92 protein-coding genes, 1 pseudogene and 1 riboswitch (2 of these 94 only partly in view) are annotated in these 115,343 nt (G+C 57.0%); of the genes and pseudogenes, 46 read left to right on the top strand and 47 right to left on the bottom strand.

The features are described from left to right. The 3 genes from AR306_RS03130 to AR306_RS03120 form a co-directional block, all read left to right on the top strand. A protein-coding gene (locus AR306_RS03130; RefSeq protein ID WP_101496084.1) for an ATP-binding protein crosses the window boundary here: on the top strand, window positions 1-3,086 show its 3' portion. 307 nt of this gene lie to the left of the window's left edge; only the last 3,086 of its 3,393 coding nucleotides appear in the window; its start codon lies off the left edge, out of view; it ends in the stop codon at window positions 3,084-3,086. Beyond that, complete coding sequence (locus AR306_RS03125; protein ID WP_101496083.1) at window positions 3,073-4,278, top strand: DUF3322 domain-containing protein; 1,206 nt, start codon at window positions 3,073-3,075, stop codon at window positions 4,276-4,278. The genes AR306_RS03130 and AR306_RS03125 overlap by 14 nt, the downstream gene beginning before the upstream one ends. A 69-nt stretch (window positions 4,279-4,347) precedes the next feature. After that, a complete protein-coding gene (locus AR306_RS03120; protein ID WP_240622462.1) occupies window positions 4,348-5,712 on the top strand; it encodes an ATP-binding protein in 1,365 nt (454 codons plus the stop codon). A 31-nt stretch (window positions 5,713-5,743) separates the two neighbouring features. Here the strand turns inward: AR306_RS03120 and AR306_RS03115 are convergent, their stop codons facing one another. The 3 genes from AR306_RS03115 to tkt form a co-directional block, all read right to left on the bottom strand. Beyond that, window positions 5,744-6,016, bottom strand: coding sequence for a Txe/YoeB family addiction module toxin (locus AR306_RS03115; protein ID WP_101496081.1), 273 nt, complete (start codon window positions 6,014-6,016; stop codon window positions 5,744-5,746). Then, a complete protein-coding gene (locus AR306_RS03110; RefSeq protein WP_101496080.1) occupies window positions 5,997-6,269 on the bottom strand; it encodes a type II toxin-antitoxin system Phd/YefM family antitoxin in 273 nt (90 codons plus the stop codon). Before AR306_RS03110 ends, AR306_RS03115 begins: the two co-directional genes overlap by 20 nt. A 156-nt stretch (window positions 6,270-6,425) precedes the next feature. Continuing rightward, a complete protein-coding gene (gene tkt / locus AR306_RS03105) occupies window positions 6,426-8,423 on the bottom strand; it encodes a transketolase (RefSeq protein ID WP_101496115.1) in 1,998 nt (665 codons plus the stop codon). Window positions 8,424-8,637: 214 nt separating this feature from the next. Between tkt and AR306_RS03100 the strand changes: the two genes are divergently transcribed. The 3 genes from AR306_RS03100 (at window position 8,638) to metK (ending at window position 13,161) form a co-directional block, all read left to right on the top strand. Beyond that, window positions 8,638-10,827 carry a hypothetical protein gene (locus AR306_RS03100; protein ID WP_206167950.1) on the top strand — a complete coding sequence of 730 codons (2,190 nt, stop codon included), beginning with the start codon at window positions 8,638-8,640 and terminating at the stop codon, window positions 10,825-10,827. Between the two features lie 142 nt (window positions 10,828-10,969). Continuing rightward, window positions 10,970-11,974, top strand: a complete 1,005-nt coding sequence (locus tag AR306_RS03095; RefSeq protein ID WP_101496079.1) for an ArsR/SmtB family transcription factor — start codon at window positions 10,970-10,972, stop codon at window positions 11,972-11,974. Beyond that, on the top strand, window positions 11,971-13,161 hold the full coding sequence (gene metK, locus AR306_RS03090; protein ID WP_101496078.1) for a methionine adenosyltransferase: 1,191 nt from the start codon (window positions 11,971-11,973) through the stop codon (window positions 13,159-13,161). The genes AR306_RS03095 and metK overlap by 4 nt, the downstream gene beginning before the upstream one ends. Before the next feature lie 124 nt (window positions 13,162-13,285). On the opposite strand, the gene AR306_RS03085 is transcribed toward metK, so the two are convergent. Continuing rightward, the gene (locus AR306_RS03085; RefSeq protein WP_276307454.1) at window positions 13,286-14,317 is read right to left on the bottom strand and encodes a TonB-dependent receptor plug domain-containing protein; all 1,032 of its coding nucleotides are present in this window, start codon (window positions 14,315-14,317) and stop codon (window positions 13,286-13,288) included. A gap of 83 nt (window positions 14,318-14,400) precedes the next feature. On the opposite strand from AR306_RS03085, the gene AR306_RS03080 reads away from it, so the two are divergent. Further along, complete coding sequence (locus AR306_RS03080) at window positions 14,401-15,438, top strand: IS630 family transposase (RefSeq protein WP_101496076.1); 1,038 nt, start codon at window positions 14,401-14,403, stop codon at window positions 15,436-15,438. A gap of 10 nt (window positions 15,439-15,448) precedes the next feature. Here AR306_RS03080 and AR306_RS03075 read toward each other — a convergent pair whose 3' ends face one another. Next, window positions 15,449-16,657: a TonB-dependent receptor plug domain-containing protein gene (locus AR306_RS03075; RefSeq protein ID WP_101496075.1), complete on the bottom strand. Its 1,209-nt coding sequence runs from the start codon at window positions 16,655-16,657 to the stop codon at window positions 15,449-15,451. A 290-nt stretch (window positions 16,658-16,947) separates the two neighbouring features. Here AR306_RS03075 and AR306_RS03070 point away from each other — a divergent pair, with 290 nt between their 5' ends. The 3 genes from AR306_RS03070 to AR306_RS03060 all read left to right on the top strand — a co-directional run bounded on the left by AR306_RS03070 (window position 16,948) and on the right by AR306_RS03060 (window position 18,181). Next, a complete protein-coding gene (locus AR306_RS03070; protein ID WP_101496074.1) occupies window positions 16,948-17,223 on the top strand; it encodes a hypothetical protein in 276 nt (91 codons plus the stop codon). Between the two features lie 87 nt (window positions 17,224-17,310). After that, the gene (locus tag AR306_RS03065; RefSeq protein WP_166627891.1) at window positions 17,311-17,604 is read left to right on the top strand and encodes a DUF2218 domain-containing protein; all 294 of its coding nucleotides are present in this window, start codon (window positions 17,311-17,313) and stop codon (window positions 17,602-17,604) included. Continuing rightward, on the top strand, window positions 17,594-18,181 hold the full coding sequence (locus tag AR306_RS03060) for a class I SAM-dependent methyltransferase (protein WP_101496072.1): 588 nt from the start codon (window positions 17,594-17,596) through the stop codon (window positions 18,179-18,181). Before AR306_RS03065 ends, AR306_RS03060 begins: the two co-directional genes overlap by 11 nt. 7 nt (window positions 18,182-18,188) lie before the next feature. Here AR306_RS03060 and nadS read toward each other — a convergent pair whose 3' ends face one another. The 17 genes from nadS to AR306_RS02975 all read right to left on the bottom strand — a co-directional run bounded on the left by nadS (window position 18,189) and on the right by AR306_RS02975 (window position 36,242). After that, a complete protein-coding gene (gene nadS / locus AR306_RS03055; protein ID WP_101496071.1) occupies window positions 18,189-18,473 on the bottom strand; it encodes a NadS family protein in 285 nt (94 codons plus the stop codon). Beyond that, window positions 18,470-18,805, bottom strand: a complete 336-nt coding sequence (locus tag AR306_RS03050) for a type II toxin-antitoxin system RelE/ParE family toxin (RefSeq protein WP_101496070.1) — start codon at window positions 18,803-18,805, stop codon at window positions 18,470-18,472. The genes nadS and AR306_RS03050 overlap by 4 nt, the downstream gene beginning before the upstream one ends. A gap of 106 nt (window positions 18,806-18,911) precedes the next feature. Then, a complete protein-coding gene (locus AR306_RS03045; RefSeq protein ID WP_101496069.1) occupies window positions 18,912-19,676 on the bottom strand; it encodes an iron ABC transporter ATP-binding protein in 765 nt (254 codons plus the stop codon). Then, window positions 19,673-20,629: an iron chelate uptake ABC transporter family permease subunit gene (locus AR306_RS03040; RefSeq protein WP_101496068.1), complete on the bottom strand. Its 957-nt coding sequence runs from the start codon at window positions 20,627-20,629 to the stop codon at window positions 19,673-19,675. Before AR306_RS03040 ends, AR306_RS03045 begins: the two co-directional genes overlap by 4 nt. Continuing rightward, window positions 20,620-21,621 (bottom strand): ABC transporter permease, encoded by a 1,002-nt coding sequence (locus AR306_RS03035; RefSeq protein WP_101496067.1) that lies wholly within the window; start codon window positions 21,619-21,621, stop codon window positions 20,620-20,622. Before AR306_RS03035 ends, AR306_RS03040 begins: the two co-directional genes overlap by 10 nt. 265 nt (window positions 21,622-21,886) lie before the next feature. Continuing rightward, window positions 21,887-22,813, bottom strand: a complete 927-nt coding sequence (locus AR306_RS03030) for a siderophore ABC transporter substrate-binding protein (RefSeq protein WP_166627890.1) — start codon at window positions 22,811-22,813, stop codon at window positions 21,887-21,889. 111 nt (window positions 22,814-22,924) lie between these two features. Beyond that, a complete protein-coding gene (gene hemP / locus AR306_RS03025) occupies window positions 22,925-23,131 on the bottom strand; it encodes a hemin uptake protein HemP (RefSeq protein ID WP_101496065.1) in 207 nt (68 codons plus the stop codon). Then, window positions 23,118-23,423 (bottom strand): DUF2149 domain-containing protein, encoded by a 306-nt coding sequence (locus AR306_RS03020; RefSeq protein ID WP_206167954.1) that lies wholly within the window; start codon window positions 23,421-23,423, stop codon window positions 23,118-23,120. Before AR306_RS03020 ends, hemP begins: the two co-directional genes overlap by 14 nt. A gap of 2 nt (window positions 23,424-23,425) precedes the next feature. Further along, window positions 23,426-23,929: a MotA/TolQ/ExbB proton channel family protein gene (locus tag AR306_RS03015; protein WP_240622460.1), complete on the bottom strand. Its 504-nt coding sequence runs from the start codon at window positions 23,927-23,929 to the stop codon at window positions 23,426-23,428. Between the two features lie 64 nt (window positions 23,930-23,993). Beyond that, window positions 23,994-27,968, bottom strand: coding sequence for a cobaltochelatase subunit CobN (gene cobN, locus AR306_RS03010; protein ID WP_166627889.1), 3,975 nt, complete (start codon window positions 27,966-27,968; stop codon window positions 23,994-23,996). Continuing rightward, complete coding sequence (locus AR306_RS03005; RefSeq protein ID WP_101496063.1) at window positions 27,968-29,881, bottom strand: TonB-dependent receptor plug domain-containing protein; 1,914 nt, start codon at window positions 29,879-29,881, stop codon at window positions 27,968-27,970. Before AR306_RS03005 ends, cobN (AR306_RS03010) begins: the two co-directional genes overlap by 1 nt. A 367-nt stretch (window positions 29,882-30,248) precedes the next feature. After that, entirely contained in the window at window positions 30,249-31,445 is a 1,197-nt protein-coding gene (locus tag AR306_RS03000) for an MFS transporter (RefSeq protein ID WP_101496062.1), read from the bottom strand. A 123-nt stretch (window positions 31,446-31,568) separates the two neighbouring features. After that, entirely contained in the window at window positions 31,569-32,921 is a 1,353-nt protein-coding gene (locus tag AR306_RS02995; RefSeq protein WP_101496061.1) for an OprD family porin, read from the bottom strand. 59 nt (window positions 32,922-32,980) lie between these two features. Then, window positions 32,981-33,409 carry a pseudoazurin gene (locus AR306_RS02990; protein WP_101496060.1) on the bottom strand — a complete coding sequence of 143 codons (429 nt, stop codon included), beginning with the start codon at window positions 33,407-33,409 and terminating at the stop codon, window positions 32,981-32,983. A 19-nt stretch (window positions 33,410-33,428) separates the two neighbouring features. After that, the gene (locus AR306_RS02985) at window positions 33,429-34,184 is read right to left on the bottom strand and encodes an ABC transporter ATP-binding protein (RefSeq protein ID WP_101496059.1); all 756 of its coding nucleotides are present in this window, start codon (window positions 34,182-34,184) and stop codon (window positions 33,429-33,431) included. Then, on the bottom strand, window positions 34,181-35,182 hold the full coding sequence (locus AR306_RS02980) for a FecCD family ABC transporter permease (protein WP_206167953.1): 1,002 nt from the start codon (window positions 35,180-35,182) through the stop codon (window positions 34,181-34,183). Before AR306_RS02980 ends, AR306_RS02985 begins: the two co-directional genes overlap by 4 nt. Window positions 35,183-35,225: 43 nt before the next feature. Continuing rightward, window positions 35,226-36,242, bottom strand: coding sequence for an ABC transporter substrate-binding protein (locus tag AR306_RS02975; RefSeq protein ID WP_101496057.1), 1,017 nt, complete (start codon window positions 36,240-36,242; stop codon window positions 35,226-35,228). 163 nt (window positions 36,243-36,405) lie between these two features. On the opposite strand from AR306_RS02975, the gene AR306_RS02970 reads away from it, so the two are divergent. From AR306_RS02970 to AR306_RS13130, 8 genes are all read left to right on the top strand, one after another. Then, the gene (locus tag AR306_RS02970; protein ID WP_101496056.1) at window positions 36,406-37,335 is read left to right on the top strand and encodes a LysR family transcriptional regulator; all 930 of its coding nucleotides are present in this window, start codon (window positions 36,406-36,408) and stop codon (window positions 37,333-37,335) included. A gap of 392 nt (window positions 37,336-37,727) precedes the next feature. Then, window positions 37,728-39,020, top strand: coding sequence for an HlyD family secretion protein (locus AR306_RS02965; RefSeq protein WP_101496055.1), 1,293 nt, complete (start codon window positions 37,728-37,730; stop codon window positions 39,018-39,020). A 65-nt stretch (window positions 39,021-39,085) separates the two neighbouring features. Further along, window positions 39,086-39,343 (top strand): hypothetical protein, encoded by a 258-nt coding sequence (locus AR306_RS02960; protein WP_101496054.1) that lies wholly within the window; start codon window positions 39,086-39,088, stop codon window positions 39,341-39,343. A gap of 32 nt (window positions 39,344-39,375) precedes the next feature. Further along, window positions 39,376-39,714: a hypothetical protein gene (locus tag AR306_RS13135; RefSeq protein ID WP_133539737.1), complete on the top strand. Its 339-nt coding sequence runs from the start codon at window positions 39,376-39,378 to the stop codon at window positions 39,712-39,714. A 141-nt stretch (window positions 39,715-39,855) separates the two neighbouring features. After that, a complete protein-coding gene (locus AR306_RS02950; RefSeq protein WP_101496052.1) occupies window positions 39,856-41,010 on the top strand; it encodes a JmjC domain-containing protein in 1,155 nt (384 codons plus the stop codon). 36 nt (window positions 41,011-41,046) lie between these two features. Then, window positions 41,047-43,134 carry a peptidase domain-containing ABC transporter gene (locus AR306_RS02945; protein WP_101496051.1) on the top strand — a complete coding sequence of 696 codons (2,088 nt, stop codon included), beginning with the start codon at window positions 41,047-41,049 and terminating at the stop codon, window positions 43,132-43,134. Continuing rightward, window positions 43,131-44,447, top strand: coding sequence for a TolC family outer membrane protein (locus AR306_RS02940; RefSeq protein WP_101496050.1), 1,317 nt, complete (start codon window positions 43,131-43,133; stop codon window positions 44,445-44,447). The genes AR306_RS02945 and AR306_RS02940 overlap by 4 nt, the downstream gene beginning before the upstream one ends. Window positions 44,448-44,507: 60 nt before the next feature. Continuing rightward, window positions 44,508-44,723, top strand: coding sequence for a hypothetical protein (locus AR306_RS13130; RefSeq protein ID WP_133539735.1), 216 nt, complete (start codon window positions 44,508-44,510; stop codon window positions 44,721-44,723). Between the two features lie 244 nt (window positions 44,724-44,967). On the opposite strand, the gene AR306_RS02935 is transcribed toward AR306_RS13130, so the two are convergent. The 5 genes from AR306_RS02935 to AR306_RS02915 are packed head-to-tail and all read right to left on the bottom strand — an operon-like array spanning window position 44,968 to window position 52,929. After that, a complete protein-coding gene (locus AR306_RS02935) occupies window positions 44,968-47,238 on the bottom strand; it encodes a TonB-dependent siderophore receptor (RefSeq protein ID WP_101496049.1) in 2,271 nt (756 codons plus the stop codon). A 39-nt stretch (window positions 47,239-47,277) separates the two neighbouring features. Beyond that, window positions 47,278-48,165, bottom strand: a complete 888-nt coding sequence (locus tag AR306_RS02930) for an alpha/beta hydrolase (protein ID WP_101496048.1) — start codon at window positions 48,163-48,165, stop codon at window positions 47,278-47,280. After that, window positions 48,162-52,067, bottom strand: a complete 3,906-nt coding sequence (gene cobN / locus AR306_RS02925) for a cobaltochelatase subunit CobN (protein ID WP_101496047.1) — start codon at window positions 52,065-52,067, stop codon at window positions 48,162-48,164. Before cobN (AR306_RS02925) ends, AR306_RS02930 begins: the two co-directional genes overlap by 4 nt. Further along, a complete protein-coding gene (locus AR306_RS02920) occupies window positions 52,064-52,396 on the bottom strand; it encodes a DUF2149 domain-containing protein (RefSeq protein ID WP_101496046.1) in 333 nt (110 codons plus the stop codon). The genes cobN (AR306_RS02925) and AR306_RS02920 overlap by 4 nt, the downstream gene beginning before the upstream one ends. A 2-nt stretch (window positions 52,397-52,398) precedes the next feature. After that, the gene (locus AR306_RS02915; protein ID WP_101496045.1) at window positions 52,399-52,929 is read right to left on the bottom strand and encodes a MotA/TolQ/ExbB proton channel family protein; all 531 of its coding nucleotides are present in this window, start codon (window positions 52,927-52,929) and stop codon (window positions 52,399-52,401) included. Window positions 52,930-53,095: 166 nt separating this feature from the next. Here AR306_RS02915 and AR306_RS02910 point away from each other — a divergent pair, with 166 nt between their 5' ends. The 5 genes from AR306_RS02910 (at window position 53,096) to AR306_RS02890 (ending at window position 60,728) form a co-directional block, all read left to right on the top strand. Further along, window positions 53,096-55,267: a TonB-dependent hemoglobin/transferrin/lactoferrin family receptor gene (locus AR306_RS02910; RefSeq protein WP_101496044.1), complete on the top strand. Its 2,172-nt coding sequence runs from the start codon at window positions 53,096-53,098 to the stop codon at window positions 55,265-55,267. 124 nt (window positions 55,268-55,391) lie between these two features. Continuing rightward, window positions 55,392-55,907: a sigma-70 family RNA polymerase sigma factor gene (locus tag AR306_RS02905; protein ID WP_166627888.1), complete on the top strand. Its 516-nt coding sequence runs from the start codon at window positions 55,392-55,394 to the stop codon at window positions 55,905-55,907. Further along, window positions 55,897-56,832 (top strand): FecR family protein, encoded by a 936-nt coding sequence (locus tag AR306_RS02900; RefSeq protein WP_101496042.1) that lies wholly within the window; start codon window positions 55,897-55,899, stop codon window positions 56,830-56,832. Before AR306_RS02905 ends, AR306_RS02900 begins: the two co-directional genes overlap by 11 nt. A gap of 147 nt (window positions 56,833-56,979) precedes the next feature. Beyond that, entirely contained in the window at window positions 56,980-59,694 is a 2,715-nt protein-coding gene (locus tag AR306_RS02895; RefSeq protein WP_101496041.1) for a TonB-dependent receptor, read from the top strand. Window positions 59,695-59,744: 50 nt separating this feature from the next. Further along, window positions 59,745-60,728 carry a ChaN family lipoprotein gene (locus tag AR306_RS02890; RefSeq protein ID WP_101496040.1) on the top strand — a complete coding sequence of 328 codons (984 nt, stop codon included), beginning with the start codon at window positions 59,745-59,747 and terminating at the stop codon, window positions 60,726-60,728. A 130-nt stretch (window positions 60,729-60,858) separates the two neighbouring features. Here AR306_RS02890 and AR306_RS02885 read toward each other — a convergent pair whose 3' ends face one another. Continuing rightward, on the bottom strand, window positions 60,859-62,916 hold the full coding sequence (locus tag AR306_RS02885; RefSeq protein WP_101496039.1) for a TonB-dependent receptor: 2,058 nt from the start codon (window positions 62,914-62,916) through the stop codon (window positions 60,859-60,861). Between the two features lie 160 nt (window positions 62,917-63,076). Between AR306_RS02885 and AR306_RS02880 the strand changes: the two genes are divergently transcribed. The 9 genes from AR306_RS02880 to AR306_RS02840 all read left to right on the top strand — a co-directional run bounded on the left by AR306_RS02880 (window position 63,077) and on the right by AR306_RS02840 (window position 74,035). Continuing rightward, window positions 63,077-63,628 carry a ZrgA family zinc uptake protein gene (locus AR306_RS02880; protein WP_166627887.1) on the top strand — a complete coding sequence of 184 codons (552 nt, stop codon included), beginning with the start codon at window positions 63,077-63,079 and terminating at the stop codon, window positions 63,626-63,628. Then, window positions 63,625-64,308, top strand: a complete 684-nt coding sequence (locus tag AR306_RS02875; protein WP_101496037.1) for an ABC transporter ATP-binding protein — start codon at window positions 63,625-63,627, stop codon at window positions 64,306-64,308. Before AR306_RS02880 ends, AR306_RS02875 begins: the two co-directional genes overlap by 4 nt. Continuing rightward, window positions 64,305-65,564, top strand: coding sequence for an FtsX-like permease family protein (locus AR306_RS02870; protein ID WP_101496036.1), 1,260 nt, complete (start codon window positions 64,305-64,307; stop codon window positions 65,562-65,564). The genes AR306_RS02875 and AR306_RS02870 overlap by 4 nt, the downstream gene beginning before the upstream one ends. Before the next feature lie 11 nt (window positions 65,565-65,575). Further along, complete coding sequence (locus AR306_RS02865) at window positions 65,576-66,130, top strand: DUF3299 domain-containing protein (RefSeq protein WP_206167949.1); 555 nt, start codon at window positions 65,576-65,578, stop codon at window positions 66,128-66,130. Between the two features lie 243 nt (window positions 66,131-66,373). Then, complete coding sequence (locus AR306_RS02860; protein WP_101496034.1) at window positions 66,374-66,871, top strand: sigma-70 family RNA polymerase sigma factor; 498 nt, start codon at window positions 66,374-66,376, stop codon at window positions 66,869-66,871. After that, complete coding sequence (locus AR306_RS02855) at window positions 66,855-67,784, top strand: FecR domain-containing protein (protein ID WP_101496033.1); 930 nt, start codon at window positions 66,855-66,857, stop codon at window positions 67,782-67,784. Before AR306_RS02860 ends, AR306_RS02855 begins: the two co-directional genes overlap by 17 nt. A 118-nt stretch (window positions 67,785-67,902) precedes the next feature. After that, window positions 67,903-71,262: a TonB-dependent receptor gene (locus AR306_RS02850; protein ID WP_101496032.1), complete on the top strand. Its 3,360-nt coding sequence runs from the start codon at window positions 67,903-67,905 to the stop codon at window positions 71,260-71,262. An 81-nt stretch (window positions 71,263-71,343) separates the two neighbouring features. Continuing rightward, the gene (locus tag AR306_RS02845; protein ID WP_133539733.1) at window positions 71,344-72,360 is read left to right on the top strand and encodes a HupA family protein; all 1,017 of its coding nucleotides are present in this window, start codon (window positions 71,344-71,346) and stop codon (window positions 72,358-72,360) included. A gap of 151 nt (window positions 72,361-72,511) precedes the next feature. Continuing rightward, the gene (locus AR306_RS02840) at window positions 72,512-74,035 is read left to right on the top strand and encodes a surface lipoprotein assembly modifier (protein WP_101496030.1); all 1,524 of its coding nucleotides are present in this window, start codon (window positions 72,512-72,514) and stop codon (window positions 74,033-74,035) included. Window positions 74,036-74,164: 129 nt separating this feature from the next. Here the strand turns inward: AR306_RS02840 and AR306_RS02835 are convergent, their stop codons facing one another. The 7 genes from AR306_RS02835 to AR306_RS02805 all read right to left on the bottom strand — a co-directional run bounded on the left by AR306_RS02835 (window position 74,165) and on the right by AR306_RS02805 (window position 82,169). Then, window positions 74,165-75,241, bottom strand: coding sequence for a linear amide C-N hydrolase (locus AR306_RS02835; protein WP_166627893.1), 1,077 nt, complete (start codon window positions 75,239-75,241; stop codon window positions 74,165-74,167). 16 nt (window positions 75,242-75,257) lie between these two features. Further along, complete coding sequence (locus tag AR306_RS02830) at window positions 75,258-76,139, bottom strand: hypothetical protein (protein ID WP_101496029.1); 882 nt, start codon at window positions 76,137-76,139, stop codon at window positions 75,258-75,260. Window positions 76,140-76,389: 250 nt separating this feature from the next. After that, window positions 76,390-77,694: an NADPH cytochrome P450 oxidoreductase family protein gene (locus AR306_RS02825; RefSeq protein WP_101496028.1), complete on the bottom strand. Its 1,305-nt coding sequence runs from the start codon at window positions 77,692-77,694 to the stop codon at window positions 76,390-76,392. A 5-nt stretch (window positions 77,695-77,699) separates the two neighbouring features. Further along, window positions 77,700-78,605, bottom strand: coding sequence for a DUF4198 domain-containing protein (locus tag AR306_RS02820; protein WP_101496027.1), 906 nt, complete (start codon window positions 78,603-78,605; stop codon window positions 77,700-77,702). Between the two features lie 11 nt (window positions 78,606-78,616). Further along, the gene (locus AR306_RS02815; RefSeq protein WP_101496026.1) at window positions 78,617-79,126 is read right to left on the bottom strand and encodes a DUF2271 domain-containing protein; all 510 of its coding nucleotides are present in this window, start codon (window positions 79,124-79,126) and stop codon (window positions 78,617-78,619) included. A gap of 10 nt (window positions 79,127-79,136) precedes the next feature. After that, entirely contained in the window at window positions 79,137-79,733 is a 597-nt protein-coding gene (locus tag AR306_RS02810) for a PepSY-associated TM helix domain-containing protein (RefSeq protein WP_101496025.1), read from the bottom strand. Window positions 79,734-79,898: 165 nt separating this feature from the next. Next, entirely contained in the window at window positions 79,899-82,169 is a 2,271-nt protein-coding gene (locus AR306_RS02805; protein ID WP_101496024.1) for a TonB-dependent receptor domain-containing protein, read from the bottom strand. Window positions 82,170-82,417: 248 nt separating this feature from the next. Between AR306_RS02805 and AR306_RS02800 the strand changes: the two genes are divergently transcribed. Next, on the top strand, window positions 82,418-82,792 hold the full coding sequence (locus AR306_RS02800) for a DUF6746 family protein (RefSeq protein ID WP_101496023.1): 375 nt from the start codon (window positions 82,418-82,420) through the stop codon (window positions 82,790-82,792). 187 nt (window positions 82,793-82,979) lie between these two features. Here the strand turns inward: AR306_RS02800 and AR306_RS02795 are convergent, their stop codons facing one another. Further along, window positions 82,980-83,732, bottom strand: coding sequence for an SDR family NAD(P)-dependent oxidoreductase (locus tag AR306_RS02795; RefSeq protein WP_101496022.1), 753 nt, complete (start codon window positions 83,730-83,732; stop codon window positions 82,980-82,982). Window positions 83,733-84,037: 305 nt separating this feature from the next. Here AR306_RS02795 and AR306_RS02790 point away from each other — a divergent pair, with 305 nt between their 5' ends. Together AR306_RS02790 and AR306_RS02785 are read left to right on the top strand one after the other, a co-directional pair. Next, window positions 84,038-84,592, top strand: coding sequence for an iron transporter (locus tag AR306_RS02790; protein WP_101496021.1), 555 nt, complete (start codon window positions 84,038-84,040; stop codon window positions 84,590-84,592). Between the two features lie 157 nt (window positions 84,593-84,749). Next, the gene (locus AR306_RS02785) at window positions 84,750-86,138 is read left to right on the top strand and encodes a 4Fe-4S binding protein (protein ID WP_166627886.1); all 1,389 of its coding nucleotides are present in this window, start codon (window positions 84,750-84,752) and stop codon (window positions 86,136-86,138) included. A 6-nt stretch (window positions 86,139-86,144) separates the two neighbouring features. Here the strand turns inward: AR306_RS02785 and AR306_RS02780 are convergent, their stop codons facing one another. Continuing rightward, window positions 86,145-86,774, bottom strand: coding sequence for a LysE family translocator (locus AR306_RS02780; protein ID WP_101496020.1), 630 nt, complete (start codon window positions 86,772-86,774; stop codon window positions 86,145-86,147). A gap of 209 nt (window positions 86,775-86,983) precedes the next feature. On the opposite strand from AR306_RS02780, the gene AR306_RS02775 reads away from it, so the two are divergent. Both AR306_RS02775 and yccS read left to right on the top strand, forming a co-directional pair. Next, the gene (locus tag AR306_RS02775; protein ID WP_101496019.1) at window positions 86,984-88,582 is read left to right on the top strand and encodes an MFS transporter; all 1,599 of its coding nucleotides are present in this window, start codon (window positions 86,984-86,986) and stop codon (window positions 88,580-88,582) included. Between the two features lie 9 nt (window positions 88,583-88,591). Next, window positions 88,592-90,760 (top strand): YccS family putative transporter, encoded by a 2,169-nt coding sequence (gene yccS / locus AR306_RS02770; RefSeq protein ID WP_101496018.1) that lies wholly within the window; start codon window positions 88,592-88,594, stop codon window positions 90,758-90,760. A 70-nt stretch (window positions 90,761-90,830) separates the two neighbouring features. Here the strand turns inward: yccS and AR306_RS02765 are convergent, their stop codons facing one another. After that, on the bottom strand, window positions 90,831-91,985 hold the full coding sequence (locus tag AR306_RS02765; RefSeq protein WP_101496017.1) for a cytochrome P450: 1,155 nt from the start codon (window positions 91,983-91,985) through the stop codon (window positions 90,831-90,833). Window positions 91,986-92,204: 219 nt separating this feature from the next. Here AR306_RS02765 and ligB point away from each other — a divergent pair, with 219 nt between their 5' ends. After that, the gene (ligB, locus tag AR306_RS02760) at window positions 92,205-93,896 is read left to right on the top strand and encodes an NAD-dependent DNA ligase LigB (protein WP_101496016.1); all 1,692 of its coding nucleotides are present in this window, start codon (window positions 92,205-92,207) and stop codon (window positions 93,894-93,896) included. 15 nt (window positions 93,897-93,911) lie between these two features. On the opposite strand, the gene AR306_RS02755 is transcribed toward ligB, so the two are convergent. Further along, complete coding sequence (locus AR306_RS02755) at window positions 93,912-94,355, bottom strand: c-type cytochrome (protein WP_101496015.1); 444 nt, start codon at window positions 94,353-94,355, stop codon at window positions 93,912-93,914. 234 nt (window positions 94,356-94,589) lie between these two features. On the opposite strand from AR306_RS02755, the gene AR306_RS02750 reads away from it, so the two are divergent. Further along, window positions 94,590-95,021, top strand: a complete 432-nt coding sequence (locus AR306_RS02750) for an EamA family transporter (protein ID WP_101496014.1) — start codon at window positions 94,590-94,592, stop codon at window positions 95,019-95,021. A gap of 6 nt (window positions 95,022-95,027) precedes the next feature. Here AR306_RS02750 and AR306_RS02745 read toward each other — a convergent pair whose 3' ends face one another. Beyond that, the gene (locus AR306_RS02745; protein ID WP_101496013.1) at window positions 95,028-95,858 is read right to left on the bottom strand and encodes a 23S rRNA (adenine(2030)-N(6))-methyltransferase RlmJ; all 831 of its coding nucleotides are present in this window, start codon (window positions 95,856-95,858) and stop codon (window positions 95,028-95,030) included. 159 nt (window positions 95,859-96,017) lie between these two features. Continuing rightward, window positions 96,018-96,107: riboswitch (S-adenosyl-L-homocysteine riboswitch) on the top strand. A 29-nt stretch (window positions 96,108-96,136) separates the two neighbouring features. On the opposite strand from AR306_RS02745, the gene ahcY reads away from it, so the two are divergent. From ahcY to AR306_RS02710, 7 genes and pseudogenes are all read left to right on the top strand, one after another. After that, the gene (ahcY, locus tag AR306_RS02740) at window positions 96,137-97,522 is read left to right on the top strand and encodes an adenosylhomocysteinase (protein ID WP_101496012.1); all 1,386 of its coding nucleotides are present in this window, start codon (window positions 96,137-96,139) and stop codon (window positions 97,520-97,522) included. 468 nt (window positions 97,523-97,990) lie between these two features. Continuing rightward, complete coding sequence (gene metF, locus AR306_RS02735) at window positions 97,991-98,839, top strand: methylenetetrahydrofolate reductase [NAD(P)H] (protein ID WP_101496011.1); 849 nt, start codon at window positions 97,991-97,993, stop codon at window positions 98,837-98,839. A 281-nt stretch (window positions 98,840-99,120) separates the two neighbouring features. Next, window positions 99,121-101,022, top strand: coding sequence for a DEAD/DEAH box helicase (locus AR306_RS02730; protein ID WP_101496010.1), 1,902 nt, complete (start codon window positions 99,121-99,123; stop codon window positions 101,020-101,022). A 348-nt stretch (window positions 101,023-101,370) separates the two neighbouring features. Beyond that, window positions 101,371-103,337: pseudogene (locus AR306_RS02725) on the top strand (BCCT family transporter). A gap of 938 nt (window positions 103,338-104,275) precedes the next feature. Next, the gene (gene rep, locus AR306_RS02720; protein WP_101496009.1) at window positions 104,276-106,285 is read left to right on the top strand and encodes a DNA helicase Rep; all 2,010 of its coding nucleotides are present in this window, start codon (window positions 104,276-104,278) and stop codon (window positions 106,283-106,285) included. Between the two features lie 92 nt (window positions 106,286-106,377). After that, window positions 106,378-106,812, top strand: coding sequence for a nucleotidyltransferase substrate binding protein (locus AR306_RS02715; protein WP_101496008.1), 435 nt, complete (start codon window positions 106,378-106,380; stop codon window positions 106,810-106,812). After that, window positions 106,805-107,122 (top strand): nucleotidyltransferase family protein, encoded by a 318-nt coding sequence (locus tag AR306_RS02710; RefSeq protein WP_101496007.1) that lies wholly within the window; start codon window positions 106,805-106,807, stop codon window positions 107,120-107,122. Before AR306_RS02715 ends, AR306_RS02710 begins: the two co-directional genes overlap by 8 nt. Here the strand turns inward: AR306_RS02710 and AR306_RS02705 are convergent. From AR306_RS02705 to nosR, 7 genes are all read right to left on the bottom strand, one after another. Further along, window positions 107,106-108,131 carry a hypothetical protein gene (locus AR306_RS02705; RefSeq protein ID WP_101496006.1) on the bottom strand — a complete coding sequence of 342 codons (1,026 nt, stop codon included), beginning with the start codon at window positions 108,129-108,131 and terminating at the stop codon, window positions 107,106-107,108. The two genes, AR306_RS02710 and AR306_RS02705, sit on opposite strands and share 17 nt — an antisense overlap. Window positions 108,132-108,231: 100 nt before the next feature. Further along, window positions 108,232-108,825 (bottom strand): nitrous oxide reductase accessory protein NosL, encoded by a 594-nt coding sequence (locus AR306_RS02700; RefSeq protein ID WP_240622458.1) that lies wholly within the window; start codon window positions 108,823-108,825, stop codon window positions 108,232-108,234. A gap of 5 nt (window positions 108,826-108,830) precedes the next feature. Continuing rightward, a complete protein-coding gene (locus AR306_RS02695; RefSeq protein ID WP_101496004.1) occupies window positions 108,831-109,661 on the bottom strand; it encodes an ABC transporter permease in 831 nt (276 codons plus the stop codon). After that, the gene (locus AR306_RS02690) at window positions 109,661-110,572 is read right to left on the bottom strand and encodes an ABC transporter ATP-binding protein (RefSeq protein ID WP_101496003.1); all 912 of its coding nucleotides are present in this window, start codon (window positions 110,570-110,572) and stop codon (window positions 109,661-109,663) included. Before AR306_RS02690 ends, AR306_RS02695 begins: the two co-directional genes overlap by 1 nt. Further along, on the bottom strand, window positions 110,569-111,840 hold the full coding sequence (locus AR306_RS02685; RefSeq protein WP_101496110.1) for a nitrous oxide reductase family maturation protein NosD: 1,272 nt from the start codon (window positions 111,838-111,840) through the stop codon (window positions 110,569-110,571). The genes AR306_RS02690 and AR306_RS02685 overlap by 4 nt, the downstream gene beginning before the upstream one ends. Window positions 111,841-112,020: 180 nt before the next feature. Continuing rightward, window positions 112,021-113,940, bottom strand: a complete 1,920-nt coding sequence (nosZ, locus tag AR306_RS02680; protein WP_101496002.1) for a TAT-dependent nitrous-oxide reductase — start codon at window positions 113,938-113,940, stop codon at window positions 112,021-112,023. Window positions 113,941-113,977: 37 nt separating this feature from the next. Further along, window positions 113,978-115,343 carry the 3' portion of a transcriptional regulator NosR gene (gene nosR, locus AR306_RS02675; protein WP_101496001.1) on the bottom strand. 809 nt of this gene lie beyond the right edge of the window, so 1,366 of the gene's 2,175 nt are visible here — the last part of the coding sequence; its start codon lies beyond the right edge, outside the window; it ends in the stop codon at window positions 113,978-113,980.

Genomic DNA, 115,343 nt, shown 5'->3' with positions numbered 1-115,343 from the left:
GTGATACCGGTACCAGCGCCAAGCCTGTGCCTCTGCGCGATCACAACAACTATTCGGTGATTCTTGGTCACTTCTATAACGAGGGGTACGATCAGCATGTTACCCTGGCGCAGGTGTTCTATATCACGGAAAGCCGTGGCCAGCCGGAACGCTTTTATGTGGTTGCTGATCAGCAACTCAGCATTACCGAGCACTTTGCCAACTTTGGCAACGACCTCAACGCCTTGCGTAAGCGGCTGCGCGACATGCCGGGGCTGATACTGGAAACCAGCTTTACCGCCTACAGTGCCGCTTTCCGCCGCCGTTTTGGCATAGACAACGACCAGGCGCTGGAGCTGTTCAGCCAAACGGTTTCCATGAAGTCCGTGGGCAACCTGACCGACTTTGTGCGCGAGCACATGCTGGAGGAGTTTCCGGTGGATGAGCGCATTCAGGCGCTGATCCAGCATTTTGATGACCTTAACCGCGCCCACGAGGCTGTACTCAAGGCCAAGCAGCAAATTGCCCTGCTGCAACCTCTGGTGCAAGACTGTCAACGCCATGCACAAGCCACTACCGAGCGTGATACCCAGGTGGCCTGCCGCGAGGCGCTGGCGCCGTGGTTTGCCGGGCTCAAGGCGGATCTGCTGGACAAGCGTCTGGCCAATCTGGCACAAGAGCTGGCTCGCCTGCAAGAACAGCAGCGCAGCCTGCAAGACCAGCAACAGCAAGGCCAGTCCCGCCGCGACGAGCTAACCCGTGCCATCGCGCAAAACGGTGGTGACCGACTGGCAGCCATCAAGGAAGAAATAGAACGTCTGCAACGGGAACAAACCAGCCGACAGGATACCGCTAGCCAGTACGACAAGCTGGCACAGCAGCTGGGCTTGCCATTGGCGCTGAGTTCAGAGCCTTTTTTGGCCAACCGTCAGTCCCTGCCTGAGCTACAGGAAGACAGCAAAAACCAGCGTGATGCAACCCAGAACCAGCACACAGAAAATGTCGTCGAGCTTAGTGGCTTGCGCCAGCAGCATGAGCAACTGGATACGGAGCTAGCCTCCCTGCGCCAGCGCCGTTCCAACCTGCCGGCACGAATGCTGGAAATCCGTACCCGACTCTGTGCGGCACTGGAGCTGCAAGACAGCCAGCTGCCCTTTGTGGGCGAGCTGTTGCAGATCCGTGATGATGCGCGGGACTGGGAGGGCGTGGCTGAACGCTTGCTGCATAATTTTGGCCTGTCCCTGCTGGTACCGGACAACCTCTACGCCAGGGTGGCTGAATGGGTAGAACAAACCCATTTGGGCGGGCGGCTGGTGTATTTCAGGGTACGCGAACGGCATACGGTCGCAGACCTCGACACCCACCCGGATTCTCTGGTGCGTAAACTGCAAATCAAACCCGATACCCAGTTCTACGACTGGCTGGAGATCGAGCTTGCCCGCCGCTTTGACTACGCCTGCTGCAACTCGCTGGAACAGTTTCGCCGCGAAGAAAAAGCAGTTACCGCCAACGGGCAGATCAAGGCCGGCCATGATCGTCACGAAAAAGACGACCGCCACCGGCTTGATGACCGCACCCGTTACATTCTGGGCTGGAGCAACGAACAAAAAATCCGGGCACTGGAAAAGCAGGTGGGTGACTTACAACTGCGCATACAAAACCTTGGCGCACAGCTAGCCGAATTGCAGCAACGCCAGAGAGAACTGGAAAACCGGATTAGTTTACTGGACAAACTGTCAATGTTTGACAGCTTTCAAAAGCTTGACTGGAAACCCTTGCAGGTACAAATCCACAATTTGACAGAAGAGCGCCAGCAACTGGAAGCCGAGTCCGACACCCTGCGCACCCTGCAAGAGCAACTGCGCCTGCTTGAAGCCGAACTGCTAACCCTGCGTGATGCTCTGGATGAGAAAAACCGCGATCTGGCACGTTGCGAACAGAAGCAAGAAGACGCACAACAAGCCGCCGAGGCGGCCCGAACGCTCTATCAGTCTGCCACGCAGGAACAGCAAACATACTTTGTCGAGCTTCCTGCTTTACGTGAACAGGCACTAGGCGAGCATAGCCTTACGGTGGAGTCATGCAGCAACAGGGAGCAAGAACTGCGTGCCTGGCTGCAAAGCAAAATAGACAACAGCAGCAAGCGGCTGGAGCGGCTAAGCCAGTCCATTGTTCAGGCCATGAGTGACTACCGCAATACCTATCCTATGGACACTCAGGAAGTCGATGCCAGCGTGGCCGCCGCAGAAGATTACCGCGCCATGCTTGCCAGTCTGGAAGAAGACGGCCTGCCGCAGTTTGAGCAGCGTTTCAAATCCATGCTGAATGAAAACATCATCAATGAAATTGCTACCTTTCAAACCCATCTACGTCGTGAAGAACAGGATATTCGCAAGCGAATTGATGAAATCAACAATTCCCTGCAAGAAATCGACTACAACCCGGGGCGATTGATTCAACTGGAAGCACAGTCCAGCGGCGATGGTGAAATCGCCAGTTTCCGCAACGACCTCAAAGCCTGTACCGAAGGCAGTCTGTCCGGCAGTCAGGATGAACAATACGCGGAAAGCAAATTCTTGCAGGTGCGTCAAATTATTGAACGCTTCCGTGGCCGTGACGGCAGTTCCGAACTTGATCGCCGCTGGACGCGCAAGGTGTGCGATGTGCGTAACTGGTTTGTCTTTTCTGCCTCGGAGCGTTGGCGCGAGGACAACAGCGAATATGAGCACTACAGCGATTCCGGCGGCAAATCCGGCGGCCAGAAAGAAAAGCTGGCCTACACGGTACTGGCCGCCAGTCTGGCTTACCGCTTTGGCCTGGAATGGGGCGCTACCCGTTCCCGATCTTTCCGCTTTGTCGTGATTGATGAAGCCTTTGGCCGAGGTTCAGATGAATCGGCACGCTATGGTCTGGAACTGTTCCGCAAGCTGAATTTGCAATTACTGATAGTTACGCCTTTGCAAAAAATCCACATTATCGAGCCCTATGTGGCCAGTGTTGGTTTTGTACACAACGAACAGGGGCGCGAATCCATGCTGCGCTGCCTGAGCATAGAGGAATACCGGGCACAGAAAGCCGAACGAGCCGACAGCCATGAGCCAGCCTGACTGGACCAGCCCTGCCGATTTGCGTAGCCAGTTGCAAAAACTCTGGGACAGGGGCGAGCTGCTGCGCTCCCGTCTGCCGCAGGCAGAACCCATGTTTCCTCTGCAACTGCGCCTGAAAAAACCAAACTCGAATGACCTTGGCACCCAATTCGAACAGGTACGCCGCTGGATTGCCCAACTGCAACTGCTGGATTCGCGCTACCGGCTGGAATACCGGGAAATCAATCATCGGCAACTGGGGCGCAACCAGATCCCGGATAGCGTCTGGATCGATCAGCCCGAAGATGCACTGCAACTGCTGGGACAACAACGGGCGGCACGCCAGTTTGAACAATTGGTTAGCGCCAGCTTGGCTCTGTTCCCTGCTCTGCATTCATGGCTGCAAAAATATCCGTTGCGGGCGCTGGAGCAAGCAGCGCACTGGCAACAAATCCTGGCGGTTTTGCAGTGGTTTTGTGCCCATCCGCACAGCCAGCTTTACCTGCGCCAACTTGATATCCCCGGTGTGGATACCAAGTTTATTGAGCTGCGCCGTGGCCTGCTCAGCGAGCTGCTCGATTTGGTGCTGCCAGCCGCTCATATTGATGAGCAATGGCGCGGTGTCAAAGGTTTCTGTCGGCGCTATGGCCTGCTGGACAAGCCCCTGCGCATCCGCATGCGCATACTGGATAACCGCCTGGCCATAGCTGGCCTTACTGACCTGGAAGTTCCGGTAGAGCAACTGGCTGGTTTGCAGTTGCCGCTGGAGCGGGTGTTTGTCACCGAAAACGAAGTCAACGCCCTGGCATTTCCCGAGCTGCCCGACTCGGTGCTGCTGTTTGGTCAGGGCTATGCGCTGGACTTGTTGGGTCACATCCCTTGGCTACAAAAACAACCTCTATACTACTGGGGCGATATCGACACCCATGGTTTTGCCATCCTCAATCGCTTGCGTACCTATCTGCCCCACGCCAAATCCATGTTGATGGATCACAGCACCCTGCTGCACCATCAGACACTCTGGGGGCAGGAACCTGCTGACACTGCCTGTACCGGCGAGCTTCCCCTGCTAACCAGCACAGAACAAAGCCTTTATCAGGCACTGCGTGAAAACAGGCTATGCAACGCCGACGGCCAACCGGTTAAAAACCTGCGCTTTGAGCAGGAACTGGTTAGCTTCAACTGGCTACAACAGTACTTGCGCCAGTTGTAAAACAAACAGATAACAGTTAAAAGATACATATTGATCAATTGGACGGAGCATGACTAAGCAATTGGACGCTTGCCTATTGAGCAATTGGACGCTACATTACTAAGCAATTGGACGGCAGCAACAGGCCATTGCATGACATATCCATACCTACCCCGATTAATGCGCAGCAGGGTGCAAGAGGCGCTTGCTGATACACCAGTCGTTTGTTTGCTTGGCCCGCGCCAGGTGGGCAAGTCCACGCTGGCTCAACGCATTGACTCAGATCGCACCTACCTTAGCCTGGATGACTCAACCCTGTTGCAAGCTGCTCGCGAGGATGCAACCGGCTTTATCGAAAGTTTGCCCGAGCGGGTAATTCTGGATGAAGTGCAGCGAGCGCCGGAACTGTTGCTGGCAATCAAGTCGGTAATTGATCGCGACCGCAAACCAGGACGTTTTTTGCTTACCGGCTCTGCCAACTTGCTATTGCTGCCGCAAATTCAGGACTCACTGGCCGGACGTATGGAAGTTGTTTATCTGCATCCGCTAACCGAACAGGAAAAGCGCCTCAGCAACACAACTCTGCTCGAACAACTGCTAACCGGCAAGCTTGGGCCGCAGATGGTGCCTGATTCAGTGCCGCTGGCTCCTGTGGCCGAGGTGTTATGCCAGGGCGGCTATCCTGAACCCAATCAACGAGCGCCGCACCGGGCGCGGCAATGGTATCGCCAGTATCTGAACGCCATTGTGCAGCGGGACGTGCAGGATATTGCGGCAATCAATGATGAAAACGGCATGTTACGCCTGATCGAACTGCTGGCATGCAGAACAGCTTGCCTGCTTAACGTCAGCAGCTTGAGTAAAGAGTTGTCACTGGAGCGCGCTACTGTCAGCAGGTATCTCGGCATTCTGGAGCGTTTGTTTTTGGTGCACCAGCTACCGGCATGGCGGCGCAATCATGCTAAACGTCTGATTAAAAGTCCGAAGTTACATCTGGTTGATACCGGGCTGGCTGCTGCATTGGCGCACTTAACGCCTGAACAATGGTTAACCGATGCAGAGCGTTTTGGTGCGTTACTGGAAAGTCATGTGGTTGAACAACTTATCGCACAGGCTGGATGGCTGGATTCCGAGCTGAGTTTTTACCATTACCGCGACAAGGATCAAGTGGAAGTTGATCTGGTGATTGAGCGCGGTTCTGAAGTCTGGGGCGTTGAAGTCAAACGCTCCGCCAGCATCCAGCCCAAGGATGCCGCTGGGCTGAACAGGCTTGCCGAGCAGGCAGGTGCAGGTTTTCGTGGTGGCATGCTGATTTATACAGGCCGCCACTGCATCAAGCTGCAAGTGCCGGGTTGCTTTGCCGTGCCCGTTGGCATGCTGTGGGGCGAGCAACCGGGGCAGCCGATCTCCAGTGCGCAGGTTTGGCAATCGTTAATAGAGAACAAAACGCTCTAATAATTTTTCTGCGACTTCATCTTCGACCTGACTACTGCCCTTCGTAATGCCCGCCAATGGCAAAGATATAGATAGCGCTATCGTCAAAACGGTAAATCAGGCGATCCTTTTGCGAGATTCGTCTTGACCACAGGCCGGACAGATTATGTTTCAACGGTTCAGGCTTGCCGGTTCCGACTCCTGGATCATCCGCCCGCAGCATTTCCGTGAGCAGCTTGCGTAGAGATTTATGCAGCAGTTTGTCTTTTTCGCGCATGGCTTCGTAGGCTTCCCAGGTATTGCCCTCAAAGACCAGCGATCTCATCCATTTGCTCCTTTGTCGGACGATATCCCTGCCCCTTGGTATGGGTAGCCATTGAGTCAGCAATTTGCTGCATCAAGCCTTGGTTTTGCAGCACATACAGGGTTTCTTGTTCACGCTCCCAGTCTTCGGCACTCATGACCACAAACGCCTCCCCTGCCCGCCGCGTAACCTTTAGCGGCTCGTGCCTGCTAACCACTTGTTCAACAAGGCTTTTCAGGTTATCCCTGAATATGTTTACACTAACCGTATCCATAACAACCTCCATCACGTACGGAATTGCCGTACAACTATAGCTGGAAGCATATTTTGCAGCAACTGGCTGGTATTTTTTCACTGCCCATAAACACAAAAGGACGGGGGGAGGCCGTAGCAAAGCCTCACCCGTCCCTTGGCATGGAACCAGAAGAAATTAACCTTCCAACAACTCCCCAGCCAGCTCCAGCACCTTGTCGACGGTAAAGCCGAACATCTCGAACAGCTCGCCGGCAGGGGCGGACTCGCCATAGGTGGTCATGCCCAGCACACGGCCATCCAGACCCACATACTTGTACCAGTAGTCGGCGTGCGCCGCCTCGATGGCGATACGGTTGCTGACTTCCAGCGGCAGCACCTGCTGGCGATAGGCGGCATCCTGCGCATCAAAGATGCTGGTGCACGGAATGGACACCACGCGCACCTTGCGGCCTTGCGCTGTCAGTGTGTTGTAGGCATTGACCGCCAGGCCGACTTCGGAACCGGTAGCAATCAGGATCAGTTCGGGGGTACCTTCACAATCACGCAGGATATAGCCACCACGTTCTATATCAGCAATCTGCTGCTCGTCGCGGCTCTGGTGATCCAGATTCTGACGGCTGAAAATCAGCGCAGAAGGGCCGCCTTTGCGCTCAAGAGCATATTTCCAGGCCACAGCGGATTCCACGGCATCGCAAGGCCGCCAGGTATCCAAGTTCGGCGTGGTGCGCAGGTTGGTCAGCTGTTCAATCGGCTGGTGGGTCGGGCCGTCTTCGCCCAGACCGATGGAGTCGTGGGTAAACACATAGAGCACACGTTGCTTCATCAGGGCCGACATGCGCACGGCGTTGCGGGCGTACTCCATGAACATCAGGAAGGTCGCACCGTAAGGGATCAGACCGCCATGCAGGGCAATGCCGTTCATGATGGCGCTCATGCCGAATTCGCGCACGCCGTAATAGACGTAATTGCCACTGGCATCCGCAGCGGAAACACCCTTGCAGCCGCTCCACAGGGTCAGGTTGGAGCCGGCCAGGTCGGCGGAGCCGCCGAGCAGTTCGGGCAGCAGCGGGCCATAGGCATTCAGGCAGTTCTGGCTGGCCTTGCGGCTGGCGATGCTTTCGCCCTTGGCGGCCACATCGGCAATGTAGGCAGCGGCCTTTTCGGCAAAATCGGCAGGCAGTTCACCCTGCATGCGACGCTCGAACTCGGCGGCCAGCTCGGGAAACTCTGCGCGATAAGCTTCGAACTTCTCCTGCCAGCCGGCCTCTGCCTTGGCACCTTGCTCTTTGGCGTCCCACTCGGCATAGATTTCGGCAGGCACCTCGAATGGCGCATAGGGCCAGTTCAGCTCCTTGCGCACCACTTCGATCTCGTCGGCACCCAGCGGCGCACCGTGGCTGCTGGCCTTGCCGCCATGCTTGGGCGAACCGAAGCCGATGGTGGTTTTGCAGCAAATCAGGGTTGGTTTGTCGCTTTCCAGCGCAGCTTCCAGCGCCACTTCAATCTCGTCGGCATCATGGCCATTGACGTTGCGGATCACGTGCCAGCCATAGGCTTCAAAGCGGCGCGGGGTGTCATCGGTGAACCAGCCGTCAACCTCGCCATCAATGGAGATGTTGTTGTCGTCATAGAAGAAGGTCAGCTTATTCAGGCCCAAAGTACCGGCCAGTGAGCAGACCTCATGCGAAATGCCTTCCATCAGGCAGCCGTCGCCGAGGAAGGCGTAGGTCTGGTGGTCGACGATGTTGTGGCCGGGGCGGTTGAACTGCGCGGCGAGGATCTTCTCCGCGAGGGCAAAACCCACGGCATTGGCGATGCCCTGACCCAGCGGACCGGTGGTGGTTTCAACCCCTGCGGTATAGCCGTATTCCGGGTGGCCCGGTGTGCGGCTGTGCAGCTGGCGGAAGTTCTTCAGGTCTTCAATGCCCAGATCGTAGCCGGTCAGATGCAGCAGCGAATAGATCAGCATCGAGCCATGACCGTTGGACAGCACAAAGCGGTCACGGTTGGCCCAGTGCGGATTGGCCGGGTTGTGCTTGAGGTAACCACGCCACAGCACTTCGGCGATATCAGCCATCCCCATGGGCGCACCCGGGTGGCCACTGTTGGCTTTCTGTACGGCATCCATACTCAGGGCGCGAATGGCGTTGGCGCGATCACGACGGCTAGACATGAAAAACTCCTGCAAACTGAAAAGAATTCCGCGCATTTTCCCCTACCTGAGCCAATAGGGCAATGTAAGAGCCAACCTTTACCACCACAGATGAAACGCCGGTTATCTGACCCATGTCTCATTTACAGGGCCACCACGCCAATTTACTGGCCTGAGCCATCTGCTTTGGCCATAATTGCTTTTTTATCGCCTTCCACTTCATCAGGTTTTTGCCATGTCAGAACAACCCCATAAATGGCGCTTTTTCCGTGCCGGCGACTTTGAGCAGCCCCTCCTCAAAAACGCAGCCGATCTGGCCGCCCTGCGCCAGCTGGACCAGAAGCTCTGGGCCACCCTCGCCTGCCCGACCGACCGGCTCAACATCAGCCACAAGTTTCTACAGCTGATGGACGAAAACGGCGATGCCCGCATCCGCGCCCCCGAAGTGCTCAACGCCATCGACTGGACACTGGCCCGCCTGAACGACCCCGACTGCCTGTTCACCCAGCGTCCGCTGACTCTGGCCGACCTGAAAGACGGCGCAGACAGCCACAGCCTGATCCTCGCCGCCCGCCGCCTGCTAAGCCTGCTCGGGCGCAACGAGGAAGACAGCCTGACAGCCGACGACACTGCCGACCCCGCCGTGATTTTCCCGCCTGACGTTGCCAATGGCGACGGCCTAGTCCCCGCGCAGCTGACCGGCGACGAAAGCCTGCAAGCGCTGATCGGCCAGATCATTGAATGCTTGGGAGAGCAAACCGACCGCAGTGGCGAGCCGGGTGTCTCTGCTGAGCAGGTCACCGAGTTCTTTGCCCAGGTCAATACCGTCAGGGAGTGGCACCAGAGCGCCAGCGCGGAAGTCAGCGAGCCATTCGGCGATGCCACTGCCAACACCATCGAAGTGCTGGAGCGCGTCAAGGACAAGATCAATGACTACTTCACCCGGGTCGAGCTGGTCGCCTATGACGCCCGTTCCGCCACCATCATGGCCGCTGATGAAGACGAGCTGGCACGACTGGGCGCAGGCAGCCTGGCCAGGCTGGACTGTCTGAAAGACCTGCCACTGGCCAATCTGGAGCAAACCGGCGGCCTGCACTTCTGCCAGGGCATCAACCCGGCCTGGCAAGCCGACGTGCAGGCATTCCGCGCACAGGTAGTCGTCCCCCTGTATGGCGACATCCAGCTGCTGGAGCGTAGCCAGTGGCAAAGCATACTGGACAAGGCCGCAGCCTACTTCGCCTGGCAGGCCGACCGCCCGGCGGTTGCCCTGCTGGAGCAGCTGCCACTGGATACCGTGCTCGCCATCAACTGCCAGCAGGAAGAGGCCCTGACCGCCCTGATCGCCAGCGACCTGGAAGTCGAAGAAGCCGCCCAGGGCTGGGTGGATCTGGACAAACTGCTCAACATGCAGCAGTACCTGGTGCCCCTGCTGAAAAACTTCGTGTCTTTCGAAGACTTCTACGGCAACCGTGAAAAAGCCATTTTCCAGGCCGGACGCCTGTTCATCGACGGCAAAAGCTGCGACCTGGTGATTGACGTGGCCGATGTGGAAGCCCACAGCGCCGTGGCCACCCAAAGCAACAGCTTCCTGATCTACTGCCACTGCGTGCGTCGTGGCCAGCCGGTGGATGGCCGCGAAGAATGCAACATCGTCGCGCTGGTCAGTGCCGGCGTTGACCATGAGCTGATGCCCGGGCGCAACGGCCTGTTCTATGACCGTGACGGCAACGACTGGGATGCCACCGTGGTCAAGGTGATCGAGAACGCCATCAGCGTACGCGAGGCATTCTGGTCGCCCTATCGCCGTATCGCGACACTGATTTCCGACCAGATCCAGAAATTTGCCGCCGGCCAGGACGACAAGCTGATCGCCAGCGCGGCCGAGCGTGTCGAAAATGGCACGACCGCTGCCCCTTTTGACATCGCCAAGTTCGCCGGTATCTTCGCCGCCATCGGGCTGGCCGTCGGCGCATTGGGAACCGCACTGGCGGCGGCATTCTCCGGCTTGCTGGCCCTGCACTGGTGGCAGTGGCCGCTGGTCATCATCGGGCTGATCGTGGTCGTCTCAGGCCCGTCCATGCTGATGGCCTGGTTCAAGCTGCGCCGTCGCAGCCTTGGCCCGATACTGGATGCCAACGGCTGGGCGGTCAACGCACAGGCCCGCATCAGCATCAACTTCGGCACCCGCCTGACCCAGACCGCCAGCCTGCCCAAAGGCTCCGGCAGCCTGCGCGACCCTTACGCCCGCAAGAGCCCGCTGCGCTGGATTGTGCCGCTGATTGCTCTTGTACTGGCCGGCGCTGCCTGGTACTTCGTTGCCGGCCCGGGTACCACACTGCTAAAACCGGATGGGCCTGCTGTAACCGGACAGGTCGACAAACCGGCCACCCCGCCGGTGATAACAGAAGAGATTGCGGAAGAATAATGCACGCATGGCCTGGTTGCGACCTGTCGCAGCCAGGCCTTTCCAGCCAGCAACCCCGCCCTTCTCTCAAGCAAAACCAATCAATATCAATTTTTTTTGATACAGCATTGCAGCACATCATGGTTCGCTTTACACTGCGCCCATGACCAGCCCTGTTTCAGACGAAAATCACAGCATTGCCTCACTGGCCGCTTTCTGCAAAGCAGCCGGCGATCCCTTGCGCCTGAGCATTTTGCGTGTACTGAGCAAGAACTCCTTTGGCGTACTGGAGCTGGCACACATCTTTGACATGGGCCAGTCCGGCATCAGCCACCATCTGAAGGTATTGACCAAAGCAGGCTGGGTTGCCACTCGCCGTGAAGGCAACGCGATTTTCTACCGCCGCAACCTCGCTTCCAACTCCGGCTTGCAGCATACGCTCCTGACACAACTCGATACCCTGTTGCTGCCGCCTGACGTGCAAGCCCGCATCGCCGAAATCCACCATGAGCGGGCCAGCGCCAGCCAGGCTTTCTTCCAGCGCAGTGCGCAAAGCTTCAAGGAACAGCAAGAGCTGATTGCCAGCCTGCACCAGTACCAAGACAGCCTGGCCGGCCTGCTGGACAGCCAGAACTTTCCAGACACCGCGACAGCACTGGAAATCGGCCCCGGCAACGGCAACCTGCTGCCCGAGCTGGCCGGGCGTTTTGCCCGCGTAACGGCCATTGATAACAGCACTTCCATGCTTGAGCTGGCCCGGAAACACTGTGATGAGCAGAAACTGCAGAACATCGAGTTCCTGCTGGCCGATGCCCTGGCCATCGAGTTGCCACAAGCCGATTGCGTATTGTTGAACATGGTCCTGCACCATCTGCCAGCACCGGCCAGTGCCCTCGAACACATTACCCACGCCGTCAAGCCCGGCGGCAGCCTGATCCTCAGCGAGCTTTGCGCCCACGACCAGGCCTGGGCGCAACAGGCCTGCGGCGACCTCTGGCTGGGCTTCGAGCAAAACGAGCTGAGCCAGTGGGCCTGTCAGGCCGGGTTGGTGCCGGGCGACAGTATTTACCTTGGCCTGAAAAACGGCTTTCAAATCCAGCTGCGGCAATTCGCCAAGCCCGCAGACACTCAACACAACCTGAACAACAACGGAGACGCCAGTCAATGAGCGAATATTCCATCTTTACCTCCGAGTCGGTCTCCGAAGGCCATCCGGATAAAATTGCCGACCAGATTTCCGATGCGGTGCTGGATGCCATCATCAGTGAAGACAAGAACGCCCGCGTGGCCTGCGAGACTCTGGTCAAAACCGGCGTGGCGATCATTGCCGGCGAGATCAGCACCAGCGCCTGGATCGATCTGGAACAGCTGGTACGTGACGTGATTAGCGGTATCGGCTACAACAGCTCCGATGTCGGCTATGACGGCGCCACCTGCGGCATCGTCAACATCATCGGCAAGCAGTCGTCCGACATTGCCCAGGGCGTGGACCGCGCCAGTCTGGAAGACCAGGGTGCCGGCGACCAGGGCCTGATGTTCGGCTATGCCAGCAACGAGACCGATGTGCTGATGCCCGCCCCGATCACCTACGCCCACCGCCTGATGGAGCGCCAGGCCGAGGCCCGCAAGAACGGCCTGCTGCCATGGTTGCGCCCGGATGCCAAGAGCCAGGTTACCTGCCGCTACGAAAACGGCAAGGTGGTCGGCATTGATGCGGTTGTGCTATCCACCCAGCACAACCCCGACATCAGCCAGAAGGATCTGCAAGAAGCGGTGATGGAACTGATCGTCAAGCACACCCTGCCTGCCGAACTGCTGCACAAGGACACCCGGTTCCATATCAACCCGACCGGCAATTTCGTGATTGGCGGCCCGGTCGGTGACTGTGGCCTGACCGGCCGCAAGATCATCGTCGATACCTACGGCGGCATGGCACGCCATGGTGGCGGTGCATTCTCCGGCAAGGACCCGTCCAAGGTGGACCGCAGCGCCGCCTATGTCAGTCGCTATGTGGCGAAGAACATTGTTGCTGCCGGTCTGGCCGACAAGTGCGAAATCCAGGTGTCCTACGCCATCGGCGTGGCGCAGCCGACCTCGATCTCCCTCAATACCTTCGGCACCGGCAAGCTCGACGACGAGCGCATCGTGCAGCTGGTACGCGAAACCTTCGACCTGCGCCCCTACGCCATTACCCGCCTGCTGGACCTGCTGCACCCGATGTACCAGCCAACGGCAGCCTATGGCCACTTTGGCCGCAACCCCTATGAAATGACCTATGGTGACGATACCTTCACCGCCTTCACCTGGGAGAAAACCGACCGCGCCGAAGAGCTGCGCTCGCTCGCTGGACTATAACCTCACTGTAGGTGCGAATTTATTCGCACATCGGGTTTCGTGTATAGAAGTGTGCGAATAAATTCGCACCTACAAAAAAGCCCCGCTCTGGATTGCAGAGCGGGGCTTTTTGTTTCCAGCGTTATTACAGGCTGGTATTGAAGGTTACGACAAAATTGCGGCCGGTAGCGGGCATTTCATCCACCGACGCACGGTAATGGCGGTTGTTCAGGTTGTTCAGGTGCAGCGCCAGACGGTGTTGGCCTTCGTCGCCGAAATTGCCGCCAACGGCAAAGTTAAGCGTGCTCCAGCCGGACAAATGACGAGACACCTTGCCGGATTTTTCGATCTCGCGCTCCTTCTTGTCGGTCTTGCTGGCTGCCTGGACAAAACCGTCGGCCCACAAGTCGGTACCGGCGAAGCTGCGCTCGTAGCGCACACCGAGCTGGCCCGAAATAGCCGGCACATCAGTCTTGTAGGTGGAGAAATCATCCATGGTCACCTTGCGGCGCATTAGCGTAGTAGTCAGGTAAGGCGTGTACGGAGTGTCTTCAATCCAGTATTCGGCCAGCAGTTCCAGACCATAGCTTTTTGCCTTGTCGGCGTTGACGTAGATGTCACCGCCGGTACAGCTGTGGCCGTTGGCGCAGCTCTCGAAGGTGATATATTGCTTGGATTTGGTGTAGAACAGGGTACCGTCAAAGACCACGCCACGGTTCTGGTAACGCAGCCCCAGCTCGTAGTTCTGCGAGCGCTCCGGACTCAGGTCCGGGTTGCCATGCAGGGTGATGCCACGGCCGGCACGCGAATCGGTGAATTGTTCCAGCAGGGTAGGCATAACATAGCCTTCAGAATAACCGGCCCTGATGGTGGTGTGATCCAGCCCGGTCCAGGTCAGACCAAGGGATTTGACGAAACGGCTATGGGTGCTGTTTTCACCAGCTTTGTGCTTGCCACCGCTGGTTTTCTCAAGCTCAGAGTTGACATGATAATAACGCACGCCGGCTATGAGCTTGAAGTCATTGGGCAAGGTCCACTCATCCTGCATGAAGGCGGAGGCGGTTTGCATGGTGGCTTTGTCGAAGTTGACAGAATCACCCACTTTCAAAGGAAAACGATTTGCAGGCGGCAGAGCTCCGACATATGACGATGGTGGTACAACTTTTAACAGATGCACTTGGTTACTTTTATCGGTTTCCAGCTCATCTTTTAGATATTAATGCGGCAATCTAATAGAGCATAGTGTATAATCTCAACATTATGAAAATAGATGCCCGAAAACTGAGTCCTGAAGAGCAGCGTGAAAAGCGAACTATCGCTTTGCGCATGCGTGAACAGGGCTATACATTTAAAGCCACTGCTGAAGCAGTGGGTGTTCACATGCGCACTGTCGCTAAATGGACTGAAACAGCAGCACAAGAAGGTAAACAGGCGGCCATTAAAGGTGGTCAGCGTGGAGCCAAAGCCGGTGAGCGGCGCAGCTTGAGCAGTAGTCAGGAAGTTCTCATTCAGACGCTGATTACCGACAAAATGCCCGACCAGCTCAAGTTGGGTTTTGCTCTGTGGACACGCGATGCGGTGCGCGAGCTGATTCAGGAACGCTGCGACTTTCTGATGCCGGTACGTACTGTAGGCGAGTACCTCAAGCGCTGGGGTTACACTCCACAGCGTCCGCTAAAGCGGGCTTATCAGCAGAATCCAAAGGTGGTGCAGCGCTGGCTGGATGAGGAATATCCGCTGATTGCCCAGCGTGCAAAGGTCGAAAACGCCGAAATCCAGTGGGCTGACGAGACTGGAGTACGTAGCGACAGCCACGGTGGCCGCAGCTTTGCACCGGCAGGCAAGACACCAGTACGACTGGTTAGCGGTAGCCGGTTTGCAACCAATATGATTTCTAGTGTTACCAACCGAGGTAAATTGCGCTTCATGATGTACCGGGAAACGATGACATCCCAGGTGTTGATTCGCTTTCTGGATCGCCTTGTTCGCGGCTCGGAAGGCAGAAAAATATTTCTGATTCTCGATAACCTGCGAGTGCACCACAGCAAGAAAGTCGCAGCTTGGGTCGAGGCCAGAAAAGAGCAAATTGAGTTATTTTTTCTGCCCGCTTATGCGCCAGAGCTCAATCCAGACGAATACCTGAACGGCGACCTTAAACAACAGTTAAAAACTGGCAGGGCTGCGCGTACGCAGGCTGAACTTGAAGAGCGGGTTCGTTCAATACTAAGGCGTATCCAGCGGAGGCCGGGACGAGTTTCTTCTTACTTCCGACACCCCAAGATTGCTTATGCCGCCTGATATGGCCTATTTAATTGCCGAGGTAATATTGTAAACCAGCTACTGTGTAATGATCTTCGTGAAGGGCAAGATCAATCTGTGTGCTGCCACCAAAGGTTTTGGTTGTGTCTTTTGAGCTTGAAGCCATGCTTAAAGCAATCTGCGAAGGTGGGAGCGGGCTACCAAACAATTCATAGACCACATCATCCCCTTCCAGGCGGATGAAGTTGTCAAACTCGCGATCGACCTTCTGATAAAACACATCAGCACTAACCTTGCGCACAAGCGGGCTCAAATCAGTGCCCTCGTAGTACAAGCCGGCTTTTTTCAAATCACGCTTGGGCAGGTTGGCATTGAACTGGGTCACATCGATATGACCTGCCGAAACCGAGTTCACGATTCCCGCCGCTGGCAATCCCTTCACCAGCGAGAAGTTGTCTTCCCAGCCATCCGCTTTCAGCCGGTGCTCATTGGCCTTGAACGACAGGTAGTGGTTCTCGCGCTCACCCAGCTTCATGCCAAGGTGCAGACTGGCGTCCTTGTTTTCGGAGCCGGAGTTGGGCAGCTTGGTGCTGTCCGGGCTATGACGACCCTTGGCCACGCGGCGGTCCTTGTGGTCATCACCACTCACTGCCAAACGATAATCAAAACGGTCCAGCGTACCGGACACCGCCGCCGAAGCCTGCTTGCCCTTGCTGCCACTGAAGTAACCCGCACCCAGCTCGACCACTACCGGATCGGTTGCGCCTTTCTTGGTGATCACGTTGATCACGCCACCAATCGCCTTGGCACCGTGCATCACCGAGGCCGGGCCACGCACCACCTCGATACGCTCGATATTGGACGGATCAATCAGGAAAGGCGCACCAAAGGAGCTGTGGTCGGTCATCTCCTGGCCATCAACTAGAATCACCACACGGTTGGACTGCTCGCCACGGATGCGGATGCGCTTCATGCCGGCCACGGCGGTATCCACCACCGAAACACCGGGCACGTCACGCAGCAACTCGGCCACGCTGTCGGCACCGCGTTTCTCGATCTGCTCGCGCTCGACCACCGACACCGACGCCGGGTTGTCACGCACCGTGGTTTCGGTACGGGTACCCACTACAGTCATGGTATCCAGAAGAGTGGTTTTTTCCTGTGCGTGCGCAGCCATCAAGGGGGTAATCGCGGCGGCAATCACTACGGCAAGTCGGGTTCGGTTCATGGGTAAAAGCTCGTGAAAATTCAATGTCATGGTCAGAAATCCGGTGCATTCTAACAGCTACAGCACGCGGTTTCCTTGCTGCAGATCGGTCGACATGTCCCCGGACAAGAATGGTGATCTTTCGCAGCAAAGCGGGATGGCACACTAACATTGATGATAATCATTATCAATAATATCCGGTGGTTTTTATCGCTGCGCCACCCTGTTATGCGATCTCCAATATGTTCGCCAAAATCGGTTACGGCAATTGCAGAATCAGCTTGCAATTATAGATAATGAGAATTATTCTCGTTATGTTTTTTGACTGTTGGAGAATCCGCATGACCTACTTCATCAACGCTTGGCTGGAACGTCCCCAGCCTTATCTGCAAGTCATCCATCGCGACAGTGGCCGGGTTTGCGTGGACTTTCCCGCCCCGGTACTGGAGGAACTGTGCCGCAACGGCGACATCTGCCCCGGTGACCTGCGCACCAGCACCGCCTCGGCAACCAAGGAAGTCGTGCGCCATCTGTTCCACATGGCCACCCTCAATGGTTGCCGCGTTGCACGATTCAGCGCCGCGCACAAATACTCCGGCCAGTCAGCCGGTGCATGATATTGTGCACAACAGTGTTCCATTTTTACGGCTTGCATTATAAAAGATAATCATTAGCATTAATGCCAATATTTTATGGGAACCTACATGCTGACTACCTACGCCACCCTCGACACCAGCGAAGCCCATCGTCTCATCAAACGCCTGTGCGCCCACTGGTCGCACAAACTCACCGTGGAAGCGGAAGACGGTCTGGGCCGTATAGACTTTGGCGAAAGCCGCTGCCTGCTGACAGCCGATACCGAACGGCTGCACATCAAGCTTGACTGCCCTGACGAGGCAGCTTCCGGGCGCATGCAGCAGGTGGTATTTGATCACCTCAAACGCATGGCAAAAGCCGAGCTGGCCGAGCCGCTCTGGAGCAGCAGCAATGTGGAATGAGGTCTACAGTGGTGACGACTATTATTACGGCACCAGCCCCAACGACTTCCTGGCGGAACACATCGGCAAGCTGTCCGGGCGTATCTTGAGCCTGGCCGAAGGCGAAGGCCGCAATGCGGTATTCATGGCCGAACAGGGGCTGGATGTGTGGGCGGTAGACGGCTCGGAAACCGGTCTGGCAAAAGCCCGCACGCTGGCCGCCAGTCGCAATGTCAATTTTGATACCGAAGTGGCGGACCTGAACGACTTTGCACCGCCCGCCGGCAGCATTCAGGGTGCTGTTTCGATCTTTGCCCACTTGCCCGGAGCAGCCCGCCGCCAGCTGCATCAAAGGGTCGAGCAGGCACTGCAACCCGGCGGCATCTTTCTGCTGGAAGGCTACAGTCAGGCACAACTACCGCGCAGCACCGGCGGCCCGAAAAATCCCGACATGCTGTTCAGTCTGGATGAACTGCTGAAAGATTTTTCCAACTCGGACATGCTGCTCGGTCAGGAAATCGAGCGCGAAGTGCTGGAAGGTCGTGGCCACACCGGCGTGGCCAGTGTGGTGCAGTTGATCATGCGCAAGCGCGGCTGATGCCGGATCACTGCCGGGCGAGCTGGTAATACAGGTCGTGATCTTCCTGTATGGCAGCCAGCACCCTGGCCGCCAGCCCGGTTGGATTACGCCGCCGGGATTCCCAGCTTTTAATGGTATCCACACTGGTGCCCAGTGCTGCAGCGAAGTCGGCCTGGGAGACATCCAGCTGCTTGCGGATGGCTTTGACATCCGCCATGTCATAGCGTGTGCAGCGGCCCGCTTGCTGCGTGCCCTGCTCGATGGCGACTGCCTCTTTCAATGAGGCTTCAAGATCGGTAAAAAAAGTCATGGCTTTTCTCCTTTCAACTGACGGGCCAGCGCCTTTAAAACGTCCAGTTCACTGGCAGACAAGGTATCCCGCTGCGACTTGGGGTAGGCCAGCAACAAATAAATCCGTTGCGCATGCCGCCAGTAATAGATAACACGAATACTGCCGCTTTTACCCGCGTTTGCCGTGGCCATACGCACCTTGCGCAAACCGCCACTGCCCTTGATCAGACTCCCCTTGTCGGGTTGCCCAATCAGCTCGGCCTGCAACACCCGCAGCTCGTCATCGGTTGCCAGCTCATCTATCTGACGCGTAAACACGCTGGTTTCCACGAACTCCATAGCCTGATTCATGCTTCATCCCTGACAACAAAACGGGTACATAGTACACCCCCTCTACTTAAGCTGCAAACCATGCCGGAGCCAGGTTATTGTCGGGTCAAACCCGGCAATAACCTATTTACCCCATCCTGAAATACACACAAATACGCTGGCCATTCAGCTCGTGCACCTGCATGGGGATCTCGTACAGCTCGCTGAGGATCTCGTCGCGCATCACCTCGTCCGGCGTGCCCTGCCAGGCCAGCTTGCCGCCACGCATGGCGATGATGTGGTCGCTGTAGCAAGAGGCAAAATTGATGTCGTGCAGCACCACCACCACGGTCTTGCCCTTTTCGTCGGCGGCACGGCGCAGCAGCTGCATCATGTCCACCGCAAAGCGCATGTCAATATTGTTGAGTGGCTCATCGAGCAACACGTAGTCGGTGTCCTGGCACATCACCATAGCGACATAGGCACGCTGGCGCTGACCGCCGGACAATTCGTCCAGATGACGATCCTGAAACTCATTCAGGCTGAGGTAGTCCAGCGCCTCGTCGATGTGATGCTGGTCTTCTGCGGTCAGGCGTCCGCCGCTGTGCGGAAAACGGCCAAACGCCACCAGATCACGCACGCTCAGGCGCAGGCTGGTCTGGTTGTGCTGACGCAGGATCGACAGCCGTTTAGCCAGTTCCGGCCCGGGCGTGCGGGTGACATCCATGCCGTCAATTTCCACGCTGCCGGCGCTCATCGGCGTCAGCCGGCTGATCATCGACAGCAAGGTGGACTTGCCGGCACCATTGGGCCCAATGATCGCGGTGACGCCGCCGCGGGGAATCTGCAGACTGACATCCTGCACCACCAGGCGTTCGTTATACCGCTTGCTCAGGGTTTTGGCTTCGATCATTCCCGCACTCCACGCAACAACAACAGGATAAACAACACACCGCCGCACAGCTCCAGCAGCATGACAAAGGGCAGACGACTTTGCAGTATTTGCTCAACCAGCAACTGCCCGCCGACCAGACAAACCACCGCCACCAGCACGGTGGTCACCAAGGTCCAGCTGTGCTGGTGGGTGCCGCTGATCCAGTAAGCCAGGTTGGTGGCCAGCAGACCAAAAAACAGCATCGGCCCCACCAGCGCAGTACTCACCGACACCAGCACGCTGGCCACCACCAGCAACAGGGTCACGGTACGCCGGTACGACACGCCGAGATTGATGGCGACATCGCGGCCCAGGTTGAGCACATCCAGTCGCCGGCGCTGGGTAAACACTAGTGTCACACACCCCAGCGTCAGCACCAGTGCGACCCACAACAACGACAGGTTGATACGGCTGAAGCTGGCGATGCTGCGCCCGGACTGGATGGAAAACTCGGTTGGGTCCAGCACCCGCAGCGCCAATTCAGTCAACTCGCGAAACAGCAGGCCGCCCAGCATGCCAAGCAGGATCAGCAAATGTAGCCCACGCACCGAATCGCCAAACAGCAGGCGGAACAGCACCAGCGCAATGCCGGCCATCAGCAGCACATCCAGCACGAACACCACGGCCGGCATGCTGCCCAGCCCCAGTCGCGCCCAGAATGCCAGCCCCAGTGCATGCACCAGCACATAGAGCACATCAAAGCCCATCAACGACGGGGTGAGGATGCGACTGTGAGTCAGGGTCTGGAATACCAGTGTGGACACACCCATGGCCACTGCCACCAGCAACATGGCCAGCAGACGGCTGCCACGGTATTCAATAATGAAGGCCCAGTCGCTCTGCACATTCCAGGTCATGAAACCGACGATGCTTAAAACGGCCAGTACGGCGACGAGCAGCAAGCGCCAGCGGGCGGCAGTGGTCAGGCCCATTGTCTGCGCCCCCGTAGCAAAATCACGATGAACACCAGGCTGCCGACAATCGCCAGCAGATTGGCCGAGGGCACCTCATAAGGATGGATCAGCAGGCGGCCCAGCAAGTCGGCGACCAGCATCAGCGCCGCACCGCACAGCGCCACCAGCACAATGCCGCGGCGCATATTGTCGCCCACCAGCGCTCGCACCAGATTGGGTACCACCAGCCCAACAAAAGGCAGCGCACCGGCAGTGATCACCACGCTGGCACTGATCAGCGACACCATCAGCACGCCCAGCACCATCAGCGCCGCGTAATTGATGCCGACGTTGGTGGCAAAGTCCTTGCCCATGCCGATCACGGTGAAGCGGTCGGCCAACAGCATGGCCAATACGGTCATGCCGGCGGCAACCCACAACAGCTCGTAACGGCCGCGCAAAATGGCGGAAAAATCACCGCTGTTCCAGGCCCTTAATGCCTGGCCCAGCTCGAACAGGCTGGCCACCAGGCCGCTACCGCTGGCCAGCACCGCGCTGAGCACCAGCCCCACCAGCGGCACGATCAGCGCCGAACGCAGCGGAATGCGTTGCAAAATTGCCAGAAACAGCCAGCTGCCCAGTGCCGCACAGACACTGACCAGCACGAACTTGAGCCACAGCGCCATGCCTGGATTAATCAACGCCGCCAGCAGCATGCCGAAGCTGGCCGCGCTGAAAGTGCCGACCGTGCCCGGTTCGACCAGCCGGTTACGCGCCAGCATCTGCATCAGCAGACCGGCCACCGCCAGCCCGGCACCGGCCAGAGTCAGCGCGACGGTACGCGGCAAGCGGCTGGCAAACAGCACCCGCGTCACGCGGTCATCGGGCTGGGTCAGCAGGTGCAGCAGCTTCATCTGGCTGGCACCGGTATTCAGGCTGGCCAGCGCCAGCAGGATGACCAGCAACGCGGCACCGCAGGTGAGCAAAAGAGCACAGCGTCCCGTGGACGCCGTTGAGGATGAAGTGGTCATGGATTTGTCTTTATGCAGTTACCCTTCTTGCCGGGTTCTGTGTGCGAATGAATTCGCACCTACAAAAACTTAGTATGCGAATGGTTGTGCGCACCTACAAAACACTTGACGTGCGAATGGTTATGCGTAGGTTCGAATTCATTCGAACAACCCGGCAAAGCCGGGCTGTAGAAGCTAATGTGCGAACAAATATTTTGCGGCCACGCTAATGTGCGAATGAATTCGCACCTACAGATGCGAACAATCACAGATTCCGGGCATGAGTTTACTTGTCGCCAAACACGTCCAGCAGCTGATTGATGTTGCTTTGCAGCACGCGGGCACCGCTGCTGTCGAGCAGGTACCAGGCTTCCGGATCAAGGTAGATAATCTGCTGCTTGCTGCCGGCTGTGGTCACCGCCACCAGTTCGTTGTCCATCATCTGTTTGGCAGCCACGCCTTCACGGCCGATGGCAGCGTCACGGTCCATGACAAACAGCCAGTCCGGGTTGGCTTCCAGGATGAACTCGTAGGACACCGACTGGCCATGGCGGCCGACGGCTAAATCCTTGGCGGCCATGTCCATGCCGAACACGTCATGGATCAGACCGAAACGGGTGCCGATACCAAAGGCAGCCATCTTGCCGCCGGTGGTGAGCAGGGTCAGGCCGGTGCCCTGTTTGGCGGTCAGCTGTTGCAGTTTGGCGACTGACTCATTCAGCTCGGCAGCCACTTTGGCGGCTTCATCCTGACGCTCGAAGATCTCGCCCAGCAGCTCGGTGTGGCGTACCACACTGCCCAGCAGATCTTTAGGGTCCGGAGTCAGGTCCAGGGTCGGACCGTATTTGGACGCTTCCTCGAAGTGGCCTGCGGCACGGCGGCCGAGGATGATCAGATCGGGCTTGAGGTTCTTGATCGCTTCGAAATCCGGCTCAAACAATGTACCGATGCGGACAAATTTGGCATCCGCATACTGTGGCAGCACGCTGGGCAGGATGTTGCCACCGGGAATGCCTTGAGCCTCAACGCCCAACGCAGCCATGGTATCCAGCGTGGACCAGTCCAGCACAGCAACGGTTTTCGGGTTTTGCTCAACCTGCGTCTCGCCCTGGCTGTGCTTGATGGTCAGGGTGGCAGCAGCGGCCGGCAACTGCATGGCCAGCAGCAGGGCCGGTACGGAAAACAGCTTGAACAATGAAGACTTGATGCGCATGGATCTCTCCTGGATAAGAGTTGGCAGCCGCATGGGCCATAACGCTCGACATGGTATGCGAACCATTATCATTTGCAAGCTATTTACAGTTTATTTACTGCCAGCAGCCGCTTATTTGGTCAGTATCAGCTTGTTTTGTCGGGTCAGGCGCAGACTATAGCGGCAATCGTTGTGCACAATAATCAGCTCGCCCTCCTCTCCCAGCAACTCGTTACTGGTGAGCACACGCCGGCTCTGTAGGCCACTGCATGCACCGTGCTGGCTGTTGCCAGGCTGCGCAAGGGTACGTAACAACCCCCGTACATCATTCTGGCACATAGATCATGCTCCCATCTTTCATGCGATAGGTGATGCCAGCCTTGGCACCTTCCCCTTCGCCCATATCACCGCTGGATTTGTAGTGCTCCAGCACTTCGCCCTTTTTAATGACCACTTCCATGGTGTCTTCCCCCGGGTTCTTTACCAGGGTGAAGTTCTCCTGCATGAAGGGGTTGAGCGGATTACTGGCCACAGTCAGCAGCAGTGCGGCAATCACTACCAGAAACACATCTATCAGGTTGACCACCGACAGAATGGGGTCGTCGGCATCGGCATCCTCGATCAGGCGCAGACTCATGGTTGCAGCTCCTGCTTCTGACGCAACTGCTCGATCTCCACCATTTCTTCGGCGTACCAGCGGCGGCGCACGTTGACGACCCAGTAAGTCAATGACGCGGCGATCAGGGACAGGATGACAGCCGAAAACGCCACGGTCAGGTTGTCACTGGCCTGTGACAGATCACCGCCAGACAGGGACTTGAGAGCTGGCCCCATCGGAATCATGGTTGCCACCAGCCCCAGCATGGGCGTGACACGAGTAACGATACGCGGAGCTTCCAGCCGCTTGAAGGCCTGGGTTTCCAGCTCGGTATCCGTCATGGCCGGATTGTTCTGCCAACTGTAGAGCAAATCAAACGCGCCCCTCATACCTTGCTGACGCTGACGGCGCTGCCAGATAAATACACCAACGGCATAAAATGCATAGACAAACAGCACAATCACCGCCAACAAAATGGGCAACATGAACAACTGGCTGGCCTTGTACAGGGCCGTTTCAACAACTAACTGCAATGACATCAAGATTCTCCTGTATGACTAGGTAACCGGGCAACGAAGGAGCCGTCCGGCATACCGGGATTATTCAACGCAGCCGACGTGACTGGTGCCACATGCCGCCCGCCAGAGCGGCCAAGATGGCCAGAAAACCGAACAACGCCATAAAATCAAACGGCTGTGGCGGTGCATCAACAGTATCCTGTTGTTTTTCCAGTCGCTGGCCTTCCACTTGCTCCATCGTTTCAGCAGGCGTTTCCGCACTTTCGGGTTCGGTCGCCATGTCAGCATCCGGGGCACGTGCTCCCAGGCCGAAACCGGCAGCCGCTTCTGCTACATACTCGTTGAATTGACTATTGCTACTCTGTACATCGTAACGTTCGGCCAGCTCCTGCCAACGCTGCGCCAGCTGCTGAAGATTAACCGCATCAGTGCTCCAGTATTCCTTGCGGGCCGCCTCCAGCATGCGCTCGATCAACTGGGCCTGAGCATGCGGATGATGCTCCTCGAACCATTCGTTGATACCCAGTTCGTACTTGTCGTCCAGATAAACAGCCTTGTACTCATCCCATTGGTCATCACGCACGGTTTCCGGTGCTGTCACTTGCCAGCCCCAAAGATTGTTCGCACTGCCAAGCACTTCCAATGCACCGCTGTACCCTTCTTTTTGCACCTGCTCGATCCAGCCAGGGTGCAGATAGCGGGCACGCAAGTCACGGGCGAGGAAACCGGCCGCAGTCTCTACCCGCGGGTTATCGGCATCACGCAGATTGCTGATGTACAGCTGTGGCGATTTGCCATCCAGATAGCGCACCGCCAGTCCGATGCCGCCCAGATACTGGAAAGGATCATCAGTGGTCAGCATGCCGTACAGGTTGGAAGAACGTGACAGAACGGCACCCTGTACGCCACGCAGCTGTTCCGCATAAATGTTGGTGTCATTTTTCTCGCCCCAGCGTGTGCTGTCCGGTCCGTAGGCATACTGCATGCGGTCCAGATACATTTTTGCCAGTTTTTCTTCACCTGCCGCCCGGTCCTGCCCCTGGCCTTCGGTTTCGCCAAAGCTGTTACTGACCAGCGTTGCATCATCCAGCCCTGTACCGTAGGCACCGGATTCGGAAGAAAATATACGGGTACGCGCTGCCAGCCGTGCATCCTGCGCACTCATGCCGGCGGCAAGAAACTGCTGTTCCAGCCGTACACTATTGAGGGCAATCGGGTTATCCGGCTCATCCAGTTCGCTGGCCTGATCGGCAGCCTGTGCCATCCACTGCATGACATTGGGAAACTGGTCACGGTACAAACCAGTGGCTGAAATGATCACATCGACCCGGGGACGTTGCAGCTGTTCAGCAGGGATAACCTCAATCCCGGTCACCCGGCCACCCGCATCCCAGACCGGCTGGTAACCCATCAGGTACAAAGCCTGAGCTTCCAGCAAACCAAAGTGGCGCATGGTTTCAACCGACCACAAGCTAAATGCCAATTTTTCAGGATAGGCTCCCTGCTCTGCCTGATGTTGTTCCAATAGTCTTTGCGCGGCTTGCTGGCCTGCTTGCCAGGCCTCACGGGTAGGAATCCGTGAAGGATCAAAACCGTACAGATTGCGGCCAGTAGGCAGACTGTCCGGGTTTTTGATCGGATCACCGCCATAAGATGTTGGCTGATAGCGGCCCCCAAGAACCCGGAAATAGCCGTCCAGCTCTCCCTGGTTACCCAGCATCGTCCAGTAGTCGCGCCCTTTGGCCAGCAAGGCTTCCAAATTAGTATCGCCTTCATATTTCTTGCCGTAACGCACATGCTGGTCAAGCAGCTTCCAGGGCTCACTGTTGCCCAGCTCTTTATAGTCCACAACCAGCAGCTCTTCCGGGTCCTCCGGAAACAGTGCTTCCAGTAATGGCATGCCCAGCATCTGCTGCACGGTAAACAGGCGTAGATCTGTCTCTGCCGGCTGGCCAAAATGGGCCAGCCCGAGTGGTTGCTGCTGCAAGGCCAGGTCGTGCAAGTGCAGATGCAATGTGTCGGTCAGCTGCGCAAGATTGTTTTCGGCGGTTGTCAGATCAAGCGCCAGGTCCTTGTCGATGTTCAGCTCCGCTGTCAGATCAATAATCCGTGTCGCTGTTGCATTGCGGACCTCACCATCGGTCATTGACTGCCATTGGTGCAGCAACTCGTGCAGCTGGTTAAGCTCGCCATGCAAGCCTGCCGGGCCAAATGAAGGCGTGTGATGACTCACGGTCACAGCACGTCCGCGCCGCTTGGTTTGCAAAGCCTCACCAATGTTGTCAACGATATACGGATAGATCACCGGCAGGTCACCCAGCACCATCAACGGATAATCCTGCACATCCAGACCACGCTCCTTGCCGGGCTGCCATTCGTAAGTGCCGTGCGTACCAAAACTGATCAGTGCATCCACATTGGCCTGTTCACGCAGCCACAAGAAAGTGGCCAGATAGCTGTGTGAAGGGGCAGTTTTGGTATCGTGATAAAGGGCACGCTCGTTATCTTCTTCCCGCTCGCCCCGTGGCGGTTGCGGCATCAGAATTTGCTGCCCCAAAAGCAAACGCGGAATGGCAAAAAACTGCTGCTCATCTTGCTCAAGATACAGCCCGGCCTGTTGCGGCTGGCCCCAGCGCTCAACAATGGCGTCCTGCTTGTCTTGCGGCAGACTGGCGAACCAGCGCTGGTACGTTTCCAGCGGCAAACGGCCCGCGCGGTCGCTGGCCAGCAATTCACTCAACAGGGCCTGACGATAGAAAGGAGCGAGCAAAGCGGTCAGCTCATCAATCAGCTGTTGCTCGGTACGCAGTTCAACCTGATAGCCGCGTTTCGCATACTCTTTCAACAGGTGTTCCAGACTGCGTGGCACATTCATGAACGAGGCGCCCAGGTTTTTTTCGCCAGGCGGATAGTTATAGAACTGGATTGCCGTCTTGATCTCGGCAGCAGGCCGCTGTTGTAAATGGACCAAACGCATGGCCTTGTCCACGGCTGCCTGTAATTGCCGGTCAATCGGCACGATATCACCGTCACTTTGCTGTGTAGCCGCCGCAAACAACGGATCAATCAGGCCGGCAAATTCCGGTTGTGCAAGGTAAAAGGGAATATCTTGCGGAGCCAGGCCCTGCGGGTCTTTTTCCCAGTCAGCCTGGTCACCACTCCGGTACGGCATCGCTTGCAGCACAGGAATGCCCAGCTGTTCAAATTCAGCCTTGCGCCCCTGCGCATTGAGCATGATCTGCATGTTGATCAGCACATTGGCACGAGGCTGGTTGTTCATGCTGACCAAACGAGTGATCTCGTTGCTTTCCATTGCACTGGTAAACAATGGCAAAGCCAGCGCACCAGCTGCCTCGATCCGCTCAATGGTGGCATCAATAAAACCGGTCAGACCGGAATCCACATAGGCACGGTGAAACAACAATGCAATCACCGGCTGGTGTTGATCCAGCTCCATTTCACGCCATTGCAGATAAGCCGGCAGGTCAGCAAAAAACTGGCCATCCGCGTCAGGATGGTAAATTCCTGCCTGTGGTGCGATAATCGGCTCGGCACAGATATCCGCAGCATTTCTCAGCTGGTTACCCAGCTGGCAGAAAAATCCGGCAAAGTTCCGCTTGCCACCATTGCTGTAGTACACGCCCAACTGATCAATCAGCTCACTTGGCAAATGCTTGCCAATACTGCCTTCACGCCGCAGCCAGATCCAGGCTTCCTGATGCTGCTCCAGCAAAGGAGCCACTACCCTCTGTGCAGTCGCCTGCGATGCACCGTAGGGTGCATCCAGCATGAGCAGATCGTACCCCTGCAAATCGCTGTTGGTCAGGGGCTGCTCCAGACCTTCCAGCATGCGGTATTCAAGATTGAACCCGGCCTGGTTTGCCAGGGGTTTGAGACGCTCCAGCTTGCCGGATTGAACCGGCATTGCAGCCAACACCAGAATATTGGCCGAAGCCGCCTGTGCTACGTGCTGGCCAGCCAAAGGACCGGCCAGCACCAGCAATACCATGAGCAGCAAACGCTTCCACACCAGCTGCCGCAGGGTAGTCAACGCTTTCATCAGAAGTTCGCCTCCACACCAACCCACAGAGTACGTGGTTGCTCGACATAGCCATACAACTCGGAGCGATCTTCCAGACGCAGATTACGCAGGTTGTTGACACCGCTACGCAGTTTGAAATTGTCATTGACCTGATAGCCCGCGCTCAGATTGAACAGGCTGTAACCGCTGACACGTTCCAGCTGGCTGTCGCTGTTGGTCAGCCACTGACGCCCGGTGTATTGCCACTCCAGTTGCGCAGTTAGCGACTCGCCCTGCCAGTTCAACATGGGCGTGATCACCAGTTCGGGACGCCCGGTCAACCGGTCCCGGGTATCGCTGTCACGTGCATCCATCCATGTCAGGTTGTTGCTGATGCTGAACCCGGCACCCAAATCACGCACCATGGACAGCTCCAGTCCATGAATGCGAGCTCGCGAGATGTTGTCATACTGATAAAACCCACGCGGACCTATCTTGTTGATCAGTCGTGTATAAATCAGATCTTTGATTTCATTCCTGAAAACAGTGGCCGTATAAGCACTTTTATCATCACGCCAGTCGGCTCCCAACTCCCAGGAACGACTGGTTTCGGGCTTGATGTCGGCATTGCCATAAAACGTGTGCGGGCCTTCACCACCTTCATAAATGGGTGAAATCTGCTTCAGGGTCGGTGCACGGAATGCTTCACCATACCCGCCTTTAAGTGTCAGCTCTGGTGTCACGCTCCAGACCAGATAGGCTCGCGGGCTGGTTTCACTGCCAAAAATGCCGTGATGGTCCAGTCGCGCACCCAATGTCAGGCTCAAGCTGTCGTTGAGGCTGATTTCATCCTGCACATACAGTGCTTTGTGTGTTACGTCATCCGACCCGCCCAGCAAACCGGCATTTTCCAGGTACTCCTCGCGGTGCTCCGCGCCCAGTGTCAGGGCGTGGCGACTACCCAGTGCAAACGCAACGTTTCCGTCCCAGGTTTTATCTTCCAGTCGCTGATCACGTGTGGGGGCAACGCCATTATTACGCTTATTACTGACATCAAAAGTAGCTTTGCCATACCGCAGCTCGGTAGTGGCGTGCGTCCAGTCTGCCTGCCAACTCACTGATTGCTGACGGCGCTCCAGGGTGTAGGTGTCCAGGTAGAATGGTGCGGCACCCCGGGTATTCTGGTGACGATCCAGATCCTCATTGCTGTGCAGCAAATCCAGTTGAAAGCGTTGGCCTTCAACAGGAGTAAAGCCCAATTGCAGGCTGCCATTTTCACGATCATGGCCCTCCATGTCACTCAGGCGCCGGTCTTCCTTGCGCGGCGTGGGCGATCTGCGCAGCTGCTCCACAGCCAACTGCAAATCGAACATCTCTCCCAGCCCGCCACCGACCCGGGCTGACAGCACATGGCCGTTGCCTCCCGAGCCTTTCTGTATGTCACCGCGCGCACTCAGGCTGCCGCTCCAGTTCTTTTGCGGGCCTTTGGTGATGATATTGATGACCCCGCCCACGGCTTCCGAGCCATACAGGGCTGACATCGGACCACGGACAATTTCGATACGCTCGATCTGGTCCATGGCTACCCAACCGTACTGGTAGTCAGAGTGGCCGATAGTGTCGTCAGTCGACGAAATCCGTTTGCCATTAACCAGCACCAGCGTGTGGCGATCTTCGGCGCCACGAATGCTGAGGGTTTTGCGCCCACCAACACCTCGGCCATTGAGCGTAATGCCGGGTGCCATACGAACTGCCTCAAGCAGATTGCCGGCACCACTAGCCTTGATCTGTTCCGCGGTAATCACGGTTACCGAAGCAGGGGCGCTGGAAAGGTTATGTTCGCTGCGAGTGGCGGTAACCACAGTGGAGTCCAGTTCTGCCATCTGTGCAGCCCAGGCAGGCTGGCTCACTGCTGCCACGCAACAAGCCAGGGTGAATGCCGATTTGCGCATGTCATCCTCTCAAGGTTGATCGGCTGGCTTGGGTGCACCCTGGCTGGCTGAATAAATTTATGGTGTGCTACGACTTGCTCCTCAACAAAAAGCCGGAGCGTAACAAGGCAGATCTTATTAGTAATGACTATCATTTGCAACTTGAGCAGCAACCAAACTGCTATCCACAAGAACTGTCTCTGCCTTTCAGTCATGTTAAGACCATAAACCGATCTATTCTTGCCCAAAAATAGAGTTCAGCAGGCAGAGCCACGTCAAAACGTTCGAGTCGCCGAGGCATAGAAAATGCTGGCTTGAGCGCCCTGTAGCAACTCAACCGTATGCTAGTGGCCTCAGGCTGCTGGCAAACGATATTCTCCGGTGCAGCTTACTGCGGCAATATTGATTTGCCCCGCCACATAAAAAACAGTGCACTGGCTAGCGGGAAAGCCGCTGATGCCAACCAGAACAGGCGGCCGCTACTGTCCAGGTCAAACAGTCGCCCCAGCCACACGCTGCCGGCCAGCACCATGCAGCCGGCCACCGATGCCAACGCGCCATAATACAGTGGTAGCTGCCGATGAGCGGCAAAGTACGGCACCAACGACAGCGCCAGCGGCTGCACACACATCTGGCCCAGCATCAGCAACAGCATCAGCCCGGCATAAGGCAGCCATGTGCCCTGCCCCCATCCACCCGGAATTTCATGACGCAGCGCCGGCAACACAAAGGCCAGAGCCAGCAGCATAAAGCCCAGCGCCAGCGTGCGCTGCGCTGGCCAGTGACGAGTCAGGCGGGTAATCGGTAGCTGCAGCACAATCACCAGCAGCGAGGCCATGGCAAACAGCCAGGCCAGCGCATCAATCGAGCCCTGACTACGCTGCAGCTCCTTGGGCAGACCAAAGTACACCTGGTTGTAGCTGAGCAGGTAGCTGCTGTAAAACAGCGCAAACCACAGAAAGGGCCCGTTACCCAGCAAGCGCCGCCAGCCGCTCAGCGGCGATATGCGGCGTACCTGGTGCGGAATATTCAGATGCAACAACAGCAGCGCCAGCATGAACAGCGCGGCACTGCACAGCGCCATGTGCTGAAAGCTGATGCCCCATAGCAACCGGCCCAACAGCGGCCCCAGCACTGCGCCCAGCTCGCCATAGACGGCAAACAGGGCAAACAGGCTGTTGTTTTTGGCTGTGCGACTGTTGTCATCGGCAGCGGCGATTTCTGCAGTCAGGGCTTCCAGGCAGGGGGAAAACATGGCACCGCCCATGCCGGTCAGAATGGCACCCAGCAGCATGCCCCATAAGTCGTCCGCCCAGGCAAACACCAGATAGCCGGCAATGCGTACACAGCAGCCGGCCAGCATCAGCGGGCGACAGCCAAAACGCTCGGCCAGCAGGGCACCCACAAAAAACAAGCCCTGCTGGGAAAAGGTCCGCGCACCCAGCACCAGGCCGATCATCCAGCCGGCCAGCTGCAGGTTGCTGCTCATGTGTACAGCCAGAAAAGGCACCAGCGCATAAAAGCCGATGTTGAAAATCAGCTGGATATTCAGCACAAAATGACGCGAAGGCAGCTGTGACGGCATAAGGAAATCCGGTGCGTGGGGCGGTCAGAAACCCCGGCCACATCGCCCTGCAGCCCTGCCATGGCCAGGCTGCCCGACGTCTCGCCAAGGCTAAAAAGTGGCCGTCCCTGGCCGCTCCGGGCGTCAGCCGCCCAGCGGATACTCCACGGCAAAGCGGACCTGGTTGGTGTCCAGTTCGGCCTGTGCCTTGTTGCTGCGGTGTACGTCGTGGCGCAGGCTGAAGGCCAGCCCTTTGGCCTTGCCGTCTTGTACGGTGTAGCGCAGCATCAGGTCGCGTTCCCAGTGCTTGCCACCCTTGCCATAGCCCAGCCAAGTGTAAGCACCTTTCTGGTCCATGCCGCTGCCGTCAATACCCGAGCCACGGGTATAGGCGGCGGTCAGGTTGAGGCCTGGCAGCAACAGATCACCCAGGTCATAGTCGTACTTGAGTTGCCAGGATGCCTCGCGTGGCGCGTTGAAGTCAGACAGTTGCATGGCGTTGCCCAGCCAGATCGAGCCACGGTTGACGTAGTCAAAGGGCGTATCGCCATCCACCTTCTGATAGCCCAGACCCAGTTTGTGGTTGCCCTGTGCATAGCTGACCATCAGGCTCCAGGTGGTGTTGTCGATTTCACCAGCGCGGGCCTGGCCATAGTCCTTGCTGTGGTACAGGTTAAGGTCAAAGGCCAGTGTGCCTGTGGTTGTCACCGGCAGGCTGTAGTAGCTGCCCAGATAATAGGTTTTCCAGTTGTCCTCATAACGGCCTGCGTAGGCAGTCAGCGACAGTGCCGGAATGCCCTTCCAGGTACCGCCGGCAAAGCTGAGGGCATTGCCTTTCTTCGCATCCGGATTGGCGTAGTTGACCACCAGATCGTTGTTCTGGCTGTTGCTGTTGCGGTCGGCACCGCCGGTAAAGTGGCCGGCCTGCAGGGCAAAGTCTTTCAGGTCGCTACTGGTCAGCAGCCAGCCACGAGTGGTTTCCGGCAGCAGGCGGGTGTCGGACGAGCTGAAAATCGGGTTTTTAGTGCGCTGCTCACCGTACTTGAGTACGGTTGAAGACAGCCGTACCTTGGCGGCCGCGCCGGTGCGGCTGAAGCTGTCACGCGCATGGCCATCCTTGTCCAGCGCCAGCAGGCGTGACTTGCCGGCACGACCGCCACCGCTGTCCAGCTTGACGCCAATATAGCTATGGGCATCCACCCCGAAGCCAACAGTGCCCTGCGTAAAGCCGGACTGGAAGCTGGCCATCAGGCCGTAGGCCAGCTCTTCGGCATAGCCGTTGCGTTCGGCTCGCGGTTTGAAGGCGTTACGTGCGCCGTTACTGCGCCCGCCGTTTTTGTAGTCGCGGTTGTCGTACACAATGCGATTGAGCACTTGCCAGTGGCTATCTTCAACCAGGCCGGCCGACTGTTGTTGTTCGCCGGCCTGGACACAAACGCCAGGCACAGTCATAGAGGCCAGCACGCACAGCGCCAGTGCGGTATATCGGGTTTTCATGTTTAAGTTCCGTAAGGAAGGACCGGCGCAATGCATGCCGCGCCGGCCGGGTTGCGGGTTTAACGGACGTTGGTTTTGACAATGCGCTCAAAGCGCTGCAGGGCTTCGGCCGGCAGGTCAACCGGAATCACCAGGCTGTCTGGCGAGGGGTTGCCGACCTTGACCAGCATCACCATGCCCATGGTGTAATGTGGCGGGCAGCGCAGGCCGTACCAGCCTTCCACGTCAAAGCGGGTGGTAAAGTCTTCGTCGATCTTGCTCATGAAGCGCTCCGCCCCTTCGGGAATGAAGCCCTTGATGGTGCCGACGTTATGGCCGCGGTCCTGCGGAATAAAACGCAGGCTGTCGCCTGGCTCGATGGCCAGATAATCCGGCTCGAAAGGCATGGGGCCGCTGACACCGGTATTGAGCATCAATACTTCATGGACGGTTTGCGCCGACAGGCAGGGGGACAAAATCAGGCTCAGGGCCAGTAACAGGGTTCTCATAGGTTTCCTCGCATGTGGGTCAGTCAGTAAAAACAAGGTTGGGTTGGCCGGTTTCCGGGTCGTGCAGCAGGCGGCTGTTGACGCCAAAGGCTTCGCGGATATTGTCCGGGGTCAGCACCCTGGCGGGCGGGCCCAGGGCAAATACGCGCCCCTCGTGCATCAGCAGCAGGCGGTCGCAGCGCATGGCCTGGTTAAGGTCGTGCAGGGCAATGATGATGCTGACCGGCAACTCGTCCACCAACCGCAAAATGGTCAGCTGGTTCTGGATGTCCAGATGATTGGTCGGTTCGTCCAGCAACAGCAGTTGCGGCTGCTGGGCCAGCGCCCGCGCCAGGTGTACCCGCTGACGCTCGCCGCCGGACAGGCTGTGCCAGATGCGCTGCGACAGGTGGCCGACATTCAGCGCATCCATGGCCTGGCCAACAATGGCGTCATCCTGCGCCGACCAGGGGTTGAGCAGCGACAGCCAGGGCGTGCGGCCCAGCTCCACCGCATCACGCACGCGGATGCGTTCGTGGGTTTCCGCCTGCTGTTCGACAAAGGCCATATGCTGGGCAATTTCGTGGCGTGGCCACTGGCTCAGGCAGCGTCCCTGCAGCAGCACCTGCCCCGCGCTTGGCCGAAAAATGCCGGATAGCATGCGCAGCAGGGTAGACTTGCCGGAGCCGTTGGGGCCGATCAGCCCCAGCACTTCGCCATCTTGCAGCTCGAAGGACACATCCTGCACCAGCGCCTTGCGCTTGAGCCGGTAATGAAGGTTGCGTGCGCAAATCATGGGGTACGTGCTCCACGGATCAGGATCAGGGCAAAAGCCGGCGCACCGATCAGCGCGGTGACCACGCCAATGGGCAACACCTGGCCGGGTACCACCACCCGCGAAAGAATATCGGACAGCACCAGAAACACCGCCCCCATCACCGCGCTGGCCGGCAGCAGCACGGCATGGCGCACGCCGACCAGATAGCGGGCGGCATGCGGAATCACCAGCCCGACAAAGCCAATCGAGCCGACCATGGAGACCATTACCGCCGTCATCAGTGCAGTCAACGCAATCAGCAGCACCTTGACGCGGGTAACGGCAATGCCCAGCGCCGCCGCCGACTGGCTGCCAAAGGTGAAGGCATCCAGTGCGCGGGTATACAGGCCGGCCACCAACACGCCACCCACAGCCACCGGCACGGCCAGCGCCACGTCATCCCAGCGCACGCCGCTAAGGTTGCCCAGCATCCAGAACATGATGCCGCGCGCCGCCTCGGCATTGGCCGACTTGGTAATCATCAGCGACGACAGCGCATGAAACAGCTGCGCACCGGCAATGCCCGCCAGAATGATCTGGCCGGTCATGCGCGCCAGCCCTACCACCAGGGCAAAGGACAATACAGCACCCAGAAAGGCACCCGCCGACATCGACAGCACACCGGCACCCATACCGGCAATGGCGACCGCCACGGCACCGGCGGAAGCCCCCGCCGAAATGCCCAGAATGTAGGGGTCCACCAGCACGTTGCGTAGCAGCGACTGCAGGATCAGGCCACATACCGCCAGCGCCGCACCGCAACTGGCCGCCACAATGGCGCGGCTAAGGCGGTATTCCCAGATGATACCCCGGTCGATGGCATCCAGTTCGTAGGTGGTGCCCAGCAACTGGTTGGCCAACGTCTTGAGAACAGTATCCAACGCGATGCTGCTTTCGCCGGTGGCGGTGGCCAGCAAAATGGCTACCACCACCAGCGCAAAGCCCAGCCCCAGCCGGCGCAGGCCACGTATCAGCATGGCACCACGGCGAAGCGGAGCCGCTACCGGTTGCACCAAGCTGTTACTCATTGCTCTCAAGCGCTGCCAGCAGTGTTTCCAGCCCCTCGATGGCACGCAGGGTCACTTCCATGGCGTGGGCATCCATCACCACGATGCGGCCATTCTTCACTGCCTTCATCTCGCGGGTTACCGGATCGGTACGCAGAAACTCGATTTTAGCCTCTACATCATCGGCCTCGAAACGGCGACGACTCATCTCCGCCAGCACGATCACGTCCGGGTCGGCTTTAGCAATCGACTCCCAGCCCACCGATGGCCAGACTTCGTTGGACTCAACCACATTGCGCACGCCCAGGGTCTGCATCATCCAGGCCGGCACGCCGCTGGCACCCGCTACCCAGGGGTCCATTTCCATGTCGGCGCTGGAGTACCAAACCACGGCCGACTGGCCGCTGTTTTTCAGCTTGCCTGCACGCTCAATGGCGTGGGCTTCGCGCTGTTTCAACTCGTCAACCAGCGCCTGACCTTTGGCCTTCACGTTGAAGATCGCCGCATAATCACTGATGTTCTGGTACAGGCTGTCCAGCGAGAACATGGCCGTACGCACGCCGTCGCTACCTTTGGAGGAGTCCTGGTCCAGGCACTGCGATGCCAGTACATAGGTGTTGATACCCAGGCTGTGGAACTGCTCGCGCTTGCCTACCACGCCCTGCGGGCCAATGCCGTAGAAGAAGTCGGCAGTTACCAGCGCCGGACGCTTGGCCACCACGCTCTCGAAGCTGGGGAAGTTGTCGGCCAGCCGCTCGATGCCGGCGTTGATGTCCTTGAACTGGGGCGCGACATCGGTAAACCAGTTGGACGTCGCAGCCACATACTCCTGCAGTTCCAGGCGATACAGGATCTCGGTGCCGGCCTGACCAACCGTGACCACCCGCGCCGGAGCGGCATCGAACTGCAGAACCTGGCCACAGTTGTCCAGGGTTAGCGGATAGCCGTCCTGGGCGGCCAGTGCAGTACCCGTTGCAGTAATGGCAGTCGCCAGCAGGGCGGCCCTGAACGGTTTATTGAAAAATGACATGTGTTTCTCCTGTGCCTGATGGTTTAGAATCCGGCGACAAAATTAAAGCTAATGATAACGATTATCAATTGATATATATTCAGGCATCTATTCCTTAAGAGAATGCTCCCTGATAGCGGTCACAACCCCTACCGGCGACTCCATTTGCAGGCAGAAAGCAACCATGAAAAGCCCTTTTAATATCAAGCACCTGGAAGCATTCAAGGCAGTCATGGAGCATGGCCAGGTCAGCCGTGCCGCTGCCGCGCTATTTCTGAGCCAGTCGGCCGTCAGCAAGCTGATTGCTGCCCTCGAAGAGCACACCGGACTGCTGCTGTTTGAACGGCGCGAAGGACGCCTCTTTCCCACCGAAGACGCTAGCCACCTGTTCCGACATCTGGGCGCAGTGTTTGCCGGCCTGCAACAACTGGACCGCGAAGCCCGCCTGCTCAGGTACAAGGACAGCCACAAGGCGCTGTTTACCATCGGCGTACTGCCGGCGCTGGCCAGCGAGTTTTCTGCCGGACTATGCCGGCTCTTCCGGCAGGCCCACCCCGACGTGCATGTATCACTGGTAATCGGCAACTCGCCGTCGCTGCGCGCCGCCCTGATGGAGCAGCGGGTGGACGTAGTAATGATGGCTGCGCAGATGAACCACCCGGATTTTCTCGACCAGCCATTCCTTAATGCCGCCCAGGTGTGTGTGATGCCTGTGGACCATCCGCTGGCACAGCGGGACTGCGTGTCCCCCAGCGACCTGCACCAGCTGGATTTTGTCGACTACAATCCCGACGGCCCCAGCTGCCGACCCATTTTCGAACATCATGACAGTCACCCCCGCTACAACATTGCCGCCACCACCGCCGCCATGGTGATCGATCTGGTGAGCGCCGGCTTTGGCGTCGGCCTGGTGCATCCGGCGTCCGCACACTGGCGCAAGCACAATCTGTGCGTCAAACCCTTTGCCCCTGCCGTAACCAGCTCCTACTGCCTGAGCTACCGCAGCACAGGCAATCAGCCCAACGCCGACCTGCTGGCCAGCCTCAATCTCTGCCTGGAACTCATGGTTGCCGATTCGGGTATTCAGTGCCCAACGGAAATTTCGCAGCAGTAGACACAAAAATGGCGCCCGAAGGCGCCATTTTTGTGCATCCAACCCGCTGAGTTAACCGTAGGCCAGATCACTCCCGTCAAAACGTATAGGTTGCCGAGGCATAAAAAATGTAGGCCAGCCACACAAACTCGCAGCAACCAGAAAACACTTGACTGCAACAGACAAAAACAATAGTCTCTAAAATCTTGATCTAAATCATTCGCATTCAGTCTATACTCTACATTAGCGAACTGGTTAGAGACTTAAACTGCTTGATTGAAAGGGCAAGCAGGACACAATCTTACAAACCTGGCTTGAGCGCCCTGTCGTAACTCAACCGTACGCCAGGCCACTTGTGGCCTCAGGTTCTGCAACATTGAGCAAAAGACAATTGACGGAACAAAAGTCTTGATATGGCAATAGAAAAATCTGACGAGCAACCATTATTTCGGCCCGAAGCCAGTCTTGGAAGCCGTGCTGGGTATCAAGGACGCGTGCTCATCCATCAACCTGTCAGCTACACAGTGACAGCTGCTGTTTCGATTGCTCTCATCATCATCGCGTGCACATACGCCTATTTTGGGACCTATACGCGCAAAGCGACGGTTACAGGATTACTGATGCCCGAGCACGGCATGTTACGTCTTTCCTCAAATGCTGTCGGCTTCATCTCCGAAGTCCGAGTGACCGAGGGACAATCAGTTGAGCAGGAAGACGTACTCTTTGTCGTCTCCGGCGAGCGACTCAGTTCGGCTGGAGGCACACAACAATTGATTTCGGAGCAATTGGAGCAACGCCTGCGTTTGTTAGAGAGCAATCGTGTCTTAGCCGACAATCGCGCTGTTGCACAACGTCGCATGTTCGACAACCGGCTACATGCCATTAATGAAGAGCTGGCTCGCCTAGGTGATGAGATTCATTTGCAAGGACGTCGCGTAGCGTTGGCTCAGGCTCACCTACAGCGCCAAAAGGAACTGCTATCCGAAAATTTCATCTCCGTTGCACAATTGCAGCAGGCCGAAGCGGAACAGTTGGCACTGCAAGGCCAACAACAAACATTACGCCGCACCCATGCGGGCTTGTCCCGGGAGCGGATCAATCTTCTTGCACAGCGTGAAGAAACCGAACTTGAGGCCCAGGTTGAGGTTTCCAATATCGACAACGCCATTGCTCTTGTCAGGCAGGAACGGGCAGAAAACGATGTACGCACTGAGCAAATTATCTCAGCTCCTTTTCCCGGATATGTTTCCGGTGTAGGCGTCCAGCTTGGCCAGCAAGTTATGGCAGGGACGCTGCTGGCAAGCCTGATTCCACATGAGGCAGAGCTGACAGCCCATGCTTATATTTCTCCGCGACAAGCCGGGTTTATTGAGCCCGGGCAGACTGCCCTGATGCGCTATGCCGCCTACCCCTACCAGAAATTTGGCGCGGCACGAGCACAGGTACTGGATGTAGCGAAAAGCCCTTATGCCATTCAGGAGCTTCCAGCACATGTCGCCAGCGCACTTCAGGACTCAACAAGTGCTGGCGAGCTGTTCTACCGCGTAACGCTGAAGCTTGAGTCACAGAACCAGACGGTCTATGGAGTACCGCAGCCCCTTCAAGTTGGTATGCTATTGGAAGCCGACATTATTCAAGACAAACGCCGGCTTTATGAGTGGGCGCTGGAGCCTATTTATTCCGTTACGGGAAAATGGATCGAGTAGAGAATGAATAGGATAACTTTCATAAACTACCACCTCTCTGTATATAATTATTTTCGAGGTTAAAAGTGGAAAAACCAAAACTCTATAGCAACGAAGAATGGTCTATTGATTTCCTGGGTGCAAAGTTTGTACTGGGGGACTTTTCAGACTTCTGGCTAGCCACGATTCTTGGCCTGCTGGCCTATGCAGTCTTGTTTGGAATCTATATATTGCTATTGCATGCAAAGGGGCAGCGTTATGACAAAAAGAGCACAACACCCATTCTAATTTTGCTCCCCCTCGCATTGATTATTAGTGGCGCAGCAAAATTTTTAATTTTTTAATAAAAAAACCATGACAAAAAAGGAGAAATGAAATGCGTGAACTATCCATTCGAGATATGCAACTAGTGTCTGGAGCCTTTGGCCCTGTTGGTGCTGTAATCGGTGCAGCCAGCGGCGCAGCAACATATATCGGACAGGCGATAGGCTCGGGAGAAGGAAGCCTGACAGGACTTCTTGGCAGTACAGTGACAGGAGCTATTGTCGGCGGACTTACTGGTCCCGCTGGAATATCTGCCATGCAGGCTGGCGCACTCACAATTGTTGGTACTCAGGTTGGATTTTACGGAGGGATGGCTGGAGGACTTGCACAAAGAGCAGCAGATCAGGCAGGAACTGATTACAACAATGCCGCAGGAACCAATTACAACTAAGGCCAGCCTCGACCATAGCCGTTCAGCTGTTGTAGCTGAACAACTACCGAGCATTTTATAAACCACCAGAAGCTATTTAATAAAACTCAAACTTAGGAGCTTGGCGGCTTATGCATTCCGTCAACTCTAGGCGCTTATCTCATGAGCATTAAATTCAATATTTCCACCAACGAATTCATAGAATGCTATCAGGAAAAAAAGCCTGTTCTTATAAAAGAAGCTGTATCACCGGGTGTTTTTTCCTGGCAAAACGTCAATGAAATATTCGAACGATGTAATGTTTCATCCAATGATTTCAAACTTTCTTACAAAGGGATTCGTCCCAAAAGTGAGTATGTAGAGAGTTACTGGGACATTGGTACATTACGACACCGCCTAATCAAGCCAGTGATTTATGAGTTCTTGCGTAAAGGTGCCACATTAATCGCGAACAAAATTGCAAACGAGCCTGCAGTTAACCAATTTGCGGCTAAGGTAGCCGAGTTTACCGGCAGACAAGTTGTGAGCAGTGCCTATGCAGCGTTCGGTTCACGAGACTCATTCCGCTGCCATTGGGACACTCGTGATGTTTTCGCTATCCAGTTGATCGGTCGTAAGCGCTGGATTGTCTACGAACCCTCTTTCGAGGCACCACTCTACACCCAACAGAGCAAGGACTATGAGCACGAATATCCTTGTCCGGAAACACCCTATATGGATTTTATTTTGGAACCAGGAGATGTTTTCTACCTTCCCCGTGGCTGGTGGCATAATCCTCTCCCCATTGGCGAGGCTACATTTCATTTGGCCCTGGGTACATTCCCCGCCTACACCGTGGACTACTTGGATTGGGCTATCAAGCAGATGCCCGCTTTTTTGGAGGCACGCCGCTCTCTCAGTGACTGGAAAAACGACCAAAGTACGCTTGTAGCTGTGGGGCATCATTTTAATTCATTCATCAACGATCCAAAGCACTACCGACACTTCATGGACGAATTTGTCGGGGCAATCCGAAATCAATCTCCGCTAGCTATCGAGCTGTTTGGAAATCCCGCATCAACCGGAATTCCCAGGCAAGCTGGGTTGCGCCTAAATGTTCATCGACCTCTTGATCTTGATGACGGTTACTTGATTGCAAACGGCACCCGGTTGAATTTGGATGATCAGGGTGTACGTCTGATACGCTGGATTGCCGAACATCCGGAAACTTGCCTGGCTGAGCTAATCACCAAACATCCTGACATTAATGCCGACAGACTCTGTAACCTCGTTACTGAACTTTGTCGCCAGGATGTACTGGAACTATCACGCAACTAACTGCCTGATGCAGCCTATAGGTAGGTATACCTAAATATGAAAGCGGTATTGCAAACAGAGAGTCAGGAGTGCGGGCTGGCTTGTCTGGTAATGATAGCCGGGTACCACGGCCTTCACCTTGATTTGATGAGTGTGCGCCGGCGCTTTTCAATCTCGTTGAAAGGTACCAACCTAGCCCAACTTGGGCATTACGCGCAAAACTTGGGTTTTTCCTGTAGGCCTTTGCGGCTTGATCTTGACGAAATGAGCAAGCTCAGGCTGCCCTGCATCCTGCACTGGAACATGAATCACTTTGTGGTTCTGGAGAAAGTGCAGCGGGGGCGTTTATACCTGCTTGATCCTGCAGTAGGGCGCCGCGTGACATCATGGACCGAGGCTTCTACACATTTTACTGGTATTGCGTTGGAACTGACGCCAAACACCTCGTTTCAACCCGCTCAGCAGAAAACCCGGATTCGCCTTCGCGATCTGATTGGTCGTGCGGCGGGACTGAAACGGGCCTTGGGCAATATCTTCATCCTGGCACTCGCATTGGAGATAGTAGCGCTGCTTTCTCCGCAGGTAACACAGTGGGTGGTCGATGGTGCCTTGGTGTCAGCCGATCATGATCTCCTGCTGATTGCTGTGCTCGGGGGCTGCTTGTTGATGCTCATTGATTTCATTCTACGTATGGCACGCGGCTGGATGGAATTACGATTGAATCAACAGCTTGCGCTGCAGTGGTCGGGTAACCTCTTCAGCCATCTGCTGCGTCTACCTTGGACATTTTTCGAGAAACGCCAGCTCGGCGATATTACTGCTCGTTTCCATTCCCTGGCGGCCATACGCAACGTTCTCACTAACGGGGCGATCATGGTAATCCTTGATGGCCTGGTCACTTTGATTACGCTGGGCATGATGTTGCTCTACAGCACCGTCTTAACCGGTATCGTCGTGGTTGCCTTGACGTTGTACGCCATCCTGAGGGTTGTATTTTATCAACCACTACGTAATGCCTCTGAAGAACGTATCGTATTGGCCGCACGCGAAAACTCCTATTTTTTGGAAACGATCCGGACGGTGCAGCCCCTCAAGCTGTTCGATATGACCTCACTGCGTTTATCGACCTGGCAAAACCTGCTTGCCGATGTTCAGAATCGCGATGTCGCTACCCAAAAGCTGTTGCTGGCATTTTCCAGCCTAAACACCTTGATCTTCAGCCTGGAGGGCATGCTGCTACTCTATGTCGGGGGCATGGCTGTTCTAGAACGGGATCTGTCGCTGGGCATGCTGCTGGCATTTATTGCCTACAAGAGCCAATTTACTGGTCGAGCCAGTCAATTAATTGATCTTGGTGTTGAAATAAGGATGTTATCGCTGCATGCGGAGCGGTTGGCTGACATTGCACTGGAGCTGCCAGAACCTGAAAGCATGATGGAGACCGACCTGGATCGGATACAGCCAAGTATCGAGCTGCGCGACGTGTCTTTCCGCTATGCCGAAGGTGAACCATGGGTGCTGCGGAACCTGTCCCTAACCATTGAGGCTGGTGATTCCGTTGCCATCGTAGGTCGTTCAGGGTGTGGTAAAAGCACCCTATTCAAGCTGATATTGGGCCTGCTAAGTCCTACCGAAGGCGAGATACTAGTAGGTGGTATACCCGTTCGACAACTGGGGCCTCAAATACTGCGCAATCTGGTCGGTGCCGTGATGCAGGAAGATCAGTTATTGGCAGGGTCGCTGGCCGAAAACATCGCCAGTTTTGATCCGGAAGCAAATCAGGAACGAGTAGAAGAGTCGGCACATCTAGCGCACATCCACAAAGCAATCACTCAAATGCCTATGGGTTATCAAACTTTGGTTGCTGAAATGGGCAGCGGACTTTCCGGGGGACAGAAACAACGAATCATGCTGGCACGGGCACTATACAAACGCCCTCGTATCTTAGCCATGGACGAAGCTACAAGTCATTTAGATTTGCATAGCGAGCAGCACATCGTCAAGTCGCTGCATCAAATGACATTAACTAGGATCACCATAGCACACCGCCGAGAAACCATTGCGTTCGCCAAGCGCATTGTTTGCCTAGAACGCGGCAGTATCGTGGAAGACGTCCGTCTTGATGAGGACCAAGCTCTAGCATGAAACAAAAGAAGGGAAGATGGCTGATTTTGTGGGCTTGGGGGGTTGTGTGTGTGGCTGATCCGGTTCAGGCCGATGATTTGATGGAAATCTACCGGCTTGCTTTAAGACATGACGCGCAGTATGCCGCCTCATTGGCGCAACGACGGGTCGGAGATGAACAGCCAATCCAAGGGCGAGCAGGTTTATTGCCGCAGATTTCATTCGATGCTCAAACAAGCTGGAGTGAAACTGAATATAAGGTCGTCACTGGAACGGTAGAGCAACGCCGTCAAAACCGCAGCTATGGCGTTCAACTGGTACAACCGTTGTTTCGCTGGCAGAACTGGATTCAATACAAACAGGGCCAACAACAAAAACTACTGGCCGACCTTCAAGCGGAGAGTGCGGGCCAAGCATTAATACTACGCGTGACTGAAGCGTACTTCAATGTTCTGAACATGGTCGATGTGATTGATGCACTGGAGCAATTGCAAGCTGCAGACGAGCTACAGCTAGCCAGCGCACGCAAGAATTTTGATCTGGGCAATGCCAGCATCGTTGATGTGCATGAGGCCCAGATGAGTCACGACAGAACCATCGCACAGCTGGTAAAAGCCAAGAGCGCCCTGGTACTAGCCAAGCAGGCACTTACTCAACTCACTGGCAGACACCCTGGATCACTTAAACGCTTGGGAAATCGAGTGATGCTGAGTCCTCCAGAACCTACTGATGTCGAAACCTGGGTCACGGCTGCGGAGCGGGGAAACCTTGAAGTGCAGGCTCAGGAATTATCACTACAAATTACTGATAATGATGTTCGAAGCCGCAAGGCTGAACACTTGCCAACAATTGATATGGTGGTCAGCCAAAGTATGCAGCAAAGCCCCAATGCCAGCACAGAGCGCAGTGAGTCTGCAGCCATTGGTATACGATTGAATATTCCGTTATTCAGCGGTGGCAGGACGACCTCATCTACCCGGGAAGCCTTAGCGTTACGAGAACAGGCCAAGTATGAACTAGAGGATACACGGCGCAGTACAGCCCTGGCCGCACGCGAGGCGTGGGCAGGTGTTATGGATGGCATTGCTCAACTCAAAGCATTAGAAACAGCCCAGAGTTCTGCAGATGCAGCTGTAAGATCTAACCAAAAGGGCTACCAGCTTGGGATGCGTACAAGTGCAGATGTTCTTGAAGTTCAAAGCCAGCTGAGCGATATCGTGCAGCAACTTGCCAAAGTGCGCTACGATATTTTACTCGCTAAACTTCAACTAAAAGCGACTGTTGGCTCACTCACCCCTCAAGATCTAAATGAAATAAATATGCTGTTTGAGTGACGCTTCATAAGCGCCCCATAAAAAGATGACGCTTAGTTATTTCACGCGGGAGCCTTTAAAATGACTAACAACACCTATTATGTGCGAGAGATAGCAATTTACTTGTTTTCAGTTCTAACTTTAATTAGCACAGCCTTGGTATTTTACTTTGCGATAACTGGCGATACCGAACAAAGAAATACTGCCACCATATCGACCACCATCGGCGTATTTCTTGTTCTAGCTCTGAGGAAAGATCAAGAGCCTGATAAAAGCAACCAACAACCCAACACATAAATTATAAACAAATCATAACGCGAAAGAACCGGCATAAAAAACCGGCTTTATTTTAATATAAAGCCATCAATCTCACAGAGCTTGACAGTAGTCGATACCCTGGAGATTGACTTACAGTTTAAAGCGTATCTAGTGCATGAGGCGCTCTTGCTTGTCACTCCCGTTCCAGCAATAGTGGCAAACGCTCCATTAGACCGCGTTTGCCTGCCCTTACCCAAAACTGAGTTCAGCAGGCAGGGCCACATCAAAACGCATAGGTTGCCGATGCATAGAAGCTGCGGCCCGGCTCGTTGTAGGTGGCAGCACCCGCTCCGTAGATGTTGCGCGGATCGCCTACACCAACCGCGTTACCCTTGCGGTACAAACGCTTGTTGAACAGGTTGTCGATACCGCCGGTAAAGGACAGCTGATCATTGAGCACATAACGCCCCCCGACACCCACCAGGGCATAAGGTGACAACTGGCTTTGTTCCTCACCGGACATGCGTTTGCCCTGATAGTCGTACTTGTTGGGTGTCTGTTTGCCGTACCAGGTGACGTGGGTATACAGGCTCAAGGCATCGGTAGTCTGCCATTCCAACCGCGAGTTGAGCGTGAACTCCGGAATGATCGACAGCGACTCGCCGGTGGACTTGTTCTTGCTTTGCAGCATCCAGGTCAGGTTGTTTGACCAATACAGGCTGGGCGTCAACGCCAGATTGAAGGTGCCCTCAAGCCCTTCGATCACGGCACGCGGCACGTTGTCCCAGGTAAACACATCGGCATTGGCATAAGTGGTATTGGAGCCCCCAACCGCCTGGCCGACCGCTACGGTACCAGCTTCCACCTTGTTGCGATAACTGTTGTGAAACCAGGTCAGGCCTGCCACCAGGTTGTCGCCGGCATACTCAACGCCCAGCTCCTTGTTGACGCTGGTTTCCGCCTTCAGGTACTTGTTGCCTTGCAGGTAGCAGGCGCCGGCTGCACCCCAGCAACCGATGCCACGGCTATACAGCAGGTAATTCGGGTTGGTCTGGTACAGGTTGGGTGCCTTGTAGGCCCTGGCGATACCGGCCTTGACCGTCCAGTCAGGCGCAAACTCGTGTGACAGGTTGAGCGCAGGGCTCCAGTTGCCGCCAGTGACGCTGTGCTTGTCATAACGCAGGCCCGGGGTCAGCAGCGTTTTATCGTTCAGCTCGATATTATCCTCGATAAAAAACGACAGCATGTGGTCGCGGCTACGGCTATTGCGCTGCGCGGCCAGACCGGGCACTGCACCCGCCTCGGTGGTGGTCTGGGTCATCGAGTTGCCATCGTTGAGGGTGCTGTGCGTCCATTCACCACCCACTGTAAGCATCTGGTTCAGGCCCAGCAATTCGACCGGCATGTCGAACTCGGTATGCAGCTGGTACTGGTTCAATGTCGAGGTTGTCATGTTGTCATCGGAGAACAGCCCCTCGGTACCCCCAGCCAGCCCTTCGTCCAGGCGGCGGTTGCGGGTCTTTTCGTACTGCACATAGCTCAGCGAGCGGCCAAAGTCATACTCGCCGCGGTGGGTAAAGGCATAGTTTTCCCGGTACATGATGTTGGTTTCACGCCCGATATACTTGTCCACCCGCTCAGAGGTCGCCACCAGGTTGCCGCTCGAATTGGTGGTGAAGTTGTTGGTGTTTTGCGTGTCACCGGTATAGATGTTGCCCTGGCGGCTGAAGCTGGCATCCAGGTCAAACTGATGATCGGCCACCGGCTGGAACACCAGCCTGGCGGCCAGATCCCGGTTGCGTACGCCCTCGCGGCCGGCCGGATAGGTATTACGATAATCGGTGCCGTTGGTTGCCACACCACGGGTTGACTGGTGCCCGCGGTTGATGTCCCGGTCATCGGAGTCGGTTTTGGCAACGTTGCCGGTCAGGCGGAAACCCAGCTTGTCAGACAGAGGGCCGGACAGAATGAAATTGGTCCGCCGGCTGGCACCGTCCTTGGAGGACTGCGGCTGGCTCATGTACGCGGTCACCTGCCCGGATAGTTGGTCAGGCACGCCCTTGGTAATGATATTGACCACACCACCCGCAGCACCGCTGCCATAGCGTGCCGCTGCCGGGCCACGCAAAACCTCGATGCGCTCGACCGCTTCCATCGGCACCCAGTTGGTGTCGCCACGGCTGTCGCGCTCGCCACGCCAGCCATAACGTACCGACATCCTGCTGCTGGCCGGCCGACCGTCAATCAGGATCAGGGTGTTCTCCGGCCCCATGCCGCGAATGTCAATTTGCCGGTTATTGCCGCGCTGGCCGCTGGTGCTGTTGCCGGTCAGGTTGACGCCCGGCATGGTACGGATCACTTCGGACAAATCATTGCTGACCGGACGCTTGGCCAGATCTTCCTCAGTAATAATGGACACGCCCGGGGCCTGCTTCAGCTCTTCCTTGGCGGTGACCAGCATTTGGCCAAGGTCGTGCACATCGGATTCAGCTGCCTGTGTATGCATGGCAACAGCTACGGGCAGGGCGCTCAATAGCCAGATGGATTTATGCATAGGTATTACCTCTTCTGTGAGTATGGTGAATCTCCGCAATCAGCGGGAGTTGTCAGCAGCAATACCGGCCTGCTGTGCAACACGCAACGCTTCAGGCAACGATGCAGCAAGCAGGCTGCCGTGGCTGTGTGAAAAGTATTCATGATATTCAACCGTCAGGCCCGGCCGGGCTGACAGCCTGAGCGCCAGCTGGCGGGTCGCGTCTTCCGGCAGGGTATCGGTACTGCGCCTTGACTGGCTGCGTTGTATCACCACCATGGCTGTCGCATGCTCAAGACGCTGTGCAGCCAGCTTTTCATGTTCCAGAGCCAGCCCACCCTGCCACCACAGCGATGGATCAGCAGCCACATATCCTTGATAGCTATCTGGGTGGTTAAACAGCACATGCAATACAAACAGTCCGCCAAACGAGTGACCCCACAAGGTCTGACGAGCCAGGTCCAGCTGTACGCGAGATTGCACCAGCGGTTTGACCCTGTCTTCGATCAGCCGCCAGAAAGGCTCTGCCCCGCCGTACGCCCGGCCATCTGCGGGCGACTGCAGCGGTGTGAAGGTATAGTCGAAGCTACGTGCTGGCGAATCAAAATACAGGTCGGTGTCGTAGCCGATAGCAACCACCGCCGGCCAGTCACCGCCAGCCATGCCAGCCAGCACGGAATCATCGAGGGCAGCCAGAGCGGCATTGCCATCCAGCACATAAAGCACCGGATAACCTCGCTCCGGCATCGCTGCCTTCGGTCTGGCCAGAGTGATTCGGTAATGTCGCTGCCCGTCGGCAGAAGAGAGGGCATGTTGCTCAAACTGGTACAGCGACGAATCCTGTTTATCCCAGGAATGCTCGACTTTGCGAGTCAGGTCGGGAGCGGCCTGCACACTGCAGGACAGCCCCGCCATCAACACTAGCCACAGTGCTTTTATTTTTGTCATGCGCGACGCCCGGCCACAAAAGGGCTTGCCAGCCCGGCGGCAAACACCAGCATGATCAGGTACCACACGCGGTAATCCGCTTCATGCTCGCTGTGCTCGACCTGCTCCAGCTGCTGGCCGGTGACGGTCTGTGTCTGGGCAGCGGCAGCCGGCTCCGCAGCCGCGGCAGCAGCAGCCGGGGCAGCCAGCGGTGCCAGGCCAAAGCCGGTTGCCTGCTGGTTGACGTAGTCCTTGAATACCTCGTTGCTGCTGAACAAATCATGGCGGTTGGCCAGATCGGTATAGGCTTCGAGCATCTTCTTCAGAGCTTCCTCGTCGGCTCCCCAGTAGCCCTTGCGCACAGCTTCCAGCATGCGCTCCAGGATCTGCGCCAGCGCGTCAGCGTTGTGCTCCTCGAAGAAGGCCTGCATGTCCAGCTCGTATTTGTCTTCAACATAGACGTCAAAGAACTCCTGCCAGTGGTCATCACGGATGGCGTCCGGCGTCATCACTTCCCAGCCCCACATGTTGTTCATGCGGTCGAGAATGGTGGTGGCACCGGCGTAGCCGGCTTCCTGCATGGCCTCGATCCAGCGCGGGTGGAAGTAGCGGCTGCGAAATTCCTGGTTGATGAAGGTTTCCAGGCTCTGCACTTTCAGGTCATCGCTGCGGCGCAGGTTGGAGACGAACATCTCCGGCGTTTTGCCATCCAAGTGACGCACGGCCAGGCCGATACCGCCAAAGTACTGGAAAGGGTCGTCGTTGGTCATCATGGCGTAGAGGTTGGTGGAGCGGGAGAACACCACGCCATCGGTGCCGGACAGCATCTTGCTGTACAGTTTGGAGTCTTCCACCTGCTCGCTCCAGCGCTTCTGGTCCTTGCCGAAGGCAAAGCCCATGCGGCGCAGGTAGTTTTCCGCCATGTCGGCATCGCTGTCCCAGCTGCCGGAATCCAGCGTGGCACCGGCCAGACCGGTACCGTAATGGCCGCTCTGGTTAGAAAAGATGCGCACGGTAGACAGATAATCGGCATCCTCTTCGCTGCGGCCCTCATCCTTGAGCTGCTGCTTCATGGCCAGGTGGTTGCGGTGCAGGAAGTTGTTGTCTTCCTTCAGGCGTGCCACCTTGTCCACAGCGTCGGCCAGCAGCAGCAACACGTTGGGGAAGGCATCGCGGTACAGGCCGGTCGGGCTGACCACCACGTCAATGCGCGGACGCTTCAGCTCGCTGTAGGGAATGATCTCGGTGCCGGTGACCTGGCCCTGGCGGTTCCACACCGGCTTGACGCCCATGGCATGCATGATCTGTGCTTCCAGCGCACCCTGGTGACGCATGGTTTCCAGGGACCACAGCGAGAACGCCAGTTTTTCCGGATAGCGGCCATGCTTGGCCACGTAATCGGCAATGGTCTGGTCCATCAGCTGCACACCGGCTTCATAGGCTTCCGGTGACGGCACCTTGGCCGGGTTGAAGCCGATCAGGTTGCGGCCGGTAGGCGCAACTTGCGGGTTGCGGATCGGATCGCCGCCGTAGCTAACTGGCACATACTTGCCCTCCAGCGCTTCGACCAGGGTTTCCAGCTCGCGGATGCCGTGGAAGTTGTCCCAGTGTTCGCGGCCTTCTTCCAGGGCGGTTTTCAGCCCGTCCGGCAAACGCTTGAGTTCGCGGCCTTCAATGTAGGCCTGCAACAGCTGAAAACCGTCCAGTGCCTCCAGCTTGAGCACGCCATTACTGTCGGTGTTTTCCTCGATCGACAGCGCCAGCCCGTGCTGTTTCTCATAGGCAGCGGCAGGCTGGGCAAAGTCGTCACCCAGAATCTGCAAAATGGTGGTGTACAGGTGCGACTGCTTGGGCAGCTGGCCGAAGATGTGCACGCCCAGCGGCTGGCTCTGGCGGGCAATTTCTTCCAGATGGTCCTGCAGGCGATTGATTTCGGTATCGAAATTTTCCACCAGCTGCTCTTCACTGATCTGCATGTCCTGCAGCAGGTTGATGGTCTTGCTCAGCTTGATGATCTGGTCGCGGGTGTTACTGCGGGTCTGGCCGTCATCCAGCAGCATGTAGTTGCCGGTCAGCTCCATCAGTTTGGCCACGTCGGCATACAGCCCGGCCTTGGCAAAGCCCGGTGTCAAATGGCTGACCATGGTAGCACGACCACGGCGCTTGGCCTGCATGGCCTCGCCGACGTTGTCGATGATGTAGGGATAGAACACAGGCAGGTTGCCGATCACCAGATCCGGCGCGTCATACACCGACAGGCCGCGCTCCTTGCCACCCAGCCATTCCTGCGAACCGTGGGTACCCAGGTGAATGAGCGCATTGGCCTCGAAAATGTCTCGAACGTACAGGTAAGTGGCCAGATAACTGTGGTTAATCGCCTGGCTGGTATCGTGATACAGGGCGCTGTGTTCTTTGGCAGTATCGCCACGCAGGCCCTGCGGCAGCACGATCATGTTGCCCATGCTCAGACGCGGAATGACAAAATATTGCTGGCCATCACGCTCCACCAGTGCCTTGCTGTCCTGCGGCTTGTCCCAGCGCTCGTTGATCGGCGTGCGCACGTATTCCGGCAGTGCATTGAACCACGCCATATAGGTGCTCAGTGGCAGCAGGTCAGCCAGCTCCTTGTCGAGCAACGCCTCGATACCTTCGCCGCGATAGTAGGGACGCAGCAGTGCATTGGCCTCTTCAATCAGGGTGTCGGCCTCTTTCGGCTCGATGCCGTAACCTTCCTGCTTGAGGGTGGTGGCAATCTGCTCAATGGACGAAGGCACATCCAGGAAGGCCGCGCCTACGTTGCGCTCGCCCGGAGGGTAGTTCCAGATGAAGGTGGCGATTTTCTTGTCGGCATTGGCCTTCAGCGCCAGACTGGCATGATTCCAGGCCCGCTCCACCAGCGCATTGAGTTGCGGCTCCATCGCCTTGACTTCGCCCTTGTAGCTGGTAGCAATCACCACGGGATCAATCACACCGGCATCTTCCGGCATCACCAGGAAAAACGGCGTCATATTGGCGGAAATACCGGCATGATCCTTGATAAAGTCCTGTTCATCACCGTCAGCATAATTGAGCGCCTGAATCACCGGCACGCCCAGCGCCTCGAACTCGGCACGGCGCTTGTCCACATAGTGCATGGAACGGTAGTTGATCATCAGCCGCAGCGGGACTTGTTGCGCATTGGCAAACAGCGCCTTGAAGTCCTGCACCTGGTCATCTTCGTCATAATAGAAGCCGAACACGCTGGCACCCTTGGCAGTCAGTCGCTGGATCAGCGCATCCACCACGTCAGACTGTTCATAGTCCACCGCACCACGGTGCATGCCGATGGCAATCAGCGGCTGCTCGGCAACCGGTTGCAGCCAGTCAAAAAATGCCTTGTTGTCGTCCGTCAACAGCTCCGGGAATTCGGGGTGATAGAGGCCCATGGCCGGCACTTCGACCGGCGCGCCCGCCTGCACCTTGCTGACGCCAAGCACCTCGCTGGCCAGATAGGTCAGCATGTTCTGATAATTGATGCGTCCGGCATTGCGCGAGTAAGCCTCCAGGGTGTCCTGCTGTTCTGGCTGCAAGCCCTGGTTCAGCATGGCGTTACCCGGGTTGCCCAGCGCCACCACCGGAATGTCCGGAAACTGCTTGAGCAACGGCTGATGGCGCTCGAACATGGCGTTAGACAGCATGGGGTTGATGCCGTCCAGCAGCACCACGTCGGCCCCGGCCCAGTACCCGGCCAGCTCCTCATCGTTCATCTCGTCCATGCGAGTGACCACCTCAAACTCGAATGGCTGCTGCTCGGCCAGGCGCTCAAGCAGTTTGGTCTTGGCCATGATCTTGCTGCTGGCCAGCATCAGCACTTTCGGTTTTTCGGCAGCCTGCACAACACAGGCCATGCACAGCGCCAGCAGCAGGGTAAACAAACGGATCATGGTTGTTCTCCGGTAGAATCATCGCCTTCGGGTACATAGACAAAACTGCCGTCAGCCATGCGGTAGGCGATACCTGCCCGCATGCCCTCGCCGGAGCCGATCTCGCCGCTGGACTTGTATTGCTTGATTTCCTTGCCCTCTTTCACCCAGACCTCCATGTTGTCCTGTCCGGCATTTTTCACCACGGTCACGCTGTCCGACGAAAACACGTTCATCGGGTTTTGCGCGATGGCAATCAGTAGTGCAGCGATCACCACCAGAAATACGTCTACCAGGTTGACGGCGCTAATGATGGGGTTGAGTTCTTCGTCTTCATCAAGGAGTCGCATGCTTACTCACCCTGACGCAGCTTACGGATGTTGACCAGCTCGCTGGCCAGCCAGCGCTTTTTCACCGAGGCCGGCCAGAAGGTCAGCGAAGCGATGGCCAGGCCCCAGATCACGGCAGCAAAGGCAATGATCAGGTTTTCACTGATGCCCTGGATGTTGCCGTCAGCCAATGACTTGAGCGCCGGCCCCATCGGAATCATGGTAGCGATCAGGCCCAGCATGGGGGCGATGCGGGTAACCACGCGCAGATTTTCCAGCTGACGCAGGGCCTCGATTTCCAGCTCGTCTTCGCAGGCGCTTTTATTCTTCACAAAAAAGTTGTGCAGCGGATAGCCCAACACCCAGCGCGCCTCGCCTGCCTTCAAGCCCTGACGATAAGCGGCAGCATTCTTCTTGCGCACCGAGTACAGCGACGCAAACTGGCCCATGGCATACACCGCGTAAACAAATAGTGCCAAAATCAGCAGCAGAACAGGAAACATCAGCACCTGTGACACCTCGGCCATCAGGGTTTCGATCTGGAAAATATTCATGGAAAGCTCTTGGGGTTGAATGAGGGCGCAATCCTAGCAAGTCAGGCCGCTCGCTTCAATCATAATCTTAATGAGAATCTATCTCATTACCATTGACTAAATCAATCCAATACGCATACCATCTGCTTCCCTCCAACTCCCATAATCCATATTCAGGGACTGACAGATGTCTAAATTCAGCTACTCCATCCTGGCTCTAGCCATTGCCGCGCAAACCCAGCTTGCCCATGCAGCACCCTCCCAGGAAAAAACCCAAAGCGACATGGGTGTGACCGTGATCAGCGCCAAACGTGTCGAACAGAACCTTGAGGACGTGATCGGCAGCGTGTCCGTAATGACGGCGGAGGATCTGGAGAAGCAGGTGGTAACCGATATGAACCAGCTGTTCCGATATGACCCCAGCGTGCAGGTCACCGGCTCGGTCGGCGGCTCGCAAAACATCAGTATTCGCGGTATGGGCGGCAACCGTGTGCTGATGATCAAGGACGGCATGCGCATGAACGAAGGCTACGGCGCCAACGGCCTGAACGACATTGTCGGACGCGGTTTCATCGACACCGATACCCTGAAACAGGTGGAAGTGGCCAAGGGTGCCTCTTCATCCCTGTACGGCTCTGACGCCCTGTCCGGCATCGTGGTATTCACCACCAAGGATGCCAGCGACTACCTGAAAGACGGCGAAACCATTGGCGGCTCGGTCAAGGCCGGCTACAGCGACAACTCGGAGCAGGCCAGCCTGGGGGCCACCCTTGCACTGCGTACCGGGCCGGTCGATCACCTGCTCAGCGTGAGCGGCCGCAAAGGTGAAGAGCAGCAAAACTACAAAAAAGACAAAAAGCCCTTTGATATCGATTCACAAAGCGTGCTCTATAAAACCCGTCTGCACCTGAGCGATACCGACTCCATCGGTTTCAGCGCCGACCTGTGGGACCAGGAGGTGGAAGGCAGCCGTGCCGACGGCCTGCTGTCCTATTTCCGTGGACTGGGCCAGTATGGCTATCGTATTGCCAGCGAAGGCCAGACCCAGAACAAGAAAACCCGTTCATTCAAGCTCAACTATCTGTCTGACGCCGACCGCTTCTTCTATGACCATCTGAACGTCAGCCTGTACCTCAATACCAACCAGCAAAAAGAAAACGAGTTCGGTTTTCTGGATATCAACGCGCCAATGTTCGGTACCGTTGAACAACGAGACATGCAACAAAAAGCGCTGTACAAGCAGCGCACCAAGGGCTTTCTGTCCAGCGCCACCAAACGCCTGAACGACATGCACGAGCTGGGCTACGGGCTGGATATCGAGTCCACCCAGAGCCAGCGCAGCGTCAGTGAAAAGCGTGTGGTACTAGGCAACCCCGGCAGCCCCAACAACCGAGACACCCATACCAACAAGTTTCCGAAAAACGATATCAAGCGCTACGGCCTGTACATCAATGACACCATCAGCCTGCTGGATGGCCGCTGGCAGATCATTCCCGGCGCGCGCTTTGACCGTTATGAAATGGACCCAAACGGCGCTACCCAAACCGACGGCACTGCATTCAAATCCATCAAGAAAGACAATGTGTCTTTCAACCTGGGTACTCTGTATGAGCTAACGCCAGAGCTGAACGTCTACGCCCAGTACGGCCAGGGCTTCAAGGTGCCGGCCTACGATCTGGCCTACATCGAGCACGATCTGCAACCAACCACCAACTACCGCTATACCATCGTGCCCAACGGCGATCTATCACCGGAAAAAAGCCATACATACGAAATCGGACTGCGCGGCAATACCGGCAGACTGTCGTACAACACCGCGGTGTTCTACAACAAGTACAAGGACTTCCTGGAGACGGCACTGATCAGCTCAACCACCACCGGCAGCGTTGTGCACGACATTTTCCACTACCGCAACATTGATTCCGTGACCATCAAGGGCATCGAGGCCGGCCTCAAATACGACCTGACCCATGCCCTGTCCGTATATGGCAACGCTTCATGGCAAGATGGCAAGGACGACAACACCGGCGACTACATCAGCACCATCAGCCCGCTGTCAGGCATTGTTGGTCTGGGCTATCAGGACGGCAGCTGGAGCAGCGACCTGATCCTGAACTGGGCCAAGCGCATGAGCAAGGTCAACAGCGGTGAAGTCAAGACGCCTGGCCATGTCACCCTGGACTGGCAAGTCGGTTACAACTTCAAGGATACCGTCAAGGTCAACCTGGCTGCGTTCAACCTGCTGGACAAGAAGTACCTCAAGCATACCAGCGCCGCCGGACATGCCGAGTCGTCCAACCTGACTTCACTACAAGAAGCTGGCCGCACCTTCAACGCCAGCGTCAGCTATCTCTTTTAGAATAGCTCTCGTTGAGATAAGGGCAAACTCATTCGCGACTGGCCGTTTCAAAACTACCCGGATCGCGAATGAGTTCACACCGGCTACGATTTCTGTCAAAACCATAATAGTGGTAATGGATTCTATGATGCGCCTGATCCATATCAAATCGGTTTATCTGGAGCATTTCGAGTGGCTGGTACGCTGGCTTAATGGTCGGGTGCGCTGTACTGAAACGGCGCGCGACCTAAGTCAGGATACTTTTGTGCGGCTTCTCACCCTGGCGGACCCTGAACGCATCGACAGTCCGCGTGCCTGGCTAATGGTGGTTGCCAACCGTCTGATGATCAATAACTTTCACCGCAAACGGCTTGAGCACGACACGCTTGAGCAGGTTGCGTTGCTGGTCAATGAAGAAAGCCCTTCCGCTGAAGCTGCTGCGCAAAATCAGGAGTTGCTGGCGCTAGTTGTTGACACCTTGATCAGCGAACTGAGTGAACGTCACCGGCAGGTGCTTTTGATGTCACGCGTACAAGGCATGACATACAAGGAAATCAGCAACGCTCTCAACATCAGCACCCATAACGTCAAATACTATCTGGTCAGCAGCGTTGCCCGTCTGCACGAGCGCCTGTTTGAAGCAAAGAGCCATGAACACTGAGGGCATGCACCCTAATGCCGACGAAGACCCCGCGAGCATTCGACAGCAAGCTGTCAACTGGCTGATACGCCTAGATGAAACCCCGCACGATCTTGAGCTGAAAGCATCCCTGAACGACTGGCTGAATGCTGACCCCTTGCACCAGCAAACATTTCGACAAATCAAAATGATCTGGCTGGCAACCTGCCAAACCTCCCACGCTCCCCGCAGACGCCCACGCATCAGGCCAGTTTTGCTCATCGCCTGTCTTGCGCTGGCACTCCTGTTTCATCAGCTGCACGCCCCCGACTACCGCTCGGCTACAGGCGCTTTGCGTACGGTGATCTTGAATGATGGCTCAAAACTGATCCTGGGAGCTGACACCGCCATTGATGTTGACTTCAATACCACACGACGCACGGTCCGGCTCAGACAAGGCAGCCTGTATGTCGAGGTCGGCAAAAGCGACTACCCCAGGCCATTTGTCGTGGAAAGTCCGGCCGGACAAGCCGAGGCTCTTGGCACGGTTTTTTCGGCAATCTGGCAAACAGACCAGCTCCTGGTTAGCGTGCACGAGTCAACTGTGCAGCTGACACCCAGCCTACAGCGGGATGCAAGCCAGGTTCTACATGAAGGCGAAAACGCCATTATTTCCGCGCTTGATGTCACCCGCCTGCCAGATACCCCGCAAAGCCGGCAGCCAGGCTGGCTCGACCAGCAACTGGTTTTTACCGACGCCCCGCTCCGCCAGGTACTCGAACAGTTGCAACGCCATGACTCCGGCTGGCACTGGCTACAACTGCCAGAGCGCCACCTGCTACGCACATTCACTGGTGTGCTGGATGCAAGCAACCTTGAGCAAGCCTATACCACCCTGGCATCAAGCATGGATCTTGAGATTGACCGCTCCATCCCGTTGCTCACACGCATCTCCAAAAAAGAATAAGTCTCATTTACCCACTTTCTCTCCTGAATGGTCTTTATCTATAAGCACGTTTGTATAGGACGTGCTTGCTCCCCTGAACATGTCTCTGCCTGGTGGGCACGAGACCTGCCCAAGGACCGATAAAACAACATAAAACCAGGAGAGATAATGATGTATCAACCCCGCTGGTACACCCGGAGGATTTCCCTGATCTTGGCTGCCAGCCTGATGCTGCCACTCACTGCTCAGGGCAAAACACTGGTGCTGGATATTCAGGCACAAGAACTAAGCCACTCAATTACCCGGCTGGCTCAAGAAGCGGGTATCAGCATTGGTGCCCCAGGCAGGCTATTGCATGGAAAAACCGCTCCTGCACTGTCAGGCAACATGTCTCTGCAGCAGGCACTGGAGATCTTGCTGGAAAATTCGGGGGTGGCCTGGCAAATGCGCCCCGACGGAAGCGTGGCATTGACAGCCGTGCCGAGCCCGTCTGTTGCGCAACTCAATACGGCCACTGTAATCGGACAGGGGGTCTCTGTGTACGGTGGTCAAACCCGCCTGAGCGACGAGCAACTGGCTGCAACTCCTTCGGGTAACGCCAACCTGACCGACAAGCTGGTGCAGCTGCCCTCTGTAGAGTCTCAGGGCATGAGCCGCAGCAGCATGGGAGCAGGAGAGTTACGCCCGGAAAATCTCAGCATCAACGGTGCGCATTTTTACCAGAACAACTTCACCGTAGACGGTATCAACATCAACAATGATCTTGATCCGGGACGCTATGGTCCCGGTGATTTTGACCGGATCGGAAGCCATTCACAGGGCCTGTATGTTGATGTGAATTCAGTTGCCAGTGTCGAAGTCAACGACCACAACGTCAGCGCATCCAAGGGCCAATTTACCGGTGGCACCGTTGATGTCGAAACCAAACGTTACGATGGAGATAACCATTTTGGCATCAACTGGCGTCACTCCAGCGACAAACTCACCCGCTATCACTATGACAAGAAAGACGCCAGCGCTTTCAAGGACGGCGAGCTAAGCCTGTTTGAGTCAACCAATCCGGTACAGCCCCGCTTCAAAAAAAACCTCTACAACCTGCACGCAGCCTTTGGCATGGGTGGTAACTGGGGCACGTTTGTCTCTGTATCGCGCAACGAGTCGATCATTCCTTTTCTTGATTCAAGGACCCGAGGGTTTGATGTCACGCCAGATGGCGCGATTCATGTCGGAGATTTCATTGAGGCACAAGACGTCAAGCAGTGGCGCAGGAACGATAACGTCACCGCCAAAATAAGCTGGCAGCCAGACAGTCAGCAAATACTGGATATCCGTTTGCTGTACGGGACCGGCAAATCCAGATACCAGATGGGCGGTGTGGTCGGCTCGGACTACACCGATGATCATCACAGCATGGGGCTTGGCATAGGTTATAAAAACAGACTGAGCTTTGGTCAATACAGCCTGGATCTTGATATCACCAAAATGGGAGACGAGCGCCTCTCCAACAATATGTACTACGCTGTCATCAGCGGCCTTTATTCTGACCGTGCCGAGGCATCAGGCGGGCCTCATGCGCTAGACAATACCCAGACCAACTACTCTTTCAAGCCAAAATTCCAGTTCGATACTGTTGATATTGCAGGCAGTCAACACAGTATCAGCAGCGGGCTCGAAATCAACAAAAAGCGCATGGAGGCATCACGACCGAATACCACGCTGGTACACACATTCATTTGTATGACAGGGGCCTGTAATACACCCGCCGACCTGACCTATTTTAGCAGGGCGTACTACCTGCCCTACGAGATGGATATTTCTCAGAATGAGTATGCAGTATGGCTGGAAGACAATATCAAAATAGGCCAGCTGCAAATTCGTCCAGGAATGCGTGCAGACTACAACAGCTTTCTCAGAAATATCGATATATCACCAAGACTGTCCATGAACTACGACGTTTTTGGCAATCAGAAAACCAACATCAAAACCGGATATAACCGATACTACGGCCGCTCCTTCCTGCATTTGCAGGCCAAACCTTACTACGACTCCAACACCGTATCCATATTGTACCCTGGCGTTTTGGACATCGTGACAAAGTCGCAAGTAGATCTTGACTCAATAAACAGGCTGAAAACACCCTATGATGATGAAAAAGTGTTGGGTGTCAGTCAAGACCTGGGGTTGTTCAGGGTAAGCCTTACCGGCATCAACCGGAAAGGAAAAAGTCAGGTTAATAGCTTTTATGACAAGCAGCTGAATAAAACCTACTTCACCAATAACGCGGCCTCTGAAACCAACACAGTCACTCTTGAGCTGTCCACCATACAGTCAATCAATGTTGCCGGTTTGTTTTTTGATGTCAATGCGGCCTTGAAATGGATGGAAAGAAAGTCCAACCAAATCAATGAGGGCTACGGCACCAGTGCTGCCTATGACAGTACGCTGGGGACAGGTGTTGACCGTACCGATAAAGTTATTTATCAGGGCAAGGTAATCAACAGCAAAGACCTTCCTGTTAACAGTTTTGGCAACCCTCTACGCGCCCAGGTCAGTGTTTTTACTTCCTGGCCAAAGTACGACCTTAACATGAGTAACTTCTTTACATGGCGTGACAGATATGTAGCCTTAAAAAGGCTAAGTGCCAACGGCATTGACCCAAGCACCAACGAGCGCCTTGGTGTTTATATCAAGGAAAAATATGGCAGAATCCATACCTGGGACATGCAGTTGAAATGGTCTCCCCAGGTCTCAGGCATGCAGCCATATGTGCAAATGGACATTCTCAATGTCACGGACGACAAAAACATTGGCTCAACCACCTCGTCCCAGCCTGTTTATGACATCGGACGGCAACTCTGGCTTGAAGTCGGCATGAACTTTTGACCGCCTGGCGGCCTGCCTGATTAGTTAATTAACAACATGCGAGAAAGACAATGACTAGTTTAAGAAATATTCTTGTACTTGTAACAGCGGCGTTAACAATTGGTTGTGTTTCCGGATACTCAACATCCCGCCCTGACAGCCAACAGGAAAAGCGCGTTTCAGCAGACAACACACCAGAGAAAATACCCATTCCCTTTCAGGGCACACTGCATACAGACAATCCACTGGTTGGGCATTTTTGGTCGGTCCGGGAAAATCAGCTTGTCTCATGGAAAGATGTGCTTGAGCAGATCCACACCAGTGATTGGCTGCTGCTCGGAGAAAGCCATGGTGTCATTGACCACCAGAAAATGGAAGATGTGTTCATTCAGGTACTGGATCGTTCTGACAAGCTGGGGGCGGTTGCATTTGAACAACTCAGTGAAGAGCAACAGCCACTCATCAGCCCATGGCTTGGCAAGGGCAATGAGGTCAGCGGCCATGACCTGGCCTGGCACCCCGATTCCTGGGACTGGAATACGTATGTATTTCCGTTAAGCAGCGCACTGAATGGCGCAAAGCAGGTTCTCGCGCTTGATCCAGCCCGCGAGCGGGTGCAGCAAGTTTATCAAGAAAGCAAGTCTGCCAAACCACTCTCCGGCTCCTATGGCGTATTGATGGACGGGCTGATTCGGCAAAGCCATTGCAACCTGCTCCCTGACAACATGATTGATCCAATGATTAATGTGCAAAGCGCCAAAGACAGGTTTATGGCCGATGTGCTCAATTCCGCGACAACTCCAGGTGAGACCGGCGTTGCAATCATGGGCTATCAACATGCGCGAAAAGATTATGGAGTCCCGCTCTGGCTGGCTAATGACATCACCAGTACAAGCATACTTTTACAGCAGGTAACCGCAAGTGCTGATCCATCCAGCTATATCTACAACCCATTCGAAGGAAGAGCTATTGCAGATTATATAATGTTCACTCCGGGTCATGAATCGCCAGATTACTGCGAGCAGCTCAAGGCAGGGCTTTCCTACCATCAATAACTCGACAGCATGTTACAAAAAACGGTGAGCATGACCGGTAACCCACACGCCCACCTGACACAACATCAGCCGGCAAGACAGAAACAGCTACTGTCTTGCCGGCTGTGCACTACCCGCCACTGTATTTACGTCAAAAGCTCAGCTTAAGCCCCAACGTCAGATTGCGGCCTGGCAGCTGGACCTGATCCTTGATAAAGGACGTATGTTCCCTGGCCTTTATATTGAGCAGATTATCGCCCCGCAGGTACAGGGTATAACCGGTATCGTGATACTGGCCGTTGTAGGCCAAGCTGGCATTGAGCATGTTGTAGCCGGACGTTTTGCTCTCGTAGTCAGCGATCTGTGTTTGGCGCATTACACGGTAAAAGCTGAAGCTGCCATCCAGCTGGTCGGTAAAACCGTACTCGGCACGCACGCCCAAGCGCTCAGCCGGAATGCGAGCCAAATTGCCCTTGCCGTTACGCAACTTGCCGCGTACATGGTCACCAAAGACTCCTGCCGTCAGGCCATTGCTGAAGTGATAGCTGGCCTGTGCTTCGGCACCACGAAACAGGGCGTTCTGCTGACGGTACTCAATGACACGGTAATCCGAGCCGGGGCGCTCACCGGTATCCGCACCATGAATATAGTCATTGATCCGGTTTTGAAACAAGGAAAGATCAAAGGTGACCCGGCCCTGTGTTTTATGCAATCCCAGATCCAGATTGTGAGATGTTTCTTTTTTCAGGCGATCATTACCGATTTCAACCGTACGACTGGCAGCATGCGGACCAAATGCATAAAGCTCTTCAGCAACCGGCAAACGCTGGGAGCGGGATACAGACGCCGTTACCTGGTAATCCGGCCAAAACTGCCAAACAGTCCCCAATGACAGTGATGTACCGGCATGGTTGCGGTCCTTTTGCTGCGACTTGACAGCAATATCTTGCCATTCATGGCGCAGACCCAGTTCGTAACGCCAGTTGCCATGCTGGTATTCTTCCAGTAAAAACAGGGCATGGTTTCTGGTTAGAGTTTGCGGCACATAAGCCTCTTCACCCGTAGCCTCGAAATCTCTGCGCAGCGTCTGTCCGCCCAACACTCCCCGCCAGCCCCATACAGGCTCGTGGGTCAACTCCAGCCTTGCATCCGTTGACCTGCTATCAAAGCGGGTACCAACACTGCCTTCCTCGATCTCCGCATGCTGGTAATCGCTGTGCCCCAGGCGCAGCTTGATGTTACTAAAGCCAGCAAAGGGATCACTGTATTCAGAACGAAAATCCCAGCGTTTTTGCAGCATATCAATGTACGGAACGCCATGATCGTGATCGTGATCATGGCCGTGGCCGTGGCCATGACTGCCACAGTGCCAATGCAAGCCCGCACCCTGACCGTGGGTATGGCAGTGCCCATGCTCATGAGCGAGCAAACCATAAACATTGCTTTGCCGTGTATAAGCCAAACCGGTATAGCCCTTGTCGCTAATCCAGCTCATACCCAGGCTGACAGTATCTGTATCATTGTAAGAGCCGGTTTGTCGCCTGGAACGAGAACCGTCTTCGTGTCCTGCCAGGCGGTATGCGTCAGCATTACGCTTGAGTCCTTCCGCCCGCAGGGCCAGCGAGCCCAGCCCCAACGTAGCCCCCGCCATGAAAGTACTCTCGTTGGCTACGGTATTACCTTGCCAGCCAAGCTGCACCTCATGACCATCGTCCGGAAGGCGTGTCGGAATTTTGCGGTCCAGCAAGTTCACCACCCCGCCCACTGCCCCACCGCCATACAGCAGGGTAGCCGGACCTTTCAGCACCTCAATTTGCTGCAACAGCAGAGGCTCGGTCGTTACCGCATGGTCGGCACTGAGGGTGGACGCATCCAGCACATCAATACCATCACTGAGCACCTTGACTCTGGCACCATCCATGCCGCGAATAACCGGGCGGCTGGCACCTGCACCAAACGAGCTGCCACGCACTCCCGGCAAGTGCTCAATGGTTTCACCCAGGGTTGACCTCCCCTGGCTGGCCAGCTGTTCAGCACTGATTACTTCTGCCGGCGTGGTCATACGGGTTGGCGTACCTGACAGGGGGCTGGCATGAATAAAGGCCGGCTTGAGTTGCAGCTCCTCTGGAGCGGCACTGACAGCCGAAGGAAGCCACGGAGCAATTGACAATGCCACTGCAGTAAATGGAAAAGGGATTGGACGTTTCATGATGGGACCTTGAGTTGATGGTTGGAACAAAACAAATGTTATGTTATAATGCTTCTACGTTTTGGCAACCATCTGTGGAAAATTTTTCACAGTGCACTCAAAACCAGATTGAACCCTGCCCAGGTTTCTGGGCCAGATGGATATACAAAGAGGTAAACCAATGAAGCTGATCAGAAAAACCAGCCTGCTACTATTGCTTGGTACAGGCTTGCTACCACAGGTCGGCCTGACCGCCGGGGTACACCAGCATGGCGTGGCGCAGCTGGATGTTGTTATCGAGCCACCTGCCCTAACCCTTGCCCTGCACTCACCGCTGGCCAACCTAATCGGCTTTGAGCATCCGCCTGCTACTGCCGAAGAGCAGGCACTCTGGGCTGAGTTACAAGAGCACATGCAACAACCCGAACTCCAGCTGCTACTACCACAAGCCGCTGACTGCAGCTTGCAAAGCAGCGACATGAATGATCCTTTTGCACACCACGCGCAACACAGCCATACCCATGAGGATGAGCACGATGACGATCACGACCATGCCGACTTGACTGTCGAATACCATTTTCACTGCACCCGGTCCGAATACCTGAAACACCTGGATCTGCCACTGTTGCAAAATTATCCGGGTATCGAAAAACTTGAGGTGCGCATGCTGACCCCCTCGGGACAGCACCTGCAAATCCTCCAGACACCAGACCAACGGCTGACGCTGCCATGAGTCCACTCATTGAAATCCGGCAACTTGCATTTGCCTGGCCCGACAACTTGCCCGTGCTGCAGATTGAACACCTGCAGCTTGAGCGTGGTGAGCACCTGTTTATTCAGGGAGCATCGGGCAGCGGAAAAAGCACCTTGCTTAACGTGCTCGGTGGCGTCCTGACCGGCTTTACCGGCGAGGTCCGGGTGAACGGTCTGTCACTGGCACAATTATCTGCCCGGCAGCGCGATCGCTTACGTGCTGATTGCATGGGCGTGCTGTTTCAACAGTTCAACCTGCTGCCCTATTTGAGCCTGGAAGCCAATGTCAGCCTGCCCTGTGTATTCTCCAGGCAGCGGCGTGCGGCAGCTATCACACGTAGCGGCAGTGTAGCTGCAGAAGCCAAACGGCTACTGCAGCGGCTGGGTCTAAGCCCGCAGCAGTATGGAAAGCGGCCGGTCGCACAACTTTCAATTGGCCAGCAACAGCGTGTAGCGGCAGCACGCGCCCTGATCGGCTCACCACTTTTACTGATTGCAGACGAGCCCACGTCTGCACTGGATGGCCATAGTCGTGACTTGTTCATGCAGCTATTGATGGAAGAGCTGCAACAGGCAGATATCACCCTGCTGCTGGTCAGCCACGACCCGGCACTGGCCCGTTATTTTTCCCGAACGCTCAAGCTGGAGGGCAACACATGATGTTTTTGCACATAGCAGCCCGCAGCTTGTTCAGCCGCCGGGCCAGTGTCTTGCTGACGTTATTCACGCTGGCACTAAGTACGGCACTACTACTGGGGATTGAGCAGATCCGGGCACAAAGCAAAGCCGGATTTTTCAACACAGTAACCGGGACCGACCTAATCGTCGGTGCCCGTTCCGGACCGGTGCAACTGCTATTGTACTCGGTGTTCCATGTTGGCTCGGCTACCAGCAATATCCGCTGGCACAGCTATGCCGAACTACGGGATGACCCGCGTGTAGCCTGGACCATTCCCTTGTCACTGGGCGACTCCCATCGCGGCTATCGTGTCATAGGTACCGACAACGGCATGTTTGAACACTACCGCTATGGAGATGGCAACCGACTGCAACTGGCCGCAGGCAACCAGCTCAATGATCTTTTTTCCGTGGTGCTGGGCGCTGAAGTGGCCCGTACCCTGGACTATCAACCAAACGATGAGCTGATCATTGCCCACGGCACCGGCAACACCAGCTTCATGCAACATGACAACATGCCGTTTTATGTCAGCGGTATCTTGAAGCCAACAGGAACGCCACTGGACCGAGCCCTGCTGGTAACTCTGGAAGGGCTGGAAGCCGTGCACCTGGGCTGGCGTGCTGGTGTCCCTTTGCCGGGCGCCCAAGCGACACCGGAGCAAGCGCGTCAGCGCGATCTGACACCACGCCAGTTAACAGCAGCCTTGGTGGGCCTGAACAGCCGCATGCAGGCTTTTCATCTGCAGCGTGAACTCAACAGCAAACCATCTGACCCGTTAACAGCGGTCATGCCCGGCGTAGCCTTGCAAGAGCTATGGCAAGTCGTACGTCTGGCAGAAAAGGCACTGCTGGCAGTATCTGCCGCCGCGTTGCTCATCGGTGTGTGCGGTATGCTGGCCGTACTGCTTGGCAGCATGCAACAGCGCCGTCATGAAATTGCCGTACTACGGGCACTGGGAGCATCCCCTATACGCATTTCAGCGTTACTGCTGCAGGAAACACTGCTGTTGACCGTGCTGGGCCTGTTACTGGGGCTGGCATTATTGTGGGGCGGCATTCATTTGTTGCAACAGCCCTTGCTGGAACAGTTCGGTTTGCATGTCGGCCTGACATGGCCCAGCACACAACAAAACCGGCTCGTTGCCATTATTCTTGGCATGGGTCTGTGCAGCGGGCTGATACCCGCAATACTGGCGTACCGGATGGCACTGGTAAACAGCCTGGGCCAACGCCACTGAAGGAGTCTTGCATGCGTAGATTTGTACTAATGGCCGGCTGGCTGTTGCTATATCCGGTGTGGGCTCACCCGGATGTGTTAGTCAATGGCGAGCCAGCCCCGCTCATCCAGTGGGATGACCTGATGCCTGAAGGCTACGGAGCGGGGTTGATGGAGTTGTTTGACAGCCCAGAGCTGGACCAGATTGACGACTATAGCGAGCGCGGCATGGAGCTGATGCGGCAGATGATGCAAAAGCTGTCATCTGCTCCGGTGGTGGATGACATGGATGGCCGCATGGTCAGCATTCCCGGTTTTGTGGTACCACTGGACAGTCCGGGCGGCATGGTACGACACTTCTTTTTAGTGCCTTATTACGGAGCCTGCATTCATGTGCCCCCACCGCCGTCGAACCAGATCATTGACGTGCACTTTGAGCCAGGTACTCATGACGACAACCTCTATGATGCCATTTTGGTGAGTGGCCGGCTAACCACCGAAACCTATAGCCATGAAATGGGTACCGCCGGTTACCGGCTGGAGGCATACAGCATCCAACCCTACAAGGCCTCATCGTATTTTGATTAACGGCCGGCCTGATTAACTCAAGTTCGGATAACTGTGGCCCCGGGGCAAGGCGCTGCGACGAATCATAGCAGGGCTATGACGAGAAGCCGCGACGCAGCATGGGGCACAGGCGTCGAAATTGACTAACTGAATTGGCCAAACAGACCGCTACCCTGCACATATCCTTGGTGGCTTGCCTGTAGAAAAACCAAATGAGAACGCCTATCATTTAGCCTCTTATCAAATGGCCTTCTCTTAACAACCATGCTCGACTCCCTATACCGTGAACACAACAACTGGCTTAAAAGCTGGATCGGGCGGCGTTTGGGTTGTCCAGAGCAGGCCAGCGACCTGGCGCAGGAAACCTTTGTTCGCATCCTCACGCAGCAACGCCAAGTGCAGCCACATACGCCTCGCGCATACCTCAGCACCATTGCTCGGGGCTTGATGATCGACCTGTTTCGCCGTAAAAGTCTGGAGCAAGCTTATCTCGACAGCCTGCAACAGCTACCCGAGACCACAGCCATTTCACCCGAAGACCACCACTTGATCATCGAGGCACTGATGCACATCGACCAGATGCTGGATCAGCTGGGCGAGCGCAGCCGGCAGATTTTCTTAATGGCCCAGCTTGATGGCCTCAGCCACGCCGAAATCAGCCGCCGTATCGGGGTTTCCGTCAACACCGTGCGCAAACACTACATCCGCGCCCTCACCCACTGCCTGCTGCTGATGGACGACAGCCATGAAACTGACTGCTGAAATTCTCGAACAGGCCGCCACCTGGCATGTGGACCTGCAACAGGCCGCACCCGGCGACCCGCTGCATGCCCGCCACCAGCAATGGCTCCAGCAAAGCCCGCTGCACCGCCAAGCCTGGCAGCGCATGGAAAAGCTGCAACACAGCTTCAACCGCCTGCCCGACAACCTCACCAGTGTCAGCCTGCAAAACGCCCGCTACTCGCGCCGCCACATGATTCAGGCGCTGGCGGTCTTGCTGGCCGTGGGCGTAACCGGCTACAGCCAGCGCCAGCCGATTGCCAACCGCTTTGCCGACCAGCGCACCGCCACCGGCCAGCGCCGCAGCCTGACGCTGGACGACGGCAGCCAGGTCGAAATCAACACCGCCACCGCCCTCAACATTGAATACAACAGCCAGCAACGCATCCTGCACCTGCGCGAAGGCGAAGTTCTGGTCACCACCGCCGCCGACCAGCGCCCGTTCAGCGTACATACCCGCCACGGCATAGTGCGTGCCCTGGGCACCCGCTTTCAGGTTTACAGCACCGCACACAACAGCTTGGTACAGGTTCACCAGCACTCGGTTGAAATCCGCCCCACCCGTGCCGACGCCAGCCCGGTCATCCTGCACAGCGGCCAGCAAAGCCGCTTTACCCCGCAACAGGTCGGGCCCATCCAGCCACTGGCCGCCCACGCCGACAGCTGGACACAGGACATGCTGATTGTCAGCAACTGGTCACTGGGCGAGTTTCTCGACCAGCTCAACCGCTACCATAGCGGCCAAATCAGCTACACCCCGGCGGCGGCAGCGCTGCGGGTATCCGGTGCCTTTCACCTGGACAACACCCGCGCCATCCTCGACAGCCTCAGCGCCACCCTGCCCATCCAGACCCGCCAACTGGCCGGCTACTGGACACGCATCGACCACGCATAAAAAAATATTTCGCATCAGGGGTTGTTGATTTGGCAGTACTGTTCGGCTCTATAGATAGGAACGATTATCTCTAGCATTTTCGTTCGAGGAATAACCTAATTAGAACAGAGACTCATGCATGCCAACCCAACAACCCCTTACAGGCTTTCACCGCAAGCCACTCAGCCACGCCATTTTAATTGCCTGCCTCAGCCTGGGCACCACCGCCCTCAGCGCCCCGCTTAACCTGGCGCAGGCGCAAACCGAAAACAGCGCCCTGCACAGCTTCAACATTCCAGCCGGCAACCTGGAAACCGCCCTGCAACAGTTTGCCGCCCAAAGCGGCATCAGCCTGGCCTACAGTCCGGAACGGGTACAGGGTCGCCAGTCCGCTGGCGTACAGGGCCAATACAGCACCGCTAGCGCCCTGCAAAGCATGCTCGCCGGCAGCGGCCTATACGCCAGCGCCCAGCCCAACGGCAGCTACCGGCTAGAACTGGCCCAAACCAGCGTCGACAGCACCGCCCTGCCCACTGCTGTTGTTTACGGCGGCCGGCTCAACCCGGACGAAGTCGGCCACAACAACGTCTACAACGAAAACGTCACCAGCGTGTACCAGGGGCGTGAGGAATTACAGCGCTTCCAAACCTCCAACCCCGGCGACGTGTTCAAAGGCATGAACGGCGTGTACAGCATGGACACCCGCAGCAGCCAGGCCATTACCCCCAACATTCGCGGCATCACCGGTGAAGGCCGGGTGCCGCTGACCATCGACGGCACCGAGCAGTCCACCAACGTCTGGCTGCACACCTTTGGCGTTGGCAACCGCAGCTATGTAGACCCCGCATTATTTCGCAGCATCGAGGTAGAAAAAGGCACTTCCCTGAGCCGTGGCATTAAAAGCGGGGTTGGCGGCTCGGTAAATGTCCGCACCATTGAAGCCAACGACATTATTCCAGAGGGTGATAACTGGGGGGTAGAGGCTAACCTAAAAGCTTCCAGTAATACGAATACACCAAAACATGATGCAAGTTCATTTTATGGAAAAGATTATCGCGATATTCCAGGCGCTTCTCGCAGTAATACAGATGCCATTCAAATTCACAACAACCCACGCAACAAAGGCAGCTCATCAAAAACAAACACTGATGATCATTCAGAGATGCTAACCATTGCAGGCCGCAATGAATTTTTTGACGTTCTAGTTTCGCGCAGCGAGCGCAAAAGCGGTAACTATTATGCAGGGAAAAACAACTCAAACAAATACAAAGGGCATGACATATATAACGAAAAAACCACTGACAGATTCATCCCTAACCTGACAAAACTTTATTATGCCGGGGACGAAGTATTCAACACTTCAAGCGAAACAGATACAACACTTATTAAAAGCAACCTATACTTCACAGGTGAGCAAAAAATAGGCTTGCAATTCATGCGCACAAACACTGTATTTGGTGAAACAACTCCAGGTGATACTATTTTAAACTGGCAATACAGAGAAGCCTTTGAGAAGACGGCAACAGACCAAAACATAGACATAGACTGGGATTACTATAGATTTGTACACGAAAGGCCTCGTACAAAGCTTCGCCTTGATAGTTACAAAATAGACTACGAAGCCAAACCGTTAGACTCCAACATACTCAATCTGGAGGCAAGCCTATGGCATACAAAGACCAATGGCACTCGCTATCAAACCGGCGCACACCCTTACGGTATAACAAACGATGACCAAACAAACGCTTTGCTACATGATTATGATTGGTGGATGACCAACTACCCTGAGTACGCAGATTTTTTAACCGAGCCTGATCACGACGGAATTATTCACCCAGAAGGCAGACAATGGACCACGCATGATCGCACCGGATTTGATCTAAGTAATCAATTCATTTTATCCGACAGCTTGCAACTCTTGTTGGCAACAAGCTATCAGCAAGAAAAGCTTAATGAAAAAGTTCAAAGTTCAGGAAAGCAATCCAACGGTTTATTTCCTGATGGTGCTGGACTACACCGCTCCACTGGAATTCTTGGCCCCCGTTCAGGTGAACGTAAAGAATATTCAGCATTATTCAATTTATCCTGGCAAGCTAATGACTGGCTTAACCTGACTGCTGGCACCCGTTATACACGCTATAAAGGCAAAGACGTAGGGCTGGCAAAAATGCGCCGCTTGCGTGATGAAAACTTTAAAACGACCCAGCAAAAAACAGGCGTACTGCTAGAGTGGGGAGAACTATTAACTGATGAAGAAAACTTGGCCTTCCAGCAAGCCATAGCCAATGGGACAGTTTTTCAATTTATTGATAAACATGGAGAGGTATCAATCAGTAATACAAATAGCCATGCATATCTATATTGGAAAAAAAGCGCATTTGTTCCAATCAAAGACGGAAAACTTGACTCGTCGCAAAACCCCTTTGCCAACGGTCAGATAGATACTTCAAAGCTGTACCAGACCGTAGATAACCCTTTGCGTGCCGACGGAACGCCAAACATAGCAAACCAAGTTGCAGTATTGCGCCCTACAGGTGGGACTTACGGTAAAGATATTTATGAGCGTCTGGATGCCAGCCAAGGCTGGGAGATGCCTGAAGAACAATCGGGTGATGCCTTTAGTCCGGTATTGAGTGCCACCGCCCGCATCACGCCATTTGGCACCACCTTTATTCGTTATGCGCAAACTACCCGCTTTGCCAGTATCAATGAATTAACCTCTGGCACTCTTATTAACGGTCAGCTTGGCAATCTGGCCATTAACGGTGCCAGCAAGCCTGAACGCAGTACCAATTGGGAGATAGGCTACGCCCACGATTTACGTCAGTTCTTTCCAAACCTATTGGCCGCAGATGCTCGCATTAGTTATTACAACACTGAAATAAAAGATTTTTTTGATCGTGACATTTATTACAACACTATTCAATTTGACAAGAAGAAAACTCAGGGTATCGAGTTACAATCACGCTTCGATAGCGGTAATTATTTTGGCAGCTTTGGAGCCACTTACCGACTCAAGCAAAAACTTTGCGATAAAGATTATGCATCTGGTATGGATCCAATTTATAACAGGATACCAGACTGCATTACAGGCGGCTTTCCGGGCACCTATAGCGGCAACAGCCTTCAACCCAGGTACAGTATTGATGCACTTATGGGAACAAGATTATTTAACGACCGATTGGAGCTTGGCTGGCGTAGCACCTACCATAAGGGAGCGGAAAATAAACAACTAGACAAGCTTCTAGCCTCAGAGCAAGGCCCAGGCGGCTATGGAACTTACATAAGCGACGCGTGGTTCACAGGTGGTCTGGATGGTTTTTACTGGCAATCAGTACTGCTGCACGATATTTACGCCAACTACAACTTGAATAATAATTTTAGCGTTAATCTTGGCGTGACCAATCTGACAGACGAGTATTACCTTGACCCCATGTCAAAATCACTGCTTCCTGCTCCGGGGCGTACAGTGAGTGCAGGTGTGACAATTAATTTCTAGTTTTTACTGGTTTTTTTAAAAACCAGAAATCCCGGCAGCGTTAAAACTGCCAATCAACTCAACTTTGCACGGTAATTCATTATGCAAAAATCAATTCTGACACTGGCCGTTATTGCGGCTCTGACCAGCAACGCAGCGATGGCTGCTTCTAACAATGTTCAGGGCAGCAGCTCTGGGAGCTTGGTTCAGGTTGGGCCTTCCACACATACATGGTTTGACAAAGGAAACTCCGGGCTTAAACTAAACAATAGTTCCTCTGGTTACATTGATCTGGCCGATGGCCCAATTCGCGGCTCCAACGCAGCACTTGCTGATGCTCCTGACAGTAATGGTAACTATTTCTTGTATCCGGCACATGTTGGGCAATTGCCGCTGCCACTTAAAGTGGCTCAAGTCTGGAAAGATGAAACCTCTGTAAATGACGCCAACACAGGTAGCGATTACGCCAACTTTGCCGTTAACAGCGTGCGCCAAATCACCACCCTGTCGCTGGCACCACAGTTTGGCGGTCTGGTCATTGGCCAAGTGGGTGAGACTACCCCTGGCGCTGTCAGTTCAACCACTCTGTTGCCAGTTGGTGAGGGCGTATACTTTGGCGAGTGGGCTCCACGGGTTGGTTCGCCTGCTGCATCCGGTACCAACCTCAATATGACCAGTGGGGACCGTACTGTCTGGTACGTCGGTGACAATGCCACTACTTCCACCACCATGCCGACAACCATCAACGCCACCTATGGCGTAATTGGGACCGGCCAGACCGGTACCGATGCCAACGGTAATACCCTGGCTGGCGGTCTGCCCGGCAACCTGAACCTGTACCAAGGCAAACTGGATGTAGCCTATGCCAACGGTTCCGGCACCATTGGTGCAGGTGCTACCAACAACAGCATCAGTCGTGATGTGAATGGTGTTACCCAGACCATCAGCTTTGCTGGCACAACCATTGGCAATAGCGGCAGCTTCAGTAACGGTTCGACCATTCAGGGTCAGTTCTACAATGGTGCTGAAGCGCTGGCTGGTATTTATCAGAGTGCGACTGGTGTAGCTGATGACGTCGCCTTCGGCGGCAGCAAAATCAGCGGCACCATCACTCCTTAATGTTTGACCACTCTCCACTGGCGGCCACCAGTGAAGAGCGTCAAACCGGACGCTGCCGAATGTAACCCGTTCGGTAGTGTTTGAGGGAAACCACGTTGGGGCCGGTGCGCCGGCCCCATCTTAATACACCCAGATTTTCTGTGGAATCTTTATGCCACATCTTTCCTTTTGCGAGAGTAGAGGCAGGGTAAAAAATTCATTCTTTACCCTGCCTCTACTCTCTGCGCTGTTGCTGTGCCTGTTAACCATTCCCAAGGCCCAGGCCAATGACGACGATACCCGCTTTATTCAAGACCAAACCCGTCGCAGCATTCAGCAGCAATCGCAGGCCGAGCAGGAGCTGGCGGCTCCGCCCGGCACACTGATGTACGAGGGCCAGCGTTATCAGGTTGCCAGCACGCTGGAATCGTTAACCCCGGCCATTTATGTGGCCATCAACACCAGCCAGTGGAGCCAGTTGCCCGAGTTTGTCGAGCGTTACCGTGCGCTGCCGGGCCACCGCCCAGCACTGGCCAATATGGCGGACAGCCTGTATGCCCGTTTTCTGGGCAAGTATCCGCAGGCGCTGCGACTGATGGAGCAAGCCAGCGAACAGGAGCCGCAAGACGCCCGCATTCAACTGGAACTGGCCCGGCTGTGGTTTGAGGATCACCAGGAGCGGCGTGCCGCCAAGGGCTTTGCGCGGGTGCTGGGCATGGGCCTGCCCGAGCAGGCGCAGATGCTGGTTGCCCAGTACCAGCAGGCCATGGCCATTCGTGACCGTTGGCATGGCAGTGCGGCGCTGGGCTGGGGCCGCAACGACAATATCAATCAGGCCAATGGTTATTACAGTTGCCTGAGTTCGTTTGCCGGCATTTGCCTGTTTGAGCGCCAGATGCCGGAGCCGATTGCATCCCGCATGAATAATTACGAGCTGTCGTTGCAGCGCCGCTTCAATCTGGCCGGTAACCACAACCTGCACCTGCAGCCCATGAGTTACGGCAGCTATTATTCAAAAACCAATGATGCGCCCAATGCGTCGCTAAAGGATTACAGCACCAATCTGGCGATTGTGCAGGCGGGTTATCAGTATCTGGATGTGCGCAACAGCCTTACGCTGCTGCCCTATGTGGAGCATTACTACCGTAACCGGGCCAGCGAATATATGGCACATGGCCTGCAACTGGAGGCCCGGCGCAGCCTTAGCCAAAAATGGCAAATCGGCACCAGCCTGGACAGTAAGCGTTACGAATACACCCGCAAGGGCAAGCAGTTGGGAGCCAACTATGCAATGCACCAGTGGGGCTTGAACCTGTCCTATTCGCCACGGGCCAATACCAGTCTGTATGGCGGGGTGACAGCCAGCCGCCACAAATACGAGGTGGATCAAGCCAGCAGCAAGGACTGGTCGGCACGCGTTGGGGTGTATCAGGGGTTTGCTGGCCGTGCCGGATTGTTTGTTAACGCCCTGGCGATTTACCGTGAAACCCGCCACGATGCCTATGATTTTTTCCTGGGCGAACAGCGCCGGGACCGCCAACAGTTGTATATCCTCAGCGCCGGAGCCAATGGCTGGCAGTTGGCCGGGCTGACGCCGGAAATCCGTGTGCGCCACAACATCAACCGCAGCAATATCGGCTGGGCGTTTGATTTTGAGCAAACCGAGGTCAGTCTGATGCTGAGAAAGAGTTTTTGAGGCAACACCTTGGTAAACATCCCACTGTCCCGCCTGCCTGCATGAGGGCAGGGCAACCGATGGCCCCATAAATATGCGCCGGTTGTATCACTCCTGACACAACCGGCAACTTGCCGGGGATGGAATGGCCTACAACCCTAAAAACTGGAATGGTTTACTGTCTACAAAGTGACCAGATACTTCACCAGCCAGTACCCGGCTTTGGTTGGCGTCCAGTTTCAGAACCTTGACAACCCCGCTGTTCTCACCAAAGTCCATTGTTTTCAGGTCGACCCAGAAAACATTCGGGCTCATCGCAGACTCGAAAAAATACAGTAGGTCTTTATGGTCTGCCACTGTACGCCAACGAGTTGATGAAATATTCGGCTCTTCCGGGGTGGTAATTCCGTACGGCACCGACACATTCCGGATCACACTGAACATGCCGGCAATCGACTCTCTGGCACTCACTGCCTGCGGAATGGCATTGACATAAAAAGAGGCTCGTGCAAAACGGTCAGCCGCTCGATTGGTGCCTGGCAGCATGGTGACACCACCGATGCTTTGCCAGTACGTATTCAGTGCCAGCTGCTGTTCGAACGTAGGGGAATTGGTCATGACCTGATAACTGCGGTCATGATGAATCACCTGCTTGCCGTCAATGTATTCGATAATAGCGCTGTCACCGGACGCATCGGACAACGACAAATGCAGGGTTGCCAGCCTTTCCTGCCCCGGTACCTGCGCGGTCACTATGGTGAATGGTTCCTGACGCAGGGCCTCTACCGCACTGGCAACATCAGGGAAATTATCCAGCATATACTGGGCCCATGCAGCCAGAGTCAAACCGGGCTTGCTGTCAGCAGTAAAGTCAGGATATTCCGATTCGACCAGCCAGAGCACATTGGCTGAAAGCCCTTTTTCATTCAGCCCATCAGTAGTAGAAATATCGTAGCCGGAAGCAATCACGCTGCCATATGTGGACGTCCATTGAATTGAATTCGGACCGGTTTGGCCGGAACGCTTCATCCCGCGAGGGAATACCCACAAATTGGTATCCACGTCGGTTTTCCAATCCATGGAACGTGCTGTAATTACCCGGTCATTTTCACCCAGGTAAACCACCCGGGTACAGGCATCCGCTATGCCAGAGGCCAGCAGCAGCCCCATGGCACAGGCCAGAAAGCCCGAGCGCTTCATGTTCTGGTGTTCACTGTTATGTTTCATCATCACGCTCCATTGATTAGAAACGAACGGTCAACCCGGCTACCGGGCCTGATTGACGTATATCGTACTTGAATGTATGCCCCGTAAAATCAGTTGACGTATAACGCTGCTTGAGTGATCGATACCCCAACCTAAAAATTACCGGAAAGTTGCCCACAACTGCACGATAACCGAGGTAGGTATTGATGTTGCTGCTTTTCTTTCCCCCTGTATCCATTCCACCCAGCTCAACCAGGGTTGCCCAGTTCCAGCGCGTGCTCAAATCAATACTCAGGCGCGCCCCCAAAAAAGGATCAGTCCACCGAGCCTCCTTATTCATCCTGATGCCATAAGGTTTGTTTTTTACCGAAGCGCCAATTTTGGTCCAGCGCACCCCGACAACAGGGTCCAAGGCTATATGGCGTGCCTCACCAAAAACGGTCGTTCCAGGCAGTTCGTACTCATACGCCCGATAGAATCCGCCAGCAGCGACGGTCGTTTGCCGGACCGCCAGGTTGAACGCCTGCCCAAGCACCTGTTCGTTTTGATCGGTATCAACGTGAACAACATCCAGATAGCCACCCCAGCGATGATTGGTCAACTCGATATTTCCCATGAAAACCGAGTCCAGATGACTGGCAATTTCCGAAAATGGCATATCAATTTTATGTTTTTTACCTGCCAGCTTCATGTTTCCATTCAATGAAGCGCCCCATAAGTAAGGACTCACCAATACAGACCAGTTGCTGGCCGGCGCTATGTTGAGGGGCGGCGATTGTTCAGCCAAAGCCAAACCCGGCAGGATACCCGACAGCAGGGCATACACTGGCCAGGCAGCACGTTTGTTCTTGCTGGCTACGCCCAGGAAACCAATGCGGTTTTTGGCCAGGTGTTTTATGCCGTGAACTTTTTTAACCATATGCTGCTTCCTCATATTTGGAGCACACATGCCAGCCGCTCTGTGTACATGTTCCCTGTATCCGTCAGTGCGGTTGTCAAGGGTAAAACCTTACCAACACGCAAACCCACCTGCAACAACTCTGCTTTAATCAAGTTCTGCTACCGCTCCGGCAGGGCCATATCAAGCAGTCTGTCACCCCTTACAGTCAAAGTTACAAGGCCCTATAGCCAGACGCCAACAAGCATGGCACATGCATGAAACTCTCGCCTCAATACAAATCCGCCCTGTAGCGCCCTTGCTGTTTCAATGCCTTGAATCGGCTGGCACCAAGCAGCCCAGTCAGCACGGTTTCGACGCTACGCCCCATGCCCTGAAGGCTGCCGCACAAGTACAGCACGGCACCTTTATCCAGCCATTCCAGCAGGCGGGCCTGATGTTTTTGCAAACAATCCTGCACATAGGCTGGTTTTTGCGGATCACGGGAAAACGCCAGATTGAGGTATTGCAGGTGCCCGTTCATCAGCCAGTTCCCGGTTTCTTCGGCCAGAACCTGATCGGTTTCCGGGCAGCGCTCGCCGAACAGCAGCCAGTTGTGACTTCCGATAGGCCGTGCCTGCAAGTGCCCGCGCAAGCCGGCCATGCCGCTGCCGGCACCAATGAAAATGGCCGGCGCCGTATCGACCGTACGGAACGCCGGCTTGGCACAGACCCGAAACACGATTTGCTCGCCCGCTTCCAGTGTCTGGCACAACCATGACGAGCATTGACCGGCCAGCCGTACAATCAGCTCCAGCTGTTCGCCACAAGCACTGGCAATCGAATACTCACGCCCGGACAACTGCGGGTTGTTGAATGGGCACACGCGGATGGTATCCCCAGTTTGCCAGCTGACATCATGCACCCGGAAACGCAACAGGAACAACCCGGGGCTGTTGCTGCCCGGGTTCAGGCAGGTACGTTCCAGCAAGATGGCACTGTATTCGTCAGGCGTCACGCCTGCCGGCACCGGAGAAAGGTTGAAACGCTGCGCCAGGCTGGCTTGCCAGCTGGCGATGTCTTGCGGATGCTGGTTATCCACCGTCAACAACGGCCAGCCCTGCTGTGCGCCCCGCTCCAGCAGGGCGTCCTGCAACTGCCGGGCAAACTGGCAAAACAGCGGATAGCGCCGATCGCCCAAGCCCAGCACCTGGACGCTGGCATGGGACAGGTCGATGCCGGTTGGCAATTGGTGCAAAAAGGCCCGTGCGTGTTCCGGTGGCTGGCCCTCACCGTACGTACTGGCCACAAACAACAATGTGCGACTGGCTTGCAGCTGTGCATGGCTAAGACGATGCAGCGCCGCACAATGAGCCTGATATCCGGCAGCCTGCAACTGGTGTTGCAACTGTTCGGCCAGCTGTTGTGCAGCGCCACCCTGGCTGGCCCAGCCCACCAGGATGCAGTCGGCTAGCGGCGCGTCGCTCACAGCCTGTCTGCGCTGGCGTAGCCAGATGCGGCCACATAACGCCAGATAGGCCAGCAATACAACAGCCGCCCAGAGCAGGCGGCTGTATTCGGCGGTTAGCTGATCCATGAAGCTCAGGGAGCCATCACTTCAAGGGTGGCGGTATAGCTGTCGCGGCGCTGGGTGACAGGAGAGTCATCCTTGACCGGCATGCTGCTGACCGCTTCAATCCAGTACATACCGGCCTGTGGCCAGTCGACACTGAATTCGCCCTGGTCGTTGGTGGTCAGTTCGATCTCGTCCAGAGTGTCACGATAACGGATGCCTTCACGAATCAGCGTCACCTTGACGTTGGCTGCCTGCTTGCCATCCAGCAGGAACACAAATCGGGCCGCTTCACCCTGCACCAGATCGTTCGGGTGAGTAGAAGGTGCCAGCTCCAGACCCTTGCCGGTGGGTTTCAGCACCTGCTCAGAGGGCGCACCGGAGGTAACAAAGACTTCCATGCGGCTGGAAGACCGGGTCACCTGCAGCTTGTCCGCCTTGGCCGGAATCGCAGCCTTGATATCTTCCAGCTTGCCGGACCAGCGCTTGCGCTCGCCATCCAGCTCGTAACTGGCAAACAGGCCCTGGTTGGCGATGGCCAGTTTCCAGGTACCCTTCTGGTCCAGCTCGACATCAAAGGTGCTGCGATAGCGGCCGGTGTTGCCAAACTGCGGCTGGGCCAGACTGCCGTCCGGACGCTGGATCTGCAGGCTGGCACGTGGACGCTGCATCGGCTGCGGAGCCGGCTTGCCGTCGGCTGCTTGAGGCGGCTGTTGCGCACCGGGACGGGCAAAGGGCTGACCTACGCCTTCAATTTGCAGCGGAAAGTGTTCAAAGTAAAAAATATCGTTGGACACCGCCGCATCCACGGTCACCCAGGGTGCATCGCCGGACAAGATAGTGGCCGACGGCAGCATCCAGGAACGGTGCGCATGGGCTGAAAATGACAGACAGGTGGCCAGCGTCAGCAGGCCCAGTTTGGTAAAGGTTTTCATTAAGCACATCCTCAAGGGGTCAGAGTGGCCGCAATCCGGCCCAGTTCATGGGAGCCACGGGCTTCGCCGGTCTGCTGCTGGTCAATCGGCCACTGCAGCGGAATGCGCAGCAGCTCGCGCCCGCCCACTTCGCGGGCCGCTTCTACCAGCAGCTGGAACTCGCCGGCCTGCAAGCCTTTCAGGGCATCATCACTGGCGCTGAAGGTCAGGTTATGCACGCCCGGCGCACGGGTGGCGGCACTGACGCCATCCACCGGAAACTCTAGCGTGCGGCCGCTGCGCCGCCACCACTGGCGCATGTCCTTGAGCCATTTCTCGCCTTCGTTGTCCTTCATTTTGATGTCGTACCAGACGTTAAGGTTGGCCACATGCCGGCCGTCCTGCTCCAGCCACAGCGCCACGTAAGGGCGGTGGTATTCGGCCACATCCAGCCGTGGAATCTCGACGTCAATGTCCATCCGGGCTGCCGACAGCAGCGGGCTGGCAGTCAGCAACGCCAGCGGTAAAAACAGTTTTCGCATGAATCATCCTTTAATGAATAAACAGCAACATCAATAGCAATGGAACCAGCGCACCGGCTAGGGTCAGCGGCCACGTCAGGGCCTGGCGACCCGCCTGGCGCACTAGCAGCCACAGTCCGGTCAGGCTGAACACCACGCAGACCACAGCAAAGCCGTCAATGAACCACGACCAGAGCACGCCGGTATGACGCCCCTTGTGCAGGTCATTGAAATAGGCAATCCAGCCACGGTCGGTGACTTCGTACAGCAACTCGCCGCTGCCCAGGTCAACGCTGAGCCAGCCGTCACCGCCCGGGCGGGGCAGTGGCAGATATAGCTCCTCGTCACTCCATTCCAGACTGCGCCAGTCGAGCCGCTTGCCCACCGTCCGCTCCAGCCAGCGCCGCACATCGACCGGCAAGGCGTCTGCTGGCGCATCCAGTTGCGCCAGCAGTGCTTCGGGCATTTGCTCTTCCAGGGTGTGGACACTGGGCCGCGCCTCGATCTGCCCGGCATGGTTCAGCGTGATGCCGGTGACGGCAAACAGCAGCATGCCGGCCAGGCACAACGCAGAACTGATCCAGTGCCATTGGCGTAAAGTGCCGAAGCGAGCCAGAAAGCTAGCCATATGTACATAACCACCAGTTGCCAAAATGCTGCCTGTCTGTGTGAACGCGTCACCGGACGGGCATGAAAATGTCATTGCCAGAGCAGCAATGCAGCCAAATTTCACCTGACTGCATCACCTCGCTCACAATAACGGGATACCTGGATTCATCAGATCCTCTCTGGTTTAAAAGTCGTAACGAGCACTCAACCAGAAGTTACGGCCGGCGGGTTTGTTGTTGTACTCATTGTAGTAGTTGGTGGTACCCACCCTGTCAGCCAGGCTGTATTCAAGGTAATCCTTGTCAAACAGGTTATTGACCCGGCCAATCAACATGAAGCTGTCACTAAACCGGTAGGAAGCACCCAAATTCCAGGTTGAGTAGTCCTTGTAGTACAGATCCTTCGAGCTACCCGCAGAGCTTGTGTAGGTGGAACGATAGCGATCAATATCCCCGGAGTACTGCAAATAAGTGTTCAGCCTGGAAGTAGGCTGCCAGTCCAGCGTTGCACTGAACATATGCTTGGGCGAACTACGCAAAGGCTTGCCGGTTTCCTTGTTCTCAGAATCCAGGTAAGTCCAGTTACCTTTGACAAACAAATTGTCAACAATGTAATACCGTCCCGCCACTTCAACACCACTGATGGTCGCTTTGGCTACGTTGTCCTTTTTGGTCAGGGTACCATTTGCTGCCCGCAAGGCTTCCCAACGGTCGCCTGCGCTACCGCTCAGTTCGGAATTTTCAATCTTGTCCTTGAATTCATTCCTGAACAAAGTGACATTGACATTATGCTTGTCGGCATGCTCATAGTAAGCAGCAACTTCGTAGTTGACTGACTTCTCAGGCTTCAGGTTCGGGTTGCCAATCATCGGGTTGGCACCCTGGCTGCCAAAACCGGTAATGCCGTCATACAAGTCCGTGGCCTTGGGCGTTTTATAACCTGTAGACACGCCCCCCTTGAATGTCCAGCTATCATTAAGCGCATAAGCCAGATAGACCCGAGGCGTGGTATGGCTGCCAAAGTCTTCGTGGTAGTTGTAGCGGGCACCATAGGTCAGGGTTAGCGGGTCGATAAAGTTCCAGCTATCCTCTGCATAGAGTGCGTACTGATAGTATTTTTTGACTTCGCCCTGGCTGCCACCTTCCATGCCAAATGCACCGTCCTTCAGCCTGGAATCCTGGTACTCGGCACCCGCCACCACGAAGTGGTTGGCCAGAGGCACTTCATACTTGGCACTATAGGTGGTGTTGGTGGACTCCAAAGGACGGTCCGGGCGCGGCAACATGGCCAAAAACACCGGGTCAGCCATCGCAGCCGCTAAAGCTGCATCAATGTTGGCGTAAGGAGCACCCGCACCGGTATAGCGATAATTTGCAGCTATGTATTCCCTTTCATCCAGGGTAGGCGGTAGCGTGCGGCCATCATTCTTGGAGTCTATATGATGGATGCCCATCGTGCTTTTACCCAGACTCCAGCCAGCTTCCCAGAACAGCGAGTACTGGCTTCTTTCAAATCTCAGCTGGTCCTTATAGCCTGCTCTTGACTGCAATAATGCCCTGTAAGTGTCATTGGTGCCCAATGGGTCAACCGTGTCGCCAGATTTGGTCAAGTAAGGAGTGTTATCATATTTTTGCTTGGCTATATCATAGTCAGCCTTGATGGTATGGTCCTTGTTCGGCGTAAAGGTCAGCCCAACACCAAAGGTCCAGGCTTCATTCTTGACGTTGCCCTTGCCCGCACCAAAGCTGTTGTTGTTTTTGCTGACATCAACACCATTGTGCCAAAGCTTTTTAAACTCGGGGTTTGACAGGTCGGCCTCATAGAAGCTACCGCGCACGCTGACACCAAGAGTGTCTTCAATTAGCGCACCCATCGCCGAAAAATCCACATTATCGTTGTTGCCATAGTCGCTATCGGTCTGGAAAGTCTTGGCGTAACCAATGGAGCCAACCCATTCATTGGAAACTTTTTTGGTGATGATGTTGATGACACCGCCAATGGCATCGGAGCCGTAGATGGTACCCATCGGGCCACGAATGACCTCAATGCGCTCAACCATGGACAGGGGCGGGATACTGGCGTACTGGACGCCGTTAAAACTGTTCGGATACAGTTCACCGTTGTTGTTCTGACGCTTGCCGTCAATCAGTACCAGCGTATAGTCGGCACCCATGCCGCGAATGCTGATCTGCCCATTGTTGGTTTTGTCATTGGTCTCACCAATGTCAACGCCCTCAATATCCTTCACCGCATCCAGCAGGTTGGTATAGGGCTTTTTCTTCAGGTCCTCCTGGCTAATCACCGAAATACTGGCTGGCGCATCGGTGATCTTTTGCTCATAACCCGCCGCACTGACAACCATTGAGTCGAGCTGGGCAGGGGTGTCTGCCAGTACCAAGGGGCTTGCTCCGAGTACGGCACAAGCCAGCACGGAACGGGTGAACGGAATTCGCATCCTGATGTCTCCTGTCGTTGGTGAGGCTCGACATGGTAGGGGGAGAACTTACACATGTAAATCTTAATGCGAATCATTCTTGTTAGTATTAGTGTCTAATTGATTTTTCTTTCAACATGTGCGATACGCGCACATGCGTTTTTCGGGTTGCCAAGCCATTTGCCGACACCCGTTGCACAGGTATTGAAAAGCAAGGGAGTCGCTGCTAGATTGCATGTTCGCAATTGATTCTCATTAAGGATTTGATCATGAAACTCGGCTTCTCCACCCTGGCCATGGCAGCTGCCCTGGCATTTTCCGCAAACAGTTTTGCCACCGAGCGTGTTGAACACTTCAAGGGCGTGCCTTCCCCTGACTTGGCCACTGCAGTAAAAAATTTTAGCGAATACAACAATTTGCTGGCCAAACAGCTGGACGGCGAGCTGACCCCGCAAGCATTGGCAGAAATCCATCAACTAACTTATACGCTGGAAGTCGCGCTGGAGAAGATCGGCGACGAAGTGAAGGCACTGGCTGACACCCTGGAAGAAGTCCACGTGGCGTCGGAAACCTCCGAACCTGAAAAATTGGCCGAGGAAGGCAAGAAATACATGCAGGTGGTTAACGAGCTGAAAAAGCTGTAGTCCCGGTCTGCCATCAAGGCGGCCCCGCTCCGGAAGCGGTGTTGCCCTGGTGGCAGCTAGCGCAGTACACACATGAAGCAGGCAGCACTCCTCGCAACCAGAAAGCCCGCAAAGAGAAAGCAGGCCTTTTGACTACTGTCAGAAGGCCTGCTTTGTTGTGGCATGCCGGTTTGTAGCCAGGCAGGTATTACTGCGCAGTGTAACCACCATCAACCGTGTACTGCGATCCGCTGACAAAGGAGGCATCATCAGACAGCAGGAAAGCTACCACACTGGCAACCTCTTCCGCCCGGCCCAGCCGGCCGATCGGGTGCAGCGCAACCAGCGAGTTGTATTCCTCGCGGCTCAGTTCGTTGAGCAGCGGCGTATCAATGTAGCCGGGGTGTACCGAGTTGATGCGGATACCCTGTGAAGAATACTGCAGCGCCGCACTCTTGGTCATGCCCGACACCGCGTGCTTGGCCGTCACATAGGGTACATAGCCGGGTGTGCCCACCAGGCCCAGAATGGAAGCGGTATTGACGATGGCACCACCGCCAGCTGCCAAGATGGCCGGCACTTCGTACTTCATGCCGTAGAAAACGGCATCCAGGTTGATATCCATCAGTTTCCTGTAGCCGGTCAGATCCGTCTCGTGTAACGGCCCTTGCGGCCCGATGATGCCGGCATTGTTGAAGGCCAGGTGCAGGGCACCAAACTGGTCGACGGCAAAGGCCACCGCCGCCTCGTTCACTGCAGGCGAAGTGAAGTCACCACCAAAGGCAACAGCCTTGCCGCCTTTGCTGACAATTTCATCAACCACTGCTTGCGCGGCCTGTTCGTGCAAATCGGCAACCACTACCGCCGCACCTTCGGCCGCGAGTCGAAGCGCAGTCGCTTTGCCAATGCCGGACGCAGCACCCGTGATCAGTGCGGTCTTGTTTGCGAATCGGGTAGACATGATCTTCTCCTTTTGCTTAAAAGTTGCACGCTTGACACTTTTCCTGCCCCATTCCCGGCAAGAAACCGGCAAAAGCTCTCGGGCACGAAATAGCTGTCCTGGTGCAGATGTGTCCTTTACACGCTATCAAGCGCCCCTCAACAACGACAGAGACGTGATGACGCAGGCTTCATTGCAGCGGCAGACTGTCAGGCTTGCGTCACAGGACATGAAATTCATCGATCACTTTGACAAACGATATTGATTATCGTTCAGACCATGTTTTAAACTGAGCCACCATTCCCGCATCCTTGAAGGATCACCACATGAAAGCACTGCAACAGACCGCCCTGACCCTGTCCATGCTGGCTCTGGCTGGCCAGCTGTACGCCAAGGAATATCCGGTCGGCGAGCCGGTCGAGATCAACGGCATGGAAATCGTCGGCGTTTACCTGCAACCGGTGAGCATGGAGCACGCCAACCATGACTCCCACCACCTGAGTGCTGCCGATGCCGACATCCACCTGGAAGCGGATATCGCCGCGCTGGCCAACAACGCCAACGGCTTTGAAGAAGGCTCCTGGGTGCCTTACCTGACCGTCAACTACACGCTGGAAAAGCTCGACGGCAGCAACTGGGTACAGCAAGGTCCGTTCATGCCCATGGTGGCCAATGACGGCCCGCACTACGGCGATAACGTCAAGCTGAACGGTCCGGGCAAATACCGCGTGACCTTCAACATCGCGCCGCCCTCCGCCTTCACCGCAGCCAACTTCGGCCGTCACACCGACAAGGAAACCGGCGTGGCCGAGTGGTGGGAAGCCTTTGACGTCAGCTGGGAATTCCCTTACGCCGGTATCGGCAAGAAGGGTGGTTACTGATAAAATCGCCCGCGCTGTACAAGCCCCGCCCTGCGGGGCTTTTGCCGTTACAGGGACTGCCGCTGGCCGGATGGCACAGGTGGTAACGGCTGACAGCACAGCCTAAGGAAGCGCACGTTCTCATTCAGTGTTCCGCAAAACCATGGAGCGCATTGTCATGATCCACCAGACCCCCTGGCTGGCCCGCGCCGGCGACTGGCTGCGCGACCATCGCCGAACCATTCTCACCCTCCAGTGGCTGATTGTCGGTATCTATGCGGTGCTGATCATCGTGCCACTGTTTTATCCTCTGCCGGACAACGATGCCCGCATCCTCAACAACATTACGGTGTTTGCCCAGTTCTGTTTCTGGGGCATCTGGTGGCCCTTTGTCCTGCTGTCGATGGTGTTGTTTGGCCGGCTGTGGTGTGGCGTGCTTTGTCCGGAAGGAGCACTAAGCGAATGGGCGGCCAACCGGGGGCTGGGGCGTGCCATTCCACGCTGGATGCGCTGGGGCGGCTGGCCCTTTACCGCCTTTGCCCTGACCACCATTTACGGGCAGATGGTCAGCGTATACCAGTACCCCTATGCGGTGATGCTGGTGCTCGGCGGCTCGACCGTGGCCGCGATGCTGGTGGGTTTTGTCTATGCCAGGAACAAGCGGGCCTGGTGCAAGTACCTGTGCCCGGTCAATGGCGTGTTCGCCCTGTTGTCAAAGCTGTCGCCGATGTATTTCCGTACCGACAAGCAGGTCTGGGACGACAATCTGGCCCATGAAAAAGCCAATCTGATCAAGGTGCAGCCGGTCAACTGTGCGCCGCTGCAACCGCTGCGCAGCATGCAGGGCGGCAGCGGCTGCCACATGTGCGGGCGTTGCAGCAGTTACCACAACGCCATCACCCTGACCGCCCGCTCGCCCGGCGACGAGGTGATCCATCTGGCCGCCACCGAATCCGGTTTCTGGCAGACGGCGCTGATTCTCTACGGTTTGCTCGGCATCGCGCTGGGCGCCTTCCACTGGACCGCCAGCCCATGGTTCATCCAGTACAAGCAGTTTCTGGCCGGCTATTTCATCGACCATGAAGTGTGGTGGATTTTGCAGACCAACGCGCCCTGGTTCCTGCTGACCAACTACCCGGCCAACAACGATGTGTTTTCATGGCTGGACGGCCTGTGTCTGATCACTTACATCCTTGCCACGGCGCTGGTGCTGGGTACCGCCATTTTGCTATGTCTGATGGTGGCGGTGCGGGTCGCCGGGGCTTTCAGCTGGCAACGGGTACACCATCTGGCACAGGCATTCATCCCGCTGGCCGGGGCCGGCGTGTTTCTTGGCCTGTCGGCCACCACGCTGAGCCTGATCCGCCATGAGGGCATCGCGACCTGGTGGGCCAATGATTTGCGGCTGGGCCTGCTGGTACTGGCAACTCTGGCGGTGGTTTATCTGGCTCTGCGCATCATTCGCCAGTGGACCCGTGGCTGGCGCCAGTTGCCGGCCATGGTACTGGTACTGGCCGGACTGGCCTGCGCCAACGCCGCCTGGGGCTTCATGTTCTGGTGGTGGTAACTGTATTCAGCGGACCACATCGGCCAGCAGCTTGAGGCCGAGCAGCCCCATCAGGCTGCCGGCAATACGGTCAATCCACGCCTTGCCGGCCAAATAGCGGGCACGCGGTGCCGGTGCCGACAGCACCAGCGTGACCAGCGCATACCAGCCAAACTCGATGGCGAATACCAGCAACGGCAGCCCCACCAGTACTGCAACAGGTACATCACGCGGCAGCAACGAGGCAAAAATGCCGGCATAGGCCAGCGCGGTTTTCGGGTTGCTCAACTGGGTTGCCAGCGCCAGCGCGAAGGCCCGCCACAGGCTGCCGTTGTTTTTCTGGCCCAGACTGTCCAGTGACAATGGCTGGCGTGCACCACGCAAGATACGCCAGCCGATATACAACAGATACAATCCGCCAGCCAGCTTGAGCAGGCCATAGAGCACCGGCACCGCGGCCAGCAACGCCATCAGCCCCAGCAGTGCCACCAGCGCAAACGTGATACCGCCAACGCCCATGCCCAGCGCCGCTGCCAGCCCGGCCGGCCGCGACACCGCCAGTGCGGTGCGGGCCACCAGCAAGAAACTGGGGCCGGGAATCATCGCGCCCAGGGTAAAGGCGGCGGTCATGGTCAGCAGGGCAAGGGTGAGATCCATAGGATATTCGATGGTGACAGACGAGAAAGCTGACGAAGATTGCCACGTTGCCGGGCTCCCCGCAATGTTGGGAGCCATCAGCACACGTGTTCCGCGACTGCTGAGAGCGACGAATGCTCCGCTATCATTACCCTGCTTGCAACACTCGCCTATAACCTGCGGCACGACTACACTGGAAGTCCTGCCACACCCAACCATGCGGAGCCTTCATGTCCACCACTGCGGAACAGCTGTCAGCCTCTTCTTCTGCCATTGCAGACGTCCAGGACCCGGCCCGCTGGCACATCCTGATGGTTGTTCTTGCCGCCATCTTCATGTCGCTGATGGGCGTGAGCATTGTCAACGTGGCGCTGGCTTCCATCCAGCAGGCGCTGCATGCCAGCCAGTCGGACATTCAATGGGTGCTGTCCGGCTATGCGCTGACCTTTGGCGTGGTACTGGTCAGCGCCGGGCGGGCCGGCGACCTGATGGGCCGTGGCGGCTTCTTCATGATCGGTGTTGCCATCTTCACCCTGGCCTCGGTAGCCGCCGGGCTGGCACAAACGGCTGACCAGCTCAATCTGGCCCGTTTTATCCAGGGTGTCGGTTCCGGCTTCATCAACCCGCAGGGCGTGGGCATGATCCAGCAGTATTTTCGCGGGGCAGAACGGGGCCGGGCGTTCGGCTTCTTCGGTACAGCGGTCGGTGTATCAGTGGCCATCGGGCCGGTGCTGGGTGGTTTCCTGATCGAACTGGGCGGAGACAGCTTTGGCTGGCGACTGACTTTTCTGGTCAACGTGCCGGTCGGGCTGCTCACGCTGTGGCTCGGCTATCGCTGGTTTCCGCGTCCGCTGCTGCATCGGCCACGGTTAATCAATGGAGGAAATTATGCAGGTCCGGATTTATCCGGACAGGGTCCCGCTGTGCGAATGAATTCGCACCTACAAGAATGTGCCCGGCACGACCGCAATATTGGCTCAACTGCATCCACGCGACAAAGACAGGGGCTCAGCTCGCTGGACCCGGTTGGAGCCTTGCTGCTGGGGCTGGGCGTGCTGGCGGTGCTGTTTCCCTTTGTCGAGGCGCGTGAGGCCCATTTGCTGTGGCTGCTGGTACCGCTGGGGCTGGTGCTGTTCTATCTGTGGGTACACTGGGAGCGGCTGTATGCGCGCATGGGGTTCAGCCCGATGGTCGACCTGAACATCTTTCACACACCCAGCTACCGCAACGGCGCAATCATCATGACGCTGTACTTTCTGGGCATGACCAGTGTCTGGGTGCTGGTGCCGCTGTTCATCCAGCTGGGGCTGGGCAAAAGCGCCCTGGAAGCCAGCCTGATCGGCATTCCATCAGCGTTGCTCTCGGCCTGGTCGGCCAATTGGTCCGGCAAACGGGTGACCCGCATCGGCCGCGCGATTGTGGTTGGCGGCCTGTGCATGACCCTGCTCGGGCTGGCCAGCAGCATACTGGTGGTTCAGCTGCACCTGCACGGGCTGCTCAGTCACTGGTGGCTGCTGGGTAGCCTGGCCCTGTTCGGCCTTGGCCAGGGTTCGGTGATCAGCCCCAACCAGACATTGACGCTGGCCGAGGTGCCGATCGCCTATGCCGGCAGTTCCGGCGCCATCATGCAGACCGGCCAGCGCATCGGCACCTCGGTCGGTATCGCCGTGATCACCGCGCTGGTATTTGCCGTGCTGCCGCACAGCAACTGGCATCTGGCCTTTACTCTGGGCTTTGTCAGTATCATGCTTACTCTGTCGCTGGCCTTGTGGATGTCGCTCAAGGACATGCGCATGCGCCGCTCACCTGACACGTCCGCTGCGAGGTAATCACCCATCATGCCCGCCTCCGGTTTTACCCAGCCACTGCGCCACCTCTGGGCACTGGACAAATTCGGCCCCGGTCTGCGCTTTTTCATTGCGCTGAGCCTGTGCACCGGCTGGGTCTGGCTGTTCGACCGCATCGATGCGCTGATCCCGCTCTATCTGGGCGTGATCGCCTCGGCACTGGCGGAAAGCGATGACAGCTGGCAGGGCCGTCTGCTGGCGGTCAGTGTCAGCCTGTGCTGTTTCCTGCTGATGAGTACCGCCATCGAGCTGCTGCATCCCTATCCGGCATGGCTCTCGCTGTTCGTGGTGATCTCGACCCTGGTGCTGATCGTGCTGGGCGGAGCCGGCTCGCGTTATGCATCGATCTCCTATGCCACCCTGATTCTCGGCATCTACACCATGGTCGGGCTGGAGCAACACAGCCCCGAGGATGCGGCCCTCTGGCAATATGCGCCGTGGCTGTTATACGGGGCGATGCTGTATGGCCTGCTCTCGGTGATCTGGTATGCACTGTTCGCCCAGCAACCGTTACAACAGAGTCTGGCCCGCCTGTTTCGCCGCCAATGTGACTATTTCAAGGCAAAATCTGTGCTGTTCGAGCCGCTGCGCAACATGGACATCCAGGTCAAACACCTGGAACTGGCGCAACAGAACGCCCTTTTGGTGGAGGCCCTCAACGAAAGCAAGACCCTGATCCTGCAGCGCGTCGGCCGCAACCGTACCCGTGCCGGTACCAGCCGCTATCTGAAGCTGTACTTTCTCGCCCAGGATCTGCACGAGCGCGCCACTTCCAGCCATGCGCCCTATCAGCAACTGGCTGATGCGTTCTTTCACAGTGACGTACTGTTCCGCTGCCTGCGCCTGATCCGCCAGCAGGGCGATGCCTGCGCGGCACTGGCCCGGGCCATCGAGCTGCGCCAGCCATTCGATTACGGCGCGGGGCATGCCCAGGCACTGGAAGACCTGCAGGCCGCCATTGCCTTCCTGCACAAGCAGAACAACCCGGAGTGGACGCCCCTGCTGCGCTCCCTGCGCTCGCTGGCAACCAACCTGGGTACCATGGACCAGCTACTGGGCCAGGCCAGCAACCCGGACGCCCTGACCTTGCAGCAGGACAGCAACCTGTTCGACCGTGAGCCGCAGAGCCTGCGCGAGGCCGCACAGCGGGTGGCGCAGCATTTCACGCTCAAGTCCGCCCTGATGCGCCATGCCATCCGCATGTCGGTGGCCGTGGCCAGCTGTCTGCTGATCATGCTGTTTCTTGCACCCGAACAGGGCTACTGGATCCTGATGACCACGGTGTTTGTCTGTCGCCCGCACTATGCCGCCACTCGGGTACGCATGCTGCAACGCATCATCGGAACCATCCAGGGGCTGGCCATGAGCTGGCTGCTGTTCCAGATCACGCCGCTGCTCTGGGTGCAGGCGCTGTTCGCAATTGCTGCCGGGGTCGGTTACTTCGCCACCCGCACCAGCCACTTCAAGGCATCCACGGCTTTTATCACCATGATGATGCTGATCTGCTTCAACCAGATCGGTCACGGCTATGACCTGTTTCTGCCGCGACTGCTGGATACCGTGGCCGGCAGCCTGATTGCCGGGCTGGCGGTATTCTTCATCCTGCCGGACTGGCAGGGCCGCCGCCTGCACCAGGTTGCCGCCGCCACGCTGCGCACCAACAGCCAGTACCTGCGCCATATCATGCAGGAGTACAGCCAGGGCAAGACCGACGACATGCAGTACCGCATCGCCCGCCGCGAAGCCCACAACGCCAATGCCGCGCTGAGTCGCAGCCTGGGCAACATGCTCAAGGAGCCGGGTCATTTCCGCCGGCAAAGCGAAACCGGTTTCGAGTTTCTGCTCTACTCGCACAACCTGCTGAGCTACATTTCCGCGCTGGGCGCGCACCGCGGCAACCTGGCCGACGCCCCCAACTACCCGTCCCTCAACCGCGAGGCGGAACAACTGGCCGCCAACCTCGAACAGCTGGCCAGTGACCTGGAGGCCCTGCGCCCGGTCAACGCCGACTGCAGCATGGAAGAAGAGCAAAACAGCCGGCTGGCCGCCATGCAAGTGGGCGATGATGACCACCTGCGCCTGCTGCACGGCCAGCTATTGCTGATCAGCCAGCAGCTGGCACCCCTGCGCAGGCTGGCAAGCAGGCTGGTAGTGCAATAGCAAGCGCCAGCACCGGAACGGGTTGCAAAAAAACGCCTGCTCGAAGCAGGCGTTTATCAAGATTTCCGCATCAGAATCCGCTCAGCCAGAGCTGCGCATAACCGGTAGCCGGGTATTGCGCCAGCACCTGTTCGCGGCCGGCAGCCAGTTGCAGGTTGCCGCTGTGCTGCAGCAGGCTGTCGATCACTTCGACCAGCTCCATGCGGGCCATCGGCGCACCGGGACAGACGTGGATGCCGGCACCATACAGCAGGTTGTCCTGCGGGTTGCGCTCCCACGAGAAGCAATCCGGCTCGGGGAACACTTCCGGGTCACGGTTGACCGCCACCCAGTTGAGGTAGACCCGATCTTCAACGGCAATCTGGCGACCGCCAATCTCCACCGAGCAGGTAGCGCGACGACGGTTCTCCAGCAACGGGTTGTGCATGCGCTGGATTTCGTCATTGGCGTAATAGAGTTTGTCCGGCTGCTCGCGCAATTGTTGCTGTAGCTGTGGATCACCAGCGAGGAAGTGGGCAATGATGCCGATACCGGACGCCAGGGTACCCACTTCGCCCACTGTCCAGTTGCGCAGGATGCTGGCAATTTCAATATCGGTTAGGCTGCGACCGTCAACCTGCTCATGCATCAGCTCGGCAGTGATGTCGGCATCGGCAACAATACCGGGCTGGCGTCGTGCGGCCAGCTGTTCGGCAACAATACTCTCGAACTCTGCGGCCAGGCGTGCCAGCCCGGCACGATCCTGCTTCAAGGTGGCCTGCTGGTTCTGCTGTGCCCACTGGCCCAGTGGCTGCTGCAGCTCTTGCGGCCAACCCATGAAGGCACACTGCGCACGCAGGGCGAACGGCAGGGCAAAGTCGGCCATCAGATCGACCGTTTGCCGGCCTTGCAGGCCCTGCGCCAGCTCGTCGGCAATCGCACGACAAACCGGTTTGAACCAGGCCACTCGCCGCTCATTGAAATAAGGCTCGATCAGCTGGCGAAACGGCGTGTGTTCAGGCTGATCCATCCCGTTGGGCACAGAGACATGGCGTGATACCCGGTTACTGAAGCTCTCGTGATCCAGCAGCACGCGCCGCACATCGGCATGGCGGAACAGGGTCCAGTTGCCCTGTTCATCACGTGCCACCGGACAGGTCTCGCGCATCCGGTCATAGGCCTTGCGCTGGTCTGCCAGCACCTCGGGGCTGCGGATATTCCAGTCAGCGGGGATACTACCACTCATCGTCATGCCTCCTGCGCAATGCAATATAACGTGATGATCATCACATACCGCTGTTGTTTCGGCCCTTGCTCAAAATCAAAATTGACTCAAATCAATGCACCGGATTTTTCACCCGGATCTTTGTTTCTCCTTGTAAAACCTGTGGCCGACAAATATTTTCATACCTTGTCCCGGCCACGGACTACTGTTGATGACACCACCCATGCCATGGAGGCAATGATGCACGCAGGAATACTGTGCCTGTCCGCTGTGCTGCTCGGCAGCCTGGCCCTGCCCGTCCTGGCCGAGCGTCACTGCCCGGACTGGCCGGAGGAGCAGCTGCAACAGCAAATCATCCACCTGCAACAACAGCTGGAACAATGGGACCGCTCTTATCATGTCGAGGGCCGCAGTCTGGTCGATGATGAAGTGTACGATCAGGCCCGCATGCGGCTGGATAACTGGCAATATTGCAATGGCGATGATTCGTCTGCCATCCGCTTGCCTGGCGACACCGGCTACGCCCTGCCCCACACCTATACCCAGATGGGGCTGGACAAGCTGGACGAAAAACAGCTGCGCCAATGGCTGCGCGACCGGCAGGATCTCTGGGCGCAGCCCAAGCTTGATGGCGTCGCCGTCACCCTGGTCTACCGGCAAGGGCAGCTGCAACAGATGATCAGCCGTGGTGATGGCCGCCACGGACAGGACTGGCTGCAGCATGCCCGGCACATTGACGCCATCCCCAAACAACTGCCACGCCCGATTGACGCCAACCTGCAAGGCGAGCTGTACCAGAAACTGGAACGGCACATACAATCGGCCCATGGCAGCCATCAGGCCCGCAGTTCGGTCGCGGGCTGGCTCAACCGCAAGCAAGTGGACGGTCAGACCGGCCGGCAGATCGGCCTGTTTGTCTGGGAGTGGCCGGACGGGCCGGCAACCATGCCAGAGCGCCTGCAACAACTGGCCGGGCTGGGGTTTTCCGATACCGCCGCTTTCAGTCAGCCGGTTAGCGGAATGGACGATATCCGTCACTGGCGCGGGCACTGGTACAACAGCCCGCTTCCCTTTGCCACCGATGGTGTGGTGATCCGTCAGGGCGAGCGCGCCGCCAATCGCTTGCAGCATGCCTATCCGCCGGCCTGGGCAGTCGCCTGGAAATACCCGCTCAGCCAGGTAGTGGCCCGCATCAGAGGGTTCGAATTCAACATTGGCCGCACCGGTCGCATCACGCCGATCGCCCTGCTGGAGGAGGTGGAGCTGGACCACAAACGCATCAGCCGTATCAGTCTGGGTTCAGTCGAACGCATGCAGCGTCTGGAGCTCGGAGTGGGTGATCACATCAGCGTGCGCCTGTCCGGCCATGCCATCCCGCAGTTGGCCGGTATTGCCTGGCGTAATCCGCAACGACAGGTCCCGTCACCACCCGACCCGGCCCTTCATCACCAACTCAGCTGCTTTCGTCACCGGAGCGGCTGCGAGCAGCAGTTCCTCGCCCGCCTGCACTGGCTGGGCGGCAAGCAGGGTTTGAACATGAAAGGAATGGGAAGCGGCACCTGGGCCATTCTGGCCGATGCCGGCAGCATCAACAGCCTGGCCGGCTGGCTGGAGCTGGATGATGAGGCCCTGCAGTCACTCAATGGCGTAGGCAAAAAGCGGGCAAAGCAGCTGCTGACAATTTTCGTACAGGCCCGTCAGCAACCTTTCGGGCGCTGGCTGACAGCCATTGGCGTCCCTCCGGTGTTGCGGCTGCTGCCCGGCGACAGCTGGCCGCTGCTGGCCGGGCTGGACATGCCGGGCTGGCAGCGGCGCGGTTATTCGGCTCGCAGTGCGAAAACCCTGCACGATTTCTTCCAGCATCCCGAGGTACAACTGCTGGCAGCACATCTGGCCGCTACCGGAATAGACGGCTTCCAACTTGCGGAGTGAGCCCCGCAACAGGTGTCAGTAAATACGGAACTCCTGGTGGCAGCCTTCGCAGGCCTTTTCCACCACATCAATCCGCACACCCAGCGCATCGGGATTCAGCGGCTGCTGCTGCGCCGACTGGAGCAGCAACGCAGTGGTGCCTTCCAGCTCGCGTGCCAGTTGCATGAAGCGCTCACGCTGCTCCCAGACATCATCACGGGCGGAGCTTTTCGATTCTTTGGCCTCTGCATCAAAATGCTGCCAGGGCTGGCGGGAAATCTCGTCAAGGCGACGCGCCTTTTCGGCAAACGTCTGCTCGTCAAAGGCAATGCGGCCACGCAGCATGCCACCCAGATCTTCGCTCAAGTTGAGCATTTCCTTAAAGATCACCTTGCGCTTGCCCAGCGGCGAATCAGGGTCCACTCCGCCACAACCGGACATTGCCAGCACGGACAGCAATACAATCATTCTTTTCAACATTTCAACATTCCACTCTGGCGCAAGTACGGGGGCAGCCGGTGTTTGACATGTCCGCCCCTGCGAAAACGCCTGTCAGCTGCCCCAAAATCACGACCGGCAAGGGTAACAGTTTCACGGCTGGAATTTAAGCGGCGAGTGTCTCTGCAATGCTCTGTCGACACGGCTGAAACAGGCTTTATCCGGTCAGCCGCTCCGTGCTAGTCTGCCGGTTATTTCTCCCGGGAGCGCGGATCAATGGCAACGCACGGCTGGTTCTACTGGGCTTTTCTCTCTGCCGTTTTTGCCGCGCTGACGGCAATCTTCGTCAAGCTGGGTGTACAGGATGTCGACTCCGACCTGGCCACCCTGATCCGCACCGCCATCATCCTGCTGGTGCTGGCCGCCTTTGTCATGGCCACCGGCAAATGGAGCAACCCGCTGACACTGTCACCCCGCACCTGGTGGTTTCTCGGCCTGTCGGCGCTGGCCACCGGCGCTTCGTGGGTGTGTTACTTCCGTGCGCTGAAACTGGGTGAAGCCTCCAAGGTGGCGCCCATCGACAAGTTCAGCATCGTGCTGGTGGTGCTGTTTGCCGTACTGTTTCTGGGTGAACGCCCATCACTGCGCGAATGGTCGGGCATTGCCATGATTGCCGGCGGCGTACTGGTGCTGGCGCTCAAGCGCTAACCGTCCTCAGGACAGCTGCGTGCAGCGGGCAAATGCCTTGCCGTCCTTGTCCAGCACCCTGGCCAGTCGTGGTAGCAGTTTCTGCATTTTCTCCATCATCTGCCAGGGCGGATTGACCACCAGCATGCCGGAAGCTGTCATGCCTCGACCCGGGCTATCGGGCGCCAGCCCCAGCTCGAACACCTGGATATCCTTGATGCCGGCCTTGACCAGCTGCTTTTGCATGCGATCGATCCGCTGACGCTCCACCACCGGATACCAGATGGCATAGGTGCCACTGGAAAACTTCTTGTGTGCCGCCAGCAGGGTCCTGGCGACCTGATCGTACTCGGTTTTCAGCTCGTAGGACGGGTCAATCAGCACCAGTGCCCGACGGCTCTGCGGCGGCAGCACCGCGAGCAAACCGGCCAGGCCATCGCTGTTGTACACCTTGCATTTGCGGTATGGCTTGAGGTTGGCCTGCAAACGGGGAAAGTCGTCAGGGTGCAGCTCGTGAAACCAGCCATGATCCTGCGGGCGCAGCCATCTGGCGGCAAACAGAGGCGAGCCGGGGTAGAGTTTCAGCGCACCGCTCTTGTTCACATCGGCAATCGCCTCGCGGTACAGCGCCAGCTCCGGCCAGTCCAGATCCATCAGCTTGGCGACACCATCCTGATATTCCTGCAGCTTGTCCGCCTGCGCCGACTGCAGGTTGTACAGTCCGGCACCGCCATGGGTATCCACATAGGCGAAGCCCTTTTCCTTGGCCGTCATGTGCTGCAGCATCTCCAGCAGGATGATGTGTTTCAGGACATCGGCAAAGTTGCCGGCGTGAAAGGAATGGCGATAACTGAGCATGGCTTTTCCACAACAGGAACAAAGCCGGCATGATACCCCAGATAGTGCCCTTTTCACTGTCATTCCGCGCTCGAACGCATACTGCAAGGCCGTACTCCGTCATTCTGCGCTGCACAGCGTGCAGTCGCAGAGCCCATCCGTTATACTCTGCCTCCTTTATTGCACGAGGGGCGCTGCAGCAGGTTCTCTGTCAGGCTCGTGCGATGTCCCTGCGGTTTCCCGCACTCTTTGCAACGGCGCCCGTTCGACTTCAATGACACGAATGGAGTACTCATTACATGAGCGCCAACGACTATAAAGTTGCCGATATCACGCTGGCCGACTGGGGCCGCAAAGAAATCATCATCGCCGAATCCGAAATGCCTGCCCTGATGGGTCTGCGCCGCAAATATGCCGGCCAGCAGCCGCTGAAAGGCGCGAAAATCCTCGGCTGCATTCACATGACCATCCAGACCGCGGTACTGATCGAGACCCTGATCGAGCTGGGCGCGGAAGTACGCTGGTCATCCTGCAACATCTTTTCCACCCAGGATCAGGCCGCTGCCGCCATTGCCGCTGCCGGCATTCCGGTATTCGCCTGGAAGGGCGAGACCGAAGAGGAATACGAGTGGTGCATCGAGCAAACCATCCTCAAGGACGGCCAGCCATGGGCTGCCAACATGGTGCTGGACGACGGCGGCGACCTGACCGCAATCCTGCACGAGCGCTACCCTGAAGTACTGAAAAACGTACACGGCATCACCGAAGAAACCACCACCGGCGTACACCGTTTGGTCGAGATGCTGAAAAAAGGCACCCTGAAAGTGCCGGCCATCAACGTCAACGATTCGGTTACCAAGAGCAAGAACGACAACAAATACGGCTGCCGTCACAGCCTGAACGATGCCATCAAGCGCGGCACCGACCACCTGCTGTCCGGCAAACAGGCGCTGGTAATCGGTTACGGCGACGTGGGCAAGGGCTCGGCGCAATCGCTGCGCCAGGAAGGCATGATCGTCAAGGTCACCGAAGTCGACCCGATCTGCGCCATGCAGGCCTGCATGGACGGCTTCGAGCTGGTTTCCCCGTACCTCAACGGCGAAAATGACGGCACCGACACCTGCATCGACCAGCAGCTGCTGGGCAAGATCGACCTGATCGTCACCACCACCGGCAACGTCAACGTCTGTGATGCACCGATGCTGAAAGCCCTGAAAAAGCGTGCCGTTGTCTGCAACATCGGCCACTTTGACAACGAGATCGACACCGCTTACATGCGCAGCAACTGGGCCTGGGAAGAGGTCAAGCCACAGGTGCACAAGATCCACCGTACCGGCAAAACCGTTGATCCGGCCAACGACGACTACCTGATCCTGCTGGCCGAGGGCCGTCTGGTCAACCTGGGCAACGCCACCGGCCACCCCAGCCGCATCATGGACGGTTCCTTCGCCAACCAGGTGCTGGCCCAGATCCACCTGTTCGACCTGAAGTTTGCCGACCAGGACGCTGCTACCCAGGCCCAGCGCCTGACCGTGGAAGTGCTGCCCAAGAAGCTGGACGAAGAAGTGGCGCTGGAAATGGTCAAAGGCTTCGGCGGCGTACTGACCCGCATGACCCAGACCCAGGCAGACTATATTGGTGTAGCAGTGGATGGCCCATACAAGCCGGATACCTATCGCTATTGATTCTGGCTTTTGGTGGTGTATTTGAGGGTGTTTTTTGCTGTGGTGCATAGGGGATGTCTGCTGTAGTTGCGCAAAGACGCCGCAAGTACGTCCCTGTAGGCTCCGCAACGCCATCCTTGGCGTTGCAGGCTTTGCTTCACTACAGCAGACACCCCACATACACCGTGCAGGCTGGGAGTTTGGGGTGCGGGCTGCACGCTAGGTGCAACATTAACCAGCACCTTTATGGTTGATGGTTATGGCTGGATTAGTCTCGCCATCACCAAGCGTGCAGATTGCACGGAGTTTGTAGCAGCAGCGGGGTGCAGGTGTAGCAGGGCTGTGCCGCCAGGGATGGCGGCGCCAAGCTTACATGGACGTACTTGCAGCGACCCTGCGGAACCTGTACCCCGCTGCTGCAACCACCATCACCAAAACACCCAACTGCACAGCAAAAACAACAGAACAAAGCACAAAAGAGATAAAACCATGTCAAAGCAACGTTTCAGCTTCGAGTTCTTCCCGACCAAGACCGAAGCCGGCCACGAGAAACTGCTGGCCACGGCCAAAGAGCTGGCCGGCTACAAACCCGAGTTCTTCTCTTGCACCTATGGTGCCGGCGGCTCCACCCGTGACCGCACCCTGAACACCGTACTGCAACTGGACAAGGACACCGGTATTCCTACCGCTCCGCACCTGTCCTGCGTCGGCGACAGCAAACAGGAGCTGCGCGAGCTGCTCAACCTCTACAAGGACAACGGCATCAAGCGCATCGTTGCCCTGCGCGGTGATCTGCCCTCAGGCATGGGCATGGCCAACGGCGAGCTGCGTTACGCCAACGAACTGGTCGAATTCATCCGCGAGGAAACCGGCAACCACTTTTTCATCGAGGTCGCCGCCTACCCGGAGATGCACCCCCAGGCCCGTAATTTCGAAGACGATCTGCAAAATTTCGTGCGTAAAGTACAAGCCGGCGCCAACAGCGCGATCACCCAATATTTCTTTAATGCCGACTGTTACTTTTATTTTGTCGACAGAGTGCGTAGACTTGGCGTCGATATTCCAATCGTGCCCGGCATCATGCCGATCACCAACTACAGCAAACTGGCACGTTTCTCTGATGCCTGTGGTGCCGAACTCCCCCGCTGGATCCGCAAACAGCTCGAAGCCTACGGCGACGACAGCGACAGCATCCAGGCGTTTGGCACCGAAACCATCAGCAAGATGTGCGAACAGCTGCTGCAGGGTGGCGCACCCGGACTGCATTTCTACACACTGAACCAGTCCATACCCAGCCTGGCCATTTGGAATAACCTTCAGCTCAGTCAGCGCCAGTAAGCGCATGCAAGCGAACATCCTGTCTGCACAACCTGCAGACAGGAAACAGACGACCCGTCAACGGTGTTCGCTACACGACTCCATGCACACAATGCAACACGTGCCAAAGCATGCAGCGCTGCCCGTCATTCCCGCTGAAGCCATGATTTTCAACAGACAGTTGCCATCCGGTATTTTTCCTGGCGCAAGGCCAAATACTTCGATGGAGTGAATATTCGCTGACTGTCTGATTTTATACATTGCGCCCATCAATCGGCACCGCCGATTCACAGGAAGACTGCATGTCCTTTGCTTCACTCGGTTTATCTCAAGCCCTGGTTACCGCCGTGCATAACGCCGGTTATGAAACGCCCACCCCCGTCCAGCAGCAGGCCATTCCGGCCGCCCTGCAGGGACAGGACCTGATGGTTGCCGCCCAGACCGGCACCGGCAAGACCGGCGGCTTCGCGCTGCCCATCCTGCAAAAAATCTTCGCCGACAACCAGGAGCCGGCCCGCCTGCCAAAGCAGACAAGGGTTCTGGTGCTGGCACCCACCCGCGAGCTGGCCGCCCAGGTTGAAGAAAGCTTTCGCCTGTATGCCACCCAGCTGCCGTTTCGCAGTGCCTGCGTGTTTGGCGGCGTTGGCATCAACCCGCAAATCCGTGCACTGGCCAAGGGGCTGGACGTACTGGTGGCCTGCCCCGGCCGCCTGCTCGACCTGATCGGCCAGAAAGCCGTGGACCTCAGCGCCGTTGACACCCTAGTGCTGGACGAAGCCGACCGCATGCTCGACATGGGCTTCATCCATGACGTGAAAAAGGTCCTGAAACAGTTGCCGGCCAAGCGCCAGAACCTGCTGTTCTCTGCCACTTTCTCCAAAGACATCACTGCACTGGCCAACCGCCTGCTGCACAACCCGGTACGCATCGAGGTGACACCGCCCAACACCACGGTGGAGCGCATCAAGCAGAGCATGTTCCTGATCCCCGCACCGCACAAGCGTGCGCTGCTGGCCCACCTGATCACCATGGGTGCCTGGGAGCAGGTGCTGGTATTCACCCGCACCAAGCACGGTGCCAACCGCCTTGCCGAGTACCTGAGCAAGAACGGTCTGCCGGCTGCCGCCATTCACGGCAACAAGAGCCAGAATGCCCGCACCAAGGCACTGGCCGACTTCAAGGCCAACGAGATCCGCATTCTGGTCGCCACCGACATTGCCGCCCGTGGTCTGGACATCGACCAGCTGCCCCACGTGGTCAACTACGAGCTGCCCAACGTCGAGGAAGACTACGTACACCGCATTGGCCGTACCGGCCGTGCCGGCCGTCCGGGCGAAGCCGTGTCCCTGGTTGCCCATAGCGAGCAGAAACTGCTGCGCGACATCGAGAAAGTCACCGGCCAGCGCATCCCCGAAGGTGACTGGATGGGCTTTGACATCAACCAGGCCATCGAAGCCGGCCTGAAAGCTGAAGAAGCCGAACAGGCCGAGCAGGAGCCGGTTCGCAACCAGCGCCGGCAGGCGGGCGGCAAAAGCCAGCGCAACGACCAGGAATCCCGTGGCCGCCGCAAAGGCCAGCAGGATGCCACCGACAACAAACAACAGAACAGGGGTCGGCAAAAAGCTGCCGCAACCGCCGAAGCCGATTCCGGCAACGAGCAAGGCAAGGGTCGCAACCAGCGCCAGCGCAACCAGAACCGCGACAGCAACCCCCGCCAGACCACGCGCAACAATCGCAATACGCACAATGCTGCCGGCAAACCGGCGCTGCCACCCGATCGTGATCCGGAAGAGTTTCTGGATGACGAAATCGACAACTTCGGCAACAGCGTCGACTACGTCAGCCCCTACAAGAACAAGCCCGGTGTCGCCAGCGGTAACCGTGGCCGCCAGCAAGCCCCCAGCGAACGCCGCCCGCGGGCTGCACGCAACAACAACCGCAGCCCTCAGCAGGGTGCTGGTGCCGGCCGCAACAACACTGGCCGCCGCCAGAACCAGCGTCATCAGCAAAACCCCGACCTGTTCGTCAAGGCCGACCCGACACCAGCCTATATCGCCGCCAAACGCGAACGTGAGCAAGCCGGCAACGCACCGCTGATCATCCGCAAGGGCGAGCGTCTGCCCAGCCTGGAACAGCTGGAGCAACTGGAAAACGCCCGCAGCCCGAAAAAGGAGCGCCCCGCCCTGCTCGGCTTGCGTGACTGACGGCCGCCGGTGAAAACGATTGCCTGCCATGGCAGGCAATCGTTCTTGTACAATCTATCCCCCTCTGATGAAAAAGACGGTTCCTGATAGCTCGCGGAAGCCTTTTTGCGCTTTTGCGGTCATTTTGCTACCCTGTATCCCGTTTTTATCGCGACCTGCCCCAAATTTCCCGTCAGCCGGGATTGCGGGCTACTGCCGGAATGTAAGGAATACGGCTTGCCATGCAGGCCATTAGTGACTGATTATCAAGTCGACTACCGGTTGGCACCAGGAGGTGCTGTCTTTTTTATCTGCCGTGCAGATATCCATCGAGCCAGGTACTGACCCTGTCAGTCACAAGGAGTCCTCATGCAAACACCCACGCAACGCAGTGGGACCATCAACCCACCCGTCTTTTATATTTCGGCCGCCATCATCATTACCCTGGTGATCTTTGCCAGTGCCGCCCCCGACGTCGCCCAGACCGCGTTTGGCGCAGTGCAGGGCTGGATCATGGAGAACGTCAGCTGGTTCTACGTTCTCACCGTTGCCCTGATCCTGATGGGCATTGCCTTCATGGCCATGAGCCGTTATGGCGACATCAAGCTTGGTCCCGACCACAGCACCCCCGATTACAAAAACTCTTCCTGGTTTGCCATGCTGTTCTCCACCGGCATGGGCATCGGCCTGATGTTTTTCGGTGTCGCCGAGCCGGTCATGCACTTTCTCACTCCGCCAGTTGGTGAGCCCGGTACGGTCGAGGCGGCCAAGGAAGCGATGAAACTGACCTTCTTCCACTGGGGTCTGCATGCCTGGGCGATTTATGCCATTGTCGCGCTGGTGCTGGCGTTCTTCTGTTACCGCCATGGCCTGCCGCTGACCCTGCGCTCGGCGCTCTACCCGCTGATCGGTGAGCGCATCTACGGCCCGATCGGCCATGCCATCGACATCTTCGCCATCATCGGCACCGTATTCGGTATCGCCACTTCGCTGGGTTTCGGCGTGTTGCAGATCAACAGTGGCTTCAACTACCTGTTCGATCTGCCGGTCAACGAAACCATCCAGGTCATCCTGATTGTGGTCGCCACCGCGCTGGCAACCCTGTCGGTGGCCAGCGGGCTGGACCGCGGCATCAAGATCCTGTCGGAAATCACTCTGGTGCTGGCCGTCATCCTGATGCTGCTGGTACTGGCTTTCGGTCCGACTGCCTTCCTGTTCAAGTCCTTCGTGCAGAACACCGGTAGTTACCTGTCCGAAATCGTCAGCAAGACTTTCAACCTGTACGCCTACGAGCCGACCGACTGGATCGGCGGCTGGACGCTGTTCTACTGGGGCTGGTGGATTTCCTGGTCACCCTTTGTCGGCATGTTCATTGCCCGCATCTCCCGTGGCCGCACCATCCGCCAGTTCATTACCGGCGTACTGCTGGTGCCAACCGGATTCACTCTGGCGTGGATGACCGTATTCGGCAACACAGCCATCGACATGATCCTCAACCGCGACATGGTGGAACTGGCCGAAACCGTCAGCGCCGACTCCTCGCTGGCGCTGTTCAACTTTCTGGAACACTTCCCGCTTAGCAGCGTGCTGTCGCTGGTGGCGGTAGCCATGGTGTTCTTGTTTTTTGTTACCTCGGCGGATTCCGGTTCACTGGTAATCGACATGCTCGCCTCCGGCGGCCAGATCAACACTCCGGTGTGGCAGCGCATCTTCTGGACTTCATCCACAGGTATCGTAGCCATTGCCCTGCTGCTCAGCGGCGGCCTTACGGCCCTGCAGACGGTTACCATTGCCAGTGCCCTGCCGTTCTCGGCGGTATTGCTGGCGTCCATGTGGGGCCTATTGCGCGCACTGCACATTGACTCGACCAAACGCATGCTGCTGCAACAGTCCACTGCCAGCCGCAGCAGCAACGTGTCCTGGCAACGCCGCCTGCGCAACATGGTCAGTTTCCCGCGCCGTGCCCACGTCAACCGTTTCCTCGACGAGGTGGTCAAACCGGCCGCCGAAGAGATTGCCATCGAACTGCGCAAGCAGGGTCTGGAAGTTGAGGTACGCGAAGGCAAGGAAAACCGCGTGCAGTTCGAGGTGCAGCACAATGCCGAGGTCAACTTCCTCTACGAAGTACGCCCGCGTGCCTATCTGCCCCGGACTTCAGCTGCCAGGATGACGACGAGGCCTGCGAACTGGAGCGCAAGTACTTCCGTGCCGAAGTGCACCTGCTGGAAGGTGGCCAGGATTACGACATCATGGGTTGGACCAAGGATGAGGTGATCGAGGATATTCTCAGCCAGTACGATCAGCATATGCACTTTTTGCATGTTGTACGGGAGTAGGTTTTGCACTGCTGTGAATAGGCTGGTCGGGGTATTGCATCAGGCTGCCGCTGGTTCGGTCCTTCGGCCCAAACCGCTAAAGGCCTGACGCAACACCCCGACCAGCCAACGTCACCTTGTGCGGGTGGGGAGATTGTGGCCCGCCTTTGGCGGGCTGCTGTCGCATGGAAGCCCGTCGGCAGTGGTTTCACTGTCGTCACCCTGTGTGGGGCGAGGCATGATTACGGGTTGATGCCATATCTGCTCTTCGACATTGCCCGACTTGATCGGGCAACCTGTAGGTGCGAATTCATTCGCACAAAGATCTACCAAATGTCCGGCTGCGTCAGCCATTGTTCGAATAAATTCGAACCTACAAAGCGGCTCGCACAGAAATGTGCTTCCGTGGTGCTATTTGATGACGATGTAAGGTCAGCCACACCAGTAACCGCCCATCATCGGCACCCTGCACGAAGTCGCAAGGGCCAATGTTTGATCTGGCAAAATGGATTCTGCGACTCCGCTTCGCTGCGCGCAGAATGGCGGAAAAGTGCAAGGAGACAGCGACTGCTAACTGCTAACTGCTAACTGCTAACTGCTAACTGCTAACTGCTAACTGCTAACTGCTAACTGCTAACTGCTAACCAAAACATGTGGCCACAGCTTCCAAGCAGCAACAACCCGTTCCAAACAAGCGCACACAACCAGCATCCAACACGCGACAGCAGGCCGCCACAGGCGGCCCCAGTCCTTCCCCCCCCGCACAAGGGACCTTTGGCTGTGGTGTTGTCGGGTTCAGGCCTTCAGCGGTTTGGTCCGCAGGACCGAACCAGCGGCAGCCTGTAACCCGACAACACCACAGCCCTACCCCGCAGTGCAAAAATCACGTCCAAACCCCAAACCCCCGGCACAATGCTAGAATCCATCCCCCGCTACATCCCCTACCGGAAGCCAGAAAAATGAGCCGTCTCAACCCCCGCCAGCAAGAAGCTGTCCACGCCATCAGCGGCCCGGTGCTGGTGCTGGCCGGCGCCGGTTCCGGCAAGACCAGCGTGATCACCCGCAAGATCGCCTATCTGGTGCAGCAGTGCGGCATCTCCGCCCGTCACATTGTGGCGGTGACTTTCACCAACAAGGCGGCACGGGAGATGAAGGAACGGGTCGGCTCGCTGCTACGTGGCCGCGAAGGCCATGGCCTGACGGTATCCACCTTCCATAACCTGGGCCTGAATATCATCCGCCGTGAACATGCGCTGTTGGGTTACAAGAGCGGCTTCTCAATCTTTGACGACAGTGACGTCAAGAACCTGCTCACCGAGATCATGCAGAAGGAATACGCAGGTGACGACGGCGTGGACGAAATCAAGAACCTGATCGGCCAGTGGAAGAACGACCTGATTCTGCCGGAACAGGCGCTGGAGCAGGCACGCAACCCGAAGGAGCAGACCGCTGCCGTAGTCTACATCCACTACCAGCGCACGCTGAAAGCCTATAACGCGGTGGATTTTGACGACCTGATCCTGCAGCCGGTCAAGCTGTTCCAGAACCATCCCGAGGTGCTGGACAAGTGGCGCAACCGCGTGCGCTACATGCTGGTGGACGAATACCAGGACACCAACGCCAGCCAGTACCTGCTGGTGAAGCTGCTGGTAAAGGAGCGTGCACAGTTCACCGTGGTCGGCGACGATGACCAGTCGATCTACGCCTGGCGCGGCGCGCGACCGGAAAACCTGATGCAGCTCAAAGATGACTTCCCCTCGCTGAAAGTGATCATGCTGGAGCAGAACTACCGCTCCACCGGCCGCATCCTCAAGTGCGCCAACACGCTGATCGCCAACAACCCCCATGTATTCCAGAAGCAGCTGTGGAGCGACATGGGCTTTGGCGACCCCATTCGTGTGCTGCGCTGCCGCAACGAGGACGCCGAGGCCGAGCGCATCGCTGTCGAGATTCTCACCAATCACCTGCGCACCGGTCGGCCCTACAACCACTTCGCCATCCTCTATCGCGGCAACTATCAGGCCAAGCTGATGGAGCTGAAACTGCAGGTGCACAAGATTCCCTACCGGCTGACCGGCGGTACCAGTTTCTTCAGCCGCCAGGAAGTGAAGGACCTGATGTCCTACTTCCGCCTGCTGATCAACCCGGATGACGACAACGCCTATCTGCGCGTGATCAACGTGCCGCGCCGCGAGATCGGCTCTGCCACACTGGAAAAGCTCAGCGCCTATGCTACTGCGCGCAAGGTCTCACTGTACGAAGCCAGCGCCGAACTTGGCCTGCGCGAACAGCTGGCCGAGCGTTACACCGAGCGTCTGGCCCGCTTCAAGCACTACATGGACAGGCTGCGCCAGCGCTGTTTCAGCGACGACCCCATCGCCGCGCTCAACGAGATGCTGCTGGATATCGACTACGAAAACTGGATCCGCCAGAACAGCTCCAGCGAAAAGGCCGCCGAGTACCGCATGGCCAACGTGCAGTTCCTGCTGGAAGCCCTGAAAAACACCCTGGAGCGTGACGACGAAGGCGAGCTGACCATCGAGGATGCCATCGCCAAGCTGGTGCTGCGTGACATGCTGGAGCGCCAGGAAGAGGAAGCCGAGGGCGCCGAAGGCGTGCAAATGATGACCCTCCATGCCTCCAAAGGGCTGGAATTTCCGGTGGTGTACATCATGGGCATGGAAGAGGAAATCCTGCCGCACCGCTCCAGCATAGAGGCGGATACGGTCGAGGAAGAGCGCCGGCTGGCCTATGTCGGCATCACCCGCGCCCGCGAGAACCTGACCCTGACCCTGGCCAGCAAGCGCAAACAGTATGGCGAGGTGATCGACTGCACGCCGAGCCGTTTTCTCGACGAGCTGCCGGCCGATGACCTGATCTGGGAAGGCCTGGAAGAAGCCCCGCCGGAAGTGAAAAAAGCCCGCGCCGGCAGCGCCCTGGCCGATATGCGGGCGATGCTGGGCGGCTGAGTCACAGAACTCTTTCTGTTATTGTAGGAACGCTTGGCACTCTACGCTGTTGAGCAATCACTTCATGCTTAAACCAATGAGGCAAGCACGCCATGAGACAGGAAAAGCTGCAGCTCCAGCCCTTGCAAAACGCCGTTTCATCACTGACAGATGCGCTGGCTACCGTGGCTGACTCCACATGGTTTGAGCAACAGCAGCCCCGGGTGCAAAACACGCTGATTGCCGGAGTCATCCAGAACTTCGAATTCGTATATGAAATCAGCACCAAAATGATCAAACGCCAGCTCGAGCTGGAAGCCATTTCACCCGAAGAAGTGGACCAATCAAGCTTTCGCGACATCCTGCGTACCGCGGCAGAAAAGGGACTTATCGATGATGTTGAGGCCTGGTTCCGCTATCGCCTGATGCGCAATATCACCTCGCACACCTACAAGCACGAGAAAGCCAGGCAGGTTTATGAAGGCACACTAGTGTTTATCAAAGATGCCCGCGCCTTGTTGCAACAGCTGGAAGCGCGCAATGCCTGATCTGCCAGATATCGACATCACGACCAGTCAGTGGCATATCGTACGCTCCATCCTGCAAGCCCATGTGCCGGAATACCCTGTCTGGGCGTTCGGCTCACGCGCCAAACACACTGCCAAGAAGCATTCGGATCTGGATCTGGCAGTCATTACGGAGACGCCGTTGAGCCTGGATACCCTGGCTGCTCTGACTTCCGCTTTTAGCGAATCAGATCTGCCATGGAAAGTAGATATCCTTGATTGGGCCAGTATCGACAGCAGCTTTCAGGACATCATCCGCAAGGACAGGGTTGAGGTCATGGCTGGCCGCTAGAAAACTCATCCACCAACGCACGCACAGCCGGGCTGGAGCGGCTATGGCTGACAATCACCACATCCAGTTCCAGCGCGGCGAACTTGAGCAGGGCCCGGCGCAGGCCAGCCATGATCCATTCACGGTCATTGCCGAAGGCACCACCACCCAGCAGGGTCAGGAAGACCCTGTTCTGCCCGTTTTCCAGCAGATTCTGCATGGCCACATATAAAGTCGCCTCATAGGCGGCATCCAGTATCAGGCAGGCAAACTCGCGCCATGATTCGGCCTGATGCGGTGAATAGGCTACCGGCAGGGCGCTGCAATACGCCTGGGTGACATGGTGCCGGCAATCCGGCAGGGTAACCTGCGCATCCGACTGGATGCCGATGCGGACCAGACCGGCCAGCGCGTCACGGGTGCTTTCATCGGCCTGTTGCAGCAGCTGTGCAATCTGCTCCAGCCCCTGCTGGCTGGCCTGCACATAGCCATTGCTCATTTGCCAGAGCTGGCCCTTGTCATTGCCCAGAGCACGGCCCAGCTCGGCCAATGCATCAAACTGCAATGTGGCCGTCTGACCGGTCTGCCCGGACAGGGGCATGAAATAATTGCGCCAGATGGTCCCGGCACCACAGGCAATGGCACAGGCCGGTCCCTGGGTCTGGTCCGCGCCATAGATGCCGACACCCTGCTCCGGCGTCACCTGCGGCGAAACCATTTCCAGCAGGTTGAACTGTGATGCCACCTGGAACAGCGCACCGGCATTGGTCGCATCAGCGTGCAGCTGCAGCACATCGGCCACCTGTTCGCGTACACGCAATCGTAGCGGGGGATTTTGCTGGCCAAGCTGCTCCAGCTGCTGGTCGTATTTGTCGCGCAGCTTCTGCAGCATGGGCGCGGAAAACCCGCCACAGTCCCAGCTGTTGCCATTGGCCAATGAAGTCAGCCGCCGGCCCTGCAGCTGCAACTGGCTACGGACCTGATCGGGAGATTGCTCGGCAAAGCCGGTAAGTTGCCTGAACCAGTTCATGAGTGACACCCTGAGACGTAGACCTGAAGAACTGCATCATGCCAGCCTCTCGGCACGAACGCATGCAGGCCGGTATCACAAAGCTGACACCAGATGTGAGTTAGTCCCTTTCTTCGTCCTGCTCTTCCTCGTCATCCACACCCATGGCACGGCGCAGTTCGCGACCGTGGCTGGCGGCGTACTCGTGACCGGCCTGGCCGATTTCCTGCAGCACGGCAATATCCACCTGGTCAAAGGTCAGTACACGGCCGCCCTTCTCGTCGACCAGTTTCTGCGCGGCGCTCTGGTCGGCAAAGGACACCAGCGTCGGGCCCATGGCACCAATCAGGTCGGTGCCGGTGACATACCAGGCCTTGCGTGCATCCACCAGATGCTCGTCTTGCGGCTGGTCCCAGTGCGCAACGGACATGTCGTGGACGTAGATCTGTGCCTGCAGGGTCTTGTTTTCCGGCTGCAGCCACCAGGCAAACAGGTCGGTGGTGGAACAGAACTTGAGGGTTTCACCGTTGTGTTTGTTGATCGATTCGGCCTTGGGCCCCGGCCATTCCATGATGATCATGCCGCACACATGGCACTCGTCACCGGAGTGGATGGCAACCGGATCCAGATTGATATCAGCCCTCTCCTGCTCCTGGCAGCCAGTCAGGGCCAGCGCCAGTACGGCAGAGAACATCAAGGTAAACAGTTTTTTCATGGTCATTACCCCAGTCGTTTGGCAAAGCGCCAGTGCGCCAGCAGTAAAATGGCGACGACCCAGCCGGCCAGACATGCCCAGAGCACGGCAGCTCCGACCGGCAGGTCGCTGGCCAGCGCCATCACGCCCATGCCCTGGCCACCGGCTTCGAAGCCGCCCAGGTTGATCAGCCGGTAGATGTCGGTCGGGTTGAACAGCAGCAGCCAGGGCAGCAGCTCGGGGCTGATGCGCCCTTCGGTCACCACCAGAATGGTCAGCAGCGCCAGGTCAAACACCAGCACGAACAGGAACCAGACACCCAGCGCCAGACCTGCGGCGGTGCTCTTCTCGTTGGCATGGCTGCTGAGCACATAGGCAAAAGCCAGGAACACCAGCCCCAGCAGGATCGAGGACAGGATGAAGCGGCCAAACGAGAACACCAGGGTGCCAATGGAAACATCCGGCACCCACAGGGCGATGGCCACCGCCGCGCTGCCAAAGCCGATCAGTGTGGCCAGGCCAAGAATGCAGCCATGCCCGACGAACTTGCCGGTCAGCAACTGGCCGCGGCTCAGCGGATAGGTCAGCAGCAGCATCAGGGTGCCGCCTTCCTCTTCACCGACCACCGCATCGTAAGCCAGCATCAGGGCGATCAGCGGCATCAGGAAAGTCGCCAGGCTGGCCAGACTGGCAATGGTGGCCGGAATCGAGGTGAAACCGACCTGCCCGGAGGCTGCGGCACCAAACCAGGTGATGCCCACCGCCAGCACGGCAAACAGGATGCTGATGGCCAGGATCCAGCGGTTGCGCATGCCGTCGCTGAATTCCTTGCGTGCAATATGGTAGATCTGTTTCATTACTGCTGAACTCCTGCCACACCCACGGCACTGGCCTTTTCCATGTAGAAACGGTAGATGTCCTCCAGCGACGGCGGACGGATCTCGATGTCTTCCAGCGGCAACTTGAGCAGCTCCTGCAGCACCGGCAGTTTGGCCGCAGCCGGCACGCTGAATTCGTGCCAGTCGCCGGCCAGCGGCTGGTGCTCCAGCAGCTGCGGATGCTCAAAGCCTGCACCCGGCCCGTTGATGCGGATGCGCACCGGCAAGCCGGCCTGCTCGCGCAGCTGCTGCAGGTTGCCGACCGCTTCCAGATGGCCACGGGCCAGAATTACCGCCTTGTCGATATAGGGTTCGACTCCCGGCAGCACGTGGGAACAGATGATGATGCTGGAACCTTCGTCGCGCAGCTGGCCGATCAGCCGGTACAGCTCGATGGTGGCGATGGGGTCCAGCCCCACGGTGGGCTCGTCCAGCAGCAGCAGTTTTGGCCGGGCCAGCAATGCCTGGGCCAGGCCGAGACGCTGGCGCATGCCCTTGGAGTAGGTCTTCACCCGTTCGCCGGCAGCGGCGGTCAGGCCGACCTGCTCCAGCAGACCAAGCACCTGACTGTGATCGGCGCCTTTCAGGCGGGCGAAGTGGCTGAGAGTCTCGTAACCGGTCAGCTGCGGGTAGAACATGACGTTTTCCGGCAAAAAACCGATCTGCTGGCGTACCTGCGCGTCGCTGGCATCGCCGCCCAGCACACGGACCTTGCCGCCACTCTGGCGGATCAGGCCCAGGATCAGGCGCACCGTGGTGGTCTTGCCGGCACCGTTATGGCCGAACAGGCCCATGATCTCGCCGGCCTGCAGTTGCCAGCTCATGTCATGCAGCACTTGCAGCTTGCCGTAAAACTGCTGGACCTGTTCCAGCTCGACAACAACACTCATGAATCTATTCCTTGCTTCGGCGGCATCTGTGTCGGCCGCATCAATGGATGGCTGTCCTGTACGCCCGGGTACTTGACCACCGGAAAGGCACGCTGCACCCAGCGCAACAGCTCGATGCCGGGGCTGTGCATCAGCAGGCGCACCTGCGGATAGGTCCACAGCAGGCGGTCGACGTTGTCGTTGGGTTCATAGGGCACATCGCCAATGCCGTCGGCATTGCGGTCCCAGCCCAGGTAGTCGCTCCAGAAGTTGCCCTGGCCTTCGTGCGACCACTCCTGGTTGCGCAGGGCCACGTACTTGACCTGCTGCTCGTTGTTGTAGAAGGCGTTGTGGTAGATGTGGTTGTCTTCCGAGCCGGCGGTCAGATGTACGCCCATGGCGCTGTTGCCGAAGGTGTTGTCGGTGATGACATTGAACAGCGAGTTGAAGATGAACAGGCCCTTGCCTTCGGCTCCGCTGATATGGCCATCGGCGTCACCCACACCGGACTGTACCGCCGTGACATGATTGTTGCGCACGGTGGAATAGGTCAGGTAGTTGAGCAGGATGCCGTAGTTGTCATCGTGGTCGGAATAGTTGCCCTCGACCATCAGCTGGCGGCTCTGCATCAGCGCGTAGCCGGTACGGGTGCGCGTGGTACGGTTGCCGGTGACCGTGCTGCGGTGGGAGAACATGTAGTGGATGCCGTAGCGCAGGTCGTGCAGGTCGTTGTTGGTCAGGTCGTTGTCGTCGGCCGCCTCGATGTAGATGCCGTCACGCACATGCCAGACCTTGTTGGCGTTGATCAGGCAATTCTTGGTGGCAAACACGTGAATGCCGTTGCCGCGGTCGGCCGAACGCAGCTGCTCATAACCCTGTACATGGTTGTGTTCCACCCGCACATTGCGCACGGCATCCATCCAGATACCGAAGCCCGGCCCATGCAGGCGGTTGTTGATGATCTGTGAATCCTTCGCAGTCCGTTCGATGAAAATGCCGGAATCCATTTCGGTCAGGTTGGTGCCCCAGTTGATCATGCGGCAGCCATCAAAGATGACGCCGGGGGCCCGGATGTTGATGGCGTTCTTCTGGCCCTGGGCATCAAACACTGCCCCTTCCTCACATTCAAGATGGATGGGCACGTCGACCACATGGTTGCCCTTGTATTCGCCTTTGGGCAGCTTCCAGTGGGTATCGGAAATACGCTGCAGCGGCAGCGTGGTAACGGATATCAGGCTCTGGTCCGCACCGGGTGGCGCCTGGATCGGAAACAGCTCGATTCCGCGCATCACCTCGGGCACATCAAAACCCGCTTTGTTTTGTAGTTTGTCGGCCCAGGAACCCTGGGCAAAACAGGCCACAGCCACACAGGCAAGCCACGTATTGACTGATCGCATACGCTTCCCCGAATGCAGAGGCATTGAAGCCGGAATGCCCGGCTGGCGAACCAGCCGGGCAAGGGTTGCCGTTTAGCCGTTCTTGGCACGTACCTTCATGCGGCCGGCCATTTCCATGTGCAGGGCATGGCAGAACCAGGTGCAGAAGTAGTAGTGCACGCCAGGTTTGCTGGCAGTGAAGGTGACAGAGGAGGTTTGCTGCGGGCTGATCTCCATGTTGATGCCATGGTTGACCAGGCAGAAACCGTGCGACAGGTCTTCGATATGGTCGAGGTTGGTGACGGTTACGGTCACTTCGTCGCCCTCGTTCACTTCGAACTCGCTTAAACCGAAGGACGGAGCCACCGAGATCATGTAGACACGTACCTTGTTGCCGTCACGGATGACCTTGTTGTCGGTCTCCAGGTTGACACCATCCTGCTTGGCGCGGGCCACCGCACCGGCGAAGAAGGGGTCGTTGCGGTCCCAGACCCGTTTGGTCTGGATCTGATCACGACGGATGATGTTGATGTCGTGCGGCTCGGCAAAGGCGGGGCCGTCATGCACCAGCACCATTTCATCACCGGAGATGTCGAACAGCTGGTCGTTCTCGGCACGCAGCGGGCCGGTTGGCAGGAAGCGGTCCTTGGAGAACTTGCTCAGAACCACCAGCCACTTGCCGTCGGCATCACGGGTCTCGCCCAGGGACGCCTGCAGGTGGCCCGGCTGATAGTGCACGTCGGACTTCTGCAGGATGTAGTTGACCTTCTCGCCCTTGTAGTGGCGAATGGCGGCATCGACGTTCCACTTCACCACCTGGCTGTCGATGAACAGCGAGGAGTAGGCGTTGCCACGACCGTCGAAGGTGGTGTGCAGCGGACCAAGGCCCAGCTCGGGCTCGGCGACGATGACATCACGCTCGTCGCTCAGCTTGTCAGCGAACAGGTCTGGCAGCCTGGCCAGCTCGATCACGGATACGGTTGGTGACAGCTTGCCGTTGGCCACCCAGTACTTGCCGTCCGGAGAGGCGTGAATGCCGTGCGGGTTTTTGGGCACTGGCACGTAGCGGGTGTAGGGGCTGTTCTTGCCGTCCTTCTTGCGGCCGTCGACTACGGGCACCTTGGAGCCGGGCAGGGTGATGAACTTGCCAGCCTTGACGTCTTCTTCGATCTTGTGCAGGTCGAAAACCACCACCCAGTCACGCTCGTTGCGCATCTGGCCGGCCAGGTCGAAGGCCATTTCGGAGTTGTAGCAGGTGGCGCCGGCAAAGCGGCCGGTGTAGTCGGTGGCAGTGTTGTCGAGGTTGCCGTCAACAATGCACTGCCACACCACGTCCATGGTTTCCGCATCCAGCGCGGTGTACATGGTGAAGTGTTCCGCCTCGTCCACCTTCTCGATCAGCTTGCCGTCGTTGGGATGCGGAATGATGAATTCGCCGTTGGCGTAGACACGGGTGGTGCTGGGCACACGCTGACAGTGCAGGCCGTGAATCGACTGGGTGTTCGGAATCAGGGTGACCTTGTCACACTTCATCACATCCAGGCGGATACGGGCAACACGGGTGTTGGCCTTGTCGTTGATGAACGACCAGCGGCCATCGTAGTGACCATCGGTGCAGGAAGATTGCGGGTGGTGGGTGTCACCGTTTTCCCATTCGGCAGTCTCGCCGAGAATTTCCTTGCTCTCGTTGGTCATGCCCCAGCCGGTGGCCGAGCAGCGGTTGAACACTGGTACCCGCATCAGCTCGCGCATGGACGGGATACCGACGATGCGCACTTCGCCTGACTGACCACCACTCCAGATGCCATAGTATTCGTCCAGCTCGGCAGGGCCGACATGGGCTTTGGCCATGGCATCCTTGGCCGGGCTGGCCACCGCCTCACGGCTGGACATGGAAGTTCCCACTGCGGTGGCAGCCGCCAGCGTGGCTCCGGTGGCAGCAGTTGCACCGAGGAAGCTGCGGCGGCTCATGCCGTTCTTTTCAACTTCCTGGGTTATTTTTTTATCAGTCATGACAGACATCTCCTGGTTTGAGCCCCGCCTCGGCGAGTCAGGGCGAAGATTCCAGCTGTACAGCCGGGATAATGTTTACTGCCTGTTTGGCAGCAGGGGCTTCCTTGACCCGCTCGCGGCGTTTCTTTTTCGCCACCAGCGGCGGGCAACGGTCGTCGTTGTAGTAGGTCACCTGGCAGTCGAGGCAGTGGTGACACTCGTTGGCATTGATATGGCCGTCCGGATGGATCGCCTGCACCTCGCACTCCACCGCACACAGCTGGCACGGGGTACCGCACTCCTTGCGGCGCTTGAGCCAGTCGAACAGGCGCAGCTGGGTCGGGATCGCCAGTGCGGCGCCCAGCGGGCAGATGTAGCGGCAGTAAACCTTGCGCGTGAAGATGTTGATCACCAGCAGGATCACGGCATACAGCACGAAGCTCCACTCACGCATGAAGTGCAGCGTGATCGCGGTCTTGAACGGCTCGACCTCGGCGAACTTCTCGGCAGTGCCGATGCTGTCCAGCGAGATCGCGAACAGCGCCAGCAAAATGATGTACTTCACCGCCCACAGCCGCTCGTGCACCGCCCACGGCAGTTCGTACTGCTTGATCTTCAGTGCGCGTGCCGCCTCGTTGATCAGCTCCTGCAACGCTCCGAACGGGCACAGCCAGCCGCAGAACACGCCACGGCCCCACAGCAGGATGCTGATGGCGACAAAGCTCCACATGATGAACATGATCGGGTCGATCAGGAAGGTATCCCACTTGAAGTCGCCCATGAAGGCATGGGTGAAGGCGAACACGTTGACCACCGAGATCTGGCCCAGCGCATACCAGCCGATGAACAGCACCGTGAAGCTGAGGTAACCGATACGGATGCGGTGTAGCAGTTTTGGCCGGCGGGCCAGCACGTCCTGCATGAACAGGATCGCCACCAGTACGACCAGCGCTGCCAGCAGCACGCCGACCTGGAAGCTCTTCTGGTACCAGACCTGCAGCCACAGCGGGCGGTTGGCCTCTTCGATCGCGGCCAGCTCGGCCCTGGTCAGCACCGGGCGCTCGATGTATTCCTCGGGCCACTGGTAGCCCAGCTCGAAGCTGGTGAAGATGCTGTCGATCGGGCCGGTCTGGCGGCGTACCAGCAGCTCGAAACCGAGATTGCTGCCCGGATCGACCGCATACTTGGCGCGAGCGATGAAGATGCCCATCTCGTGAAAATCGGGCATGCCGGCGGCATACACGTCACTCAGGCGGTAGAAGTCCAGGTCGCGGAAGCTGATCACCTCGCCAAACTGGCGCAGCTGGATACGGTCGAAGATGCCGCCGCGCACATAGCCGGAGCCCTTGAACGAGAAGTCGCCGTTGGCCATCACGCCGAACATGTAGTCGCCCGGCTGCAGCTCTTTCATCACCCGCTCGTAC

It is taken from the genome of Thiopseudomonas denitrificans (assembly GCF_002866065.1).
GTDB lineage: Bacteria > Pseudomonadota > Gammaproteobacteria > Pseudomonadales > Pseudomonadaceae > Thiopseudomonas > Thiopseudomonas denitrificans.
Note: the sequence above shows the minus strand (reverse complement) of the source record. Positions and strands in the feature narration are given on the sequence as shown.

What these genes read in the sequence shown, in the direction of transcription:
- AR306_RS02765 (WP_101496017.1), bottom strand. Translation starts at nt 91,985, where the DNA reads ATGAGTGGTAGTATCCCCGCTGACTGGAATATCCGCAGCCCCGAGGTG.
- AR306_RS02820 (WP_101496027.1), bottom strand. Translation starts at nt 78,605, where the DNA reads ATGAAAACCTTTACCAAACTGGGCCTGCTGACGCTGGCCACCTGTCTG.
- AR306_RS02965 (WP_101496055.1), top strand. Translation starts at nt 37,728, where the DNA reads ATGGCAATAGAAAAATCTGACGAGCAACCATTATTTCGGCCCGAAGCC.
- AR306_RS02795 (WP_101496022.1), bottom strand. Translation starts at nt 83,732, where the DNA reads ATGTCTACCCGATTCGCAAACAAGACCGCACTGATCACGGGTGCTGCG.
- AR306_RS02710 (WP_101496007.1), top strand. Translation starts at nt 106,805, where the DNA reads ATGCCTGATCTGCCAGATATCGACATCACGACCAGTCAGTGGCATATC.
- AR306_RS02690 (WP_101496003.1), bottom strand. Translation starts at nt 110,572, where the DNA reads ATGAGTGTTGTTGTCGAGCTGGAACAGGTCCAGCAGTTTTACGGCAAG.
- AR306_RS03115 (WP_101496081.1), bottom strand. Translation starts at nt 6,016, where the DNA reads ATGAGATCGCTGGTCTTTGAGGGCAATACCTGGGAAGCCTACGAAGCC.
- AR306_RS02745 (WP_101496013.1), bottom strand. Translation starts at nt 95,858, where the DNA reads ATGCTCAGTTATCGCCATTCCTTTCACGCCGGCAACTTTGCCGATGTC.
- AR306_RS02875 (WP_101496037.1), top strand. Translation starts at nt 63,625, where the DNA reads ATGAGTCCACTCATTGAAATCCGGCAACTTGCATTTGCCTGGCCCGAC.
- metF (WP_101496011.1), top strand. Translation starts at nt 97,991, where the DNA reads ATGTCAAAGCAACGTTTCAGCTTCGAGTTCTTCCCGACCAAGACCGAA.
- AR306_RS02755 (WP_101496015.1), bottom strand. Translation starts at nt 94,355, where the DNA reads ATGTTGAAAAGAATGATTGTATTGCTGTCCGTGCTGGCAATGTCCGGT.
- AR306_RS02860 (WP_101496034.1), top strand. Translation starts at nt 66,374, where the DNA reads ATGCTCGACTCCCTATACCGTGAACACAACAACTGGCTTAAAAGCTGG.
- AR306_RS02870 (WP_101496036.1), top strand. Translation starts at nt 64,305, where the DNA reads ATGATGTTTTTGCACATAGCAGCCCGCAGCTTGTTCAGCCGCCGGGCC.
- AR306_RS02950 (WP_101496052.1), top strand. Translation starts at nt 39,856, where the DNA reads ATGAGCATTAAATTCAATATTTCCACCAACGAATTCATAGAATGCTAT.
- AR306_RS02850 (WP_101496032.1), top strand. Translation starts at nt 67,903, where the DNA reads ATGCCAACCCAACAACCCCTTACAGGCTTTCACCGCAAGCCACTCAGC.
- AR306_RS03100 (WP_206167950.1), top strand. Translation starts at nt 8,638, where the DNA reads ATGTCAGAACAACCCCATAAATGGCGCTTTTTCCGTGCCGGCGACTTT.
- AR306_RS02895 (WP_101496041.1), top strand. Translation starts at nt 56,980, where the DNA reads ATGATGTATCAACCCCGCTGGTACACCCGGAGGATTTCCCTGATCTTG.
- cobN (WP_166627889.1), bottom strand. Translation starts at nt 27,968, where the DNA reads ATGAAAGCGTTGACTACCCTGCGGCAGCTGGTGTGGAAGCGTTTGCTG.
- nadS (WP_101496071.1), bottom strand. Translation starts at nt 18,473, where the DNA reads ATGACTTTTTTTACCGATCTTGAAGCCTCATTGAAAGAGGCAGTCGCC.
- yccS (WP_101496018.1), top strand. Translation starts at nt 88,592, where the DNA reads ATGCCCGCCTCCGGTTTTACCCAGCCACTGCGCCACCTCTGGGCACTG.
- AR306_RS02715 (WP_101496008.1), top strand. Translation starts at nt 106,378, where the DNA reads ATGAGACAGGAAAAGCTGCAGCTCCAGCCCTTGCAAAACGCCGTTTCA.
- AR306_RS02700 (WP_240622458.1), bottom strand. Translation starts at nt 108,825, where the DNA reads ATGAAAAAACTGTTTACCTTGATGTTCTCTGCCGTACTGGCGCTGGCC.
- AR306_RS02825 (WP_101496028.1), bottom strand. Translation starts at nt 77,694, where the DNA reads ATGGATCAGCTAACCGCCGAATACAGCCGCCTGCTCTGGGCGGCTGTT.
- AR306_RS03000 (WP_101496062.1), bottom strand. Translation starts at nt 31,445, where the DNA reads ATGCCGTCACAGCTGCCTTCGCGTCATTTTGTGCTGAATATCCAGCTG.
- AR306_RS03015 (WP_240622460.1), bottom strand. Translation starts at nt 23,929, where the DNA reads ATGTCATTGCAGTTAGTTGTTGAAACGGCCCTGTACAAGGCCAGCCAG.
- AR306_RS02840 (WP_101496030.1), top strand. Translation starts at nt 72,512, where the DNA reads ATGCCACATCTTTCCTTTTGCGAGAGTAGAGGCAGGGTAAAAAATTCA.
- AR306_RS03125 (WP_101496083.1), top strand. Translation starts at nt 3,073, where the DNA reads ATGAGCCAGCCTGACTGGACCAGCCCTGCCGATTTGCGTAGCCAGTTG.
- AR306_RS02980 (WP_206167953.1), bottom strand. Translation starts at nt 35,182, where the DNA reads ATGCTGATACGTGGCCTGCGCCGGCTGGGGCTGGGCTTTGCGCTGGTG.
- AR306_RS02880 (WP_166627887.1), top strand. Translation starts at nt 63,077, where the DNA reads ATGAAGCTGATCAGAAAAACCAGCCTGCTACTATTGCTTGGTACAGGC.
- AR306_RS02995 (WP_101496061.1), bottom strand. Translation starts at nt 32,921, where the DNA reads ATGAAAACCCGATATACCGCACTGGCGCTGTGCGTGCTGGCCTCTATG.
- AR306_RS02885 (WP_101496039.1), bottom strand. Translation starts at nt 62,916, where the DNA reads ATGAAACGTCCAATCCCTTTTCCATTTACTGCAGTGGCATTGTCAATT.
- AR306_RS02750 (WP_101496014.1), top strand. Translation starts at nt 94,590, where the DNA reads ATGGCAACGCACGGCTGGTTCTACTGGGCTTTTCTCTCTGCCGTTTTT.
- cobN (WP_101496047.1), bottom strand. Translation starts at nt 52,067, where the DNA reads ATGATCCGTTTGTTTACCCTGCTGCTGGCGCTGTGCATGGCCTGTGTT.
- AR306_RS02940 (WP_101496050.1), top strand. Translation starts at nt 43,131, where the DNA reads ATGAAACAAAAGAAGGGAAGATGGCTGATTTTGTGGGCTTGGGGGGTT.
- tkt (WP_101496115.1), bottom strand. Translation starts at nt 8,423, where the DNA reads ATGTCTAGCCGTCGTGATCGCGCCAACGCCATTCGCGCCCTGAGTATG.
- AR306_RS13135 (WP_133539737.1), top strand. Translation starts at nt 39,376, where the DNA reads ATGCGTGAACTATCCATTCGAGATATGCAACTAGTGTCTGGAGCCTTT.
- AR306_RS02790 (WP_101496021.1), top strand. Translation starts at nt 84,038, where the DNA reads ATGAAAGCACTGCAACAGACCGCCCTGACCCTGTCCATGCTGGCTCTG.
- AR306_RS02935 (WP_101496049.1), bottom strand. Translation starts at nt 47,238, where the DNA reads ATGCATAAATCCATCTGGCTATTGAGCGCCCTGCCCGTAGCTGTTGCC.
- nosZ (WP_101496002.1), bottom strand. Translation starts at nt 113,940, where the DNA reads ATGACTGATAAAAAAATAACCCAGGAAGTTGAAAAGAACGGCATGAGC.
- AR306_RS03030 (WP_166627890.1), bottom strand. Translation starts at nt 22,813, where the DNA reads ATGCGCATCAAGTCTTCATTGTTCAAGCTGTTTTCCGTACCGGCCCTG.
- AR306_RS02810 (WP_101496025.1), bottom strand. Translation starts at nt 79,733, where the DNA reads ATGGCTAGCTTTCTGGCTCGCTTCGGCACTTTACGCCAATGGCACTGG.
- AR306_RS03070 (WP_101496074.1), top strand. Translation starts at nt 16,948, where the DNA reads ATGACCTACTTCATCAACGCTTGGCTGGAACGTCCCCAGCCTTATCTG.
- AR306_RS02915 (WP_101496045.1), bottom strand. Translation starts at nt 52,929, where the DNA reads ATGAATATTTTCCAGATCGAAACCCTGATGGCCGAGGTGTCACAGGTG.
- AR306_RS03110 (WP_101496080.1), bottom strand. Translation starts at nt 6,269, where the DNA reads ATGGATACGGTTAGTGTAAACATATTCAGGGATAACCTGAAAAGCCTT.
- AR306_RS02775 (WP_101496019.1), top strand. Translation starts at nt 86,984, where the DNA reads ATGTCCACCACTGCGGAACAGCTGTCAGCCTCTTCTTCTGCCATTGCA.
- AR306_RS03035 (WP_101496067.1), bottom strand. Translation starts at nt 21,621, where the DNA reads ATGACCACTTCATCCTCAACGGCGTCCACGGGACGCTGTGCTCTTTTG.
- AR306_RS02835 (WP_166627893.1), bottom strand. Translation starts at nt 75,241, where the DNA reads ATGAAACATAACAGTGAACACCAGAACATGAAGCGCTCGGGCTTTCTG.
- rep (WP_101496009.1), top strand. Translation starts at nt 104,276, where the DNA reads ATGAGCCGTCTCAACCCCCGCCAGCAAGAAGCTGTCCACGCCATCAGC.
- AR306_RS02695 (WP_101496004.1), bottom strand. Translation starts at nt 109,661, where the DNA reads ATGAAACAGATCTACCATATTGCACGCAAGGAATTCAGCGACGGCATG.
- AR306_RS02910 (WP_101496044.1), top strand. Translation starts at nt 53,096, where the DNA reads ATGTCTAAATTCAGCTACTCCATCCTGGCTCTAGCCATTGCCGCGCAA.
- AR306_RS03060 (WP_101496072.1), top strand. Translation starts at nt 17,594, where the DNA reads ATGTGGAATGAGGTCTACAGTGGTGACGACTATTATTACGGCACCAGC.
- AR306_RS02830 (WP_101496029.1), bottom strand. Translation starts at nt 76,139, where the DNA reads ATGGTTAAAAAAGTTCACGGCATAAAACACCTGGCCAAAAACCGCATT.
- AR306_RS02855 (WP_101496033.1), top strand. Translation starts at nt 66,855, where the DNA reads ATGAAACTGACTGCTGAAATTCTCGAACAGGCCGCCACCTGGCATGTG.
- AR306_RS02705 (WP_101496006.1), bottom strand. Translation starts at nt 108,131, where the DNA reads ATGAACTGGTTCAGGCAACTTACCGGCTTTGCCGAGCAATCTCCCGAT.
- AR306_RS02730 (WP_101496010.1), top strand. Translation starts at nt 99,121, where the DNA reads ATGTCCTTTGCTTCACTCGGTTTATCTCAAGCCCTGGTTACCGCCGTG.
- metK (WP_101496078.1), top strand. Translation starts at nt 11,971, where the DNA reads ATGAGCGAATATTCCATCTTTACCTCCGAGTCGGTCTCCGAAGGCCAT.
- AR306_RS03005 (WP_101496063.1), bottom strand. Translation starts at nt 29,881, where the DNA reads ATGCGCAAATCGGCATTCACCCTGGCTTGTTGCGTGGCAGCAGTGAGC.
- AR306_RS02685 (WP_101496110.1), bottom strand. Translation starts at nt 111,840, where the DNA reads ATGCGCGGAATCGAGCTGTTTCCGATCCAGGCGCCACCCGGTGCGGAC.
- ligB (WP_101496016.1), top strand. Translation starts at nt 92,205, where the DNA reads ATGCACGCAGGAATACTGTGCCTGTCCGCTGTGCTGCTCGGCAGCCTG.
- hemP (WP_101496065.1), bottom strand. Translation starts at nt 23,131, where the DNA reads ATGTGCCAGAATGATGTACGGGGGTTGTTACGTACCCTTGCGCAGCCT.
- AR306_RS03075 (WP_101496075.1), bottom strand. Translation starts at nt 16,657, where the DNA reads ATGACATTGAATTTTCACGAGCTTTTACCCATGAACCGAACCCGACTT.
- ahcY (WP_101496012.1), top strand. Translation starts at nt 96,137, where the DNA reads ATGAGCGCCAACGACTATAAAGTTGCCGATATCACGCTGGCCGACTGG.
- AR306_RS02920 (WP_101496046.1), bottom strand. Translation starts at nt 52,396, where the DNA reads ATGCGACTCCTTGATGAAGACGAAGAACTCAACCCCATCATTAGCGCC.
- AR306_RS02970 (WP_101496056.1), top strand. Translation starts at nt 36,406, where the DNA reads ATGAAAAGCCCTTTTAATATCAAGCACCTGGAAGCATTCAAGGCAGTC.
- AR306_RS02800 (WP_101496023.1), top strand. Translation starts at nt 82,418, where the DNA reads ATGAAACTCGGCTTCTCCACCCTGGCCATGGCAGCTGCCCTGGCATTT.
- AR306_RS02900 (WP_101496042.1), top strand. Translation starts at nt 55,897, where the DNA reads ATGAACACTGAGGGCATGCACCCTAATGCCGACGAAGACCCCGCGAGC.
- AR306_RS02845 (WP_133539733.1), top strand. Translation starts at nt 71,344, where the DNA reads ATGCAAAAATCAATTCTGACACTGGCCGTTATTGCGGCTCTGACCAGC.
- AR306_RS03045 (WP_101496069.1), bottom strand. Translation starts at nt 19,676, where the DNA reads ATGATCGAAGCCAAAACCCTGAGCAAGCGGTATAACGAACGCCTGGTG.
- AR306_RS02865 (WP_206167949.1), top strand. Translation starts at nt 65,576, where the DNA reads ATGCGTAGATTTGTACTAATGGCCGGCTGGCTGTTGCTATATCCGGTG.
- AR306_RS02815 (WP_101496026.1), bottom strand. Translation starts at nt 79,126, where the DNA reads ATGCGAAAACTGTTTTTACCGCTGGCGTTGCTGACTGCCAGCCCGCTG.
- AR306_RS02890 (WP_101496040.1), top strand. Translation starts at nt 59,745, where the DNA reads ATGACTAGTTTAAGAAATATTCTTGTACTTGTAACAGCGGCGTTAACA.
- AR306_RS02785 (WP_166627886.1), top strand. Translation starts at nt 84,750, where the DNA reads ATGATCCACCAGACCCCCTGGCTGGCCCGCGCCGGCGACTGGCTGCGC.
- AR306_RS02990 (WP_101496060.1), bottom strand. Translation starts at nt 33,409, where the DNA reads ATGAGAACCCTGTTACTGGCCCTGAGCCTGATTTTGTCCCCCTGCCTG.
- AR306_RS03050 (WP_101496070.1), bottom strand. Translation starts at nt 18,805, where the DNA reads ATGAATCAGGCTATGGAGTTCGTGGAAACCAGCGTGTTTACGCGTCAG.
- AR306_RS02975 (WP_101496057.1), bottom strand. Translation starts at nt 36,242, where the DNA reads ATGTCATTTTTCAATAAACCGTTCAGGGCCGCCCTGCTGGCGACTGCC.
- AR306_RS03080 (WP_101496076.1), top strand. Translation starts at nt 14,401, where the DNA reads ATGAAAATAGATGCCCGAAAACTGAGTCCTGAAGAGCAGCGTGAAAAG.
- AR306_RS02945 (WP_101496051.1), top strand. Translation starts at nt 41,047, where the DNA reads ATGAAAGCGGTATTGCAAACAGAGAGTCAGGAGTGCGGGCTGGCTTGT.
- AR306_RS02780 (WP_101496020.1), bottom strand. Translation starts at nt 86,774, where the DNA reads ATGGATCTCACCCTTGCCCTGCTGACCATGACCGCCGCCTTTACCCTG.
- AR306_RS02905 (WP_166627888.1), top strand. Translation starts at nt 55,392, where the DNA reads ATGATGCGCCTGATCCATATCAAATCGGTTTATCTGGAGCATTTCGAG.
- AR306_RS02985 (WP_101496059.1), bottom strand. Translation starts at nt 34,184, where the DNA reads ATGATTTGCGCACGCAACCTTCATTACCGGCTCAAGCGCAAGGCGCTG.
- AR306_RS02930 (WP_101496048.1), bottom strand. Translation starts at nt 48,165, where the DNA reads ATGACAAAAATAAAAGCACTGTGGCTAGTGTTGATGGCGGGGCTGTCC.
- AR306_RS03065 (WP_166627891.1), top strand. Translation starts at nt 17,311, where the DNA reads ATGCTGACTACCTACGCCACCCTCGACACCAGCGAAGCCCATCGTCTC.
- AR306_RS03095 (WP_101496079.1), top strand. Translation starts at nt 10,970, where the DNA reads ATGACCAGCCCTGTTTCAGACGAAAATCACAGCATTGCCTCACTGGCC.
- AR306_RS13130 (WP_133539735.1), top strand. Translation starts at nt 44,508, where the DNA reads ATGACTAACAACACCTATTATGTGCGAGAGATAGCAATTTACTTGTTT.
- AR306_RS02805 (WP_101496024.1), bottom strand. Translation starts at nt 82,169, where the DNA reads ATGCGAATTCCGTTCACCCGTTCCGTGCTGGCTTGTGCCGTACTCGGA.
- AR306_RS03040 (WP_101496068.1), bottom strand. Translation starts at nt 20,629, where the DNA reads ATGGGCCTGACCACTGCCGCCCGCTGGCGCTTGCTGCTCGTCGCCGTA.